Raw genomic sequence first — 109,216 nt, forward strand, 5'->3', positions numbered from 1 at the left:
CCCCCCCCCGCCCGCCCCCGCCCCCCCCCCCCCCCCCCGCCCCCCCCCCCCCCGCGGCCCGCGGGGGGCCCCCCCGGCCCCCCCCCCCCCCCCCCGCCGCGGGGGGGCGGGCCCCCCCCCCAGGACCGGTCCGCAAGCGGCGGATGGCGATGCCGGCGACAGCCAGCTCGTGGGCGGCCCGCGATGCCGGCGGCAGCGGCGAGGGATCGAAGCCGTCCAGCCTGCGCTCGGCTTCGTCTAGATGACCAATCAGCAGCAGGCGCCGAACTTCGAGGTTGCGCGCATGCGCGGCGTTGACGCGGTCGCCATGCTTTTCAAGCGTCGCCCGCGCGGTGTCGAGTGCCTTGGCCGGCCAGGCGAGGTCGCGCGAGACGAGCGCGATCTCGGCCTCGGCGACGATACACCTCGCGCGGGCCACGGCCTCCCTCGGGCTGAATGCGTGCGCCGCCCTCTTGAGAAGAACCTTCGCCCTATTCAGGTCGCCAAGCTGCGCCATCGCGATACCGCGCAACGCAAGGGCCGGCGCATCGTCGCGCAGCGCAACCCGTTTCAAGGCGCCGAGCGGATCGCCCGCCGCGAGCGCATGCGCCGCGGCCGTGATCAGCGAGTCCATCGGAATCCCGTCACACTTGTCACTCCCATGGCTTCGACATCCGGCGCTAAGTCCATCTCACCAACCAGTCGTATCGAGAATGGCGACTGTAGCCAACCTGAGTTGCGGCGCACCTGAGTTGCGGCGCGATTATGCACTGAGCTCGAACACAACGATAAGCACTAGGAGAGACGCAATGAAGATCGAAGGCACAACTATCCTGGTGACTGGAGCCAATCGGGGCATCGGTCGGGCACTGGTCGAGGAAGCCCTGAGCAGAGGCGTAAAGCGCGTCTATGCCGCAACCCGCCAAGCCATGGCTCACCCCGACCGGCGTGTAACGTCCCTGACCATGGATGTAACGAACGCCGCGCAGATCCGGGAGGCCGTCGAGAAAATCGATGCTCTCGATATCCTCATCAACAACGCCGGCGTATCGCCCTTCGACGACCTCAGCGACCGTCGCGTGCTCGAACAACAGCTCGCCGTAAACCTCTTCGGCGCGTATGACGTGACCCAGGCTCTGCTGCCGTTGCTGGCCCGGTCGCGGGGAGCCATCGTCAACATTCTGTCGCTGGCCTCGATTGCCGCCGTGCCGTTCAGTCCGGCTTACTCGATCTCGAAGGCGGCCTCGTTCTCACTGTCACAGTCGTTGCGCACCCTCTTGGCCGGACGGGGTGTCAGCGTCCACAGGGTCCTTCCCGGCCCCGTGGACACGGACATGACACGGGGCCTGGACATCCCGAAGGCCTCTCCGGAGTCTGTTGCGCGAGCGATCCTGGACGGCGTGGAGAACGGCGAGGAGGAAATCTTCCCCGATCCCATGTCGGAATCCGTGGCGGAGGGTTGGCGCAGCAGTGCGGTCAAGGCGCTTGAACGCCAGTTTGCAGCCTATGCGGAAGCAAGCCCGTCAAGTGAAGCAAGCCCGTCAAGCAGTGGGCACGAAAGAAGCAGCGAAACGATTACCCGCGAGGCCCATCCTTGCTGCTCGGCCTGAAATTGCGGACGCTTGTGCAGGGGGCGGCGGCATCGCCGCTCTGGGCGGAAGCGAATCCCCACAAGCGAAACGGAGCATCATTTTCGCTTGTCGAAATGCGCTTCAGCTTCTTGTCGCCTGATACGCCTCTGATATCGCCGCCGGGCGAAAAAGACGATCAAGTCTGCCAGCCAACCTGGAGCATTGAGATGGAGCAAGGCATCACGCGCGCTATCAATTTGCCGACCATTCATCGCTACATTGGAAAAATCCGAGGGTTCCGTTTGTCGAGCTTCGACCCATTGACGAATACTCGCCCCGTCCGGCAGTTTCGCCGCAAAAGCCAGTTCACGTCTCATGCAAACCCACTCCACCCGGTGGCGCAATTCCTCCTCATAGCCAATGCCTCGCTGATGGAGACGCGCATGCGTCGCCTCATGCACTATCGCGCTGGCGATCTGGTCGGTCAGCGTGTGCTCGCCTAGAACAAATCGCCGATCAAGCTCGCAAGTCGAAGTCGATTTCACAAATTGCGCAGCGGCACCTGGATTGATTGTGATCCAGATCCGTTTGAGATCGCGGACCAGACGGCTGTATCGAACAGGGTCAAATTCTTGAATCAATCGCAGCGCGGCGGCAACCTTATCTGCATCTTTCCCACCGCTCTCGCCATTATAGAAAACTGGCAACCCATCGATCGTTCTCTTGTCGATCGACTTTATAGCCAACCAGCTGAAAACACGGATCACTATCTCTGAACCACGCCGCTTTTCAGTCTTCTCCGGATGGGGCAAGACTTTCCTCAGTTGCGGTCGTCGGGGAAACTTGGAATAGGCATGAACTCGACGCCGTCGTCGGCGAGGCTCTTGGCCTCGCCCAGCGTCGCCTCGCCATAGATGCCGCGCGGATCGCTTTCGCCGAAATGGATCTTGCGCGCTTCCTCGGCGAATTTGTCGCCGACATAGTCGGCATTCTCGCGCACCTTGTCGGCCATGGCCTTGAGCTGCGCCAGCGCCTGCTTCTGCGCCTCGCCCATGGCCAGCGCGATGCTTTCGCGCTTGCGCCCGGTGGAGACGGCAGGCGCCATCAGCGCCTTGTCGACCCTGTGCGAGCCGCAGGTCGGGCAGTCGACGAAGCCGCGCTTCTTCTGGGTGTCGAAATCGTCGTTGCTGCGGAACCAGGCTTCGAATTCGTGCTCGTGTTCGCAGATCAGGGAAAAGCGGATCAAGAGGCGGCACCCCTGAGACGCGGCGCCTGCGCCAAACCGGCGTTTACGGCAAAATCGCGTGCGTTTTTGAGATTCGGTATCTTTTTGCGCGCAGCGACTGACTGCGCCGGGTCGATCTCGGCGACGATCACCGCCGGCTCGTCATGCGCCGCCTCGGCGATGACGCGGCCCCAGGGATCGACGATCAGCGAATGGCCATAGGTTTCGCGGCCGTCCTCGTGCACGCCGCCTTGCGCGGCGGCAACGACATAGGCGCCGTTCTCGATGGCACGCGCCCTGAGCAGCACGTGCCAATGCGCTTCGCCGGTCTGGCGGGTGAAGGCGGCGGGCACCGAAAGGAGATCGGCGCCGGCCAGCGCCTCGGCGCGGAACAGCTGCGGGAAGCGCAGATCGTAGCAGACGGCAAAGCCCAGCTTCGCGCCATCGATTTCGGTGACGACAGCCTCCGTGCCCGGCTCATAAGCGGCGGATTCGCGCCAGCTCTCGCCATTGTCGAGATCGACGTCGAACATGTGGATCTTGTCGTAGGTGGCAATCGTGGCACCGTCCGGCCCGAACAGAAGGGCGCGGTTGGCAAGCTTGCCGTCGGCGCGCAGAATGGCGGTCGAGCCGATATGCAGGAAGATGCCGAGTTCCTTGGCCAGCCGCCGCGACGTCGAGACGACGATGTCCTTGTCTTCGGAGGTGAAGGAAGCGGCCCGCGCCTGGCTGTCGCGGATCAGCGCGCCGGTCATTTCCGGCGTCTGGATATAGGTCGCGCCAAGACCTGCCGCCTCGCGCACCAGCCGTTCCAGATCGACCGCATTGCGCTCCGGGCTGGTTCCCGAACGCATCTGGATCGCCGCCGCCTTGAAACCACCCATCGTCATGTCCTTATCTGGCCGAGCCGTTGGCGAGCAATTTGTCCAGCCGTCCTTCCGCCTCCAATTCGTGGAGATCGTCGGAGCCGCCGACATGCGTGTCGCCGATGAATATCTGCGGAAAGGTGGAACGGCCGTGGGCCCGGGAAATCATTTCCCGGCGCAGTTCCGGCGAGAAGGAGGCGTCGTGCTCGGTATAGGCGACACCCTTCCTGTCGAGCAGCCGCTTGGCCGCGGTGCAATAGCCGCACATCATCCGCGTGTAGATCGTCACATCGACCATCGGTCAGCAACCCTGCCTCGTTCCGCTGTCATCTAGGCTATATAGGCGCCGATTCGTCGGCCCGAAAGTCCCCCGGCAGCACGCGCGCGAAGGTCAGTACGTCGATTGCGCCGGCACCGCCCTTCTTTAACGCCCTGGCGACCGCACGGACCGTGGCGCCGGTGGTGTAGACATCGTCGATCAACAGCACCCGGCGGCCGGCGATTTCGATCTCCGCTTCATCAGGCACTGTGAATGCGGCGCGCACATTTTCCTCGCGTTCCCGCCGCTCCAGCCCGACCTGCTGGCGCGTGAGTTTGACGCGCTTGATGGCTGATGGCGCGAAGGGCCGATCGCCGAGCTGCGCCACCGCCCGCGCCAGTTCCGCCGACTGGTTGAACTGCCGCCTGAAGAAGCGCCGCCAGTGCAGCGGCACCGGCACGACCACGTCGGCCTCGGCGATGAGCTCGGCACCGGCGCGAAGCATCCAGCGCGCCATCCACGGCGCCAGATCGGTGCGGTCCTGATATTTCAGCCCTTGCACCATCTGGCGGGCAACGCCGGAATAGGCAACCGCCGCCCGCGCGCGCTCGAATGGCGGCGGGTCGGCTATCGCCTCCGCCGACAGGAACCCCTCACCCATATTGTGGGTGAACGGCGTGCCCATCACCGGGCACCATGGCCGTTCCAGCAGCCTGAGTTTCGGCCAGCAGGCGCCGCACAACACGCCGGGTTGCGAGACATGGCGGCGGCAGCCGGCGCAGACCGGCGGGAACAACAGGCGCGCCGGCCAGCCCAATGCCTTGCGGGCAATGCTCTTGATCGCAATACGCTTGATCTCTGGCATGGGATCGGCCACGTGGTTGGTCCTCCGCATCACTATATCAGAGAGCGAAGCACAAGGACCTGCCCATTGCAGCCCGTAATCGACACCTCGCTCTGGCTGGCGCGCAAGCACCGGGCACTGGCCCGCCCTATCGCCGGGGCGGATTTCCTCATGCGGCGGGCGGCCGAGGATCTTGCCGACCGGCTCGGCGCCGTCGAACGCAAGTTCGGCAAGGCGACCTCATTGTTTTGCCAGACGCCGGCAGCAGCAGAGGTGCTCGCAGAAAGCGGCAAGGTAGCGGAAAACGTGCGCGTCGAGGCCGACGCCGCTTTCCTCGACGGCCGGCCAGGAGTGGTGGCGCCGTTGGAAACCGTGCCGTTCGAGCCGGAAAGCCTCGATCTCGCTGTCTCGCTGCTGTCGCTGCAGGCCATGAACGACATTCCCGGCATGCTGGTGCAGATCCGCCGGGCGCTGAAACCGGACGGGCTTTTCCTCGGCGCCTTCGCCGGCATAGGCACGCTCTCCGAACTGCGCGAAAGCCTGCTTGCCGCCGAGACCGAGCTCTACGGCGGTGCCAGCCCGCGTGTGATCCCGTTCACCGATGTCCGCGACGCCGGCGCGCTGCTGCAGCGCGCCGGCCTGGCGCTGCCGGTTGCCGACGTCGAGACGATTACGGTGCGCTACGATTCCCTCTTTGGCCTTGTCGCCGACCTGCGCGCAATGGGCGAGACCAGCGCGCTTGTCGACCGCAGCAGACGGCCGGGCACCCGAGCGCTGTTCGCGCGCGCCGCCGAAATCTATGCAGAGCGGTTTTCGGATGCCGATGGCCGCGTCAGGGCGAGCTTCTCGGTGGTCTGGATGTCAGGCTGGGCGCCCGATGCCTCTCAGCAAAAACCGCTGAAGCCGGGCTCCGCAAAAATATCGCTGAAGACGATCCTGGAAAACCCCGGCGGCCCCTGAGCGTATCCCTGCGCAAAAAGCTAAGCGTAGCCCTGCGCAACAGCCGAGCGAATCACTGCGCAAATGCGTTGGCAAGCCTGCTGCTGTTGTCGCTGAACAGCCACTCGATCGCACCGGCAGCCTGGCCGATGCCTGTGACAATGGCAAGCGACAGCACGGCCACGATCAAACCATATTCGATAGCCGTCGCACCCCTCTCGTCTTCTAAAAATCGTTGCAGCAAGATTTTCATGGGCGCCCATCCCTCTTGCCGGAACCTAGCGCCGACCCGTTAAGAAAGGTTAACGTGACAGGCTTAACGCGCGGTGAAACAGCTGCATTCCAATGCATGTCGCGCAAAAGTGTGCAGCGGTTTTGCGATAACGACATGCATCGAAACATAAGCGCGTCGCACGAGGCCGGTCGAACGCGACGCGCTTCAGATATCTGTTGAGGACGTCAGCAGTCACCGCTGCTTCTGCCATCGGCCCGAATGACGCAAACCGAACTGGGCAGCGGCTGCAGCACGCTCTTGCGCAGCGTATAGCTGTCGCGCTGGCCGATCGAGCCGGTGCTCATTGTATCAAGCCCATCGCGGGCAAACTGCGATCGGGTCCGGCTGTCGAGGTAGGGTGTCGCGATCAAGGCCAGAGCCACCGCGGCCGAGCCGAACAAAAGGGCGATGCGCAATATTCCCATGCCAGCATTGGCGGCGCCAGGAAGGCGATCGGGCCAAGGCAAGTCCCAGTCCTTGTCGAAGCTCATGCAAATCGCTCCCCAGCGGTGGAATCGGCGTAACCGCTTTGCGTCAATTTTTCACGGCCAGATAAATCTTTCATTAACGCTGCTGATATCGCTTCGCGGAGCTGCCCGGTTTACGGGAGATCGGCCGTTACAGCAGATCGATGAGGAACTGGATCAGCGGGGCATCGGCCGGCGGCATTGGAAAATCGCGCATCTGGCGCGGCCGCACCCATTTCAGCACCTGCCGTTCCTTCGGCTGGGCAATGCCGCGGAAGCGACGGCAGACGAACAGCGGCATCAGCAGGTGAAAATCATCGTAGGAATGGCTGGCAAAGGTGAGTGGTGCCAGGCAAGGGATATCGGTCTCGATGCCGATCTCCTCATACAGTTCGCGGATCAGGCATTGTTCCGGCGTTTCGCCGGGCTCGACCTTGCCGCCCGGAAACTCCCATAGGCCGGCGAGTTGCTTGCCTTCGGGCCGCTGCGCCAAAAGCACGCGCCCGTCGGCATCGACTAGCGCGCAGGCCGCAACCAGGAGCAGGCGCTTGCCGACCGTGTCTGAGCCGCTCATGCGCCTTGTGGCCGGCGATAGTGATAGCGATAGACTTCGTCGAATCCGAGCAAACGGTAAAGCGCCAGCGCCGGCGCGTTGTCCGCCTCGACTTGCAGCCAGGCTTCCCGCGCCCCGCGCAGTCGCGCCCATTTCAGCGCCGATCGGATGAGGTGGCGGCCATGGCCCTGGTTGCGCACCGATCTGTCGGTGGCGATCTCGAACAGCCCGGCAAGGTCGCCGTCATGCACGCAGATCAACGTTGCCAGCGGCTCGCTGCCGTTCTCCAGCGCAAACAGCCCGGCCTCCGGCTGGATGGCGCCAATGATCTCCGACAGGCCGGGCCGTAGCGACACGTCCGAACCGCTCACCTTGAGCGCTGCGCCGATGAAACGGCTGATGTCCTTCAACGGAATCTGGTCCATGGCGTCGTCGAGCATGGCGTCCGCCAGCGGCAGCCGCATGACCAGCGACTCCGCGAATGTGCTCCAGCCCTCGCCGTCGAGGTACTTTGAGAGATCCGGCCCAGACAGCGGCGAGACGCGAAAGGTCAGCGGCCTGCCATAGGCGTCGAAGCGACGGCTGGCGCGGCCGATGCGCTCGGCAATGTGCTGGATGTCGCCCGGATCGAGCGGATTGACCGAATTCAGCCGCTTGGCCGGATGGCCGGCCGTCAGCCGCACGACCCAGGTGCCGTCATAATGGACGGCGGCCGCCGGCCAGGCGCGAAAGCCAGCCGCCTCGTAGCGGCGCACGATCGCCAACACGCTTGCCGGATGTCTGGAAGCCAATGTCATCAGCTCCGATAATCGCCATTGATGGCGACATATTCCTTGGTGAGATCGCAGGTCCACACCGTCGCCTTGCCGCGGCCGATGCCGATATCGGCGCGGATGCGGATCTCGTCGCGCTTCATATACGCCGAAGTCGCCGCTTCGGAATAGGCGGCGTCGCGCTCGCCCTGATATGCCAGGCGGTTGTCGCCGAACCAGATCGACAGAAGGTCGCGGTCGGCCGGTTCGCCGGCCTTGCCGACGGCCATGACGACACGGCCCCAATTGGCGTCCTCGCCGGCGACTGCCGTCTTGACCAGCGGCGAATTGGCGATCGACAGCGCGATGCGCTTGGCCGAGCGGGCCGATTTGGCCCCGGTGACGGTGACCTCGACCTGCTTGCGGGCGCCCTCGCCGTCGCGCACCACCTGTAGCGCCAGCGACTTCAACACCTTGCCGAGGGCACGGCGGAACGCGCCGAGGCGCGCATCCTTGGGGTCGGAAATCGCCGGCGCGCCACGCCTGGCGGCAGCAGCTGTGGCGAACATCAGCAGCGTGTCGCTGGTCGAGGTGTCGCTGTCGACGGTGACCGCGTTGAAGGTCTTGGCCGTGCCGCGCGACAAGAGATCCTGCAGCGCCGGTGCTGCGATCGGCGCATCGGTGGCGATGAAGGAAAGCATCGTCGCCATGTCGGGCGCGATCATCCCCGCGCCCTTGGCGATGCCGTTGATGGTGACGTCGGCATTGCCGAGCTTGACCGTCGCGGTCGCCAGTTTGGGATAGGTGTCGGTGGTCATGATTGCCTTGGCGGCTTCGGTCCATAATTCCGGCTTGCCGTCCTTGATCAGCCCGGCCAGCAGGTGGCTGAACTTACCAGTATCGAGCGGTTCACCGATGACGCCGGTCGAGGCCAGGAACACCTCGCCTGGCGTGCAGCCGGCCGCCTTCGCCGCCGCCTCGCCCGTGAGTGCGGTCGAAGCGCGGCCCTTCTGGCCGGTAAAGGCATTGGCATTGCCGGAATTGACGACCAGAACGCGCGCCTTGCCCGCCGTGAGGTTTTGCCGGCAGAAGTCGACCGGCGCCGAGGGGCATTTCGACCTGGTGAACACCCCGGCGACGGTGGTGCCGGCGTCGAACACCATGGCCAGCAGATCGGTACGGTTCTTGTATTTTATGCCGGCCTCGGCGGTGGCGATGCGCACGCCCTCGATGGTCGGCATCTTGGCATATTTCTTCGGCGCGAGCGGCGAAACCTGTGCGGACATGGAAGACCCCGGGCGGGAAAATCGCGAAAGGAACGCCGGTTTGCCCGATAGCGCGCGTCGGCGCAAGCCGTTTTCACAGCCGTTACGGGTGCCGGACGCCTGACACTGCCTCATGCCGCAAGCAGGGCTGTTGCAAATTTGTTGGCATCGCTGCGGCCGATAGCGCTATGATCCTGCCCCATGGGCAGGCTTGTGGTCTTGGCACTGGCGTTTCTGGGCTTTCTGCTGCTGCGCGCGGATGCGCAGACGGCGCGGCGCGTGGCGCTTGTGGTCGGCAACGGCAGCTACGCCAAAGCCGGCACGCTGGCCAATCCCGTCAACGATGCGCTCGACATTGCCGACAAGCTGCGCGCCATCGGTTTCGAAGTGATCGAAGGCAACGATCTCGGCAAGCGCGAGCTCGAACGCAAGATCGGCGAATTCTCCGATGCGCTGCAGGGCGCCGGTGCCGGGCTGTTCTACTATGCCGGCCACGGCCTGCAGGTCGACGGGCGCAACTTCATCGTGCCGGTCGACGCCAGGCTGGACATGCCGGTCAAGCTCCAGCTCGAGGCCGTGCCGATCGACGAGGTCCTCGACATCATGGAGCAGCAGACCAAGGTCAGCCTGGTCTTCCTCGATGCCTGCCGCAACAACCCGTTTGCGCGAAGTCTCAGCCGCAGCGCCACGACGCGCTCGGCGACGGCTCTCGCCGGCCTCGCCCAGTTCCAGTCGACACGCGGTTCATTCATTGCCTTCTCGACGGCGCCCGGCGCTGTGGCAATGGACGGGACGGGGCGCAACTCGCCCTTTGCGGCGGCACTTTTGCGGCATATGGCGGAGCCCGGACAGAGCATCAACGACATGATGATCGCGGTGCGCCGCGATGTCGTTTCCGCAACGCGCGAGGCGCAGCGTCCCTGGGAGCAGGGATCGCTGCTCGAGCGTTTCGAATTTGTGCCGGGCGGAGACAGTGCCCAGCAACCGAAACCGGCCGTCACCCCGGCGCCCGCGTCTGAGGTCGTAGCGCTCGAACGCTCCGTCGGCGACAAGGGCGCCATCGAGCAGTTTCTGCGCCACGACTATCTGGCGCCTGATGCCAAGGCGATGCGCGAGACCGTCAAGCGGCTTTACGGTGCGTCGGCCACCATCTACGGCACGCGCTACGACAGCGAGGCCATCGTCAAGGTCAAGACTGACTGGTTCGCGCAATGGGCGTCGTGGTCGTTCGGTCTTGAGCCCGGCAGCCTTGAGGTGACGCCGCACGGCAAGGACCGCGCCGATGCGGTTTTCGCCATGACCTACGATTATGTGCCGAAGGACCACTCGGCGCAGCGGCTGACCGGCAAGGCACGGGTCATGCTGGAACTCGTGCTGGCCGACGGCGAGTGGCGCGTTGCGTCGGAAACGTCGCAGGCGCTGGAATGAACATCACCGGACCGCTGGGTTAATGAACCCGCGAAACGCCGGCTGCACGCCCGGAATCAGTCCCCAGATCATGATCGAGACCATCAGCGGCGCGATGACCAGTGTACGCTGCCAGATTTGCCACTCCTTGGTCAGCGGAAAAACCATGTACAAAATGGCAGTGATCAGCGGGTAGACGCCGAGCAGCACCAGCAGGGCGAAGCGCAAGCGCGAAAAACGCGTGGCGACAGTCGAGGTCATTGCTGTTCTCCTTATCGTTACGGAACGTTCCGTTACATATGAAACGGATCGTTTCGTTTCGTCAAGGGGCTGTGTATGATGGCTGCTGAGATCGTCGGCAAGGAAGACGAGATGGGCGAAACCACCGATCCCGGGCGCAAATCAGCCGGCGCACGGCGCAGCCCCGAAAGCGCCGATGCCATTCTCGATGCCGCCGAAGCGGTACTGGTCGAAGCCGGCTATTCCGGCTTCTCCATCGAGGCGGTGGCGCGGCGGGCGCGCGCCGGAAAACCGACGATCTATCGCTGGTGGCCAAGCAAGGCCGCTCTGCTGCTCGACGTCTACCAGCGGCAAAAGCGTGTCGACAATCCCGACACCGGGAACCTTGAGCAGGACCTCGTCGGCTTCCTGAAGAGCTTGTTTGCGCACTGGCGCGACACATCGTCGGGCAGCGTGTTCAGATCGCTGATTGCCGAGGCGCAGTCGGACGAAAAAGCGGCCGCCGCCCTTGCCGAATACGCGAGAGGCCGTCGTGTCCACACCGGCCAGATGGTCGAACGCGCCAAGGCAAGGGGAGAGGTGGCAGCCGATGTCGATGCCACTGTCGTCGCCGACCTGATCGCCTCGTACGCCTGGACGCATCTTCTGACGAACCGCCTCGACGAGGACGAAGCGACGCTGCACAGGGCGGTCGGCTATGTCTTGAAAGGCATCGTCGCTGGCGATGCCGGCGATGCCACGGCGGTCCGGCGGCGGCGTCGACGCATCATCGTTCGCCCTACCAAATAGAAGCGACAGGGCGGCAGCGCGCCCTGTCGTAGCTCAATCTGGCCTATTTCGCGCTTTCCAGTGCGTCGACCGTCTTCTTCAGGTTGGCATCGGGGATGTCGACCTTGGCGTTGGCGCGCAGCGACTTGACCAGCGCGAAATACTTGTCGCGGATGACCGCCTGGCGGGCCTGGTCCTTGACCTCGTCGAAGGCCGGCGGCTGCTTGGTGCGCTTGTCCTCGACCTTGATGACGTGCCAGCCGAACTGCGACTGTACCGGCTGCTCGGTGTATTTGCCGACCGCCAGCGCAAACGCCGCCTTGTCGAATTCCGGCACCATCTGGCCAGGCCCGAACCAGCCGAGATCGCCGCCGCTGGTCTTGCCGCTCGGATCGCTGGTGTGCTCGTTGGCAAGCTTCTGGAAATCGGCACCGCCGTCGAGCTGCTTGATGATGGCGTCCGCCTCTTCCTTCGTCTTCACGAGGATGTGACGGGCGTGCACCTCGTTGGTGGGCGGCGTGTTGGCGATTTCCTGGTCGTAGCGGGCGCGGACCTCGGCATCGGTAACTTTGTTGACGACGCCCTTCTCGACCATTTCGCCATGCAGCGCGCGCTGCTGCAGGAATGCCATGCGGCGCTGGAAGTCGGGATCCTTGTCGAGGCCGGTGGTCACCGCCTGGGCCGCCATCACGCGGATTTCGATCGCCGCCGACAGCGCCGCGGCGCGGCGCTGCTCGGGCGGAAGCTGCGCGAACTGCTGCGACAGCTCGCCCTCGGCAAGCCCAAGGTCTGCCTCGGTCAGCGTCTGGCCGTTGATGGTGGCGACCACGGCGTTCGGATCGACCGGCTTGGCCGCCGGGGCGGGTGCCGCCGGCTGGGCAGGGGCGGCTTCCTGCGCCATCAACGGCGACAGCGAGAGGGCCGACAGCCCGAATGCCAGACCAAGGCTGGCGAGCGACGCGCGGCGGAACAATACAGACATTACGATTATCTCCAAAGCGGGGTAGCTAGAGCGGAATGGCTTCCAGACCAGCAGGATTGTGGCGGAATTTGGCGCGGTCGACAGGGCGAGCGCGGCGTTGACATCGAATGAGCCCCCTCTTATCTGTCCAACGACTTTGCGTCCAGAACCGTTTCCGGGCGCTTTTTGCGTTTGTCCGCGTTCACGCGGATTTGATGGGGGCCGGCCGGCGCCCGTCGCAATGACTTGGAATGCTATCGAAAGGGCCATTGGATGGTCAGTCTCGGCGGTCTCGCCCGTAAGGTTTTCGGCTCCTCCAACGATCGTCGGGTCAAATCGACCCGGCCGCGCGTCGAGGCGATCAATGCCATGGAAAACGAGATGCGGGCGCTTTCCGACGCCGAGCTTCAGGCCCGCACCGACAAATTCCGCCAGGACATCGCCAACGGCGCCAGCCTCGACGACCTTCTGGTGCCGGCCTTCGCTACCGTGCGCGAGGCCGCCCGCCGCGTGCTCGGCATGCGGCCGTTCGACGTGCAGCTGATCGGCGGCATGGTGCTGCACAATGGCGGCATCGCCGAGATGCGCACCGGCGAAGGCAAGACGCTGGTGGCGACGCTGCCGGTCTACCTTAACGCGCTCGCCGGCAATGGCGTCCATGTCGTCACCGTCAACGATTACCTGGCCACGCGCGACTCCGAATGGATGGGCCGCGTCTACAAATTCCTCGGCCTCAAGGTCGGCGTCATCGTCCACGGCCTGTCCGACGAGGAGCGCCGCGTCGCCTACGCCGCCGACGTCACCTACGCCACAAACAACGAGCTCGGCTTCGACTATCTGCGCGACAACATGAAATACGAGCGCGCCCAGATGGTGCAGCGCGGTCACAGCTACGCCATCGTCGACGAAGTCGATTCCATCCTGGTCGACGAAGCCCGCACGCCGCTGATCATTTCCGGTCCGCTCGAGGACCGTTCGGAAATGTACAACACCATCGACACCTTCATCATCCAGCTGCAGCCGCAGGACTACGAGATCGACGAGAAGCAGAAGACCTCGATCTTCACCGAAGAAGGCACCGAGAAGCTGGAGAACATGCTGCGCGATGCCGGCCTGCTCAAGGGCGAGTCGCTCTACGACGTCGAGAATGTCGCCATCGTCCATCACGTCAACAACGCGCTGAAGGCGCACCGGCTGTTCCAGAGGGACAAGGACTATATTGTCCGCAACGGCGAGATCGTCATCATCGACGAGTTCACCGGCCGCATGATGCCCGGCCGCCGCTATTCGGAAGGCCTGCACCAGGCGCTCGAGGCCAAGGAGCATGTGGCGATCCAGCCGGAGAACCAGACGCTCGCCTCGGTCACCTTTCAGAACTATTTCCGCCTCTACAAGAAGCTGGCCGGCATGACCGGCACGGCGCTGACCGAGGCCGAGGAATTCGCCAACATCTACAATCTCGACGTCACCGAGATCCCGACCAACCTGCCGGTCATCCGCATTGACGAGGACGACGAGGTCTACCGGACGGTAGAGGAGAAATACAAGGCGATCGTCAAGGAGATCAAGGAAGCCCGCGCCAAGGGCCAGCCGACGCTGGTCGGCACGACTTCCATCGAGAAGTCGGAGCAACTGGCTGAACGCCTGCGCAAGGAAGGTTTCAAGGATTTCGAGGTGCTGAACGCCCGCCACCACGAGCGCGAGGCGGCGATCGTCGCCCAGGCGGGCAAACCGGGCGCCATCACCATCGCCACCAACATGGCCGGCCGCGGCACCGACATCCAGCTCGGCGGCAATGCCGACATGCGCATTGCCGAGGAGCTTGGCGACATGCCGGCCGGCCCCGAGCGCGAGGCCAGGGAAAAGGACATCCGCGACGACATCGCCCGGCTGAAGGAAAAGGCACTCGCCGCCGGCGGTCTTTATGTGCTCGCCACCGAACGCCATGAATCGCGCCGCATCGACAACCAGTTGCGCGGCCGCTCGGGCCGCCAAGGCGATCCCGGCCGCTCGAAATTCTTCCTGTCGCTGCAGGACGACCTGATGCGCATCTTCGGCTCCGAGCGCATGGACGGCATGCTGCAGAAACTCGGCCTCAAGGAAGACGAGGCAATCATCCATCCGTGGATCAACAAGGCGCTGGAAAAGGCGCAGAAGAAGGTCGAGGCGCGCAACTTCGACATCCGCAAGAACCTGTTGAAATATGACGACGTTTCGAACGACCAGCGCAAGGTGGTGTTCGAGCAGCGCATCGAGCTGATGGACGGCGAAGGCTTGTCCGAGACCATCACCGAGATGCGCGAAGGCGTCATCGAGGAGATCGTCGCCAAGAACATTCCCGAAAACGCCTATGCCGAGCAGTGGAACGTCGCCGGGCTCAAGGCCGAGATCGCCGAATTCCTCAATCTCGATCTGCCGGTCGAGGACTGGGTCAAAGAAGAAGGCATTGCCGAGGACGACATCCGCGAGCGCGTCAGCCAGGCTGCCGAAGCCGCCGCCAAGGAGCGCGCCGAGCGCTTCGGCCCCGACGTGATGACCTATGTCGAGCGCTCCGTGGTGCTGCAGACGCTCGACCATCTGTGGCGCGAGCACATCGTCAATCTCGACCATCTGCGCTCGGTCGTCGGCTTCCGCGGCTATGCCCAGCGCGATCCGCTGCAGGAGTACAAGGGCGAGGCGTTCGAGCTGTTCCAGGCGATGCTGGGCAATCTGCGCCAGGCCGTCACCGCGCAATTGATGCGCGTCGAGCTGGTCCGCCAGGCGGCGGACGCGCCGCCGCCCGAGGCCCCTGACATGTTCGGCAGCCATATCGACGGCAGCACCGGCGAAGACGATTTCGACGGCGGCGAGACGGCCGTGCTGGTCCGCCAGGAAAGCAACGCCATCGTCGCCCCCGAAGACCGCGACCCGAAGAACCCGGCAACCTGGGGCAAGGTCGGCCGCAACGAGGCCTGCCCGTGCGGGTCGGGCAAGAAGTACAAGCACTGTCATGGGGCGTTTGCGTAAGGCTGCGCTTTCCTTCTCCCCGTGATGGGGAGAAGGTGCCCTAAGGCGGGGCGGCACGGACGTCTGCGACTAGCCAATCTCCCCACCTGAGGGGGAGATGGCCGGCAGGCCAGAGGGGGGCGGTGTCCCGCCGACACCAAAATACGCATTTCGAATTTTCTGTATCTCGACCGGCGGTGGTGTTTGAGTTTGAAATCTAATAGCCGGGTGACGCACGCGCTGATGTCCGCGCTTCATGAAGATCGGAACCTGCTAAAGTGGGTAAAGACACTACTTTGATTCAATAACCCCGTTCGAGGTCGATCTTGTTGGACAGAGGCTCTCCTCTGGCGACTTGACCGCAGAGATCGGCGGCCTGGTCGATTCCAGAATCCACCCAGAAGCTCGCGACATGAGGTGTGACGGTCACCTTGGGATGAGTCCACAACGGCGATGAAGCCTCCAGCGGTTCACGCTCAAACACGTCAAGACAAGCACCAGAAAGCTGACCTTCGTCGAGAGCGCGGATCAGGTCGGCTTCGTTGACATGCGCGCCCCTGCCGACATTCACAAGGTAGGCACCTCGCTTCATTTTTCCAAAGGCACTCAAGTTCAGTATCCCACGAGTCTCACCAGTCAGGGGAAGTGAACAGATAACGTAGTCCCGACTTGTGAGTGCGCCCTCAAGCTGGGCACGGCCAAAGTAACTGTGTATGCCAGGAAGCGTCTTTTGATGACGAGACCAGACTGCTGTGTCGTAGCCAAAGTCCGCAAACAGCTTTGCGGCCCAGCCACCGATCCGGCCCGCACCAAGCACAACTATTCTTGTCTCGGAGATCTTCCGCGGCGCGATCGGATTCCACAACTTGCGGGCTTGTAGACTCATGTAATCCGCAACATGCCGTTGCTGGCAGAGAACGCGAAGGACGATGTACTGCACCACTTCCGAAGCCTGCTCACGCGTTGCGAGCCTGATGAGCGGAACACTCTTGGGAAAGCTCTGAAGATCAATACCCTCGACACCGGCTCCCAAATAGACGACGGCGCTTAGCCCCGTCATGGCATTAAAAAAGCCAGGACTGGCGCCCTTGTCGATCAGCACAATGTCTATGTCACTTTTGTTCCCGGCGTCTGGCCAAAGCCTGAACTCCAGCTGCGGCACACGGGTTTTCAGCTCAGCAGCCCACACTTGTGCATCAATGTAGTCAGGATACTCATTGACCATCAGAACGGTAATGGGCTCGCCTAACACTTCGCCCCTCCCAGATTCAGGTAATCAGGCATCCACCGGATTACCGTTCTGTTGAGACTGAGGTTTGCGCAAACTGGCACCAGTTGCAAGATCAGACCCCGGCAAAAATGGCGTTGGTGATCCGCCAAAGCCGTGATGTCTGCCCGCTGCCGGCCGAGGATGTCGATTTCGCTTTCTTCAAGGCATAGTTCTCCCCTTGTTTTGCTGAAACGCATGACAACCGGGCCGGTCACGCCGGTGATGGATGGGGCGATGGCCGGAGTTCCGCGATCAGCCGCAGGATGTCGGTGAAGAGTTGCCTCGGGATAGCGACCTCCGCATCTGGAAGGCGACATAACGCCCATGGCTGATAACCTCGGCAACGATCTTGATGAGCTTCTTTGTGAGCTGGTAAGTGGTGCCAGAACATCCTTCCTGGCCTTTAGGTCCGGTTGGCATTCTTAGTTCTCCGCATGGCTAAAGACGACAGCGCCGTTGTCCTTACGAACTTCAACGGACACGATTCCATCGTCACCCTTTCGGGTTTGGAACATGGAGGTTGCATGATCTTTCGCGGTCTTCTCGTCGTCGAAGATCACCTTGTCGACGATGCCCTGCCTTCCATACCAAATGACAGTGTAGACCATTGTTGCTGCCATGCGTTCCGCTAAGCATATAGGCGTTTTCGCATATGGGGCAAACGAGATAGGCGTTTCCGCGTATTTCAAACTGAGACACTAAAGAGCAGGGTGAAGGGTTGCGCGAATGATGAATATGAAGCAGCGCGCCGCCCCTCATCCGCCTGCCGGCACCTTCTCCCCGTGAACGGGGCGAAGGAACACCCACCCAACCGTTTCTTAATGTGTTTTCGCTACACGCATAGCCAGAAAAGAAGCGGAAAACGGAGTGTGATCGGGGTGCGCTTTTCCGCGGCGACGACAGCCGGGCGGTTCCTGCCGCAGCGCTTTGCGCTGCGCATAAGGCCGCTGCTTGGCCTGATCGATGCCGTGCTGTTCAGCGCCGGCGAGCGCGGCGAAGCCGGCCGCATGTCGCTGATCGCCTTTTCGGTCCGCATCGTCAGCGCCGTCATCGCCTTCGTCAGCCAGGTCTTGATGGCGCGCTGGATGGGCTCGTTCGAATACGGCATTTTCGTCCTCGTCTGGGTAACGATGGTCATCGTCGGCAACCTCGCCTGCCTTGGCTTCCACACCTCGGTCATCCGCTTCATTCCCGAATATCGCGAGCGCGGCATGCTGGCCGAATTGCGCGGCATCGTGCAGGCCAGCCGGCTGTTCGTGCTGGTTGCCTCGACGGTGATCGCCGGTCTCGGCGCGCTCGGCGTCTGGCTGCTGTCGTCCTATATCGAAAACTATTACGTCATGCCGTTCATCCTCGGCATCATCTGCCTGCCGATGATCGCCATGTCCGACCTTCTGCAAGGGCTGGCGCGGGCCAATTCCTGGGCGCTGTTTGCGCTGTCGCCGACATTTCTGGTGCGGCCGCTGCTGATTCTGGCGTTCATGGCGCTGATGCTGCTGGCGGGCTACGCGCCCGATGCCAAAACGGCGATCTTTGCCGCAATCGCCGCCACCTACGCCACCACGCTCGGCCAGCTCATCGGCGTCACCTCGCGGATGGACAGACGGATCCCGGCCGGGCCGATGAAGCTGCATTTCGGCCAATGGTTCATCGTCTCGCTGCCGATCTTCCTGGTCGAGAGCTTCTTCTTCCTGCTCACCAATGCCGACGTGCTGATGGTCGGCGCCTATCTCGAACCCAACGACGTCGCCGTCTATTTCGCCACCGTCAAGACGCTGGCGCTGGTGCATTTCGTCTATTTCGCTGTCAAGGCCGGCGTTGCCCAGCGCTATGCGCAGTTCACCCATGGCGAGCCGCACAAGCTCGCCGCCTTCGCCCGCGAAACCGTGTCGTGGACGTTCTGGCCGTCGCTGGCGATGGCGCTGCTGGTGCTGGCCCTGGGCGAGCCGATGCTGACCTTGTTCGGCCCGGAATTTGCCGCCGGCTATCCGCTGCTGTTCCTTTTGGTGTTCGGCGTCGTCGCCCGGGCCGCCGTCGGCCCTTGCGAAAGCCTGCTCACCATGAGCGGCAACCAGAACATCTGCGCCGCCGTCTACGCCATGACGCTGGCCTTCAACATCGCGCTCAGCGTCGTGCTGATCCCGCTCTTCGGTCTGTGGGGCGCAGCGATGGCCACCGTCTTCGCCATGATCTTCGAGGCCGGCGCGCTGTCCTTCACGGTCTGGCGCAAGCTCGGCATCGCCATGGTCATTTTCGTGCCCGCCAAAGGAGCCGCCTGATGGCTGCCGTCCCCTTGCTCGAGGAAACCAGCGGCGGCCCGGCCGGCGCCATGGTGTCCGGCCTTGCCGGGCTTGCGCGCGAAGCCGATCCCGCCCATGTCGAGATCCTCGCCAACAACCGGCCCGAGCGCAAGCTTGCCATCTATCCGGCCTCCGCCGGCTTCGACCTGGTCGAGGAGCTCGACTATCTCTGCACCCGCACGATCGAGCCGAACGTCTTCTTCAATCCGCGCTTCCTGGCTCCGGCCATGCCGAGGCTCGAGGACCGCGAGGTGCGGCTGGCGGTCATCCGCGACGGCGACCAGTATCGCAACCGGCTGCGCCTGCTGGTGCCGTTCTCGGTCGAGCGGCCGATGGTGCCGCTCGGGATTCCCGTCATGCGCACCTGGTCGAGCCCGTTCGGCCCGATCGGCACGCCGCTGGTCGATCGCGACGATCCGATCGGCGTCATCGAGGATTTCTTCTCGATGCTGTCCAGGCCGCATCTCAAGCTGCCGAAGGTCTTCGTGCTGCCCGACATAAGGCTGGATGGTCCGGTGGCGAGCCTGCTCGCCAGCGTCGCCGAGACGCGCGGCCTGACGCTGGTCACCACCGGCAAGGCCGACCGCCCGGTGCTCGAAAGCGAGCTCGACGGCGAGGCGTATCTGAAGGCTTCGCTGCGCGCCCACCATTATCGCGAGTTTCGCCGCCTGAAGCGCCGCCTCGCCGACCTCGGCCGGCTGGAGCATGTCGTGGCGCGCGGGCCCGACGAGATCCGCCACGCCATCGAAAATTTCCTGACATTGGAGGCCGCCGGCTGGAAAGGCCGCGAGCGCACCGCCATGGCCATCGACCGCTACCGCGCCGCCTTCGCCCGCGAGGCGGTGCACCGGCTGGCCGAGCAGGATCTTTGCCGCATCCATTCGCTGACGCTCGACGGCCGCACCATCGCCTGCCTGGTCGTCTTCGTCGAGGCCGGCGTCGCCTATACCTGGAAGACCGCCTATGACGAGACGCTCGCCGCCTATTCGCCGGGCACGCTGCTGATGATCGAGGTGACCAGGCAGCATCTCGACGACCCCAACATCATGATGACCGATTCCTGCGCGGTGCCCGACCACCCCGTGATGAGCCGGCTGTGGAGCGAACGCAAGCCGATGGGCACGCTGGTGATCGGGCTGACGCCGGACGCCGACCGCCCCGCCCGCCAGGCGGCCTCGCAGCTTCACCTCTACCGCGAGACCCGCAACATGGCGCGCCTGCTGCGCAACCGGATGAGAAGCCTGCTGCGGCGACGGTAGCGCATCGGGTCCAAAGGGGGACCCGGCCCAGCCGACCGTCTCCGCACCATCGACCTGCTCCGGCCTAGGTCGTCAGGGTTAATTCTCCCGATCAGCGGAAAGGATTAGCATCGACGCAGTCCCAACAGGGATGAGGCGATCAATTACGGCCGCGCGTCCAGCATCACTGCCGCCTCGGTCCTGCACGGCCAGAAGAAAAATCTGGGAGGAATGCATGACGAAAACAACTCACCTCAGGCGTCTCGGTATCCTCACATTGGCAGGTCTCGTCGGCGCGTGTCTGAACGCCGCCGCTCCTCGGGCCGCCGAACCCGACAAGGCCGAGATCGATGCCCTGCGTAAATCGCTGTCCAGGTATGAAGACTACAAGGTTGCCATTCGCGAGCTTTATCTGTCGACGGTTGGATGCGTCTTCTACAGCGGCGAAAAGGTAGAGGGAGCGATGGACTACCCGAAGGGCGCGATGGGCATCCATTTCGTCAACGTCACGACTGTCGGCCCGACCGCGGATCCGACGCGCCCCAATGTGCTGATCTATGAGCCGGTCGGCGGCGAATTGCGCCTGGTCGGTGTGGAATGGCTCGTGCCCTTGACGCCGGACACCAAGGAGCCGCCGAAGCTCTTCGGCCAGACATTCATGGGGCCTATGGAGGGGCATTATCCGCTCATCCCGAAGGAGTTCCACCACTACGACCTTCACGCCTGGCTGTTCAAGGAGAACCCGCTCGGAATGTTCAGCCCGACGAACCCGGACGTGAAATGCGACAATTATGCGTTTCCGATGCCGGAGCAGCCGACCAAGATGGTGCCGGGGCCGATGTGATAGCGGCTCGGGCTGCGATCCGCAGCTTGCCAGGAAGGGCTGCCGGATCTCAGACGTTATCCCAGAGGACGCTCCTGGGATAACGCCCAAGTAACCTCTCGAGGTTTCCCGGAAGAAAATGGTGCCCTCAGCCCGGATCGAACCGGCGACGCATCGGCAGCCTAGGGCAATTTCGCCATAGCGCATTCGCTGCGGGGCCGTTGGGCTCGCAGCGCGGTCGCCTATGACTTGGCGGGCATGGCTTGGACGAAAGCCGCCATCTGGCGTTCGAGCGCCTTGAACGCGCTGCCGCGCCAACTCTCGGCCATTGATGCCGATTTTGGATCGGGGAAAATTTCCTCCTCCCCTCGCGCCATGCCGTCCAGGATACCTTTCGCGACGCTCTCCGCGGAGCTCTTCGGTATGTCGGCGTCTCTGCTCATGTCGGTGTCTATGGGACCAGACAGGACCGCATGAACGCTCACGCCACGAGCGCCGGCGAGAGCACGTAGCGATTGCGTCATGGAGAACGCGGCGGCCTTCGACAGCGAGTAGGACGGAATAATCGGGAAGGGAACGAGGGCCGCTTCCGACAGGATGTTGACCACGGCGCCGCGCGAACGCGTGAGCAGCGGCAGCATGCGTGGGTTACGCCGTGCACGCCGAGCAGGTTGACGGCGAGGTGTCGCTCGAGCGCAGCACGATCGCCGAGGTCGTCGTAGAGCCCGATGCCAGCATTGTTGATGAGGATATCGAGGGACCCGATCCGCTCGACAGCCGCCCCAATCTGCGCCGTATCGGTCACGTCCAGGATCAGCGGCGTGATACGCTGATCCGCGTGGGCGAGCGGTTTGCGCGCGCCAGCATAGACGCGCTTGGCACCCCGCCTCAATATTTCCTCGACCAGCGCCTTGCCGAGGCCGCGGTTGGCCCCGGTTACCAGAACGGCCTTGTCTGTGACTTCCATCGATTTTGGCACGGCGATCTCTCCTCCTACTTGCATGAATGCAAGCCATTCGTTCTTGCATCATGCAAGTAGGTTATAGGTTTCTGTTCCATGCTTGGATGCCGTCCCCCTTTGCGTTGCTCCAGGGCAGCCGGCACCGGCACCGTCGCCGGGCGAACCCTTGCAATCAGGACCCGACTTCCAATGTCGTGTAGGAGATCGGCGATGGGCGCTCCAGGAAGGCGCCGGTTATGGCCGAGACGAAATTCTTCGCGTCCGCCGAGCGTAGAAAAGCGTCGCGCTCCTGCTTCGATATCCAGCGCTCGACGCAGATCGTAACATGGGGCTCCGCCTCCGAGCGAAAGACGCTGTAGTCGATGCATCCGCTTTGCCTGCGGGCCGCCCCTGCTACGTCCCGCAGGGCATTCCGCACCTTGCTCTCGATGCCGGGCTTCGCCGCTGCCGTCGTCATGACGATCATCTCGGCGCCATCGCTCGCTGTCTTGCGCTCGAGGCCGATGTTCTCGTTTTGCGGCACGACCGTTGGATTGGCGTTCTCTTCGCCCTTGTTGGGCTGCCCCTTGCCCGTCGAAATCAGGTCGCGAAGACTCGCGACATAGAAGCGCCAGGAGTCATGGCAGACGTCGTAGCATTCTTCACTCGGCTTCAGCCCGACATGGGTGAAGCGCAGCTCGGTACCCTTGTCGGTCGGCGCGATCTCGAAGACCACGTCCGTGCCGGTCCACTCGGTCGCATCCTTGACGAAGTTGAAGTAGTTCTGGACGACGTGCCAGACGACCTTCTTGCCGGGCACAAGCTCCGTAACCTTGAAGGTGCCGCGGTGGATATCCTTGAAGTGATAGTAGAATATCGCACCGAGCTTGTTGGTATCGCCGTCGATGTCTTCGGACCACCAGGCGCGCGGATTGACAACCGCCGCAAAAACCTCTTCCGGGCTTTGCTCAACGACAAATGACGTCGTGTAATCTTCATCCTTTTTCATGACATATCTCCTGTCTGGATCCGACGGTTGATGGGCACCCAAGTCTCGGGCGATGAAGTGAGCGACGCTCTCTCGAGCTCCATCGCTTGCATCATGCAAGCACAATGCATACTTGCATGATGCAAGTCAACAGGGTATGTTCACGCCATGCTTGGTCGTCTTTATGAAAAACAGAACTGCTCGGCCTCACGCGCCCTGGAGCTGGTCGGCGAGCGCTGGAGCCTGTTGATCCTGCGCGACGCGATGTTCGGCGGCTACACGCGCTTTTCGCAATTCCAGAAGAGCCTGGGGATTGCCACCAACATCCTGGCCAAGCGCCTCGAGGATTTCGTCGAGGCCGGCCTGATGGACCGTCGTCCGGGTGCCGCCGGCGAGCAGGCCGAATACGTCCTGACCCGAAAGGGGCTGGAATTCAAAACGGTCATCATCGCGCTGACCGAGTGGGGCGACAAATGGGTGCGGCCCGGACCCATCTTCTACTGCGACCAATCCGACGGCAGGCCCGTCGAGGTGCAATTGCGCCGCGCCGACAATGGCAAGCGGGCCGATTTCGCCGACGTCGTGGCGGCCCTCCGCTAGGCACGGCGGCGGGTCCGGCCCGCAGCACGATCCAAGACGAAGCTGTTTCGAATTGTGCCATAAATGTTACCGCATAGCTCACCTCTCCAGGTTGCATCTGTGGCTCGGGTCTGGTGGATAGTCCGCGGGAGGAAACATGTCCGTCGGACAGCGATCGACTTTGCGGCAGCGTCTTTTTGCGTTTCTCGTCGCCGGCCTTGGTGGCCTCGCGGCGGCCGCCGCGTCATTCGCAATGACGGTGTATGAAGCATCCAACTCGCGGCCAACTCCAACGGTCGCAGCCGGCGAGCCCATCGACACCGGGCGCTGGGTTATTACGTTTCGCGGTGCCCGAACCGGCTCGGTTCCGCCGACGGGAACCGAGCCGTCCCAGCCGAAGACCTTTTTGATGGTCGAATTCGACCTCGACAACCGCTCGGCGGCGACCAGCAACGCCTTCGCGTCCATGTTTGACATCGACCCGCCGATCACGGACGTGCAGGCGCCGGCCTTCTATCTTGCACGCGACAAATGGATCGCAAGCGGCGTCCATCCCGGCATACCGGAACACATGATCGCCGCCTGGGAGTGGCCGAAGGCGCAGCCGCTGCCGCAGGATCTGCGTCTCGTGGTGGGCAGCCAGATCTACAAGCGGCGTGACAATCTCTACGGCGGCTCGGGCTGGTTCGATCGCGATCCGGTCGCGATCGTGGCATTGCCGGTAAAGACCGAAATGGTCGTCGGGCCGGGGCAATGAGAACAGGTCTCAAGGAAACCGGCGCAATCATCTTCGCGGCGGCGATCCTCTACGCAATGCAGCGGACTACCCCGCTCTACAGCAACATCACCTCGCCCGTCTCGATTGCTGGCGAGCAGGGTAAGCGCACCGACGCACGCGCCTTCGCGCTGGCCGTCGGCGACGTGCATCTCGCGCGTACCGTAAGGATCGAGCGCTTTGGCCAGACCCGGACCTACACCACTTCCGGGGTCTGGGTCCTGGTCGAGGCCGCCGCCGAAGCAAAACGCGAGAGCCTGACCCTGACCTCCGCCGAATGGCTCGGCCCGAGCGGGTTGCGCTATTCTCTCAGCCAGCGCATTTCCACCATGCCGGCAATGCTGCCGGCAGAGCGGCTGGAGCCGGGACTGCCAAAGCCCGTGCTCATGGCTTTCGAAGTCCCGGAAAACGAACTTGCGGGCGGAACCGTGCTGGTCGCGCCATCGGCATTCACACCGCTGGGTGAAGAGGTCCGGGTGGCAATCACCGAACTTGCGGTGGGCGACATCCCTGGCGCCGTGACGATCCGCCGGAGCGATGGCCCGATGCCTTGGACGCTGGAGACCGAGTGATGGCGGAGGCCATTTCCCGTGCCGAGAGACGCCGCTACTGGCTGAGCCTTGCTGGGCTGGGCTTCGCTCTGCCGGTTGCAGTGCTGGTGCATTCCTGGGAAAGCCTGGAGGCATGGCGATCCGGTAGCGACCGCGACCCGATCGCGGTCGACAGGGGTGAGTCGCAGCGCTACGCCGGGGCCGAATGGCGGCTGACAACGCTGTCGCGCCTGCCCGGCGGCTCGGCAGATGAAGCCGTCGTGCTGGCCGAATTCGAGGCGAGGATCGAGGATCCTGGTCTCCTTGCAGAAAGCCCCTGCGCCGTTGTGCTCACAGACGCCGAAGGCCGCCGCTGGCTGCCTGCCTTCCTGACCCGGCCCGTCGTGCGCAAGATGCAGCCCGAGGCAGCCGACAAGCCCCGCTGCGGCGGGCTGGCCTTCCAGGGCGCCGGCACGCACGGCACGGCGCGCATGGCCGAGACTTTCGTCATTCCGGCGACGGCAAGCGGCCTTGCGCTGTCGGTCACGCTGGCGAACGCCAGGCCGCGCCATCTGCTCTTCAGGTAGCGACCCTCAGCGGCTGCCGTTGCGCCGCCACCGCAAATTCAAGCACCGCCGCCAGCAGCGCGATCCTCAAGGCGTCGAGCACTATGCCGCCGTCAAGATCGCTCGGACTGCCGATGAACACGCTGGCGAAGCTGAAGACGACCTGCCATGTATCGAGGTCTGGCGCGCCGAGCGTCCGCGTCGCGCCAAACCACAGCCAGGCGCAAAGCCAGCCGATCAGCCGGTAGGCGACGACGAAGGTGAGCAGCGTCGCGAGTCCTGCGCCGAGCGTGAGCTTGAGACAGGCCCAAATCGGCGCATAGCGCGAGCGGTAGCCGCCGAGGAAATGCGTGATGAAGTCGCTCAACCATTTGCGCCAGGTGGACCCGCGCGACGGCGGCGGCGCGGCCGCTGCCGAAGCGGCCGTCAGCTCGTAGCCGTTGATGATCGCCGCCATGACCAGCCAGACCATTGGCAGAAGCGCATAGAAGAACAGGCTTTGCGCCTGTTCCAGGATGCCGGGCTGCCTGAACTCGACCGGCGTGAAGCCTTCGGCAGCGTGAGCGGCGATCGACAGGACAAGCGATCCTGCGCCCATGCTGAGTTCGCTGCGCAACGCACTAGCCCCGATCCAGGTGATGAACTCGTCCTTCCAGATATCGAGCGCATAGAGCCCGATAAAAATCCAGCTTGCATCCGCCGCCACGACGAGCAGCCGCCAGTAAGGCCTGCGCGCGCCTTTGTTCATGCGCTTCGCGAACCAGCGGACCAACCAGCAGCCGACAATCGACGCAATGAGGCCGCTGGAGCGCAGCAGGCCGAATATGTCGGCGCTTTCTCCCAGCGGAATGCGTTCGAGCGCCAGCCGCGAATATTCTCGCACACTGTCGCCGAGGAATCCCCATGCGGCGTAATAGGCGAAGAAGGGCAAGATGGCGGCCGCGGTCACCGCCAGCAAGTGGTCGGCGGGCTGGGACGTTTTCTCCTGTTTCGCACCGCTTGCCGACATTTGGCGAAGCGAGGCGAGTGCCGGCAGTCCCGGACGCAGGGCGACGAACATCGCCACGATGACCAGAAGCTTCGTCAGCACCACCAGCGAAAGCACAACCATCCCGCCGAGGGGATTGACGAGGCCCACCGTGACTGCCGCGTTGAGCAGGAGGTCGCGCGCTACATAGCCGATGGCGCCGAGAAGCAGCAGTTGCGGCCAGAAGCGGGCAATAAGACCCACGGTAAGGGAAAGAGGCCTGACAATATCGTCGGTCGTTGTCATGCCATGTGCATAGCCGAGCAAGACCGGCGCCTCAATCCACGGAATGTCCGGTTCGGCTATACCAGCTGACCGCGGAGTTGGCGGCGCATCCCTCGTGATGGCGGGGACCGCAGCACGCCCGATTGCGGTGGTGAGGAACGCCCAATTGCGCTTGGGTCTAGTCCGCGCACCGTTCAGCGGAAGCTTGGGCAGCTTGCGGCAACAGGCAAGACGCAACCATTCGATGCCGTCGAGGGCGTCGTGGACGATCCCACCGACGCCCTTGGGTTTAATAAGAAGTGGCGTGGGAATTTAAGAAATGGTGCCCCTAGCCGGGATCGAACCAGCACTCCTTGCGGAACTCGATTTTGAGTCGAGCGCGTCTACCAATTCCGCCATAGGGGCTCAGGCCGGGCGGCCTGGATGGGCGCGGACTATACGGTTGGAGGCCTGTTCGTCAACTGGCCAATTCCCGAGACCCTATCTAGCCCAAGCCCAGGCTTTCGATTTCGTCGATCGGAGGCTTCGGTCCATAGTGGGCATCTCAGCCCGTTTGAACCCTTCTACCTCAACAGCGGCCACAGAATGCCGATGAATGTTGACACCCCATCCATGAGCCAATGCGCCGTCGCCAGCGGCAGGATGCGGCGCACGCGCAGGTACACGAGGGTGATGAATGTCGAATGGGCGATAGGCGCCAAGAGCCGGTAGAGCATGAAGTGTGGGTCGAACGTCAGCGGCATCACGGCGTGCTGAAACGACCAGGAAAACGCTACGACGGCAACGGCAAATCCCGTGCTTCCCGACAAGACTTGGAAACGCGGCAGAAGATAGCCGTTATAGGTGGTCTGCTCCGTAATGCCCCAGACCAACGGAAAGATCAGCACCCCGTAAAGCGCAGGCAAGAGCGGCAAAGGTCCGTATATTTGCAGTGCATCAGGGTTGCCGTAGACCAACAGGCTGCTGGCGATGATCCCACCGTAGATGAAAACGAGGCTCGGGAGGATGAGCGCGACGCCCAACAACAGATCGCGCCCCAAGCGTTTGCGATCGAAGCTGATAAAATCGAGCAGCGTGATGCCCTCGCGCCCGTGCAAGCCACCACAGGAGACCAAGGCAGCCCGCGTCGATCAAACTGCCGTATGCCGGCAGCCAAGCCCCTGCGTCGCGCCAGGGCGTTGCCGAACCGTGCGCTGCATAAATGGCCGCAACCAGGCCCTGCGCGGCAACAGCGAACGCCGAGCGCGCGAACAACATCAAGGCGGGGCCGGACCATGTCAGCACGCCGGCAGATCGCCGCTCGAGAATGGCAGCACGGGAGTTCGGGACTGTGGCTTCGCTCATGATCGGCTTCCGAACGCTACGGTGGAAACGAGTTCAGCCAATTCCGGTTTCTGGAGTGAAAGCAGAATGTGTCGAGCCGGCCATGAGCAAAACATCATCACCGAGGGCGGCTCACATCTCCTCGATGGCGTCGGCAATGTAGCCGCCGGTCTGACGCTTCCACAGTCGGGCATAGAGCCCGTCGCGTTCCAACAGCGCCGATGGTTTTTCCCTCCTCGACGATGCGGCCTTTGTCGAGGACGACGATCCGGTCCATCCTGGCAATGGTCGACAGGCGATGGGCGATGGCGATCACGGTCTTGCCCTCCATCAGAACCGCGAGCTTGGACTGGACCGCCGCCTCGGCTTCGCTGTCCAGTGCGGACGTCGCCTCATCGAGAACCAGGATTGGCGCATCCTTGAGCAACACCCGGGCGATCGCGACGCGTTGGCGCTGGCCGCCGGAAAGCTTCACGCCGCGATCGCCGACGAAAGCGTCGTAGCCGGTGCGGCCTTCAGCATCTCTGAGATCGGCGATGAAGCCGTCGGCCTCGGCCAGCATCGCGGCGTGCTCCAACGCCTCCGGCGGGGCATCGGGCCGGCCGTAGCGGATGTTGTCGCCGACGGAGCGATGCAGCAGCGAGACGTCCTGGGTGACGACGCCGATGCTCTCCCGAAGGCTGGCCTGGGTCACGCTGCGGAGATCCTGTCCATCGATCAGGATCGCGCCGCCCTTCAGCTCGAAGAACCTTAGGAGCAGGCTGACAAGGGTCGACTTGCCGGCCCCGGAGAGGCCGACGAGCCCGACCTTCTCGCCTGCGCGCACGGCGAGCGACAGGTCTTCGATCACCCTTTGGCCCTCGCGGTATTCGAACTGGATGTTCTTGAACTCGACTTCGCCGGCCGTGACGTCGAGCGGGTTGGCGTTCGGCGCGTCTTTTGTAGTCGGCGGCGTCGTCACGACCGGCATTGCGTCGCGGATGGTGCCCACCGCCTGGAAAATCTGCTGGCCCATCTGCAGGAAGGCACGGGAGTTGGCATTGAGCCGCTGAACGATGGCGATCGATGCGGCGAACTGGCCAATCGTGACAAAGCCGGCGACAAATCCCCAGAGCCCTATGGCAACGTTGGTGAGAAAGAGCGCAACATTGAGCAGGACGACGCCCACGTCGGTCGTCAGATAGATGCGCCTTTCGCGCTGCTGGGTCTCGATGGCGTTTTCCATGACGGTGCGCATTGCGCCCGCCTCGCTGTCTTCCGCCGCAAACAGCTTGACCATCTGGATGTTGCTGTAGAGGTCGGTCATGGCGCCGACAACAAGGCTGCGCCCCCGCGTCGAGCGGCGCGAGCGTTCGGAATATTGGGGCACCGCCACCACCGCAATGGCGATGTTGGCGGCGATCCAGACGAACACCGGAAGCGCCAGCGGCCAGGATACCGCGCCAAGCAGAACGAGCGAACCGACGAGCTGCACCAGAAATAGCGGTATTCTGTAAAAGGCCACGACGATCTGCTGCTGCACCGCGGATGCGACTTGCGAAATGCGCGACGCAACCTGACCTGCGAAGAGATCGTGGAAGAAGGCAAGGTCCTGGCGTTCCACCGCCTTGTGGCCCTGCCATTGCATCGCCGCCGGCATGCATACGGCCACGGTCTGCGAGTTCAGCGCATTGCCCAGGAAGATGAGCAACGGCAGCACGGGGAAAACCAGCACGCCGAGCACGACCAGCGTCGGCCAGTCCTCGTGCAGGAAAACCGCCGCGCCCTTCGCGCTCACCCCGTCGACGACGAACGAGGCCCCCCAGATCGTCGCAAGGTTGATCCCCTCGATCGCCATCATCAAGACGGTAATGGCCGCAAGAGTGCCGCGGAACATCCTCGCGAAATGCAGGAGCAGCGCAAACGGCCCGCTCGCTGGCAGCGGCCCGGGTGGAATATCCAGCGGACGGATGAGCGTCTCAAAGGGGCGGTAAATGAAATCGGAGAACGTCATGGCGGCGCAAAGGGCGGATGGAAAGACAGGATGTGACAAAAATCGCCGTATTTAAACACGGATCGTGTTCGACGGGAAAACCCACGATTTATTAGATATTGCCTTGACGCACTTCAGGCGGGCAGGTGCTCGATGCCATGGCCTGGTCGTCAACTGGCCAAATCCCGACATCTGGGCTCGCTCAAGCCTCAGCCTTTCGATTTCGTGAAGCAGCTGCCATTGTGCAGCGCGGAAAATCTTTCTAGACAGGCGGCGCATGTCATTGAAGCGCACCTTGTCCGACGAGATTGATACGGCGCGCTTCCAAGTCTTGTTTGTACATGTCGTGACCCAAGACCACTACCGGTTTGGGCGTGCATTAGGAGTGCCGATGCTTCGCGGACTTTACGACTGGACCTTGTCGCTGGCGGCCAGCAAATCGGCCGAATGGTGGCTGGCCTTCATCGCCTTCGTCGAGAGCTCGGTGTTCCTGGTGCCGGCCGACGTGCTCTATCTGCCGATGGCGCTTTCGCGGCCGGATCGCGCCTATCGTTACGCGCTGGTCGCCACCGTCGCCTCGGTGCTGGGCGGCATCGCCGGCTGGTTCATCGGGCACTACGCCTATGACGCGGTGGCGCGGCCGATCCTCGAATTTTACGGCAAATATGACGAGTTCGAGGCGATGCGCGTCTCGTCGGGTGTTGGCTTCATCATCCTGATGCTGGTCACCTCCGGCCTCGCCCATCTGCCGCCGATCAAGGTGGTGACAATCCTGTCCGGCGTCATCGGCGTTCCTTTGCTGCTGTTCATCGTGCTGGCAATCGTTGCGCGCGGAGCTCGCTTCCTGTTTCTCGCCTGGCTCTTGCGCCGCTATGGCGAGCCGATCCGCCGCTTCATCGAAAAGCGCCTTGGCCACATTGCGGGCGCCGGCGCCGCTGCCCTGATTTTGCTCTATATCGTCGTCAAATACGCCGTCTGAACGGCATCGAACCGAATGGACTGAGTCCGATGACAGCGACCGTGAATGCCGATACCGGACGCCAGCGGCTGCGCACCGCCCTGTTCCTCGCCGTCGCCATGGCCGCCACAGTCGGCTCGGCGCTGGCCTTCCAGTATGTTGGCGGCTACATCCCTTGCAAGCTCTGCCTCGAGCAGCGCACCCCTTACTATGCCGGCGTGCCCTTGATGCTGCTGGCGGTGCTTGCGTCGGCCCTTAAGGCGCCCGCCTGGATAAGCCGTGGCCTGCTGGCCATTGGCGGCCTGCTGATGCTCTACGGCCTCTATCTCAGCGTTTATCACTCCGGCGTCGAATGGGCGTGGTGGCCGGGCCCGACCGATTGCACCGCAGCCGCCGGACCGGTGGACACCGGCGGCAAGGGCGTGCTCGACGCGCTCGACAAATTCGTCCCGCCCTCCTGCGACAAGGCGGCGCTCCGCATCCTCGGCCTGTCCTTGGCCGGCTGGAACGCCATCGCCAGCTTTGTCCTGGCAGTCGTAGCCTTCCGCAGCGCCTTTGCCCGCGATTGAGCGGTTCACCCTTGCGCCGACGCGAGATTATTCAAGAATTCGGCAGGCTGAGTCGTATCAAGTGATTATCGAGAACCGGAGCGGAGCGTACTAAAGTACGTGAGCACCGGCCTACGCCAGCCGTAGCCTTAACCACGACCGCTCATAAATGCTTCGGCCGGCGAAGGCCGGAAGCGCAGAAAATCGCTTCAGACGGCCAGCCTCCCGAATTATCGGATGATCTCAAGGCTCCAGTTCGACATCCCAGTACAGATAATCCATCCAGCTTTCGTGCAGATGGTTGGGCGGGAACAGCCGGCCGTTATTATGCAAATCATGCACCGTCGGCTGGTAGGGCTTCTGCAGCGGCCACATCTTGGCGTGGGCCGGCATCATGCCGCCCTTCCTCAGATTGCAGGGCGAGCAGGCAGCGACGACATTCTCCCAGGTCGTGGCGCCGCCGCGATGGCGCGGAATGACATGGTCGAACGTCAGATCGTCCGGCGTGCCGCAATATTGGCACTGGAAACGGTCGCGCAGGAAGACGTTGAACCGGGTAAACGCCGGATGCCTCGACGGCTTCACGTAGGCCTTCAGGCTGACGACACTCGGCAGCTTCATCGAAAAGGTCGGCGAAGAGACGGCGTGTTCGTATTCGGCGACGATGTTCACCCTCTCGAGGAACACCGCCTTGATGGCATCCTGCCAGGACCAGAGCGACAGGGGGTAATAGCTGAGCGGACGGTAATCCGCATTCAGCACCAGCGCTGGAAGCCCATCCGGAGATACGGCAACCGTCACGTCGTTGACCTCCTTCACCCTAGAACCGGTCGACGCGGATACTGTAAGCCCGACATGACAGGGATGTGAAGCGGATTGTCGATCATGCCGGGTCTCAAAAACGCATGATTTCAATGCTTTTTTGCGGATTCAGGCCGGAGGCGCGGCATCCCTGCCCTTCAATTCGCGATAATAAGCCCAGAAAAGCCGCGATGCGACACCGCGCCACGGGCGCCATGATTCGGCAAGCTGGATCAGCATTTTCTCCGGCGGACGCGGGTCGATGCCGAGCGCATGGCCGACCGCGCTCTGCAAAGCAACGTCGCGCGCCGGAAAGATATCTGGGTGTCCGGCGGCAAACAAAAGGTAGACTTCAGCCGTCCACGGGCCGATGCCTGGCACCTTGGTCATGGCTGCGATCGCCTCCGTCGCATCGAGCTGGCAGAGGTGATCGAGGTCGAGCCCGTCGGCCACCGCCTGGGCGACGGCAATCAGGCCGCGCTGCTTGGGCCGCGACAGCCCGACCTCGCGGAAGACCGCCTCATCGGCGGCTAGTATCGCCTGTGGCGTCAGCGGATCGAGCAGTTTCGTCAGCCGGCCGAAGATCGCATCGGCGCTCGCGCGGGACACTTGTTGCGAAACGACGATCGAGGCAAGGCTTCTGAAGCCCGGCTCCGACAGCCTGAGCGGCACCTCGCCGGCCATGCCGCGCACCTTGTCCAGGCGCGGATCGAGCAGGCACAGCGCGTCCAGCCCTTGCGCAATGTCGTCGAGACTGGCGATGCGTTGCATGTCTGCTTGTTCCAAAATCAAAAGTGCCGCACGCTCCGTTGCGCGCCCCTCTGGACGCGCGACGCTGCCGGCGCAAAGTAGCAATTGGCGAAACTGCCGCACAACCCGATTGCCGCCGGACAATGACACTGCTGACATTCCGCTTCGCGCCGAGCCCGAATGGCGAATTGCATCTCGGCCACGCCTATTCGGCGCTGCTCAACCAGAAAATGGCCAAGGCGGCGGGCGGACGCCTGCTGCTGCGCATCGAGGACATCGACACGACACGCTGCACGCCGGAATTCGAGGCGGGCATTTTTCGCGACCTGAAATGGCTGGGGCTTGGCTGGGAGGAACCGGTGCGCCGCCAGTCCGAGCACTTTGCCGAATATCGGGCTATGCTCGAGCGGCTGATCGAGGAAGAGCTTGTCTATCCAGCCTTCATGAGCAGAAGTGAGATCCGCGCCTTCATCACCGACAGCGAAAAGCGCGGCCGCGACTGGCCTCGCGACCCGGACGGCGTGCCGCTCTATCCCGCCGCCGACAAGGCGCTGCCGGCGAGCGAGCGTAAGCGGCGCATCGTCGAAGGTGCACCATTTGCCTGGCGGCTAGACGTCGATGCGGCAATGGCGCGGGTCGGCAGGGACCTGACATGGGCCGAATACACGGACGAGACGCTCTCCGAGGCGCGTCGTGTCGAAGCCCATCCGCAGGATTGGGGCGACGTGGTCGTGGCGCGCCGCGAAATCCCGACCAGCTATCACCTCGCGGTCACCATGGACGACGCGCTGCAGGGCGTCAGCCATGTCGTGCGCGGCCAGGACCTTTATTCCGCGACCAGCGTGCAGCGGCTGCTTCAGCAACTGCTTGGCCTGCCGCAGCCGGCCTATTTTCACCATCGCCTGATCCTCGGCCCGGATGGACGAAAACTGTCGAAGAGTCTTGGCGATACCGGCCTTGCCGCCCAGCGTAAGGCGGGCGCCTCGCCCGACGATGTCAGGCGGCTGGTCGGTCTTTAGACCGGTGAGCCGACGGCCATCAACGGCGCTCCTTCAATTCAAATGACTCTATGGATCAACCGTTTGGTTTTGCTTGCCGGCCCGAACGGCATTAAGCAATCGCCGCAGTCGATCCCTCACCCGAATTCACCGCGGCCTCCAGAAAATGCACAGCCTCAAGCGGTTCATCCCCGCCTCTTTCGTCGTCCTGTGGGCGACCGGCTTCATCGGCGCGCGCTATGCCATGCCGTGGGCGGAGCCTTTTACTTTCCTGGCTGCGCGCTTTGTCCTGGCCGCAATCTTGCTTGTCGCGTTGATGGCCGCGCTTGGTTCGAGCCGCGCCACCCGCGACGAGGCGCTGCACGCGGCCGGCGCCGGCATCCTGATGCATGGGGTCTATCTCGGCGGCGTGTTCTGGGCCATCCACCGGGGCATGCCCGCAGGGCTTTCAGCCCTGATCGTCGGCCTGCAGCCGCTGATCACGGCAGTGCTCGCCGGCCGGCTTCTGGGCGAGGCCATCCTGCCGCGTCACTGGGCCGGTCTCGGCCTCGGGTTGATCGGCGTGGTAATCGTGCTCTGGCCGAAGCTCGGCGCGCTCGGCGGCGGCGTGACCGCCGAAACATTGGGCGCCTCGCTGGTCTCCGTACTCGGCATGAGCGCCGGCACGATCTGGCAGAAGCGTTTCGCCTCCGGCGGCGATCTGGTGGCTGCCACGTTCTGGCAATATGTCGGCGGCGCATCGGTGATGGCTCTGGCCTCGCTCGCCTTCGAGACCCGAACGGTGATCGTCAACGGCGAACTGATCTTCGCCACGGCCTGGCTCGTGCTGGTGCTGTCGATCGGTGCCATCTTCCTGTTGATGGTAATGATCCGCGACGGCGAGATGTCGAAGGTCGCCTCGCTGTTTTACCTCGTGCCGGCCGTCACCGCGGTCATCGCCTGGACATTGTTCGGCGAGCAGCTGAGCCCACTCCAGATCGCCGGCATGGCCATCGCGACGCTCGGCGTCGGGCTGGCGACGGCTCAGCCACCGACGCGGGCGCGCGCCTCCAAATAGCGGCTGATCGCGGCGTTGAGCTCGCCGCCGAGGATGAAGATCGCCGAGACGATGTAGAGGAAGACAACGGCGATCATGATCGAGGCGAGGCCGGCATAGGTCGTCACATAGGACGAGAAATGGTCGAGATAGGCGGCGAAGATGGTCGACCCGATGAGCCAGCCGACCAGCGTGAAGATAATGCCAGGCACGATCGAAACGAACCGGCGCTTGCCGGCCGGCAACCAGAAATGCACGGCGAACAGGCCGCCGATGATGACGACCGAGGCGATGACGTAACGCCAGAGGGTGATCGTGCCCATATAGGGTTTTATCCATTCAAGATGAGATTCGGCCAGCCGCGCCAGCAATGGCGCAAAGACCAGCAGCACGCTGATCGCCAAAAACCCGGCCGTCGCGATCAGCACGAAGATGATGCTCTGCACCCGCCGGTAGATGATGCCGCGCGTTTCTGAGACACGATAGGCGCGGTTGAGCGAGGTGCGCAGCGCCTCGATGCCGTTCGAGGCGAAGTATCCGGCAAGCACGATACCGTAGGTCAACAGGTCGCTGCGCCTGACGGTAAGCACGTTGAGCACTTCGCGCGCGATCGGTTTGGCGATCTGCTCGGGCCATGTGTCGAACACAAGGTGCACGGCGGTGTCGGCGAAAGCCTGCGCGCCGAAAAAACTCGCCAGCGTCGTGGCGAAGATCAGGAAAGGAAAAAGCGCCATCAGCGCGGTGATCGCCAGATGGCTGGCCATTGCCCAGCCGTCGTCGGTGTTGAAATGGCCGAGCGCGTCGTAGAGCACGCGTTTGAGGGCTACGATCTTCCGCAACAAGAACCGCGTTCCCTTCGATTGTCCCGACGCCGCGAATATGGGAAGGGTTTGCGGCAAATGACAACCCTCGGTCAAACCACCATTCCTCCCGAAGAAGAGTTGCGCACCATCATTGTCACCGGTGCCTCTTCCGGAATAGGCGCCTATTGCGCCCATGCTCTTAAGAAGGAAGGCTGGCGGGTGTTCGCAACGGCCCGAAAGCCGGAAGATATCGCTACGCTCGAGGCCGACGGCATCGAGGCCTTTTATCTGGACTACACCGAGCCCGGATCGATCGAGGCGCTGGTGGCGTCGGTGCTGGAGCGGACCGGCGGCCGGCTCGATGCCCTTTTCAACAACGGCGCCTACGGGCAGCCCGGTGCCGTCGAGGACCTGGCGGTCGAAGCTTTGCGGCAGCAGTTCGAGGCCAATGTCTTTGGCTGGCACGATCTCACTCGCCGTGTCGTACCGGTGATGCGCCGCCAGGGCCATGGTCGTCTCGTTCATTGCTCATCGATCCTCGGCCTCGCGCCGCTGCCTTTCCGTGGCGCTTACTCGGCATCGAAGCACGCCGTCGAGGGGCTGATGCTGTCCCTTTATCAAGAACTCCTCGGCAGCGGCATCCATGTTTCGCTGATCGAGCCGGGGGCGGTGAAATCGAAGATCGCCAGCAACAGCCTCCCCTGGTTCCTTGCGAACATCGATCACGAGAACTCAGTCCATCGCCTCGCCTATGCTGTGCAACTCAAACGGCTGCGGGCCGGCGGCAGCACATCGCGGCTGAAGCCCGGGCCAGAGGTGGTTTATGCCGCCTTGCGCCATGCGCTTCTGTCGCGGCGCCCGCGCCCGCATTATGTGGTAACTGTGCCGGCCAGGATCGGCGCGATCCTTAAACGCATCCTGCCGTCTTCGGTACTCTATCGTCTGCTCGCCAAACGCGCCTGAACGCAATCCAACTGGAACACACCATGGCAACTGTCTTCAACATCCTCGCTGTTCTCGTCATGGTCGCCGTGGTGATCGTGCTGATCCGCGGCCTCATCAACATGATGCGCGGCGGCTCCAGCATGACCTCCAACAAGCTGATGCAGACGCGCGTGCTGTTGCAGTTCGTGGCCTTGGTGCTGATAATGCTGGCGGTGTATTTCACCCGTAAGTGACGCACCGGCCGGCAGCCGGGAGGTAACCCGTGGTCAAGCTCAACAAGATCTACACCCGCACCGGCGACGATGGCACCACCGGCCTCGGTTCTGGTGAGCGGCGGCTGAAATCCGACCTTCGCATCGACGCCTACGGCACGGTCGACGAGGCAAATGCCTGCATCGGCATGGCTCGCATCCATACAGCGGCGGTAAATCCGGCGATCGATGCGATGCTCGGCCGCATCCAGAACGATCTTTTCGATCTCGGCGCCGATCTGGCAGTCCCCGATAATGGCAAGCCGCTCGACTACGAGCCGCTGCGCATCATCGCCTCGCAGACCGAGCGCATCGAACAGGACATCGACCTCCTCAACAAGGACCTTGAGCCGCTCAAATCCTTCGTGCTCAACGGCGGTACGCCGGCAGCGGCTGCCCTTCACCTCGCCCGCACGGTGGCCCGCCGCGCCGAGCGCATCATGGTGGCGCTGTCACAAGATCCAGACGAGCACGTCAACCGCGAGGCGATAAGATACATCAACCGTGTCTCGGACTTTCTGTTCGTCGCCGCACGCGCGGTCAATGACAATGGAAATGCCGACGTGCTATGGGTTCCCGGCAAGAACCGCTGAATCCGCCGGAAGCGGGAGAGGCCCGATGTTCATCCCGCTTTACGACACCAACCGGCTGCGGCACATCAAGCTGCAATATGTGACGATCAGCCTGATCGCGCTCAATGTGTTGATCTATTTTGTAACAACACTTGGCGGCGAGGACTTCGCCAACGCCGCGGTATTGGGCCTCGGCTTCATCCCGTCGGTTGTGCATGACAGCGTCGAGCTCGCTCCGCAATTTGTCGTCATTCCGGAGAGCCTGAGCTATCTGACCTATTCCTTCCTGCACGCGGATATCTTCCACCTCGGCGGCAACATGCTGTTCCTGTGGGTGTTCGGCGACAATGTCGAGGATGCGCTCGGCCATGTCCGCTATCTCGTCTTCTACCTGCTTTGCGCCATTGCCGGCGCTTTCTTCCAGGGCTTGGTGGCCTGGGATTCGCAAGTGCCGCTGATCGGCGCGTCGGGCGCCATCGCCGGTGTCGTCGCCGCCTATCTGATCCTTTATCCGCGGGTGAAGGTATGGGTGCTGGTCTTCGCCCGCATCCCGTTGCGCATCCCGGCCTTCATCCCGCTCATCCTGTGGATTCTGTTCCAGATCTTCATGTTTGCCCAGGGTGGCGAGGACCAGGTCTCCTGGGCCTGCCACATCGGCGGCATCATCGCCGGAGCCGTGCTGGTGCTTGTCTTGCGCAGCCGCGGCGTGCCGCTACTCGCCGGCGCCGACGAGGAGCCAGCCGTAGTCGCCGGGCCGGCGCCCATTGCCGTGGAGCCGCCGGCAAGCGATCTGCCGCCCGCCCAGCCGGCGCCGCGCTGGGGCCGGGGAAGCGTTTCCGGGCCGGACTGAACCGATTTGAATGCTTTGCCGAGGATCCGAGTGCGCCCGGGATATTGACGGGCGGGGTCGCCGCAACTACGGAAGCGCCACCCTACTGGCGTGGCGAGACCAGAATTCCGTCCGGAATGTCGGCTTTCGACAACTCTGAAGAGGTGCACGCTGCTATAGCGCGCCCGACGAGCGTGAAGAGACTATCGTGAAAGAGGTGACAGGCAAATGAAGATCCTTGTGCCCGTGAAGCGGGTTGTGGATGCAAACGTCAAGGTCCGGGTGAAGGCGGACGGTTCGGCGGTGGAACTCGCCAACGTCAAGATGGCGATGAACCCGTTCGACGAGATCGCGGTGGAAGAGGCGATCCGGCTGAAGGAAGCGGGCAAGGCCGAAGAGATCATCGTCGTGTCGATCGGGCCGCAACAGGCACAGGAGACCTTGCGCACGGCGCTCGCCATGGGCGCCGACCGCGCCATCCTGGTCAAGACCGACGAGCAGACTGAGCCGCTGGGCGTCGCCAAGGTGCTGAAGGGGGTCGTAGAGGCAGAACAGCCCGGCCTGGTCATTCTCGGCAAGCAGGCGATCGACGATGATTCCAACCAGACCGGCCAGATGCTGGCTGCACTTCTCGGGTGGGCGCAGGGCACCTTCGCCTCCAAGATCGTGCTCGACGGTGACAAGGCCACGGTGACGCGCGAGGTCGATGGCGGCCTGCAGACGCTGGAACTGAAGATGCCGGCAATCGTCACGGCCGATTTGCGGCTGAACCAGCCACGCTACGCGTCGCTGCCCAACATCATGAAGGCCAAGAAGAAGCCGCTCGACGAGAAGAGCCCTGCCGACTACGGCGCCGACGTCAAGCCGCGGCTGAAAGTGATCAAGACCGAGGAGCCGGGCGGCCGCAAGGCGGGCGTTAAGGTCAAGAGCGTCGCCGAACTGGTAGACAAGCTGAAAAACGAAGCCGGCGTGCTGTAAGGCCAGGAAGGGACAACAAAAATGACAATTCTTCTGATTGCCGAACACGACAACGCGACGCTTTCCGACCAGACCGCGAAGGCGCTTTCCGCGGCGCTGCAGATCGGTTCGGACGTGCATGTGCTGGTTGCCGGCAAGGGCGCCAAGCCGGCAGCGGACGCCGCCGCCAAGCTCAAGGGCGTCACCAAGGTGCTGCTCGCCGACGCCGACGAACTGACCGAGCGTCTCGCCGAACCGCTGGCGGCGCTCGTCATTTCGCTTGCTGAGCCATACGACACGATCATTGCGCCGGCGACCTCGTCGGGCAAGAACGTCTCGCCGCGCGTCGCGGCCCTGCTCGATGTCGCCCAGATATCGGAAATCATCGAAGTCGTGTCGCCCGACATCTTCAAGCGGCCGATCTATGCCGGCAACGCCATCCAGACCGTGCAGTCGAGCGACGCCAAGAAGGTCATCACCGTGCGCACTGCTTCCTTTCAGGCAGCACCCGAGGGCGGTTCCGCGCCGGTCGAGACGGTTCAGGCGGCAGCCAATCCCGGCCTGTCGAGCTTTGTCGAGAACAAGCTGTCCGAGACCGACCGCCCGGAGCTGACCTCGGCCAGGATCATCATTTCGGGCGGCCGTGCGCTGGGCTCCTCCGAGAAGTTCCAGGAGGTCATCCTGCCGGTCGCAGACAAGCTCGGTGCGGCTGTCGGCGCATCTCGCGCCGCGGTCGATGCCGGCTATGCGCCGAACGACTGGCAGGTCGGCCAGACCGGCAAGGTGGTGGCGCCCGATCTTTATATTGCCGTCGGCATCTCCGGCGCCATCCAGCACCTTGCCGGCATGAAGGATTCAAAGGTCATCGTCGCCATCAACAAGGACGAGGAAGCGCCGATCTTCCAGGTCGCCGACTACGGCCTCGTCGGCGACCTCTTCGTCATTCTGCCGGAACTGCAAAAGGCGCTTTGACGCCCTCTGCCAAAGCGTATTAAATTCTGCGGGGTGGGGTAGACGAAGTCGCCCCGCCCTTTTAGTTTGCACTGCACAAAAAGCAGGCCGCAAAGGCCTTGACGGGATCGGGTAATGAGCAAGATCGAGACGATCGGCATCATCGGCGCGGGCCAGATGGGTGGCGGCATCGCCCATGTATCGGCGCTGGCGGGCTACAAGGTGCTGGTTTACGACATTTCGCCCGACCGCATCGAAAAGGGCATTGCTACGGTCAGCGGCAACATGGCCCGTCAGGTCGGCTCCGGCAAACTTGAGGAAAAGCTGCGCAACGAGGCGATGGCGCGCATTTCCGCGGCGCCGGCCATGGCCGACCTTGCGGGCGCCGATCTGGTGATCGAAGCGGCGACCGAAGACGAGACCGTCAAACGCAAGATCTATGCTCAGCTCTGCCCGCAGCTCAACCCCGAGGCCATCCTGGCGACGAACACCTCGTCGATCTCGATCACCCGGCTGGCTTCGCAGACCGACCGCCCGGAACGCTTCATCGGCATACATTTCATGAACCCGGTTCCGGTGATGAAGCTGGTCGAGCTGGTGCGCGGCATCGCCACCGAGGACCAGACCTTCGAGGCAGCAAAAACCTATGTGAAGCAGCTCGACAAGACGATCACCGTCTCGGAGGATTTCCCGGCCTTCATCGTCAACCGCATCCTGCTGCCGATGATCAACGAGGCGATCTACACGCTCTATGAAGGTGTCGGCTCGGTCGACGCCATCGATACCGCCATGAAGCTCGGCGCCAACCATCCGATGGGGCCGCTGCAGCTTGCCGACTTCATCGGGCTGGATACCTGCTTGTCGATCATGCAGGTGCTGCATGACGGCCTGTCGGATTCGAAATACCGCCCCTGCCCGCTGCTGGTCAAATATGTCGAGGCCGGTTGGCTCGGCCGCAAGACCGCGCGCGGCTTCTACGACTATCGCGGCGAGCATCCCGTTCCGACGCGCTGATCGCCACCGCTACCGCTGATCGCCACCGCTACCAGCGCACGAAAAGCCGTCCGCCGACCGCCCCGAGCGCGGCAAGGCCGGCGATCGCGATCGTATACCAGGTGCCGACGAAAAGCGGCGAATCGTCGAAGCAATGCGCTGCATAGAAGGTCGCCGCCAGCCCGCCGGCAAGCAGGCCCGCGGTCGCACCGGCAAGCACCGGCCTTGTTGGCGCGCCGTGGCGCAGCACCGCGAGAAAGACGGCAAGCGGGCCGATGCCGATCAACGGAATGAAGGTCAGGCAGATGACCATGTTCGTGCCGACCAGGCGCGTGCCCCAGTCGGACGCAGGCACGACGAGGAGTTCGAGAATCACGGCCATAATCACCAGCAGCGGCGCGGCGATCATCCAGCTCGCCGCCCGCCCTGTCGATGCACCGGGCGTCGACAGCGCGCGGACGAGGGCAAAGGCGCTGACGGCTAGAGCAATCGTGAAGACGAATTTGGACAGGAACCGCATCGTGTGCATGGCAAATGCGATGTCGGGACGTGGGCCGATCGTCAGCCAGAAAACCGCGGCCGCGATCACGATGGCCGTGCCGGTTGCAAGCAACCAGGCGGCGCCCAGCGGCAGCGCCTTGCTGCGGACATCGGCATCGAGCGCCTTGATAAGATCTTCGGTCCTCATGCTATTCCCGCCCCGCCCCGAACCGTTTGGCAATGGCGGCAAGCCCGCGGTGTAGTGACACCCGCACAGCCGTCTCGCTGATGCCGAATTTCGCCGCCGTCTCGCCGATCGAACGGCCTTCGACCGACACGGCCGAGACGACCGAACGCTGCGCCGGCGGCAGGCAGTCGAGTGCCCGGTTGACGTCGCGCTCGCTGACCGGCTCCGATTCTGGCTCGGCAAAGGTCTCGGCGATTTCGTCGATCTCGATCTCGATCCGCCGGCCGCGCCGCCGGAACGCATCGATCAGCTTGAAGCGGGCTATTGCATAAACCCAAGGCAGCACCGGCGCATCATGGCGCCAGGTATGTCGTTTCACATGAATGGCCAGCAAGGTTTCCTGCACGACATCCTCGGGATCGACCCCGCCTTGCACGATCTTGCGCCGGGCAAAGCCACGAACGAGGGCGGCGATCCGGTGCAGAAAGTCGGCATAGGCCCTTTCGTCTCCGGCGATTGCGGCCCGCAGCAGCCGGGAAAGCTCGGCTTCGTCCTTGCCGCTCACAAGAGTTCACTCCCCGATATTCGCGTCTCGCGCTGGTTTGTTACGTGGCCGGCGAAATAATGTCCAAGGCAAATTAGCTGGGCATCACGAAAGTTTGCTCCTTTTGAGCGATTGAGCGGGCCAGCAATGTTGACTGCGCTAGTCATGTATTGATAGGTGCAGCATACCAAGCCAAAGACCATCGAAATCGAGGACGATGCCATGAAATATGCTCTTTCCGCCCTTGCCGGTGCGACAGCACTTGCAATCAGCCTGATCGCCGGCCCGGCGTTAGCCGAGGACGAGGGCATCGTCGTCTACAACGCCCAGCACGAAAACCTGACCAAGGCCTGGGCGGAAGGATTCACCAAGGAAACCGGCATCAAGGTCACCGTCCGGAACGGCGGCGACAGCGATTTCTCCAATCAGATCGTTGCTGAGGGGTCCTCTTCGCCAGCTGATGTGTTCCTGACGGAAAACTCACCGGCCATGGTGCTGGTCGAGACAGCCGGCCTGTTCGCGCCGGTCAACGCCGAGACGCTGGCCCAGGTTCCGCAGGAGTACCAGCCGGCGAGCGGCAAATGGGTCGGCGTTGCCGCGCGCAGCACCGTCTTTGCCTACAACAAGACCAAGCTGACCGCCGACCAGCTGCCCAAATCGCTGCTCGATCTCGCCGATCCGAGCTGGAAGGGCCGTTGGGCCGCTTCGCCCTCCGGCGCCGATTTCCAGGCGATCGTCAGCGCCTTGCTGCAACTCAAGGGTGAGACTGCCACGGCCGACTGGCTGAAGGCGATGAAAGAGAATTTTACCGCCTACAAGGGCAACAGCACGGTGATGAAGGCGGTCAATGCCGGCGAGGTCGAAGGCGGCGTGATCTATCACTACTACTACTACGGCGATCAGGCCAAGACCGGCGAGAACAGCAAGAATGTCGAGTTGCACTATTTCAAGCACGAGGACCCCGGCGCTTTCGTCTCGGTTTCCGGCGGCGGTGTGCTGGCCTCGAGCAAGCACCCGAAGGAAGCCCAGGCTTTCCTGAAATGGGTCACCGGCAAGGGCGGCCAGGACGTGCTGAAAACCGGCGATTCGTTCGAATACGCAGTCGGCAAGGGCGCCGAGTCCAATCCGAAGCTGGTGCCGCTGGCCGATCTGCAGGCGCCGAAAGTCGACCCGACGGCGCTGAACTCGAAAAAGGTGACCGACCTGATGACGGCGGCCGGCTTGCTTTAGCCGGCGTTCGTCCTAAAAGGGCAACCGACTGCGCTCCTGTGGGAATTCGCTTTCCGCGGGAGCGCTCTGTTTTCAAAATGGCATTTGCCCATGACCACAAGCTGCTCGCCACATTGTCGGCCGCCGATCGTTTCCGCCTCCGGGCGGACCCGGCGCAACGTCTGATCTGATGCAGTCTGCGATCGATCTCGCACCTTCAGGCTTGCCGGCCGACACCACGGCCGTGCGGGCACGTCGTTGGTCGGTCTCATGGATTGCGTTGGCTGCCGTCTTTGTCTCGCTTTTCGCGCTGCTGCCGCTTGCCTTCATCGTCTGGGTGGCGGTGCAGACCGGCTGGGAAACGGTGGCGGCGCTGGTGTTCAGGCCGCGCGTCGGCGAGCTTCTGGTCAACACCAGCCTGCTGGTGGTGCTGGCGGTGCCGATCTCGATCGTGCTGTCGGTGGCGCTGGCTTGGCTGACGGAGCGCAGCGATCTGCCGGGTGCCCGCTTATGGGCCTGGCTGTCGGTGGCGCCGCTCGCCATTCCCGCCTTCGTCCACAGTTACGCCTGGATCACCATGGTGCCCAGACTGCACGGCCTGTGGGCCGGCGTGCTTGTGTCCGTCATCGCCTATTTCCCCTTCCTTTATCTGCCGGTGGCGGCGGCATTGCGCCGGCTCGATCCCGCTCTCGAAGATGCAGCGGCAGCCCTTGGTCTCGGCCCGTGGCGCGTGTTCAGGCGTGTCGTGCTGCCGCAGCTCCGGCTCGCCATTTGCGGTGGCTCCCTGCTGGTCGGCCTGCATCTCCTGGCCGAATACGGGCTCTACGTGTTCATCCGCTTCGATACATTCACCACCGCGATCGTCGACCAGTTTCAGTCGACCTTCAACGGTCCCGCCGCCAACATGCTGGCCGGCGTGCTGGTGACCTGCTGCTTCGTGCTGCTCGGGCTGGAGGTGCTGGTGCGCGGCGAGGAGCGCTATGCCCGCGTCGGCTCGGGTGCTGCGCGCCACCAGCAGCGCACGAGCCTTGGGCGCGCCACCATTCCTTGCCTGCTGCTGCCCGCTGTTACCACGCTGCTGGCGCTCGGGGTGCCGTTCGTCACCATCGGTCGCTGGCTCATGGCCGGCGGCGCCGATATCTGGCGGCTCGACGAGATCGGCCTGGCGCTTGGTCAGACACTGTTCCTGGCGATTGCAGGCGCGCTGCTCGCCACCGTCGCGGCAATGCCGATGGCGTGGATTTCGATCCGCGCGCCGGGAAGGCTGCAACGCGTCCTGGAGGGCTGCAACTATATCGTCGGCGCGTTGCCCGGGGTTGTCATCGCCCTGGCGCTGGTCACCATCGCCGTGCGTATCGCCATGCCGCTCTACCAGACCCTGTTCACCATCCTGGTCGCCTATGCGCTGATGTTCCTGCCGCGCGCTCTGATTAGCCTCAGGGCGTCGATCGCACAGGCGCCGGTCGAGCTCGAACGCGCCGCCTCCAGCCTCGGCCGGTCGCCGCTCAAGGCGCTGTGGTCGACGACCATCCGCCTGTCGGCGCCGGGTGCCGCGGCCGGCATGGCATTGGTCGCGCTCGGCATCATGAACGAGTTGACCGCAACCCAGATGCTGGCGCCCAACGGCACCCGCACGCTGGCCATGGCGTTCTGGTCCTATAGCGGCGAGATCGACTATGCGTCGGCGGCGCCTTATGCCTTGATCATGGTGGCGATGTCGCTGCCTTTGACCTGGCTGCTCTACGTCCAGTCGAAGCGGATGGCCGGGCGATGAGCTTTCTCGAGCTGAGCGGCATCCACAAGCACTACGGCCCCGTGGCAGCACTTGCCGGCGTCGACCTCAGCGTGGCCAGCGGCAGCCGTACGGCGATCGTCGGGCCATCCGGTTGTGGCAAGACCACCTTGCTGCGGCTGATCGCCGGCTTCGAGGCGCCCGACCAGGGCCGCATCGTGCTCGATGGCGAGGTGCTGGCCGATGGCGACACGGCCGTGCCGGCGCATCGCCGCGGCATCGGGCTGGTGGCGCAGGACGGCGCTCTGTTCCCGCATCTGAGCATCGCCGCCAATATCGGGTTCGGCATGGGCCGTCACGAGGAAAAGCGGAGCGAGCGCATCGCCGAGCTCGCCTATGTCGTCGGGCTGGACAAAGGGATCCTGAAGCGCCGCCCGCACGAACTCTCCGGCGGCCAGCAGCAGCGCGTCGCGCTCGCCCGCGCCATGGCCATGAAGCCGCGGCTGATGCTGCTCGACGAGCCGTTCTCGGCGCTCGACACCGGCTTGCGCGCCTCAATGCGCAAGGCCGTGGCCGAGCTCCTCGAAACGGCCGGCATCACCACCATCCTGGTCACCCATGATCAGGCCGAGGCGCTGTCATTCGCCAGCCAGGTCGCGGTGATGCGCGACGGCAAATTCTCGCAGGTCGGCACGCCGCGCGAGCTCTATTTCAAGCCGAAGGACCGGATGATCGCCGAGTTCCTCGGTGACGCCATCGTCCTGCCGGCCAGGATCGCCGATGGCGTTGCCACCTCGCCGCTCGGCCGCATTGCCGTCGACAGCACGGAGCGGCGCGACGTCGCGCGCATCATGCTACGGCCGGAGCAGGTGCTGCTGAAACGGACATCGCGTGAAGGCATGTCCGGCACGCCGGACATGCTGTTCGGCGAGGTGACGGAATCCGAATTCGCCGGCTCGATGTGCACGATCGCGGTGCGTCTCTTGAACAGCCCCGATCCGCCCGATGCCGCCGCCATCGGCAACACGCCGTTGATCCTGCGCAAGCCGGGAATGGACGCGCCGGCGATCGGCGAGATCGTCCGGCTGACCGTGTCGGGCAAGGCGCATGTGTTTGCCTGAACGGTTTTGCGCAAGGCCGACCTCAATCGACCCGTTTACCGGCATGATCGAACCAGTGCAGCTTTTCAGACCCGGCCACGACGCGCAATTGGTCGCCTGGCTTGGCGCTGGCGCGGCCTGAGACGCGCACGACGATACGGCTGCCGGCTGCCGCGCAGTGGAGAAAGCTTTCGGCACCGACCGGCTCGACTGCTTCCACTGTCGCCGGCAACGCGAGCGCGCCGGCCGGCGCCTCTGCCGTGAAGGTGATATCGGCATCCTCCGGACGAAAGCCGAGTGTCACCGCCTTGCTTTGTCCAGGCGCCGAGCCAATCACCGTCCCGTCCGTCAGTACCGAGCCTGGAGAGGCCCCCGTGAGGGCCAGCAGATTCATCGGCGGCGCGCCGATGAAGGAAGCAACGAAGATCGAGGCCGGCTTCTCGTACACGTCGAGCGGCGCGCCGATCTGCTCGACCAGGCCGGCGTTCATGACGACAAGGATGTCGGCCAGCGTCATCGCCTCAAGTTGGTCGTGGGTGACATAAACCGAGGTGACGCCAAGCGAGCGCTGCAAATTCTTGATCTCGACGCGCATCTGCCCGCGCAATTTCGCATCGAGGTTGGACAGCGGTTCGTCGAACAGGAAGACTTTCGGGTTGCGCACGATGGCGCGGCCCATGGCGACACGCTGGCGCTGACCGCCGGAAAGCTCGCGCGGGCGCCGGTCGAGCAGCCCCGAAAGCCCCAGCACCTTGGCAGTCGAGCGCACCCTGCTGTCTATCTCGTCCTTCGGCGTGCCGCGGTTGCGCAGACCATAGGCCATGTTGTCGTAGACCTTCATATGCGGATAGAGCGCGTAGTTCTGGAACACCATGGCGATGTCGCGCTCGGTCGGGCCAATGGCGTTGACCACCTTGCCGTCGATGGCGACTGTACCGACCGAAATCGTCTCGAGCCCGGCGATCATCCTCAGCAGCGTGGACTTGCCGCAGCCGGACGGGCCGACCAGCACGCAAAGCTCCTTGTCGGGAATGGCGATGGAAACGCCCTTCACGGCCTCGACGCCGCCGGGATAGATCTTCTTGACATCCTTCAGATCGACGGTCGCCATCGGCTTCTCACTTTTCGGATTCGACCAGGCCGCGCACGAACCAGCGTTGCATCAGCACCACGACCAGGATCGGCGGCACGATGGCCAGCATCGCGGTGACCATGACCAGGTGCCATTGGGTGTCGGCATCGGCGAAGGAAACCATTTTTCGCAGCGCGATGACGATGGTGTTCATGTCGTTGCTGTTGGTGACGAGCAGCGGCCAAAGATACTGCGTCCAGCCGTAGATGAAGAGGATCACGAACAGCGCGGCGATGTTTGTCCGCGACAGCGGTACCAGAATATCGAAAAAGAAGCGCCATGGACCGGCACCGTCGACACGCGCCGCCTCGACCAGTTCGCCCGGGATGGTCATGAAGAACTGGCGAAACAGCAGCGTTGCGGTGGCCGAGGCGATCAGCGGGATGATCAGGCCGGCATAGGTGTCGATCATGCCGAGATCGACCATCACCTTGTAGGTCGGCAGAATGCGCACCTCGACCGGAAGCATCAAGGTGATGAAGATCAGCCAGAAGAAGGTCATGCGCAGCGGAAAGCGGAAGAACACGATCGCGTAGGCCGACAGGATCGAGATGAAGATCTTTCCCACCGCGACGCCGAGCGCCATGATCGTGGTGTTGAGGAGCAGTCTGCCCACGCTGACACCGCCGATACGACCGATGCCGCCGAACAGCGCCTCGCTGTAATTGTTCCATAGCTGGTCGCCGGGCAACAGCGGCAGCGGCGGCCTGAGGATCGTTTGCAGCGTGTGCGTCGAGGCAACGAAGGTGTAGTAGATCGGAAAAGCCACGATCAATATGCCAAGGATAAGCACGGCATGGGCGATGACGGTGCGGAGCGGAGATTGGCCGATCATCGCTGCCCTCAGCCGTAATGGACTTTGCGTTCCACATAGCGGAACTGGATGGCTGTGAGCGCGATGACGATGGCCATCAGGATGACCGACTGCGCCGCCGAGTCACCCAGGATCAGATTGACGAAGCCGTCATTGTAGACCTTGTAGACCAGCGTCTCGGTCGTCTTGCCCGGGCCGCCGCCGGTGACGGCATGAACGATGCCGAACGTGTCGAACAGGGCATAGACGGTGTTGACGACCAGCAGGAAAAAGGTTGTCGGCGCAAGCAGCGGGAAGACGATGGTCCAGAAGCGCTTGGTCTCGCCGGCGCCATCCATGGCCGCCGCCTCGATCAGCGTTTTCGGCACCGCCTGCAGGCCGGCGACGAAGAACAGGAAATTGTAACTGATCTGCTTCCAGGCAGCCGCCGACACCAGCAGGATCATGGCGTGGGTGCCGTTGAGCAGCGGGTCCCATGCGATGCCGAGGCTTCTCAGCAAATAGGCCAACGAGCCGATCGAAGGATTGAACAAGAAAAGCCACAGCATGCCGGCAATCGCCGGCGCGACGGCATAAGGCCATATCAACAGTGTGCGGTAGAGGCCTTTGCCGCGCACGGCCTTCTCGGCCATGACCGCGAGCAGCAGGGCCACAACCATGGCAACGATCGCGGTCGCAAGCGAGAACACCACGGTGACCTTGATCGAGTTGAGGTAGGCCGGATCGGCCAGCACCTTCCGGAAATTGGCAAACCAGACAAACCTGCTCTTCAGCCCGAACGGGTCTTGCCTGAGCATCGACTGGTAAAGCGCCTGACCGGCCGGCCAGTAGAAGAAAACCAGGGTGATGGCGAGTTGTGGCGCCACCAGCAGGTACGGCAGGATCTTGTTGGGAAATACGACGCGTGGAGACAGGCTGATTTCCCTCGCTATCCAGGTATCGCCCACGCGAGCTCGCGTGGGCGATATTCCAACCGACTAATGCATGTCGCCCAAAAGTGCGCAGCGGTTTTGAGATAACGACATGCATAAGAACAAGAGCTTAAAGCGCGTCGCATGTGGCCATTCAAACGCGACGCGCTTTAACCGAGATAATCTCGTCAGTTCTCCAGCGCTTCCTTGATCGCGGCGTTGCCGCGTGTGACCGCATTGTCGAGCGCCTGCTGGGCGGTTTGCTGGCCGGCCAGCAGCTTCTCCAACTCCTCATTCTGAATATCACGCACCTGCGGCAGATTCGGCAGGCGCACGCCCTTCGAGTTGTCGGTCGGCGCCTTGCCCGTCATCTGCAGGATGGGTGTCTCGCGGCCGGGGTTTTTGTCATAGAAGCCTGATTTCTTGGTCGCCTCATACGCGGCGAGCGTCACAGGCAGGTATCCCGACTTCTGGTGCAGATATTCCTGCACATCGGTCTTGGACAGATAGGCAAAGAAGGCGGCAACACCCTTATATTCCTCGTCCGACTTGTTGCCGAACACCCACAGGCTGGCACCGCCCGGCGTGGTGTTCTGTGGTGCGCCCTTGGCGTCGCTATCGTAGGGAAGCTGGCCGATGCCATAGTTCATGCCGGACTTGACGATATCGCCGAGGCCGCCCGACGATTCGGTGAAGATGCCGCATTCGCCGGCGAGGAATATCTGCTTGGCTTCGGAGGTGCGCCCGCCATACTTGAACGTGCCGTCCTTGGCTAGGTCCGCGAGTGCCTGGAAGTGGTTGACGAAAATCGGCGCATTGATCTTGAGTTCGACATCGCCGCCGGCCAGGCCGTTCTGCTGAGTGGCCCAAGGCACGTCATTCCACGCCGCGAAATTCTCCAGATGGATCCAGGTCAGCCAGGTCGAGGTATAGCCGCAAGGGGCGGCGCCGCTCGTCTTGATCTTCCTGGCAGCTTCCCACACCTCGTTCCAGGTCTGGGGCGGGCTGTTCACGTCGAGGCCCGCCTTCTGGAAAATGTCCTTGTTGTAGTAGAGGATCGGCGACGAGGAGTTGTAAGGGAACGACAGCATGGTGCCGTCCGGCTTCGAATAATAGCCGACGATGCCGGGCAGATACTGGCTCTTGTCAAAGGTCATCCCGGCACTGGTCAGCACATCGGCCGCCGGCTTGATCGCACCCTCGGCCGCCATCATCACGCCGGTGCCGACGTCGAACACCTGGAGGATATCGGGCGCCTGGCCGGCGCGGAAAGCGGCGATGCCGGCATTCAGCGTCTCCGGATAGGTGCCCTTGAACACCGGAACGAGCTCATAGTCGCTCTGGCTGGCGTTGAAATCCTTGGAGATCTTGGCGACGACCTCGGCGTTGGCGCCGGTCATGGCGTGCCACCAGCTGATCTGCGTGACGGCGAAGGCGGAGGTGGTGGAAAGCAGGGTCAAGGTGGCGGCAACACCGGCCGCGAAGCCGAAGAACTTCATGTTTCATCTCCCGTTTGTCATTGGCGAAAGGGGCACTCTCGCAAAGCCAATATGTGGCGCTGATGACAATCGGACAACGGTTTTGTTGCGGGTCAATGAACATCGCTTCCGGCTAAAGTGCGCTCGCTACCGAAAGCGTCGCCAGGAACTACATCACCGCCTTCTCGGCGGAGCGCATCGGTTTTCCCCCGAAAAGGCCCGCCTCATGGCCCGCGGGTTAACCATTCGTTAAAATCTCCAAGAGCTAATCAGTCACACCTCCCCTGTTATTTGGCAGACCGAGTGAACCCAGGATGCTGACGGTCTATAATTGTATTGTAAGTCAGCACGACCTGAGACTGGTCGCACTTGCCGCCCTCGTCTGCGGCATTTCTTGCTTCTCTGCAGTAAATCTCCTTAAGCACGTCGGCCGATCGACCAACCGAAACCGGCTTGTCTGGCTAATGATCGCCGCAACTTCGACCGGGTTCGGCATATGGGCGACGCATTTCATCGCCATGACTGCGTTTACGCCGGGAATACCAAACGCATACAATCCGGGATTATCCGCCTTTTCGCTTGCCGCCGCCGTCATCCTGACCGCGCTTGGGATGTGGGTTGCCACCTTGCGCCGCGGCATCGACCATTTCCTCGTCGGCGGTGCCATTCTCGGTGGTGCCATCGCGACGATGCACTACATCGGCATGGCGGCGTTCGAGGTCGAGGGCCGGATCGTATGGAACCTGCTCCTTGTCGCGATATCGCTTCTGGCCGGCGGGACGCTCGCGGCAATGGCGCTCCTTGTCGTCTTGCGCCGCCCGTCCGCGCTCGCAACACTTGGTGGCGCCGCGCTTTTGACGCTGGCGATTTGCAGCTTGCATTTCATCGCGATGGGCGCGGTGTCGATCATTCCGGATTCCTCGATTGAAATATCCGAACATTCCATCGAGCCCATTTCCCAGGCCTTTGCCGCAGCGGTCGCCAGCCTGGTAATCCTTGTGCTGTCAGGCGCCGCGCTGTGGATCGACCTGCGCTTTCGCCGGCAGAGGCTCGAGGCCGATCGCATGCACGATCTCGCCAATGCCGCGGTCGAAGGGCTGATCGTTTGCGATGGCACACGCATAGTCAGCGCCAATGACAGCATGGCGAAACTGACGGGCACGGCGACAGCCACCCTGAACACGATGCAACTCGGCGAGCTGTTCGATGGACAGAGCGCAGCCGATGTATCCGGCTTCGGCGAACAGGCACAAGAAACGAAATTGAGGGGCAGCGACGGCACGAGAATTCCTGTCGAGCTGATCGCCAGGAAGATCGCCTACTGCGGCAGGCCTCATACGGTGCTTGCCGTTCGCGACATCCGTGAGCGCAAGAAGGCGGAAGAAGAGATCCTCCGTCTCGCGCATTTCGATCCACTTACCGGGCTTGCCAATCGGCGGAGCTTTTCTTCCCGGCTCGAAGCAGAAATCGCTTCGATGGAGCGTGGCAGCAAGGATGGATATCTGGCGCTCCTGCTGCTTGACCTCGACCGATTCAAGCAAGTCAACGACCTCTACGGCCACAGCGCCGGTGACGCCATGCTGCAGAAGCTGGCGCACTGCATTTCCGGCATTCCGCGCCACGGACAGATGCTCGCGCGTCTCGGCGGCGACGAGTTTGCCGTCTTAGCTCCGAACCTCCCCGACCCCCTGGCCGCAGGCCGCATAGCCGAGGACTTGCTGGCGGCGATCCGGGAGGAAAACAGGGTTTCAGTCGGCTCCGGCCTTGTTTCGGCCAGCATCGGCATCGCCTTCTTTCCGCTGGATGCCGAAGATCAGGCCGGCCTGATCGGCCATGCCGACACGGCACTCCATCGCGCCAAGACCGAGGGCAGGGACACGTATCGTTTTTTCGAGATAGCCATGGGCACCGCGGCCCGCGACAAGCGCGTGATGGAGCATGAACTGCGCCAGGCGATCGCCCGCAAGGAGTTCCACCTCGTCTACCAGCCGCAGAAGGAAATCCGCAGCGGCAAGATGATCGGCTTCGAAGCCCTGGTCCGTTGGCAGCATCCGGAGCGGGGCGACATTTCCCCGGCCGTTTTCATCCCCGTGGCCGAGGACAGCGGCGCCATCGCGCAGATCGGCGACTGGGTGCTGACGACGGCTTGTAACGATGCAGTTCGCTGGACAAATCCGCTGATGGTCGCCGTCAACGTCTCCGCCGTGCAGCTTCACAATCCGAACTTCAGCCGCAAGGTGCACGACGCACTGGCGAGATCCGGCCTCGCACCCGGCAGGCTCGAACTAGAGATCACCGAAACGGCCCTGGTGAAGGACATGCCCCGCGCATTGGCAACCTTGAGGCAGGTCAAGGCGCTTGGCGTGCATGTGGCGATGGACGATTTTGGCACCGGCTATTCTTCGCTGTCCAACCTTAGCGCCTTTCCCTTCGACAAGATCAAGATCGACGGGTCGTTCATCAAATCGGTCGACAAGAACGGCCAGTTCGCGGCCATCGTCCGCGCCGTGCTGGGGCTTGGACGCGGTCTCGGCCTGCCGGTCCTGGCGGAGGGCATCGAGACGCCGGGCGAATTGCAGTTCCTTGACGCCGAGGCTTGCGAGATCGGGCAAGGCTATTACCTCGGCAAACCGGCTCCGATCGAGACATTCGGCGAGTTGACGGGCGTCACAGCTCCGGCAGTCCGCACCGCCAGCCGGCGCGGCGCAAGCATCGCCGTGCTCAAGCCGCGCCTGCGCACGGTCTGAGCCTATCCAGAAGCGCCGCCTCGATTTGGCGCTTAGCGCGTGCATTTGCGTAGCTTCGTATGCTAACGGCGTACTATCCGCGCGTGAGATGAGCATTGGACCAAGGCTCGGCGCCGAAGCGCCGCCGTGGAGCGGAGGTCAAAGTTCCTGCTGAAAACAGGCTGTCGCTGCCACAACCGGTGGCTGACATCCCGGTAGTCGATAGCCTACCAGGGGACTCTGAGTATTTCATTCGCTGTCGATCGTTGCCTGACCAGCACCTCAGTGAAGACCGAGCAAAACCAGGGGCGAGGCGCTACTCCCAAGAGCCACGAACCCCTATGAATGCCGAGTTCGACATCGCCACGCTTGGCCCGTTTGATCGGCCGACTGGCCACTGTCGGTGCTTGTCCGTATTAAAATCATGAAGCTACAAATCGGAGCGGGCGCCATGCCACTTAACAACATCAACGTCCACAACAGCGATGGTCCAACATTAAGCGGAAGAATTTCTGCCAGCAGGTGCAGTTGTTCTGTACGGTGGGTCGAAATGCATATTGCATAGAGCATACCTCGGTAAGCTGCTCAGAGTTGTCGGCTTGTGCCGTAAAAGGGGCGATATGGAAGTTCAGACCGTTACGGTCGCCGTACTTGGCGGAGGGATGACCGGCGTTGTCCTCGCTGCAACACTCGCCCGCGACGCGCGTTTCCGTGTTTCGCTGTTCGAGCGCGGAAGCTGTCTCGGCGGCCTTCATAAAAGCCCTGTGATTAATGACTATGCGTACGATATCGGCGCCTTCTTCTTTGAGCCGGACCATCCGGTATTCGCTACATTTCCCGGTCTAATCGAACAATTTGTGCCGTTTGACGTGAAGGTCTGCTCCATCTTCGAGGGTGGATTTCAAGATTTGTATCCGTTGACAGTCAAAGGATACGTGCGCAGCCGCGGGTTAGGCGGACTTGCGCGGGCGGTCGCTAGCTTGACACTAAGCAAACTGCGTTACCGGCGCCGTGACACGGTGGCGGCATTTTGTCGTTACTATATTGGAGGCGAGCTCTACGAAACCAGTGGCTTACGCCGCTATATCGAACGCTTGTACGGGCTTCGTGACACGGAGATCGACCTCATGTTCGCCCAGCAGCGGATGGCGACACTGGCGAATTGGGCGAGCCTCCGAACTATTGCACGTCATGCCAGCACCTACCCCGCGCGACTCTGGAGGAGTGGCTACGCCAAGCCGCGCGCGCTGGCTCGGCCTAGGGAGGGGTTCCAAGCTGTATACTCGCATATCGAACAATCGTTGAGCAATGCTGGCGTATCGGTTCACAAATCGGCGCACATCTCGAAGATAGACCGCACAAGTCAAGGATTTTCGGTCACCGGCGATGGCGTGCAAACTCAGTTCGACCGCGTCGTGTCTACGGCGCCTGTCCCCGTAACCGGCCGGCTAATAGGTGTTGAGATGCTTCATCGTTTCGAAACAATGGATCTGCTCACACTGTTCTACCAATTTGAGGGCGATCCGGGTTTTAACGCGGTGACGCTCAGCAATTTCTCGCAGGGCGGTCGATGGAAACGCATCATTGATTTTGCAGGTTTCTATGGGACGAAAAACGGCCGGCACTATCTATCGGTTGAAATTACGGTCGCTGCCGGGGCATTGCTCGACGTCAAGGACGAGGTCCGCCAGTTCGAGGAACATGCCAGATCACTGGGGCTCTTCCACGTGGGCAGGCTCATCTTGGAAGGGCACCATGTCACTGCGAACGCCTATCCGGTCTTCCGTCGTGATAGCGTTGACCTGATCGAACGGGACAAGCAACTTGTCTCGGATTGGGGAGTGGTCCTGGCCGGTCGGCAAGGAGAGTTCGAGTATATTTCGTCGGAACAGGCAGCCATGAGCGCCATCGCGCTCGCCCACAGAATGACGGCTGAGCTAGGATTGCCAGACAATGCGATGACACCCGGCTGAACTGCCGCTCGCTGCCGGTGGCGCCACCCGGACCGGGAGTGATATCTTCGCGGACATCTCAGGCGCTCGGCGTGCATGTGGCGATCGATGATTTTGGTGCCGGCTACTCTCCGTTCGCACCGTGCTGGGGCTTGGACGCAGTGTCGGCCTGCCGGGTCCTGGCGGAGGGCATCGAGCCTTGCCTGATCTCGCTTTCCTCGACTCCAGGAGTTGCAACTTGCCCGGCGCAAGCATCGCCATGCTCAAGCCGCGCCTGCGCACGGTCTGAGCCTATCCCGGCTGAAGCGCTGCCTCGACCAGACGCTTGGCATCCGGCCCCGACCATTCGGCCGGGCCGTTCATATGGGCGATCAGGCAGCCTTGCCCATCGATCAGCATGGTGACCGGCAGACCGAGCGCCAGGCCGCGCGTCTTGACGTCGTTGAACAGTGCCATGGTGGCATCGCGATAATAGCCGAGCGCCTTGACGCCGGTGTCCTCGAGGAACTTCTTCGGCTTGGTATCGTCGCCGGCATCGACGTTGACTGCAACAACCTGAAAAGCGTCGCTGCCCATCTCCTTCTGCAGTGCATCGAGCGCCGGCATTTCGGCGCGGCAAGGTGCGCACCATGTTGCCCACAGATTGAGCAGCACCGTCTTGCCGGCATGATCGGCGATCGTCGTCGGCTTGCCGTCGGGGCCGTTGAAGGCGAGGCTTTTCAGCGATTGCGGCGGATCCGCCGGCAAAAGCGCGGCGACTTGACCGGTAGCGGCCGCGGCGATCTTCTTGGCATGGTCGGTCCTGGCGGCGCAGGCGACGTCGTCCTTGCCGCCGCCGGCGGCCACTTGCGCGGGCGCGTTGTTGCCAGAACCGCTTTCCCTGACATATACCGCGACCGCGCCGGCCAGCACGCCCGCAACCAAAGCGGCGAGGATGAGACGCAAAGCCGGGAAAAATCTATTGCCGTCTGCCATTTTTCAAAAACTGCTCCGGAGCACGGGTTATAGCGATGAGCGACAAGAAGGCCAGCAACCAGATGTGGGGCGGACGTTTTGCCTCGGGTCCGGCCGCAATCATGGAAGCGATCAACGCGTCGATCTCGTTCGACCGCAAACTCTATGCCCAGGACATTCGCGGCTCGATCGCCCATAGCGAGATGCTGGCGCAAACGGGCATTATTTCGGCGGCCGATCAAGAAAAAATCAGTCACGGGCTGAACACGATCCTGGCAGAGATCGGGGCCGGCACATTCGAGTTCTCGACCAGGCTGGAAGACATCCACATGAATGTCGAGGCCCGCCTCGCCGATTTGATCGGCCCTGCCGCCGGCCGCCTGCACACTGCCCGCTCGCGCAACGACCAGGTGGCGGTCGACCTCAGGCTCTGGGTCAAAGACGAGTGCTTTCGTGTCGCCGAGGCGCTGAAAGGCCTGATCACAGCGTTCCTCGCCCGGGCCGAGGAGCATGCGGCAACGGTGATGCCGGGCTTCACCCACATGCAAGCGGCGCAGCCGGTGACCTTCGGCCACCACTGCATGGCCTATGTCGAGATGTTTGCGCGCGACCTGTCGCGCGTCCGCGACGCGATCGAGCGGATGGACGAAAGCCCGCTCGGTGCGGCCGCCCTCGCCGGCACCAGCTTTCCGATCGACCGGCACCAGACGGCAACGGCGCTTGGTTTTCGCGAACCGATGCGCAATTCGCTCGACAGCGTTTCGGACCGCGATTTCGCGCTGGAATTCTTGGGGCTGGCGGCGATCTGTGCGACACATCTGTCGCGGCTGGCCGAAGAGATCATCATCTGGTCGACGCCGCAATTCGGTTTCGTCAGGCTGTCGGATAGCTTCTCGACGGGTTCGTCGATCATGCCGCAGAAGAAGAACCCCGACGCCGCCGAACTGGTGCGCGGCAAGACAGGCCGTGTCACCGGCCATCTGGTCGGCCTGCTGACGGTAATGAAGGGCATGCCGCTGACCTATGGCAAGGACATGCAGGAAGACAAGGAATCCGTCTTCGACGCGGCAGAGACGCTCGACCTGATGCTGGCGGCGATGACCGGCATGATGCGCGACATGACGGTGAACACTGCCGCGATGAAAAAGGCGGCGGGCGCCGGCTATTCGACTGCGACCGACCTCGCCGACTGGCTGGTACGCACGCTCGGCCTGCCGTTCCGCGAGGCGCACCATATCACTGGCCGGGCGGTGGCGCTGGCCGAGGACAAGAAGGTCGGGCTCGACAGGCTTTCGCTGCAGGATTTGCAGTCCATTCACCCCGGTATCAGCGCCGACGTGTTTTCGGTTCTGGCCGTGCAGAATTCTGTAAGGAGCCGCACAAGCTTCGGCGGCACCGCGCCGTCCGAGGTGCGCAAGCAGATCCGCTACTGGAAAAAGCGGCTCGCCAAGGCGTAAGACGCGGGGTGCAATGGCCGCAAAACTCGGATAGAAGCGCTGCGGGCAACAGTTTCGGACGGATGACGCGATGACCGGAAGCAGGATTTTGGTGACGCTGACGCTGCTAGCGGCGATGGCGACCGTTGCGGCCTGCGGCAGGAAGGCTGCGCTCGATACGCCCTACGCGGCAGCCGTGCAGGCGCGCAAGGACGCCGAGAAGGCCAAGCAACCTTTGCCGCCGGAGCCGGAAAAACCTGTCGAGGACAAGAAATTCATCCTCGACCCGCTGCTCTGATTTTCGGACCGATCTCGTGAACCATTTCGACTACCGCGACGGCGTACTGCATGCCGAGGACGTGGCGATATCAGATATCGCCGCCAGTGTCGGCACGCCGTTTTATTGCTATTCGACGGCGACGCTGACCAGGCATTTTCGCGTCTTTGCCGAAGCTTTTGCCGGGCTCGACGCGCTCGTCTGCTATGCCATGAAGGCGAATTCCAACCAGGCTGTGCTGAAGGTGCTGGCAAGGCTTGGCGCCGGCGCCGACGTGGTCTCGGAAGGCGAACTGCGCCGCGCTTTGGCTGCCGGCATTCCGGCAAGCAAGATCCTGTTTTCAGGCGTCGGCAAGACCGCGCGCGAAATGGATTTTGCGCTCTCGGCCGGCATTCTCTGTTTCAACGTCGAATCCGAACCGGAGCTGGAGCTGCTGTCGGCCCGCGCCACCGCGCTGGGCAAGATCGCGCCGATCTCGCTGCGCATCAACCCGGATGTCGACGCCAGGACGCACAAGAAGATTTCGACTGGGAAGGCCGAGAACAAGTTCGGCATTCCCTGGCAGCAGGCGCGGAAGGTTTATGCCCGCGCGGCTGAGTTGCCGGGCATCAGGATCACCGGCATAGATACCCATATCGGCAGCCAGATCACCGAATTGCAGCCCTTCGACGACGCCTTCGCGCTGCTGGTGGAACTGGTCGGCGCGTTGCGTGCCGACGGGCATGCCATTGAGCATATCGATGTCGGTGGTGGCCTCGGCATTCCCTACCGCGTCGACAACAACCCGCCGCCTTTGCCCGAAGCCTATGCCCAGATCGTCAGTAAGCATGTCGCCAAGCTCGGGCTGAAAGTGATGTTCGAGCCGGGCCGGCTGATCGTCGGCAATGCCGGCATCCTGGTCTCGGAGGTCATCTTCGTGAAAGAGGGCGACGCCAAGAACTTCCTCGTCGTCGACGCCGCGATGAACGATCTGATCCGGCCGACCCTTTACGACGCCTTCCACGACATCAGGCCGGTGGTGCAGCAGCCGGTCGCGGCACCGCGCATGAAGGTCGACGTCGTCGGCCCGGTCTGCGAGACCGGCGACTATCTCGGGCTCGACCGTGACCTGCCCAGGCTGAAAGCCGGCGACCTGATCGCTGTCGCCACCGCCGGCGCCTATGGCGCCGTCCAGGCCGGCACCTACAACACCAGGCCGCTGGTGCCGGAAGTGCTGGTCGACGGCGACCGCTTCCACATCGTGCGCCCGCGCCAGACCTATGACGAATTGATCGGGCTGGATTCGGTGCCTGATTGGTTGACCTGAGAGATACCTTGCAGCGCTACAGCCGGTGCTGGATGAGCGCCCTGGCCTCGGCGATCCTGTCCTCGTTCCGGCGATAGAATATCCACTGCTTGATACGCTTGCTGCGCAAAAGCCTTGCCTGGGTGAGCACGCGCATATGCTCGCTGAGCGTCGCCTGCGTGATCCCCAGCTTTTCCGCGATCAGCAGCGCGCAGACCCCGTCCTCGACCAGATCACCGTCCGCCTGCGGCGGAAAATGCGCGCGCGGGTCCTTGAGCCAATCGAGGATCTGCAGTCTGCGCTCGCTGGCAATCGCTTTGAAGACGTCGACCTCTTGCATTTAGGCAGTTTGCCAAGTTACTAAATAATGTCAACTCTGAATGGCAACTCTGGGAGTGAAGCATGCTGCATGGCCACACGATCACCCGCGAGCGCATTGCGGCGATGGAACCCCGCATCCGGCCCTTCGTGCGCCACACGCCGGTGCTGCGCGTCGACATGGCCGATTTCGACCGCCCGCCTCTGCCTGTCGACCTGAAGCTCGAATGCCTGCAGCATTCCGGCTCGTTCAAGGCGCGTGGCGCGTTCACCAATCTCCTCGAACGGCCGGTTCCCGCAGTTGGCGTCGTCGCCGCATCGGGCGGCAACCACGGCGCCGCGGTCGCCTATGCCGCCATGCGGCTCGGCCATAAGGCGACCATCTTTGTTCCCGAAGTGAGCCCGCCGGCCAAGCTGGACCGCATCCGCGGCTATGGCGCCGAGCTGATCGTCGGCGGCGCCCGTTATGCCGAGGCGCTGGCCGCCAGCGAGAGCTTCGCCGAAAAATCCGGCGCGCTGCAGATCCACGCCTTCAACCAGGAGGAGACGCTGGTCGGGCAAGGCACGCTGGGCCTCGAGATCGAGGCCGACCTGCCGAAGCTCGACACGCTGCTGGTCGCTGTCGGCGGCGGCGGCTTGATCGGCGGCATCGCCGCTTGGTTTTCCGGCCGCATCAGGATCATTGCCGTCGAGCCGGAGGGTGCGCCGACGCTACACCGCGCTTTCGAGGCGGGCCGGCCTGTCGATGCTCCGACCGAGGGCATCGCCGCCGATTCGCTCGCGCCGAAGCGCGTCGGCGAAATGATGTTTCCTATCGCTGAGGCGTTCGTCGAGCGCTCGATCCTGGTCGGCGACGGCGACATTATCGCCGCCCAGGCGGCGCTGTGGGATCATGTGCGAATCATCTCCGAGCCGGGCGGTGCGGCCGCCTTCGCGGCGCTCCTGTCCGGCCGCTACAGGCCGGCTGTGGGCGAGCGCGTTGCCGTTCTGGTCTGCGGCGCAAACGCCAATCCAGCGAAATTTTGACAATATCCGGGGCATTATTGTTCACGTTTTGGGGAACCGCCTCGCCTTCGCCGTGTTTGTTGGTATCCTTAGGGCGACGTGCAGCCGCCTGAATGCACGAAGTATGCGCTAAGATTTTGGGTCTTCGCATCGTGCTTCCCGAAAAATCGACTTTTCGGGTCCATGCGATAGACTCGTGAGGTCCGGGCTATCCCGCCCGGCCAGGAAGGGCCGATGACGCAACGACCCATCTTCACCAGCGATCGCAGCCTGGCCGGGCGCCTTGCCTTGAGCCGGCTGGCGACGCAGGTCTCGATAATCGTCGAGCGCGGCTGGCCGTTGCTGCTGCCGCTGATCATCGTCGCCAGCCTGTTTCTCAGTATCTCGTGGCTCGGTCTGTTCCCGCTTTTGCCCGATTTGGCGCGAATCGGTCTCATCACGGCATTCGGCGTCGCAGCGCTTGCCGCACTCTATCCATTGCGTTTCTTCCGCACGCCATCCAGTGTCGAGGTCGACCGCCGCATCGAGGCGGCCAACCGGTTGCTGCACAGCCCGGTGCAGGTCCAGACCGATCGCCCGAGCGGCAAGGAAAGCATTTTTTCGCGAGCCCTGTGGCGCGAGCATCAGCGGCGCATGGCCGACCGGCTGGGCGAGCTTGGCGGCGACGTGCCGCGCACGCGCGTCCCCGAGCATGACCCGTGGGCGTTGCGCGCCGTTGCGGCGCTTTTGTTGGTCACCGCCTTTGCCTTCTCCTTCGGGCCGTCGGGCGGCAAGCTGACTGACGGGTTTGTTGCCCGTGCCGCGCGCGACGTCGTGCCGCCGCGCATTGATGCCTGGGTGACGCCACCGGCCTATACCGGCAGGCCACCAGTATTCCTCAACGCCCCTGTCCTTGCCAACAATGCCAATCAAGCGGCGCCGACCTTCACCGTTCCGGAAGGCAGCGACGTGTCGCTGCGCGTCACGGGCGGTTCGGGCGAGGAAACGCTGAACTACGCCGACGCCGGCGGCAACACCCGCGCCATCGATCCGACCGGGCCGCAAGCCAAGCCAGAGGCAAATACTGCAACGCCTTCCACCGTGCGCCAGTTCAGCGGCAAGTTGACGGCCGACGGCATGCTGACGCTGCAATCCGGCGACGGCGAGCTCGGCCGCTGGGCCTTCGCCATAATCCCCGACAAGCCGCCGCAGATCCGCTTTGTCGGTGAGCCGAAACGCGCCGTCAACGGCGCCTTCGAGCTCAACTACCAGATCGACGACGACTATGGCGCGGCCTCCGCCAAGGCGGTTTTCGCATTGGCCGATCCGCAGGTGCCCAACGCGCATCCGCTCTATGGCCCGCCGGATATGCCGCTGACGTTGCCGCGCCGCGGCGGCAAGGCCAATGCCGCCAAAACGACGAAGGATCTGACCGACCATGTCTGGGCCGGTGGCAACGTCAAGCTGTCGCTTGTCGCCACCGACGGCGCCGGACACACGGCGACCAGCGAAACCAAGACGCTGGTGATGCCGGAGCGGCCATTCTCCAACCCCTTGGCGCGGGCCGTGGTCGAGCAGCGCCGCATGCTGGCGCTCGACGCCTATGCCAAGGACCGCGTCCTCGACCTGATGGATGCGATCACGCTCAGGCCCGAAGACACGTTCGACAATATGGCGCACTACCTCGCCATCATGAGCGCCCGCACCCGGCTGAAGATGGCCGACAGCGACGACCAGTTGCGCGACGAGGTCGCTTACCTTTGGGAGATCGCGCTCGGCATCGAGGAAGGCAATCTGTCGGCGGCCGAGAAGCGGCTGCGCCAGGCGCAGCAGGCGCTGCAGGATGCGATCAAGAACGGCGCCAGCGACCAAGAGATAGAGAAGGCGATGAAGGAACTGCGCGAGGCGATGAACCAGTTCCTGCAGGAATTCGCGGCGCGGGCGCAGCAGAATCCGAATGCGCCACAGATGCAGCAAAACGGCCAGGAACTGCGCCAGAGCGACATCGACCGAATGATGGACCAAATCGAGAACCTGGCGAAATCCGGCAATCGCGACCAGGCGCAGCAATTGCTGTCGGAGCTGCAGGACATGATGAACAATCTGCAGGCAGGCCGCCAGCAGCAAGGCGGCCAGCAGGACAGCGAGATGCGCCAGCAGATGGACAAGCTGGGCGAGATCATGCGGCGCCAGCAGGAGATGATGAACGACACCTTCCGTATGGACCAGATGCAGCGCGGCCAGCAACAGCGCGGGCAGAACCGCGACGAGCAACTCGGCGAGAACGGTGAGCAAGGCCCGATGGGCGAAGAGGGCAAGCCCAGCCCGGGCGACGACCGCGATCCGCTCGGCCGGCCGAAGCCGATGACGCCGCAGGAATTTGCCGATGCGCTGAAGCAATTGCAGGAAGGCCAGGGCAAGCTGCAGAGCGAGCTCGATCAATTGAGGAAGGGCCTCGAAGGCATGGGCCTCGACCCCAATGAGGGGTTTGGCGAAGCCGGCAAATCCATGGGCAATGCCGAACAGGCGCTCGGCGAGGGCGAGGGCGACCAAGCCGTCGGCCACCAGGGCCGCGCATTGGAAGCCTTGCGCAGGGGCGCCAAGGATATGATGAAGCAATTGCAAGCGATGCAAGGCGACCAGGGCGGCAACGGGCAGGGCGGACGCCAGCAGAATGCCGACCGTGACCCGCTCGGGCGGCCCCGCACCAGCGAGGGTCCCGATGACGGAAGTTCGGTGAGAGTGCCTGACGAGATCGACGTGCAGCGCGCCCGCCAGATCCTCGAGGCAATCCGCAAGCGGCTCGGCAACGCGCTCAGCCCCGATATCGAGCGCAGCTATCTGGAGCGGTTGCTGGAGCTGAAGTAAGGCTGCACTCTACATTTTTGGAAGATCGCCGTGCGCGGTCCTCCGTGGTGGCAGCTATCGCCGGACCGAGCGACGTGTTTAACGGTTGGTGAACGCCTCGCGGATCGCCTCTTCCATGCCGTCGATCGCCTCGCCGGAAGCGTTCGGATTGCGCCGCAGCACTACGTTCGAGGAATCGATGTCGCCGAAGCCGTCGGCGGCCGTAAGTTCGCGGCAGCCGGCCGGAATGTTGCTGCGCGAGATCGGCGCAATCGCCAGCCCGGAGGTGACGGCGAGCCGCAGGCCGCCATTGGTATCGCTGGTGTAGGCGACACGATAGGCGAGACCGCGCTGTTCCAGCGACTTTATCGCGAAATCCTTGCACCAGCCGGCGCGGTTGTAGAGCGCGATCGGCACCGGCCGGTCCTCATGCATGTGATGCAGCTCCGACGTCACCCATACGGTCGGATCATGCATCAGCACCTCACCGCCCGAGAGATCCTGCCATTCGAACACCACCGCCAGATCGAGCTCGCCGGCGGCGAGCGCCGCGATCTGCGCACCGGAATGCGCGTAGCGGACGGTGATGTCGACCTGAGGATGGCGCTTGGCAAAGGCACCGAGCGCGCGCGACAGGATCGCGTGGCCATATTCCTCCGGGATACCGATGCGCACCGGCCCGCCAAGCGGCGCCGCGACCATCGATGCCGCCGTCTCGTCGAGCAGCGAAACGATGCGCCTGGCGTTGGCGATGAGCTCGCCGCCGCGCCGCGTCAGCGCCACACCACGCGAGCCGCGCTCGAACAGGCTGTCGCCGACCATGCTTTCGAGCTTCTTCATCTGCATCGAGACCGCCGACTGGGTGCGGCCGGCCCGCTCCGCCGCCTTGGTGAAATTGCCGGTGTCGGCGACCGCGACGAAGGTGCGCAAGAGGTCGCTGTCGAGATTGGGTCGCATGTGCCCGCCATAAGAAAATCTGATTGCTGGCATCATTCCAATTCGTTTGCAACATGTCAAACGGCGGACGATAGTCGCCTCACCCATTGGATATGCGGCCGCGAAATCGGCCGCGGACCAATCAAAAGTCCTCACTCGTACCCGCTGCCCGAAACGGTGGCGGGTTCTTTTTACCCGGATGCAGGCCTGCTTCCGGCCGGCGCGCAGGAGACCGGAGCGCCCATGCAGAATCGGCTTGTGCTCGGCATCCTCAGCCTCTGTCTCGGCGTGTTGGTCTTTTCACTGCAGGACCCGCTGGTCAAGGCGGTGTCGAGCCGCTATCCCGTCACCGAGGTGATGGCGATCCGCTCGATCGTCGCCCTGCCGATCCTGGTTTTCCTCGTCCACGCCGACGTCGGATTGCAGGCGATCCAGTCGAAGCGGTTCGGCATGTTGACGATGCGCGCCTTCATCCAGTTCACCTCCTACACGGCCTACTATCTGGCAATCGCCGCCCTGCCGCTGGCCGACGCGGTGGCGCTCTATTTCATGGCGCCACTGTTCATCATGGCGCTGGCCGGCCCGTATCTCGGCGAACGCGTGTCCTGGCAGGCGCTCGCCACCGTCCTGGTCGGCATGCTCGGCGTGCTGGTGATGGCGCGCCCGGGTGCCGGCGTGTTCGACTGGGCGGCGCTGCTGTCGCTAGGCTCGGCTCTGCTCTACGGTTTTTCGCAACTGATGGCACGCAAGATCGGCGACACCGAATCCTCGACCGTTATGGCGTTTTACCAGAACGGCGCCTATCTGGCCGGTGCTGCCCTGGTGGCGGGGCTGTTTTGGCTGGCAGACATCGACCATGCCGTGCATCCGAGCCTCGAATTCCTAGTCCGGCCATGGGTCTGGCCGACGACGTCGGATCTGCTGAAGATGGGGGCATGCGGCTTCGTTGCCTCGGCCGGCATGATCCTGTTGTCGCAGGCCTACCGGTTGGCGCCCGCCAACAGCGTCGCCACCTTCGAATACACCGGTATCATCTGGTCGCCGCTATGGGGTTTTCTGTTCTTTGCCGAAGTGCCGCGACCGGCGACGGCGGCCGGCGCAGCCCTCATCATCGGCGCCGGCCTGTTTGCGCTCAATGCCAGCCGGCGCCGGAGCGGCGCGCCAGCCATCGCTGCGACCTGCGACCCTGCGTGAAGGGGTCGGCCTTGGGCTTTAGGCGAAACAGGCGAGCGCCTGTTCGACGCGGGCGCGAATTTCAGCCAGCGTGAACGGCTTTTGCACGACATCGAGAATAACGCCGTCCAATTCCTCGGCGCGCTCGCGCTGATCGGCAAAGCCGGTCATCAGCATGATCTTCATCGCCGGGAACAGCGCCGCTGCCGCCTTGGCCATCTCGATGCCGTCCATCTCCGGCATGCGGATGTCGGACAGCACAAGGTCGTAGCCCCCTTGCGCCGCCCGGATCAGAGAAAGACCGTGCGCGCCGTCGGCGGCAATAGTGACATTATGCCCGGCGCGTTCGAGCGCACGGGCGGCGAGGGTGCGGACGGATTCATCGTCCTCAACGATCAAGAGCTTTGCCATGGGCAGGATATTTGGCGAGGAAAAGTTGATGTTTCCTGAAGGCGCTGAGTGTCGATGAGGCCTTTTCAGAATTCGCTCCGGCGAGTCAGATGGCGTGGTTTTCGAGAACCGGAGGGGAGCGGACGTTCGAGTCCGGGAGCTTCGCGCTTGATCCCGAACTCGGTTTCGATTTCGGAAAGCATCATGCGCAAAATCAAAAGTGCTACAGCGTCCTTTGCGCGTCCAAAGGACGCGCTGCGCTGCAGGAAGCGCAGAACACTGCGTCAGGTGTCCGCCGGAGTAGAATTATCAAAAAGGCCTCAAGCGTCGCCCTTGACCATGCCGACGAACGGCAATTCGCGAAACGCGTGGGCGACGTCCATGCCATAACCGACGACGAAATAATCGGGGCAGTCGAAGCCGACATAGTCGGCGTTGAGCGTGGTCTGGCGGCGCATGCGCTTGTCGAGCAGCACGGCGATGGCACAGCTCCTCGCGCCGCGCGACAGCATGAGGTCGCGGGTGAAGCTCAGCGTCTTGCCGGATTCGAGAATGTCGTCGATGAGAAGCACATCGCGGCCGGCGACCTCGTTGTCGATGTCGCGCAGCACCCTCACCTCACCGCTGGTTGTCCCGGCGCCATAGCTCGAGATGAAGATGAACTCGACCTCCGGCGACAGGCCGACATCGTGCATGGCACGGATAAGATCGGCGGCGAAGATGAATGATCCCTTCAGCACCGAGATTACCAGAAGGTCGTGGTAGTCGTGCCCGGCGATCTCCTTGGCAAGTTCCAGATTCCGCCGCGCGATGGCGGACGCCGAAAACAGGACTTCGATGTCCTTGCCGCGCACAACTGGCATTGGCCGCCTTTCCAGAAATGATCGCCTTGTAGGCGAAGCTGACCGAAAACGGTCTTCAACCCGTTTCTAGGCATGTCGAGCCGTCTGGCAAGGCCAAATCTTTGGCAGGGCGCCCGCGAACCGTCCCCTGCGCGTCGCAAATCGTTTATCTGGTGACCTGTTGATTTTCTGGCGCCGTTCTAACGAACCAGCGCATGGCCGCCCGAAATCCAGAAGGCGGCCAAGGCGGCACCGACGCCGGCAATCCAGAAGATCGGCCCACCGTGCACCCATAACGGCCGTTCGACGGCGGTTTCCGGCTTGCGCAACATGTCCATGCCTTCGATCGAAGGGGCGGAAATCGTGCGCGCAGGCGGCGGCGCAAAGTCTGGACGCGTAAAATGGCGGGGCAGCACCTCATAATCGGCATCGATGACGTCGGCGGTCACGTCGCGCATGATGCGTTCCGGCTCGGCGGCCGCATCGGTCATGATTTCGCCGGAAACCGGGCGCGCGGTTCGATCCTCAGCCATCGTGGCCCAACACTACGGCACCTGTTCGCTGTTCGTTTCTTTGGGTAAACGGAAATGGTTAACGCTTCCCCACCGGAACCCCTGTGACTCGTTTGAAAAGCCCCCAAATTAACCGTCGGTTAACCATGCCGGCCGATGGTCTTTCCACAGAAAGGGCTGGCATCTTGCCGCCGAGAATTTCAGGTCGTCGAAAGTGATCCGCTTCGAAAATGTCGGCCTCCGCTATGGCATGGGTCCGGAGATCCTCCGCGACATCTCCTTGCACATTCCGGAGCGCTCCTTTCAGTTCCTGAGCGGACCTTCAGGCGCCGGCAAGACGACGTTGCTGCGGCTTTTGTTCATGTCGCTGAAGCCGACGCGCGGCCTGATCACCATCTTCGGCAAGGACCGCTCGCGCATCTCGCGCACCGAATTGCCGCATCTGAGGCGCCGCATCGGGGTGGTGTTCCAGGATTTTCGCCTGCTCGACCATATGACCACCTACGAGAACGTGGCCTTGCCGCTGCGCGTGCGCGGCCGCGAGGAGGCGACCTACCGCACCGACGTCACCGAGCTGCTGAAATGGGTCGGCCTCGGCGAACGCATGCATGTGCTGCCGCCGGTGCTGTCTGGCGGCGAGAAGCAGCGCGCCGCGATCGCCCGTGCGTTGATCGAGCAGCCCGAGATCCTGCTCGCCGATGAGCCGACCGGCAATGTCGATCCACCGCTGGCACGACGCTTGCTGCGGCTGTTCATCGAGCTCAACCGGCTGGGCACTGCCGTGGTGATCGCCACGCACGACCTCGGCCTGATGGAACAGGTCGACGCACGGCGCATGATCCTGGCCGGCGGAAGGCTGGACATCTATGACTGAGCTCTCCGTCGAACACTTCGAGGGTCACGACGCCGCGGCGGCCAAGCCCCGCGTCCAGCGCAAGATGGCGCCGATCGTGCCGGCGCAGAACATCGCCGGCCGGGCGCTGGTGCTGGTCATCGCCATCATGACCTTTCTGTCCTGCCTGACGTTTGGCGCAGTCACGCTGGTGCGTGACACCGCCTCGGTCTGGGAGAACCAGATCTCGCGCGAGGCGACCATCCAGATCAAGCCGGTCGACGGCCTCGACATGGAGGCCGCACTTGCGCTGGCCTCGCAGATCGCCGGCGAATTCCCCGGCGTGAAAAGCGCCAGGATCGTCGACCGCGAAGCGACGGCCCGGCTGCTCGAGCCTTGGTTGGGCTCGGGCCTGAACATCGATGAGCTGCCGGTGCCGCGTCTGATCATCATCACCATCGACGAGAACAGTCCGCCCGATTTCGCCGCACTGCGCGCGGCGATCACGCCGAAGCTGCCGAGCGCCTCGCTCGACGATCATCGCACCTGGGTCGACCGGCTGGTTGCCATGGCCCGCACCACGGTAACGATCGGTATCGCAGTGCTGGCGCTGATGCTGTCGGCGACGGTGCTGACCGTGGTGTTCGCGACACGCGGCGCCATGGCCGGCAACGGCCACATCATCGAGGTGCTGCATTTCGTCGGCGCCGAGGCGCGCTTCATCGCGCGCGAATTCCGCCGGCATTTTCTGGTCACCGGCATGAAGGGCGCCGCGGCAGGCGGCGCCGCGGCAATACTCGTCTTCATCGTCTTCTCCTGGTGGTCGTCACGCAATATGGCGACGCCGCAGGCCGACCAGGCGACCGCCCTGTTCGGCAATTTCGCCATCGGCTCCGCAGGCTATCTCGGGGTCGCTGTCATGGTGCTGGTGATCGGCGCGCTGACCGCGGCAACCTCCCATTTCACCGTGGTTACCTATCTCAGCGACATCGACATTCGCCAGCCGGACGCCGGCTAAAGGAAAGATCGATCACGGATGAAAACGCATCGTCACGAAAATTGCATTTTTTTCCTACCAAAGGCCGTATTTCGGGATTAACCATTTCATGATGGACGTTCGGGACTCGACCGATACCGCTGGGTGCATGCCAGTGCTGGTTGCGCGTCCGCATGAATTCGCCGGGCCTGATGAATTTGCCAAGCCGGATCAATTCGCCACACACGGGCGGCTGCTGGCAGCCCGCTCCTTGCGACTTTCGGCCCTCGTTCTGCTCGCCCTTGTGGCGCTGTTTGTCGCCGGCTTCGGCTGGTTCGCCAACACCGTCAGCCGTCTGACGACGCCCGCCAATCCGGCAAGGGCCGACGCTATCATCGTGCTGACCGGCGGTCAGTCGCGCCTCGACGCCGCAATGGGGCTGCTTGCGTCAGGCAAGGGCGAGCGGCTGCTGATCAGCGGCGTCCATCCCTCCGCCAGCCGCCGCCAGCTTCAGGCCGCGACCGGCGGCGACAAGAGGCTGTTTTCCTGCTGCGTCGACATCGACCGCGCCGCGCTCGACACGATCGGCAATGCCGAGGAAAGCGCCAAATGGGTCGAGGACCACGCCTACGGCACCGTCATCCTCGTCACCAACAATTATCACATGCCGCGCAGCCTGCTGGAAATGGGACGGCTGCTGCACGGCGCCAGGCTTGAACCCTATCCGGTGGTCAACACCAACCTTGGGAATGGCGGCTGGCTGACCAAGCCGGAAGCGCTGCGCGTGCTGTTCACCGAATACAGCAAATACCTGCTGGCGCTGGCGCGTGGCATCATGCCGGTGAAGCAACCGCCCAACAGCGTCACGCTGGCCGACGCCGCGGGCGGAAACTGAACGGCACCGGCAGTTTTTATTCCCTGGCTGTTGCACCCGAGCGCAAGCGCGCGATCTCCTGCTCGAGCCGTTCTATACGCCTGTCGCGTTCGGCCAGAGCCGCCGCCACATCGGCCGCTTCGAAACGCTGCGGGATGTGCTGTGAGCAATTGGAATCCCAGGCAGAAACGGTAAACAGGATGACCTGTTCGGGTCGCGCTTTGTAGTCTTGCGGCACCAGCTTTGCCATCAGTTCGGCATCGCCCTCGACGACCTGCGCTGTGCCCCAGATCTTGATGCGCTGCCGGTGGGCATAATCGATGAGGAACAGGAAAGCCTGTGGGTTGTCGCTGAGATTGCCTTGGGTGATGAACTGCCTGTTGCCGGAAAAATCGGCAAAGCCGATCGTCCGTTCGTCGAGCACCTTGAGGAAACCGGCAGGCCCGCCGCGATGCTGGATGTAAGGCTGCCCGTCAGCATTGGCGGTCGACAGGAAGACGCTGGTCTGCGCCTCGATGAAGGCGGCGAGATCGGGCGTGATTGCCGCCTGCCAGCCACCACGCTCCTCAACACGGGCATAGGCCTGGCGCGAGCCCTTGCGGGCTTGGATCGCCTTCACCGTCGGTGTGAAGGCAACATCGCTGGTGTGAGCGTTCATGAAGACCCTCCTCAACTGCCGAGCTACGCTGCATTACTCACCGAAAAGTAGATACTTCCATCTTCGAGAAGCAGATGCCATATCTGCGATGCGTCCTTCCATTCTTCGGAAGGGCCAATTTTTTCGGGAAAGTTATGGATCGCCTCCACTCCATGTCGCTTTTCGTTGCCGCGGCGGAGACAGGCAGCCTTTCGGCTGCCGGGCGTCGCTTCGGCATTCCGCTGACGACGGTCAGCCGCAAGGTTTCGGACCTGGAAAGGCACCTGAAGACACGGCTGTTGAACCGCTCGGCGCGGCAGCTGTCGCTGACCGATGCCGGCCACGCCTATCTCGCCGCCTGTCGTCGCATTCTCGACGAGGTCGGCGAGGCCGAGCGAATAGCCGCCGGCGAGTACAGCGCCCCGACCGGCGAACTGATCGTCACCGCGCCGATCGTCTTCGGCCGCCTGCATGTGCTGCCGGTCGTCACCGCCTTTCTCGCCGCCTACCCCGACGTAAGTGTGCGGCTGACACTCGCCGACCGGATAACCCAGTTGGTCGAAGAGCACATCGATCTCGCCATCCGCATCGGCGCCCTTGCCGATTCGAGCCTGGTCGCCATCCGCCTCGGTTCGATCCGCCGCGTCGTTTGCGCGAGCCCGGCCTATCTCGCCGAGCACGGCACGCCGAAAAAGCCGCAGGAGCTTGCGGCACACAGTGCGATCACCTTCGAAGGGCTCAACGCCTCCGCCTGGAGTTTCGCCACCGGCAAGGCCGAATTCACCGTACCGGTCCGCTCCAGGTTACGGGTCAACACCGCTGAGGCGGCAATCGATGCGGCGATTGCTGGCGTCGGCGTGACGAGGCTGCTTTCCTACCAGATCGCCGCCGCGGTTCGGTCGGGTACGCTGCGCCCCGTGCTGCAGGAGTTCGAGCCCGAACCATGGCCGGTGAGCCTCGTCCATGCCGGCCAGGGCCTGCTGCCGGTGAAGCTGCGCGCGTTCCTCGACTTCGCCGCCCCACGCCTGAAGCAGCGCCTGCTGCAGGCGGCGTGGCAGGCGTGACGAAAGACGGCCTACCGCAAAACCGGGCCGATCGCCGGCCTCGCACCGTTTCCTTTTTGCCGGCGCTTGGTGTAACCAACGCACACCTCCTCACCGGGCACTTGCTGTATGCTCTATTTCCGCTCGCTGGCGTTCAATCTCGCCTTTTACCTCAATCTGATCGTCCAGATGATCCTCTGGACCCCGTATTATTTCCTGTCGCCGCGCCACCGCGCCTGGTTCGTGCCGAAATTCTGGTCGCGCACCAGCATGTGGCTCTACGACAAGATCGCCGGCACCAGAAGCGAGATCACCGGCCAGGAGAACCTGCCTGAAGGCTCCTTCATCCTGGCGCCGAAGCACCAGTCCTTCTGGGACACGATCGCTTTCCTGCCGTTCCTCGACGATCCCGTTTACATATTGAAGCGGGAGCTGACCTGGATCCCGTTCTTCGGCTGGTACATCTTGAAGATGCGGATGATTCCGGTCGACCGCGGCAGCCGCTCGAAGGCATTGAAGATGGTGATCGCCGCGACCAAACAGGAATTGGCGCGCAATCCCCGCCAGCTCATCATCTATCCCGAGGGCACGCGCCGGGCGCCGGGCGACGAGCCGGTCTACAAATACGGCATCGTCGAACTCTATGCGCAACTTGGCATTCCGGTGGTGCCGGTCGCTCACGTCGCCGGCCTCTATTGGCCGCGCCGCAAATTCCTGCGCTATCCCGGCACGATCAAGGCGCGCTTCCTGTCGCCGATCCCGCCCGGCCTCGGCAAGGACGAATTCATGCAACGGCTGATCGGCGAGACGGAGGCCGCCTGCGACCAGCTCCTCGTCGAGGCGTCGCAAACGCCGAACCCGCCGCCGATGCCGCCGACTGCGGTGAAAAGGCTTGGTGAGCTGGACGCGAAACCTGAATTGAAAGGCTGAGGCAACGGCCTCAGATGCCACAAGGGCTCACGGCAGGGCAGCCAGGGCGGCTGTTGCAACCAGCGTCACGGCAAACACCAGATTGATGATCCGCGACGCCAGCGGTTTGCGCAGCAAACGTGCAAAGGCTGCGCCGGCGAGAAGCCACAAGAGATGAATGGCAACGATCATCAAGGTGAGAACCCCCAGCTTGGCTGAAATACCGAGACCGCCGGCGCCGGAAGACGCGCCGGCGAACACGGCGGCAATCGCCACATAGGCTTTCGGGTTGGCAACAGCCAGAAGAAACCCGCCAAGGAAAGTGGGAAGCGCCGCTCCACGGACGCGTGCCGTCAGTGGCGGCGCCGTCGCTATCTTGAACGCCAGGTAAAGGATGTAGGCTGCCGAGGCGACCGCCAGCAGCGCCGCGAGCTTCGGCAACGCGGCGAGAACGGCCATGATGCCCGTCGCCACCACCACGAGCACGAGGATCGTGCCAACAACGATCCCCGAGGCATAGCGGAGCGAATCCCGCAGGCCGAACGCGGCGCCGATCGCGGTGACGCTTATCGTCGCCGGCCCCGGGCTGCCCATGACGATGGCCGATGCCAGCACAAGCGCCAGCAATTGCTGCCATAGCTGCTGATCGAGAAGAACCTGTCCGGCCATGCGGCGTCCCTGCATTCCTGTGACGATGTAGGACGGTAGGCAAGGCAGCGGTGCGGGTCTTGAACGATCGTGCGCGGCTATGCGCTGGCCTTGTCGAGCTCGGCGATATCGTCCGGACTGAGCTGCAACGACGCCGCACGCACCAGGCTGTCGAGCTGGCCGAGCGTCGTCGCGCTGGCGATCGGAGCGGTGACGCCGGCGCGCGCCATGATCCAGGCCAGCGCCGCTTCCGCCGGCTTGGCCGAATGTCTGGCCGACACGGCGTCGAGCGCTGAGAGAATGCGCATGCCACGCGCGTTGAGATACCCTTTCACACCGCCGCCGCGCGGGCTTTTGCCGAGATCGGCTTCGCTGCGGTACTTGCCGCTCAAAAACCCTTTGGCGAGGCTGAAATAGGTGATGACGCCGATGTCCTCGGCCACGCACAGATCACGCAGCGGACCATCGAAGAACGAGCGGTCGTAGAGGTTGTATTCCGGCTGCAGCACCTCGTAGCGCGGCAGGCCGCGCAGGCTTGCTACGTCGAGTGCGGCGCGCAATTGGGCGGCGTCGAGGTTGGAAGCGCCGGCATAGCGGATTTTGCCCTTGTCGAGCAGTTTCTGGTAAGCACCGAGCGTTTCCTCATACGGGGTCGCAGGGTCGGGCCAGTGCGACAGACAGAGATCGACGGTATCGACCTGCAGCCGCTTCAGCGAGGCATCAATGGCCTTTTCGATATAGGCGGCGGACAGATCCCTTTTGCCCTGCCCCATGTCCGAACCGACCTTGGTGATGACGACAACCCTGTCGCGGTTGCCGCGGCTCTTCATCCATTTGCCGATGATGGTTTCGGATTCGCCGCCCTGGTGGCCGGCAATCCAGCGCGAATAGGAATCGGCCGTGTCGATGGCGTTGAGACCGGCGTCGACAAAGCGGTCGAGCAAGTCGAACGAGGTTTTCTCATCGGCGGTCCAGCCGAACACATTGCCGCCCAGAACCAATGGCGCGATGGATAGGTCGGTGCGACCGAGACGACGTTTCTGCAAGGCTGATCTCCATGGTGATTCATGCTGAGGCGGGTGGGAGCCGCCGACCGGGCTAACCTATGTCGCGCCATGGCAACGTCAAACGCATAGCCTCTTTTCCAACCCGCTGGCGCTTCACAAAACCGCGACCCGCCGCGCCGTGTCCGGCTTCCAAACCAGCCCCTCTGAGGAAATTGGCAAGTTTAGCACATAGATTGTCAAATCTGCCAATTCTGGCCTTTGCCGGCTGGCCATAAGTTCCGCGGCGCCGACGCAAATTTCGGCACGGTCTGGCCAAGCCCAGACTGTTTGCCCCGGATCGTTTGTTATGGAGACCGGCATGAAAGCAATTGTATTTGACGCCATCGGCTCGCCGCGCGACGTGCTCTACGTTGACGACCTGCCGATGCCGCGGATCGGCGATGGCGAGGTGCTGGTCAGGATGGTCTCGGCCTCGATCAATCCGGGCGACTTCCTGTTTGTCCAGAACCTCTATCCCGAACCGAAGAAGCCGCATTTTCCCCAGCAGATCGCGGGAAACCATGGCGCCGGCATCGTCGAAGCCGTTGGCGCGAACGTTTTGCTGGAACCGGGCACGCTCGTCGCGTTCAGCTATTATGGCAGTTGGGCCGAGTACGCGGCCATTCCCGCCGAATGGCTGATCCCGTTGCCTGCCGGCTATCCGGTCGAACGCGCCGGGCAGATGGTGAACCCCATTACCGCGTGGGATCTGATGGTGGATTCCCGTGTGCGGCCTGGCCAGTGGCTGGCTGTCACGGCCGGCTATTCGTCGATTTCGACAATGGTGATGCAGTTCGCCCAACGACGCGGCATCAACGTCATCGCGCTGGTGCGGCGCTCGCACCAAAGCTTCGATCTGAAGACGCTTGGCGTCGCCGCCATTCTTGACCTTTCGGACTTGAAGGCAAGTATCCGGGAAGCCGTGATGGATATCACCGGTGGCGCCGGATTGAACGGGATTATCGACAATGTCGGCGGACCTGTCAGCGGCGAATTGATCCGCACCCTGGCGCTCGGCGGGCAGATGGTGATCAATGGCGGCATGAGTGCCGAGCGCTTCGAACTTCACAATTTCGATGTGTTGCTGAGCGGCGTGGAGATCAGGGCGAATATTTATCGCTACTTCTTTTCGCCGCCGGTCGAAGCCGACCGACCTGTGCTACGCGAGATCATCGACATCTTCGGCCAGCCCGGCTTCCACGTTCCTGTCGGCGGTCTCCGCCCGTTGACCGAGTTCAAGCTCGCCGTGGCAAACAGCCTGGATCGCGCCGATCTTGGCAAACAGATTTTCAGGATGTAGCCCGGACCACGACGCCGAAAGCATCATGGTCAACGACCAAAGAAGCTACGTCGCGACCCGTCTTGTCACCTCTTCCAGCCAGCGATCGCTTATACCCAGTGCTTCGAGGTGCTCCAGCGTGCTGAGCACGTAATCCTCATTCCTCCCCGACTGGCCGACGGCGCCGCGAACGACGGCTGCTGCCTCGGCGGCGTCGAGCGCACCGGCGTATTGCTCATGGCTGCGGTCCACGACATAGGCGATGGCTTCGACCGTCTCGCCCCCATCCGTTTCACGCTTGTCGAGGCGGACGCTGAGCACACGCTCGAGATAGACGTTGGTGACCAGCTCGCGTTCGCGCAGATAGGTGACGACCTCGTTGCGCAGCTCGCCTGGAACCCGGAACGCCAGCCCGACGCAGGAGCCGCCGCGGTCGAGGCCGAGCACCAGGCCCGGCCGTTCGCGCGAGCCGCGATGCACGAAAGAATAGACGCAGAGCGAACGGCGATAGCCATGCAGGCGGGCACGCCGCGTCTCGACATGCGCGAATCCCGGCCGCCAGATCAGTGAGCCGTAGCCAAAAACCCAAAAATCGCCCATATCGCCAAGCCTGATTGTGACGAACCACCTCACCGGTGGTGTTTCAGTCCGTCTACCTGTTGTTGCCGAAAGCGACAGCCCGCCCGTGCCACCCGCGTTAACGAAAGCCGCAGCATGACGTCAAGTGACGAGCGCCCGCCGCCCAGCCAACGTCGCCGCCTGTTGTGGCTTGCCGCTTTCATCCTCGTGCTGTTCGGCATCTACAGCGCCGGCTGGTTCTACCTGGCGGACCTGGTCGAGAGTGCAACCGACAAGGCGGTCGCCGATCTCGACGACAAAGGCATCAAGGCCGACTGCGCCAATCTCGCGGTCAGCGGCTATCCCTTCACCTTCACGCTTTCTTGCGAAAGTCTGGCTTACGAGGACGACAGCCGCAACGTCGCTGCATCGACAGGCAAAATCAACGCCGCCACGCAGATCACGCGGCTTCTGTCGCCTGCCGCCGAGTTCAGGGGGCCGCTCAGGACCTCTGTTCCCGGCATGACGCCGCTGTGGATCGACTGGGATGATCTGCGGGCCGACATGAAGCTGTCCTGGCCGCTGCCGGGGCGCCTCTCGCTGCAGGCAGAAGGGCTGTCCGGCCAGACCGATCCGGCGGACGACACCGATCCCGTCTCGCTGTTCAGCGCCGGAACCGCCACCGGGCAATTGCGCCCAAACGGCCAGGACATCGACTATGCCGGCAATTTCACCGATCTCGAAATCGACGCGGAGGCCATCGGCGGGCGCGTCTTGCCGCCACTCGACGGCAGCGGCGACGTGACGCTTAAGAACGGCGTGACGCTGATCAAGGAAAATCCGAAGAGCCTGCGCGGCCAGGCGGCCGAAATCCACGAGCTCGATCTGTCTTCAGGAACCGCGCGCATCACCGTTTCCGGACCGCTGTCGGTCGATGACGACGGTCTCATAAATGCCGACCTGATGATCAAGGTCACTGACCCGAAGGCCGTGGCGGCAATCCTCGCCACCGCCATCCCCGAGCAGAAGAAAGAAATCCAGACCGGCTTCGCCGGACTGGCGCTGCTCGGCAACGCACCGTCGATGCCGCTGAAGATCGTCAAGGGCAAGGCCTCGCTCGGCTTCATCCCGCTCGGCAAGATCAAGCCGCTCGACTAGAGCAATTCCAGGAAAATTGTGAACGGTTTTCCGTCCGGATTGCGTCAAACAAAAAGATAGACCGGTTCGGCGTTTCCGTGAAACGATGAACCGTTCTGGGGCGGTACGGCCTGCGATCGGCTTGCCGCGGCTTATCCCTTCGGCGGGTGTTCGACTGCCTGGCGGCCGAAATCCGGTACGTCGATGTCCTGGCCGGCCTCGATAATCGAGCGGCGGACAGCGCGGGTGCGGGTGAACAGGTCGAACAGCTTTTCGCCGTCGCCCCAGCGGATCGCCCGCTGCAGCGAGGACAGATCTTCCGAGAACCGCGCCAGCATTTCGAGGATGGCGTCCTTGTTGTGCAGGCAGACGTCGCGCCACATGGTCGGGTCGGACGCCGCGAGACGGGTGAAGTCGCGAAAGCCGGAAGCCGAGTATTTGATGACCTCGGACTTGGTCACCGACTCCAGATCGTCGGCGGTACCGACGATGTTATAGGCGATGATGTGCGGCAGGTGCGAAACGATGGCCAGCGTCATGTCGTGATGCTGGGGGTCCATCGTGTCGATGTTGGAGCCGCAGCGGCGCCAGAATTCCGAGAGCTTTTCCAGCGCCACGGGATCGGTGCCGGCCAGCGGCGTGAAAATGCACCAGCGGTTCTCGAACAGTTCGGCAAAACCGGCATCCGGTCCCGATTTTTCGGTGCCGGCCAAAGGATGGCCGGGGATGAAGTGCACGCCATCAGGCACATGCGGCTGCATCTGCGCGATCACCGATGCCTTGGTCGAGCCGACATCGGTGAGGATGGCGCCCTTCTTCAGCGCCGGTGCGATCTCCTGGGCGACCGTGCCTGAAGAGCCGACCGGCACCGAAACGATGACCAGATCGGCATCGCGAACCGCTTCTTTCGCATCTGTCGTGTAGGTGTCGCCAAGGCCGAGTTGGCTCGCCCGCTCCAGCGTCGCTTCGCTGCGCGTCGAAATGGCGACTTGGCCGGCAAGTCCCTCGCGGCGGATGACGCGGGCCAGCGACGAACCGATCAGGCCGATGCCGACCAGCGCGATCTTTTCGAACATCGGTGAGGTCATGGTGCCCTAGCTTTTCAGGAATGTCGCGAGTGCTGCGACAACGCCGCGATTAGCCTCTTCGGTGCCGATGCTCATGCGCAGCGCGTTGGGAAAACCGTAGCCGGAAACGCGCCGCAATATGTAGCCGCGCGCACTGAGGTAGTCGTCGGCGGCCGCCGCCGAATGCTTTTTGTCCTCGGGAAAGTGGATCAGGATGAAATTGCCGACGCTCGGGGTCACCCGCAGCCCGAGCCCGGTCAATTGCTCGCTCAGCCAGGCCAGCCAGGTCTCGTTATGCGCGACGCTGCGCTCGATATGAGCCCGGTCGCGGATCGCCGCGATGCCTGCCTCGATCGCCGTCGCATTGACGTTGAAGGGCCCGCGCACGCGGTTGATCGCGTCGATGACGTGCATTGGCGCATAGATCCAGCCGATCCGCGCGCCACCGAGGCCCAATTTCGAGAAAGTGCGGGTCATGACCACGTTTTCCGCGCTGCCCACCAACTCGACGCCAGCTTCATAGTCGTTGCGCCGGACATATTCGGCGTAGGCGGCATCCAGCACCAGAAGCACGTTTCGCGGCAGGCCCGCATGCAGGCGGCGCACCTCCTGGAACGGCACGTAAGTGCCGGTCGGGTTGTTCGGATTGGCAAGGAAGATGATCCTGGTACGCGGCGTCACCGCGGCGAGGATCGCATCGATGTCGGCGCGTTCATCAGTCTCCTTGACCGTTACCGGGACGGCACCGGCCGACTGGATGTAGATCTTGTAGACCATGAAGCCGTGTTCGGTGATGATGGCTTCATCGCCGGCCGCGAGGTAGGTCTGCGCAAGCAGGCCCAGGATCTCGTCGGAACCGTTGGAGCAGACGATGTTCGCCGGATTGAGCCCGTGCACGTCGGCGATCGCCTCCCGCAGGCGCCTGGCGCTGCCGTCGGGATAGACCGCGAGCTTGTCGGCGACCGCGCGCGCGGCCTCTATCGCCTTTGGCGAAGGACCGAGCGGGTTCTCGTTCGCCGACAGTTTGTGGACTTTGACGACACCTTCAGGCGCCGCGCTCTTGCCGGGCACATAGGCTTCGATGTCCATGATGCCGGCGCGGGGCGTTGGACGTGTCTGATCCGGTGTCTGGCTCATTCCATGAAATCCGTCGAGGAAGCCTCCATCCGGAAGCCGCAGCGGAAATACAAGCCGTGGCCCGGAATGTCGAGGGGCGGCAATTCGGGATCAATAACTTGCCGTTGACGAAGCCATGCGTCAGTCCTAGAAGAGCAGCGACAGTTCCGTGGTGATTTGGCCGGTCGGCTTGCAGCCACGTTAAACAACTTGCTAAAGGGCCGTTTGCATCTTGTAACCGGCTTTGCGAAGGCATGGCCGGTTTTTTGTTGCCCTGACTGGTTGTTGCCCGGACCGGCGGACAACTGAAGGCCGGGCAAGGAGATGTGATGGTCGCTTTGCGCGCGCGAAAAACCAACAACGAGGCCGACCAGCCGTCGAGCCCGGTGTTGCGTTTCGGCGCCGACAAGCCGCTCAAGCTCGACGCCGGCACGCTGCTGTCGCCGTTCCAGATCGCCTACCAGACCTATGGCACGCTCAACGACGCGCGCTCCAACGCCATTCTCGTCTGCCATGCGCTGACCGGTGACCAGCATGTCGCCAACACCAATCCGGTGACCGGCAAGCCGGGCTGGTGGGAAGTGCTGATCGGCCCCGGCAAGATCATCGATACCGACCGTTTCTTCGTCATCTCGTCCAACGTCATCGGCGGCTGCCTCGGTTCCACCGGCCCCGCCTCGACAAATCCCGCAACCGCCAAGCCTTACGGGCTCGACCTGCCGATCATCACCATCCGCGACATGGTGCGGGCGCAGCTGATGCTGGTCGAGCATTTCGGCATCGAACAGCTGTTCAGCGTGCTGGGCGGCTCGATGGGCGGCATGCAGGTGCTGCAATGGGCCTCCAGCTATCCCGAGCGCGTCTTCTCGGCCCTGCCGATCGCCACCGGCGCCCGCCATTCCTCGCAGAACATCGCTTTCCACGAGGTCGGCAGGCAAGCGGTGATGGCCGACCCCGACTGGCATGGCGGCAAATATTTCGAGCACGGCAAGCGACCGGAAAAGGGGCTGGCGGTGGCGCGCATGGCCGCCCACATCACCTATCTGTCGGAAGCAGCGCTGCACCGCAAGTTCGGCCGCAACCTGCAGGACCGCGAAGCGCTGACCTTCGGTTTCGATGCCGACTTCCAGATCGAGAGCTATCTGCGCCATCAGGGCATGACCTTCGTCGATCGCTTCGATGCCAACTCCTATCTCTACATGACCCGGGCGATGGACTATTTCGATCTCGCCGCCGACCATGGCGGCCGGCTGGCCGATGCCTTCGCCGGCACCAAGACCCGTTTTTGCCTGGTCTCCTTCACCAGCGACTGGCTGTTCCCGACCGAGGAGAGCCGCTCGGTCGTTCACGCGCTGAACGCGGCCGGCGCCTCGGTATCGTTCGTCGAAATCGAGACCGACCGCGGCCACGACGCCTTCCTGCTCGACGAGCCGGAACTGTTCGCCGCCATCAAAGGCTTCATCGCCTCGGCGGCCCGGGCTAGAGGGCTCGGCGCATGACCTCGAAAAGTTGCACGCTTTTCGGATCAGGACGATGTGCCAGGCATCAGCGCATGACCCTGAAAAGTTGCAGACTTTTCGGATCAGGATCATGCGCCAGGCATCAGCGCATGGCCCCGAAAAGTTGCAGACTTTTCGGATCAGGACCATGCGCCAGGCAGGAGGCGAGCCCATGAGCGTCAACCGCGCCCAGCGCGTCGACCTCGAAGTCGTCGCCGATCTCATCCCGCCGCAGTCGCGGGTGCTGGACGTCGGTTCCGGCGACGGCCTGCTGCTCGAATTGCTGCAGGCGACCAAGAAGGTCGACGGCCGCGGGCTGGAACTGTCGCAGCGCGGCGTCAACGAATGCGTGGCGCGCGGCCTGTCGGTCATTCAAGGCGATGCCGACAAGGACCTCCAATTCTATCCCGACAAGGGCTTCGACTTTGTCGTCTTGTCGCAGACCTTGCAGGCGACCCGCAATCCGAAGCTGGTGCTCGACGAACTGCTCCGGATCGGCAACCGCGCCATCGTCTCATTTCCCAATTTCGGCCACTGGCGGGTGCGCTTTTCGCTGCTCTTCAACGGCCGAATGCCGGTGACCAAGGACCTGCCCTATTACTGGTACGACACCCCCAACATCCATTTCTGCACCATTCGCGATTTCGTCAATCTATGCGACGAGCTGGGCGCGACGGTGGAAAAGGCAACCGCGCTCGACGCCAACGGCCAGCGGATCGGCTTCTCGATGCCGTGGTGGTTCTGGAACTTTTTCGGCCAGCAGGCGGTATTTCTGCTGAAACGGTAGCAGGCCGCCCGCGAGCCGATCATTCCCCTTATTCAAGCACGTCGGTGGCCTTGTGCGGGTGCTCGACGCCGTCGACGAAGACCACGTCGGACTGAGAATTCGCGGTGCGCAGCGGCAAGATCTCCTGATAGGCGGGCGAGCGGTACCATCCGCGCGCCTGCTGCATGTCTGGAAACTCGATCATGACGAGGTGCCCCGGCCAATTGTTTTCAACCACGTCCACCTCGCTGCCATGCACAATGAAGCGCCCGCCGAACGGCTCAAGCGTGGCATCGATCTTCTGCAGGTACTCGACGATCGGCGGCCCCGGCGTGACCTGGCGCATATGGGCGACGGCGTAGGCGGTCATGGTGTAACTCCTTGTGGTCGAAAGCCGGACAACCGGCTTGATGGGAGCAGTTTGCCGGGACGTTGCGCGCTGGTCGATTACCCCCGAGGTAATGACACCGAATACAAAACTGGCGCGCCGCTGCCGTCACCTGAAAGATATTTCTGCCTGGCACCGATGATTTCCGCCCACCTGCGCTGTCCTTATCGATGGGCGCGCCTGGATGGTCCGGCGGCCGGGAACAGAGAGGTGATCCATGGGATCGTTGCAAAATCAGAATGTCGTCGTCGTCGGAGGCAGCCGGGGTGTCGGCCGCTCCATTGCGGAGGTCGCCCTCAAGGAGAAAGCGACGGTGCTGGCGGTCGCCCGCGGAAAACAGGCCCTGGCGCAATTTGCCTGGGAGGTCTCCGGCGTGAAGACGCTCGCGATCGATGCGACGGTGGACTCCGCCCCCGATAAGGTCTTCGCCGCGCTTGAGCCGGACGTGCTGGTGATCTGCGCAGGTGCGCTGGCCCCTTCCGCGCCGGTGCATGAACAGAACTGGAAGGCCTTCTCGGCAAATTGGGACACCGACGTCAAGGCGTCGTTCCTGTTTTGCCGGGCCGCTCTGCGCCGTCCGCTCAAGCCGGGAACCCGGATCGTTCTGATCTCCAGCGGCGCGGCCTTGACCGGCGGACCACCCAATGCCGGCGGCTATGCCGGCGCAAAACGCATGCAGATGTTCCTGGCCGGTCATAGCCAGAAGGAGTCGGACCGGCTTGGCCTCGGCCTGCGCTTCATGGCGCTCGCGCCGATGCGGATCATGCCGGAGACCGGCGTGGGCAAGGCCGGCGTCGACAGCATCGCGGCCTATATGGGCATCCAGCCGGCGGACTTCATCGCCGCCATGACCGACATGCAGACGCCGGCCGATGTCGGACGGGCGGTGGTCGCACTCGCCACCGGCCAGCCGCAAGGCAGTTCCTTCATGGTGAGCGGGAGCGGGCTTGCCCCGGCCGCCTGAGGCGCGCGTAATGCAAACCTGACCCGGAACCCGAAAGTAGCATGACAGACGCTCAACCACCTCTGGAACCGGCACGCCAGCCGATCCTCGATCGGCTGGCCTTCGAGAAGGTCACGGCCGCGCATCGCCGCGAGCTCAAGCTGCATTGCTATCGCATGATGGGTTCGCTGCACGAGGCCGACGACCTCGTCCAGGACACGTTGCTTCGCGCCTGGCGCGCAAGGTCGGAGTTCGACGGGCGGGGTTCGGTTCGCGGTTGGCTCTATATGATCGCGACCAATGCTTGCCTTAACGCCATCAAGGCGAGGTCGAGGGCGCGTCGCATTCTCCGGGAACCCGGACGGCCGCCGTCGCACGGGGCGGCCATAGGCGGGCCCGTAGCTGACGTCGCGTGGCTGGAGCCCTACCCCGACGCCGAGCTTCCAGACATTGCCGGCAGCGAGCCAGGTCCGGAAGCCCGTTACGAGAGCCGCGAGGCCGTCCAGCTCGCCTTCGTCGCCGCTATCCAGGATCTGCCGCCCAGGCAGCGCGCCGCGCTGCTGCTTGCCGACGTCCTGGGATGGTCGGCCGTCGAGACGGCGCGTTTGCTGGGCGGATCGACGGCTTCGATCAACAGCGCGTTGCAGCGCGCCCGCGCAACGCTGACGGCGCGCTATCCTGGCGGACGGCCGGCCAGCCGATCACGGCCCAACCCCGAAGAAGGCCTGCTGCTCGAACGTTACATGCAGGCCTGGCAGGCCGCCAATCTCGAAGGTTTGATCGAGCTCCTGCGTGAGGACGCCATCTATACCATGCCGCCTTGGCGCGAATGGTATCAAGGCCGCGAAGCGATCCGCGGTTTCTTCGAGACCGTCTGGCCGAGGTTCGGCGGCTTCCGCACGCTGGCCACCGCGGCCAATGGCCAGCCGGCGGTCGGGGTCTATTCCCGCAGCCACGATGACCCGGCGTGGCGGGCCCATTCCCTGCATGTGTTCGAGCCAGCCGAGGGCGGGATCGCTTCCTTGACGATCTTCATAGGGCCGCTCGGGCCATCTCTGTTCCCGGCCTTCGGCCTGCCACCGGCCTAGCTTACCCGTGGGCAAGCCTTACCGGTCGAGTTCCGGGAAATACGGGTCGGAGAAAAACCGCCGGTCGCGCTCGCCTTGCAGGCAGTCGATCGGTGCGTCGATGCGGATCGTCCTCGGATCCTCCTTGGGATACTCGACGCCGCTGACCTCGAGGATCAGTTTGCGGCGAGTGGCGGTGGCGAATTCGGAAACCGCATAGATTGGCAGGACGAACGAGCCCGGTCCGCCGGTGACGCATTCGGCATAATACCGGTCGAGATGGCTGAAGGTCGGTGACGGGCTGATCAGGATCGGCAACCCGTTGATGACGATGCCCTTCGCCAGCGCCGCATCGCGTGCCGTTGTGACCGGCAAGCCGGTGTTGTTTGGGCCATCGCCAGAGACGTCGATGACGCGGCGTTTGGCCACGAAGGCCGTGCCATCGAAAAGCTCGGCGCCGAAGGCCACGGCACCGGAAATCGAGGTGCCGCGGAAGCTCCTGAACGGGCGGGCCGCGATCTTGTCGGCGAAAGCGTTGGCGCTCTCCTTGCTGTCGATGACGTGCCAGGCAATGACCGCATCGTCCCGGATGGTGCCGGCCCATTCGAAATAGGCGATGGCGATGCGGCCGGAAGGGCCGGCACGCACGGCATTGATGAAGTCGGGATGGCGCAGCGCCGCGACATAGCCGGCGCGCTGCAGGGCAAACTCCCTTTCATCCATCGACTGCGAGATGTCGACGGCCAGCACCAGCTCGACGTCGACGGCAATGGCATTGGCGGGCGCGGCCACAGGTGCTGCCGGGGCGCAGGCAAGGCAGGCGAGCAGGGCGAGAGCGTCAAGCATGGCCGATCGGAACGTTCCCATCTGAAACGATCGCGATAGTTTTTCGCCGCGATCGCGGCGAAATAAAGCTTGGCTTCTATTTCTTTCGGCGGGCCGAGGCGATAATCGGGGGCGGTTCGATGGCGCCTGCCCTGACACGGGCCGGCTTGAGGGGCGGTTGGCCGGCATCCTTGACGATGGTCAACGCTCGCGGGAAGAAGCGGGTATTGTGCTGGCCGCGGCCGATATTGAGGATCGCGGCGTCGGGAAGGCGCTTGTCCAGCATCGACAGCACTTGCCTCAGCGTCGCGCCGTCGAACGCGTCCAGCGCCTCGTCGATGATCACCCATTTCGGCCGTCGCAAGGCGAGCCTGGCAAAGGCCAGCAGACGCTGCTCGTCGTCGCTGAGCTCACGCTCCCAGCGCGCCGAGTGATCGAGCGAGGACGACAGGCGTTGCAGCCCGACATCGGCCAGCACCTCCGAAATCTCGGCATCGCTCGCCTCCGCCGCGCCGTCTGAATGGTTGAGCACCTCGCGCAGCCTGCCGAGCGGGAAATAGGGAGTACGCGGAACGAAGATCGGCGCTTCTCCGGCCGGCATGCCGATCCGGCCGCTGCCCCATGGCCACAGACCGGCAATGGCGCGGAAGAAAAGCGTCTTGCCGGCGCCCGGATCTCCGGTGATCATGACGCGGTCGCCGGCTCGGATTTCGACATGCGGCTCGGCAAGCTTGGTGCATCCGTCCGGCGAGGCAATCTCGAGCTTCTCGAAGGTCAGGCTGCCGTCGGGATTTTCGCCGAACGAAATGCGCCTTTCCGTATCGTGCAGCGCGTCGGTGTCGCCAAGCGCGATGCGGAAGTCGGCGACCCGCATCAGCGTGGCGCGCCAATCGGCGATGCCGCCGATATTGTTGATGAACCAGCGCAGCGAGGAATGGACCTGATTGAAGGCGCCGACCGCCATCATCAAGCCGCCAAAGCTGATATCGCCGGCAAAATAGACCGGGGAAGCGACGAGGATCGGCGCGACGACAGTGATCCAGCCATAGGTGTCGGTTACCCAGGAAAGATTGATCTGGGCGCTGTAGATGCGCCGCATGGCGCCCAGCACCATGCCAAGGTCGAATTCGAGCCGGCGCCTGGCATCGGCCTCGCCATGCGCAAGCGCGATGGCATCGACATTCTCGTTGACGCGAACCACCGAGGAGCGCAGTTCCGCCTCACGCGTATAGCGATCGTTGTTGAAGCGGATCAGCGGCCGCCCGACCAGCCAGCTCAACCACGAAGCTGTGCCCGCATAGAGGATCGCCGCCCAGACCATGTAACCGGGTATGGCCAGCGAATGGCCGCCTATGTGGAAGACGAAGCCGGAAGACAGCGACCACAAGACGCCAACGAACGAGGCAAGCAGGATGCAGGACTGCAGCAGGCCGATGCCGAGACCGGTCGAAAGGTCGGAGAGATGCCCGGCATCCTGCTGCAGGCGCTGGTCGGGATTGACGCCGATGGCGCCGGCATGGGTCAGCCGGAAGGCACGCGCCGGCCGCATCCATTCGCCGATCAGGTCGAGCGTCAGCGCCTCGCGCAGCTTCAGGCGAAGCATCTGGTCGAGCCAGGTCTGGCTGACATTGAGCACCACAAGCCCGCCGGCGATGCCGGCGAAGACCAGAAGCTGATGCAGGAAAGCCGGCATGTCGCGCCGCGCCAGCGCGTCGTAGAAAGGCTGGTTCCAGCGATTGAGCAGAACCTGCCCGATCGAGCTCGCCACGATGACGGCGACGATGCCGATCGCTGCCCAAAGCAATTGTTTTCGCACTGGCGAGGTGGTCAGCGCCAATTTGATTGTTGCCAGCTGCTCACGCAGGCTGCTGGCTTCGATCGACGTGGCAAGCTTCTGGGCGCTGGGCTCGACATCCGGATGATCAGCCATGAGTGGATCCTTGCATTCGGAAGCGGTGCTAAACCCCGGTCATAGGATCGACCGCGTATGCCTTCAATCGGGCAGCGAACCCGTCCGCGACAGATAGGTGAGAAAAAGCCTGCGTCGGATCACGAACGCGTCATCCTGGCGACGCCGGACGTTCGGCCGGCGACAGCCGGCCAAGCGTCGGCGCACCATGCGGCGAGAGAACCGGCACGAAGACGCGGCGGGAGGCGCGCTGCGCCACCGGGACGCCCTGATAGAGCCGCTTCTGCGCCTCGACAACGATGACGCCCGAAAAGATCGGCCAGAAGCGCCGGCCGGCACGTTCCAGCACATTGTGGAACTGCATCATGAAACGTCGCGGCGACGGCGGAAAGAATAGCGCATCGGACCATGCCGCCGGCGTGAAATTCGCTTCGCGCAGCAATTCGGTCAACTGGCCGCGCGAGAACGGCCGGCCATTGCCGAAAGGCGTATGCTCGAAGCGCGCCCAGACGCCGCGCCGGTTGGGCACGACGATGACGACACGGCCGGCCGGCGACAGCACCCGCCAGATCTCGTTCAGCGTCTCGCGCGGGTTCTCGACATGTTCGAGCGAATGGACGAGCAGCATGCGGTCGATACAGGAATCGACCAGCGGCAGCTCCTCGTCGAAGACCAGCGCGGTCGCCGTCGGCCCCGTCGCCGGCCAGACCACCGCGCCCTGCGTCGCCGGCATGAAGGCAAAGACACGCTCGGCATCGCTGCCGAAGCGCTCCAGCCACGGCAAGGTGTAGCCGAGGCCGACCAGCCGCTCGTTGGGCACGACAGCCCATATCGAGGACAGGGCCATGGTGATCGAGCGTTCGGCCAGGCGCCCGAGCGTGGTCGAATAGAAGGAACGGAGGTCGACAATATCTGAATGCATGGGCGGAACGGTAGCTTCGAAGCAGTCCAAGTTCAACAAAGGCAGATGACATCGGCTGGCAGGCGCCCTATGTCTGCGCCTGTAAACGGAGAGATATGATGCCGGTCGAGATCGAACAATTCATGTGCCGCAGCGACAATTTCGGCGTGCTGGTGCATGACCCCAAAAGCGGCCAGACGGCGCTCATCGACGCACCAGAAGAGGCGCCGATCCTGGCCGCCATCAAGCGCACCGGCTGGGCGCCGACGATGATCCTGACCACCCACCACCATCTCGACCACGTCGAGGCCAATCTGGCGCTGAAGGAGCGTTTCAAGCTGCGCATCGTCGGGCCGGAAGCCGAAAAGGCAAAGATTCCCGGCATCGACGAAACCGTCGAGCAAGGCTCGGTCGTCCACCTCGGCGATGAGCGGATCGAGGTCATCGCCACACCCGGCCACACCGCAGGCCATGTCACCTATCACCTGCCGGCGTCAAAAGTGGCATTCGCCGCCGATACGCTGTTTGCGCTCGGCTGTGGGCGGCTGCTCGAATGCAAGCCGCCGGTGATGTACGAATCCCTGAAAAAGCTCGCAGCGCTGCCGGCCGAGACGGTCGTCTATTGCGGACATGAGTATACGCTGGCCAACGCCCGTTTCGCGCTGACCGTCGACCCGACCAATTCGGCGCTGAAAGAGCGTGCCGCCAAGATCGAGGCGCTGCGCGCCGACGGCAAGCCGACGCTGCCGACGACGATCGGCGAGGAACTGTCGACCAATCCGTTCCTGCGCTGGCACGATCCGGCGATCCGCAGGCATCTCGGCCTGGAAAAGGCCTCCGACGCCGAAGTGTTCGCCGAGATCCGCAAGCGCAAGGACAATTTCTGAGCGGCACCAGGAGCTAGGGCATGACCAGTTCCGCCGAAATCATCGCCCTGCTCGGCCTGAAGCCGCATCCGGAAGGCGGCTGGTATGCCGAAACCTTTCGCGACGGCGCGGCAGGCACGCGCGGCCATTCGACGGCGATCTATTTCCTTCTGGAGAAGGACCAATTGTCGGCCTGGCACCGGGTCAAGGACGCGGCCGAGGTTTGGCACTTCTATGACGGTGCGCCGCTGGCGCTGTCGATACATCGAGAAGGCGGTCCCGTCATCGAGGAGATCCTTGGCACGGCGCTTGCCGCAGGCGAGCGGCCGCAGATCGTCGTGCCGGCAGGCTGGTGGCAGTCAGCACGCAGCCTCGGCGAATGGACCCTGGTCGGCTGCACCGTGGCGCCGGGTTTCGATTTCTCCGCCTTCGAACTGGCCGAACCAGGCTGGCTGCCGGGCACGCCGTAGTGGTGAAGACCTGACGCTTGGTACCCAACGACAACAGCCGCTCAGGATGGAAAGCCGTCGTTCAGGTTGTCGCAAGAGTCACTCTCGAACCTCCGAAATTTTGCAACGGAAACTACCCTTGATATTCAGGGGGCGACCAATATGTCCCAACACTTAGGATTTCTGCGAAACTACCCGACGATGATCACTTGGCCGGTGATGGCCCCTTCCACGCTCTTCGCATAGGCGAGCCCACCCGTTTCGACGAAACGGGCTCGTGACCGGGGAACCACTCGCCATATCTCGGCACGACACGTCCAGAAGTCCGGGACTCACAACATTGATGCGAAGACCGCGCGGCATCTCGATCGCCGCACCAAGGACAAAACCGCCGAGCGCGCCGTTCGCTGTTGCCGCCCCTGTTCCCATCCGAATGGGATCGCGGTCGAGCACTCCGCTAGTCAGTGTGAACGAGCCGCCATCGCTGACAGTGGCCAACCCTGCCAACACCAGATTGACCTGGCCCATGACCTTATGGCGCAGGCCAAGCATGAACGTCTCTTCGGTGTACTTGCCAAGCGACCCGAAATGGACATTGCCTGCGGTAGAGATGACGGCATCCACCTTGCCACATTTGGCGTACATGGCATCGAGCGATACGCGGTCAGCCATATCAACCTGAAAGTCGCCACTAGAGCGGCTGGCCTTGATGATCGCGTGGCGGGAACCCAACTCGTCGCAAACCGCTTTGCCGATGTCACCTTCCGCGCCGACGACAATAATTCTCATGATATTTCTTCTGCCATCTCGTCATATCGTTTGAGCTTGTAGGCAAGGAGTTCGGCGCAGCCATCCAACGCAGCTCGCCGCTTGTCCAGATGCGCTGCGTGATCAAGAAGAACCGCTTTCCGTTCGGGCAGAGTCTCGCTGCCCCGCTGATAAAGCCGCGCAAAGTATCGCATCTGCTCCATGGGCATACCTGTCTCGCGCAGCGAGGACAGGAGTATTAGCCATTCGACGTTCTCTGCCGAGAAGTCCCGCCTCCCGTCACGTCCTCGCCTGACCTTCGGAAGCAAACCCAATTTTTCATAATAGCGGATAGTGTCGATACCCAGTCCGCTTGTAGCTGCCGCCTCCGAAATGCGCATGTGTCGCCTACCCTGCCGATTGTGCGCTAGGCTACCAAGCTGGAGCAGCAAGCGAGAATTTTTACCCTCTGATCTGACGACCTCGAGGATTGCGTCACAAAGGCTTGCCCATGGGCACCAGGCGTCGGATCTTTCGCCGTTTGCAGGCCGGCATCATCTGAATATCGACATGCCTAGCCTAAAACGAAACCCAGGGTGATCGCCAGCTGGCCGGCGTAATACAGCGCCCAGACCGCATGGCGCATCCAGGCACGGTGCGGCGAGATGGCGGGCAGCAGGAACTTTTCCGCGGCAAGCAGCCCGTCGGACAATATGAGCAGGGCGACGCCACCGATGACCCAGGCACTACTCAGGGTAAGCGCGCCAATGCCCATGGCGAGAATTGCCGCCACACGAAGGCCTATCGGCAGGCGCAGTGCCGGGCCGACGCGGCGCCGGAGCGCGAAAACCATCGCCAGCGCCAACACGACCATCGCCAGCACGATCGCTGCCCGCCACGGCTCGGCCAAAAGCAGCCCGAGGCCGCCGCCGGCACGCAGGAACAGCACGACGTAAAGCACATGCGCGGCAAGAAAACTGGCCGCGCCGCCAAGAAATGCCTTCTCGCCGTCGCGCGACAGGAAGGCGTCGCCGACGGCGCTGACGCCCAGTGCGGCGACGAGCAGCCATGGGCCGCTCTGCTGCACGACCAGCACCGCCAGCATCGCCACCGCCAATGTCCTTGCCGCCGACCGCGAAAGACGCGGCGGCATGCCGAGGCTGAACGCATAGATCACCGCCGCCGCCAATGAAAACAGCAGCGTCGCATTGGCATTGGCATCGATGCCGCCGGGAAACGGCATCAAGCGTTTGCCTCGCTCGTGGCCCTCTTGCGCAGCAACAGCGATTTCGCCGCCAGTGCCGCGCCGCCGGTGATCAGCACGCAGGCGGCGAGGATGCGCCATGACGGCTCGGCGAAGCCGGCGGCGATCAGCACCAGTGTCGACAGCAGCGGCGCGGCGTAGCTTGCCGCCCCCAGCACCTGGATGTTGCCGCGCTTGACACCGATGTCCCAGGCATAGAACGCCGCCCCTACCGGCATCAGACCGAGGCCGAGCACGGCCAGCCACTGGCCGGCGCCGTTGGGCAGCACCGTTTCTTCCAGCAACAGATGGCAGACGAGCGAAAGTGCCGCCGTGGCGGCGCAGAACCAGGTGACGATGCTGGTCGGCACCGACGGGAAGCGCCGCGATAACAGCGAATAGGACGACCACAACACGGCACAGACGGCGGCCATCGCATAGCCGAAGGCATAACGTGCATCGAAGGCAAGTCCGCCGCCCTTGGTGACGATCAGGACCGTGCCGGCAAGGCCGAGCAGCGCGCCGACGATATGGTTCCAGGCCAGCCGCTCGCCAGGCATCAGCGCCGATCCCAGCACGATCAGCAGCGGCCACAGATAGGCGATAAGGCTGGCCTCGACGGCCGGCGCATTGCGCAGCGCGGTGAAGTAGAAGAAGTGGTAGCCGAACAGGCCGGCAATGCCGATCACCCAGACTTTGCGTGGTATTTTGACTTGGCGCGGTATCTTCGCGGCGCCATCGGCTGCCGGCATGAACAGCCGGGCAACCAGGCCGACGCAGGTGCCGATCGTAAAGGTGATTGCCGAAAGCAGGAACGGCGGCACCGAACCCGAAGCATCCGTAAACAGCGCCAGCAGCGCCCACATGGCGACCGCGGAGAAGCCGATCAGTGTTGCGCGCGCCATACCCGTCGCCCCGTGGCCCATTGGCGGCGCACCATCACGCCTATTCGTCTGCTTCGAACCGCTCCGCGCTGACCGTCAACGGGCCGATTTGCGTGCTGACCGTGGCGCGGATCGGCGCATATACGCCGCTTTGGCCGACCGGTGCAAACGTCACCATGATGCGGCTGCGTTTCTTCAGGTAGTTCAGCGCCTTGCGGTTCTTGCGGTAGCCGGCCACCGGCTCGAAACCCAGCCTGCAGGTGACCGTATCGCCCTCGTAGCCGGCCACCGAGATCGACCCTTTCGACTCGTAGGTCAGTTTCAGATCGGCACGCATTTCGCCGTCATAGAGCTTCACCGTGCGCCCGCAGACCTGGTCGAGGCTGTCGGCATGGATGACGGTCGCGGCCATCGGATCGAGGACGGATACGAGATCGCTGCCGACCAGCGGTATCCAATTCTCGGGATTGCGCTTCTTTGGCTCAGGCACGACCTTGGTCGAGGTGACCACGCCGTTGGCAAACTGGATGTCGATCATCGACGCCTTCTTGCCGGACGTGTAGTCGGCGCGAAACGCCTGCGGCTGCAACTGCTTGCCCGAAATCTTGCCCTTCGATGAGATCGTGCCTCGCGTATCGTCGAACAATGTGGCGAGCCCGGCGCTGGAGACGCTGCCCTCGATCGAATAGGTGTCGCCCTCGTAATGGCTGGAGAATTTCGCCTTGGCCACGGAAAGGCCGAGGAACGACACCGAATACTCGCCCGTGAAGGATTGCGGCTCGGCGGCCGAAACCGTCGTCGACAGCGCGACGGCGAACAGCACGACCAGGGCATGGAGGAAAGAACGAGGCATGGCGGGTCCTTGATTGTCGACCGGAGACGGGCGATCTGGCATGTCCCTGTGTGACCGCTTATAGGCTGAATTCCGGCCTTAATGTGAAGGCGGCGTCGGCAGGGAACGCTGGGGCTGGTCGGTGGGAGGTGACGGAAGCCAGAAATGAAAAACCCGCCTCGGCGGGCGGGTCGTCGGCGCGAATCAGCACCATACCCAAATTAGTAGCATAGCTGCCGGCACAAAGCAAGAACAAAATGTGGCGCTCGATGAATTTGTCGATCTCCCCCTTGCGGAGGAGATGCCCGGCAGGGCAGAGGGGGTGGGAAGGATCGCCAAGATCCAGCTTATCCTCCCAGTGCCGAGAGTTTTGGCTGCAACGGAGCTAAGTCGGAGGGACAGCACCCCCTCTGGCCTGCCGGCCATCTCCCCCGCAAGCGGGGAGATCGGCAGCTTCGCCACTGGTGCTCATCTCTTGAAGGTGCAATTCCCTCTCCCGAACCAACCCCAAGCTTGACGCATCGGCGAAATGCAACTATGGAACGCCAACTTTTTCCATAAGGCCGCCTGACCGAAACCGCGCGCCACCCGGCGCGGGTCGAATGTTTGGCCAGGACCGAGAACCGAAGGTTAGTATCATGTCCCGCACCTGCGAACTCACTGCCAAGGCAGTCATGTCCGGCAACAATGTGAGCCACGCCAACAACAAGACCAAGCGTCGCTTCCTGCCCAATCTCGTCAATGTGACGCTGATCTCTGAAGCGCTGAACCAGAATGTGCGCCTGCGCATTTCGGCCAACGCGCTGCGTTCGGTCGAGCATCGCGGCGGCCTCGATGCCTTCCTGGCCAAGGCCGATGCCAAGCAATTGTCGCAGCGCGCCCGCCTGTTGAAGAAGCAGATCGCCAAGAAGCTCGCCGAACAGCCGGCCGCCTGAATTTTTCGGCGGCAGCCGCCTTCCAGGGCGTGATCCGAACTCCGGATCGCGTTCCGCTGGTTCCATTACCCAGGATAAAAAAATGATTTTCCTCTCGCGATACCTGCCCTTCGTGGCCGCCATGGCGCTCGTCGTCGTGGCCTCGAACATCCTCGTGCAGTTTCCGATGCAGGGCGCAATCGGCGGGTTGTCGCTGGCCGACATCCTGACCTGGGGCGCCTTCACCTATCCGTTCTCCTTCCTGGTCACCGATCTCGCCAATCGCCGCTACGGCCCGGCGGTGGCGCGCAGGATCGTCTTTGTCGGGTTCATGACAGCGGTGGTCTGCTCGATCGTCATCCCGCCCTTGCTGTTTCGCCACGGCCTGATCGAATTCGAGACCGCCGCCGACCGGCTGGTGCGTATTGCCGCGGCGTCGGGTGCGGCCTTCCTCACCGCGCAATTGCTCGACGTCACCGTGTTCAACCGACTGCGCCGGCAGAGCTGGTGGCGCGCGCCGATCGTCGGCACGCTGGTCGGCTCCGTTTTCGATACGGTGGTGTTTTTCACCGTCGCCTTCGCGGCGGCTTTCGCCTTCGCCGGGCCGAACGATGGCTTTGCGCTGGAGACCGCACCGCTCATGGGCATGCTGCCAGTCGAGACGATGCGCTGGATATCCTGGGCGCTCGGCGATCTCAGCGTCAAGCTGATCATAGCGGTGGTAGCGCTGATCCCTTACCGGCTGCTTGCCGCCCGCTGGAGCCAGCCGGCACTGGCGGCATAGAGCATGATCCCGAACCGAAGGTCCGCGTTAGCGAAAAGTGGGAACCGGTTTTCGGACAAGATCATGCTCAAAGACTATCGAGCATGATCCCCTGGCTTCAGCTGGACTCGGCAAAAACGCCTGACGGCGGACAGGAGCTTCGCCTGAAACGGCGCGGCGGCGAATTCTCGATCATGCTTGGCGCCAACGAGCTGATGAACAGTCGGCTCAGCGGTTCCGAAGAGGCGCTGGCCAAACTGTCCCGTCAAAGGATTGCCGGCCGCCGGAACCCAAGCATCCTGATCGGCGGCCTGGGCATGGGCTTTACCTTGCGCGCGGCGCTGGCCGAGCTCGGCGACGATGCGCAGGTCACTGTTGCCGAACTGGTGCCGGCAGTCGTGACGTGGGCGCGCGGCCCGATGGCCGAGGTTTTCGACGGTTGCCTTGACGACCGGCGCGTCAGTGTTCACGAGACCGATGTCGGTCAGCTCATCCGTTCGAAAGCATCGGCCTGGGACGCGATCCTGCTCGACGTCGACAACGGTCCCGAGGGCATCGTCTACAAGGCCAACGATGCGCTCTACAGCGGCACCGGCCTCAACGCCGCACGCGCCGCGCTCAAGCCCGGCGGTGTGCTGGCGGTCTGGTCGCAGGGCCCTGACGCAGGTTTCACCCGAAGGCTCAAGCAGGCGGGCTTCACGGTCGACGAGGTTAAGGTGCGGGCTCACGGCAAGCGCGGCGCTCGTCACATCGTCTGGCTCGCGAGTAAAGCATAGCGGAAGCAATTCGGGCGGATTGCTGTTTGGGCTCCGCCCGGCATGCCGACACCTACTACTTCGCTTTCTGAAGCTCGGCCGCGAGCGCCTGCAGCAGCCCGCGCGTGCCCTCTTCGCGTCCTTGCGCTGAATCAATGCCATCGAAAAACGCACCCTGTTCGGTATAGGTCAGGCGAGTGCCGTCGCCGGAGGGTGCGAGCTCGACGGTGGTGAGCGACGCCGACAGCGGCTGCGGCCCGACCGCCATCCGGTAGGAAAATACGATGCGTCGGTCAGGGACGATGTCCTGGAACTGCGCATCGAGCCTGATTTCCGGGCCGCCCTGATAGCTGAACCGCGAAACCTCGCCGCCGCCGACATGGAAATCGAAGGTGAACTCAGCGATGGTGAAGCCGTCACCTTCGACGCGCCAGCGCCGCACTGTCGCCTTGTCGGAAAAGGCGAAGAAGACGCGCTCGGGCGATTGCGGATAGGTCCGCTCGATCGTGAAGGTCGAATGGATGACGGAGTGGTCGTTCACGGGCGCAATCTGGTTCATTTCTCTTCGTCCTTTTCCTGGTCGTGGAGTGTTGCGTTCGGTTGGTCAGTCTCCGCCAGAATCTGGCCGAGACGGTCGAGGTGGCGTTCGGCCGGCGTGCGGCGCGCGGCGATCCAGTCGGCGAGCGGGGCGAGCCCGCCGGGCTCGATCCGGCAGGTGCGCACGCGTCCGATTTTTTCGCTGCGGATCAGCCCGCACGCTTCCAGCGCCTGGAGATGCTGGAGCACCGCGGCGAAGGTCATGCCGAACGGCTCCGCCAGCTGGCTGACGGTGGCCGGCCCGCGGCCCAGCCTTTCCAGGATTGCCCGCCGCGTCGGCTCGGCAAGAGCCCGCAGGATGCTGTCGATCTCGGAATAGTTAAGCATGGACTTGAGTATTTCGCCGATGACACAAATTGTCAAGCCACAACTAAAGTATTTTTGCAGATGGTGAGAGCCGGTTGGAAAGCGCGACGCGGGTCATTGCGAGGGGAAATCGCCATGGGAAATTGCATGCGCTGCGAAACGGCGCGGAAATGCCAGCATCGCCAACAGCCGATCAATGGCCGATCGCGCGTCAATCCTCGTGCAGGATGAATTCCAGATAGAGGTTGCGCTGCAGGATCGAGTGGTTGTCGTCGGACATCAGCGACACGATCAGCGCGCCGTCGTCGCGGGTCCAGACGTCGAGCGCTTCCATGTTGTCGATCTGGTAATCCATGTCGGCTTCAAGCAGCACCGGCCCGTCGGCGACGGCGCCCTTCTCGACGCTTTCGCCATAGATGCGCCGCAGCCGCATCTTGACGCCGCCGGCCATCGAAAAACTGCGCTCCAGAAGCAACAGGTCGCCATCCGGCAGGAAGGCGCCGTCGGTGATGTCGAAGTCGCCATTGCGCTTGACGGTGAAGACGCCCTTATGCGGCCCTTCGATGATCGCCGCGAAGATGTTACCGGCCTTGTCGAGGCTCTTTTCCGACACCACGACCAGCCCGCCCGCGTGCTGTCCGTAAGGATGGGCGCGGGCGACGGTCTCAAAGCCGCGATTGCGGCGAAGTTCCCAGGCCGGGATCAGGAAGTCCAATTGCTTGAACGGCGCCTTCATGTCGTCCGGATCGATCTTGACCTCTGCGATACGGTGATCGCGCTCGAAGCCGACCGTGGCGATGCCGTCCTGGACCGCGAGGCCTTCGGCATCGACCGCCCATTTCAGGTCGATGGCCTGGCCGGCCGCATCGACCATCTGCTGCATGCGAAAATTCTGAATGCCGGAAGGCCGCTTGTCGGCATCGTGGACAAGGGTGCCGAAGAACCAGAAGCCGGTATCGGCGACGCCGATGAAATCGCTGCCCGGCTTGAGGAACCGAAGCGCCGACAGCGCGCCGAAATCGCGCGTCGGCGAGGTCATTTCGAGCCCGCCGACGAATTCGAGCGGCCCGAACTGTTTGTCCGGCCGGCCGATATGGAATTCGCTGATCGGCCGTGCCGAGATTTCGGCCGGCTCGACCGGGGCCGGCCCGGCAGCGACAGCCGGCGCCAAACTGATGCCTGACAACGCAATGGCGGCCAAAAGCGTCTGCCAAAGGCCGCCGCGGGAAAAAATCATCCGGCGCGCCGCATGCCGCCGCGCCGCGTGTCGCGCACGGTTTCCTCGGCGAACAGCGAGGCCAGTTGCTCGGTCATGGCGCCGGCCAGTTCTTCGGCATCGACGATGGTGACGGCGCGGCGATAGTAGCGGGTGACGTCGTGGCCGATGCCGATGGCCAAAAGCTCGACCGGCGAGCGCGTCTCGATGAGCTCGATGATGGCGCGCAGATGCCGCTCGAGATAATTGCCCGGATTGACCGACAGCGTTGAATCGTCGACCGGCGCGCCGTCCGAGATCATCATCAGGATCTTGCGCTGCTCCGGCCGCGCGATCAGCCGGTTGTGCGCCCAAAGCAGCGCCTCGCCGTCGATGTTTTCCTTGAGCAGGCCCTCGCGCATCATCAGGCCGAGATTGCGGCGCGCCCGCCGCCACGGATGGTCGGCGGATTTATAGATGATGTGGCGCAGATCGTTGAGCCGGCCGGGGTTCGGCGGCTTGCCTTCCTTCAGCCATTTCTCGCGCGCCTGCCCGCCCTTCCAGGCGCGGGTGGTGAAGCCGAGGATTTCGACTGAGACGCCGCAGCGTTCCAGCGTGCGCGCCAGGATGTCGGCGCAGGTCGCCGCGACCGTGATCGGCCGGCCGCGCATCGAACCCGAATTGTCGAGCACCAGCGACACCACCGTGTCGCGGAATTTGGTATCACGCTCCTGCTTGAAGGACAGCGGCTGCATCGGGTCGATGACGACGCGCACCAGCCGTGCCGGATCGAGATAACCTTCTTCGAGGTCGAAATCCCAGGAGCGGTTCTGCTGCGCCATCAGGCGGCGCTGCAACCGGTTGGCCAGCCGCCCGACGACGCCGGACAGGTTGGCGAGCTGCTTGTCGAGGAAGGCGCGCAGCCGGTCGAGCTCCTCCTCCTCGCACAGTTCCTCCGCGCCTACGGTCTCGTCGAAGGCCGTGGTGAAGACCTTGTAGTCGATCTCTTTCGGCAGATTGGTGAAGGGATTGTCGTTGCGGCGCGCCTCGCCGGGCGTCTCCGCGTCGGCGTCGTCATCGTCGGAAAGGTCGTCGGCAGTGGCGTCGGAGGCCTCGGTCTCGGCCGATTGCTCGTCGTCGGACGATGCCTCGGTATCTTCGGACTGCGACTGCTCGGAGCCGGAATCGTCTTCGCCGCCCTCCTCGCTCTGCTCCTCGCCTTGCGGCTGGTTTTCGTCGTTGTCCTCCGAGTCTTCCGTCTCCTGGTCGTCGCCGAGTTCCTCGGCCATTTCCATGGAGGCGAGCATTTCGCGCACGACGCGGGCAAAGGCCTGCTGGTCGTCGAGCTTTGCCGACAGCCCGTCGAGGTCGGCGCTGGCCTTTTCCTCGACCCAGGGGCGCCAGAGATCGACCAGCCGTTCGCCGCTCTTCGGCACAGTGCGGCCGGTCAGCTTTTCGCGCACCATCAGCGCCAGCGCTTCCTCGATCGGCGCGTCGGCCTTGTCCTTGACGTCGACGAGGTTGGCCCTGGCGTATTTGTCCTCGAGCATCGAGCCTATATTGTCAGCGACGCCCTGCATGGCGCGAGAACCGATCGCCTCCACCCGGGCCTGCTCGACCGCGTCATAGATGGCGCGGGCCTGCTTGCCTTCCGGCGCCAGCCTGGTGTGGATGCGCGCATCATGGCAGGCGCGCTTCAGCGCCATGGAATCGCCGAGCCCCCGGGTGATGGCGATATCGGCTTTCGATGCCTTCTTCGGCAGTTCGGGCAGCCGGGCGCGGCTGCCGGCCAGCGCCGGCCGGTCCTTGGCGAAGCCGACTTCGAGGTCCTTGTCGCCGGCGATGGCGCGCATGCAGACGGTAACCGCGCGCTTGAAGCTGTCGTTCTCAGCGCCGGTCTTGGATTTGTTTCGCGTGTTGTCGCCCGGACCCGCCATCGAGACTCTGCTTAGCCCAGCACCACATTGGCAGCCGATTCCGGCAGATCTTCGCCGAAGGCGCGCTGGTAGAACTCGGCGACCAGCGAGCGTTCCAGCTCGTCGCATTTGTTGAGGAAGGTCAGCCGGAACGCCATGCCGATATTGCCGAAGATCTCGGCATTCTCGGCCCAGGTGATGACCGTGCGCGGGCTCATCACCGTCGACAAATCGCCGTTGATGAAGGCCGAGCGCGTCATGTCGGCGACGCGCACCATCTTGTTGACGATCTCCTTGCCCTTGCCGTCGCGATAGTGCTTGGCCTTGGCCAGCACGATGTTCACCTCATTGTCGTGCGGCAAATAGTTCAGCGTGGTGACGATCGACCAGCGGTCCATCTGCGCCTGGTTGATCTGCTGGGTGCCGTGATAGAGTCCGGTGGTGTCGCCCAGCCCAACCGTGTTGGCGGTCGAAAACAGCCGGAAGGCCGGATGCGGGCGGATGACCCGGCTCTGGTCGAGCAGCGTCAGCCGGCCCGACGATTCCAGCACGCGCTGGATGACGAACATCACGTCCGGACGCCCGGCATCGTATTCGTCGAAGCACAGCGCAACGTTGTGCTGATAGGCCCAGGGCAGGATGCCGTCGCGGAATTCGGTGATCTGCAGCCCGTCCTTGACGACGATGGCGTCCTTGCCGACGAGGTCGATACGGCTGACATGGCTGTCGAGATTAACGCGCACGCAGGGCCAGTTGAGGCGGGCGGCGACCTGCTCGATATGCGTCGATTTGCCGGTGCCGTGATAGCCCGACACCATGACCCGGCGGTTGTAGGCAAAGCCGGCGAGGATCGCCATGGTCGTGTTCTTGTCGAACAGATAGTCCGGGTCGATGTCGGGCACATGCTCGCTCGTCACCGAATAGGCCGGCACCACCATCTTGGAGTCGAAGCCGAATGTCTCCTTCACCGACACCGTGGTGTCGGGCAGGTTGGCGATATCGCGATCGACCTTGTTCATCTCTATCAACGTCTCCACAAGCGAAACGCCGCGTTTCGCTGGCAATCGATTTTGTTCGGGGGCGGTCTTAGAGCCTTTTCCAACCTTATGAAAGTTGGAAAGCGACACGAACCGTAAGGTCGCTCAGCACAAACCTGCCTGCTTGAGCACGCGATAGGCCTGGAGCACATCGCGGAACCGGTCTTCCGAACCTCTGTCGCCGCCATTCGCATCCGGATGGTGGCGTTTCACAAGTTCCTTATAGCGCGCCTTGATATCCTTGCCAGTCGCCTTTGTATCAAGGCCAAGCGTTTCCAGTGCCTTGGCCTCAAGCGGCTTGGCCTTGCGCTCGCGTGCTTCGCGCGGGTCCTTCGGGCCTTTGAACAGATCGAACGGATCGCGCATGCGGTTGTAGTAGCCGGCGCGACCGGAGCGCGCCTGGGCGAAGTCGGGCGAGGAGCGTGTCGAAGCACCGTTGACGCCCATTTTCCAGGTCGGCCGGTGGCCGGTCATGGCCTCCTTCTGGAAGCGGGCAATCTCGGTGTCGGGAACGCCCGAGAAATAATTGAAGCCCTTATTGTACTCGCGCACATGATCGAAGCAGAACTGGAAGTACTCGCCTTCCTTCATGCGTCCGACCGGGGCGCGGTGGGTGCCGGCCTCCTTGCAGCCATCCCACTGGCAGATCGGTGAGCGCGACTTCAGCTCCGCGTCCTTCTCCGGGCGGATGCGAATCTTTTCGAAATATTTTGGGTACGGCTTCATCTCACCCATTTATGGGCTGTTCGCTGATGCGAAACAAGAATTGACATTTTCGCGATGATCGCCCTAACCGCTGAATCGCGGCATAAAACCGGCGAACGGCGAATTTTGTGCGATGACATAGATGTGGTGAAGGGAAGCGGCGATGTCCATACAGGCAACGATGGAAGACAAGCTGAAAAAGGCGTTTTCGCCGGAACGGCTGGCCGTCATCAACGAAAGCCATCTCCATGCCGGCCATCATCATCTGGATTCCGGCCATCACGCCACCTTCGACGGCACCGGCGAGACGCATTTCCGCGTCCGCATCGTCGCGCCCGCCTTTGCCGGCATGAGCCGCGTCGAACGCCACCGCGCCGTCAACGCATTGCTGGCCGAGGAATTGAAATCCGGCGTCCATGCCCTGGCGATCGAGCCGGCGGCGCCCGGCGAAAAGACCCGCTGGTAACTCCGCCGAGGCTCGCCCTCAGGAAAGCCATCACCGCGGCGGTCAACGCATCGCCTTCGGTGCCGAAGTCGCGATTGATCGACATGTGCGAATAGGCGCTGCCATCGAACAGCGTGACCCTGGTTCCGGTGGCGCCCAGACGCCCGGCAAAGGCCTGCGCGTCCGCCGCGCGGGTTTTCGCCCGCGAATAGGCGATGAACGTCGGCGGATGCTTGCGGCCGTCGACATAGGTGACCGGCGACAGCGCCCGCCACTGCGCCGGATCGGGAAAGGCGCGGGCATAGACCCCTGCCATGCCGCCGCTCCTGGCCAACGCCTCCAGATCGTAGGCCCTGGTATCGTCGAGGACCAGCGCCGCGACGCCGGGCAGGCCGCCGCGCAGGCCGGTCAGCGCGACGAGATGGCAGCCGGCCGAATGGCCCATCGCGACGATCCGGTCCGGATCGCCGCCATGGCTGGCGATGTTGGCGCGGACGTAGCGATACGCCAGTTCGACATCGGCGGCCTGGGTGGCGACGTCGGCTTCAGGCAGCATCCGGTAGTCGATCGAGACGAAGCAGAAGCCATTGTCGAGCAGGAATTGCGGCTTGGAGTTGACGTTGTTGCGGTTGCCGACCTGCCAGGCGCCGCCATGGACGAAAAAGACGACCGGCAGGCCGCTTGCGCCATCGCGGGAATAAATGTCGAGCTTGGCCGGCCCATAGTCGAAGGTTTCGGGTGATGGCGGACGCAGCTGCAATGCCGCTGCAGCCTGACCCGGCAGCAGCGCCGCCATCGACACCAGAAGCAGGGTTCGCCGATCGATTGTCATAGACTCCTGACTGCCCACGGCTGCCATAAGGCGTGCACTGTCATTCGCCAAGCATCGCCGGCTTGATCCTCAGCCGCGCGATCCGATTCTTGTCGCGTTTCATGACGACGAAGCGCTTGCCGTGAAACGTAAAGGCCTGCTTTTCGTCCGGAATCGACTGCGCCTCGTGGATGACAAGGCCGGCAATGGTGGTGGCTTCCTCGTCCGGCAGGTTCCAGTCGAGCGCCCGGTTGAGGTCGCGGATCGACACCGTGCCGTCGACGACGACGGAGCCGTCGGCTTCCTGCTTGACGCCCTGGATGTCGATGTCGTGCTCGTCGGCGATCTCGCCGACGATCTCCTCGATGATGTCCTCCAGCGTCACCAGTCCCTCGACCTCGCCATATTCGTCGACGACGATGGCGAAATGCGCCTTGCGGCGCAGGAAGGCGTTGAGCTGCTCCTGCAGCGTCGTGGTGTCGGGCACGAACCACGGCCGCGACGCGATCTTCATCACGTCGATCCTGGAGAAATCATTGCCGACCTCGTTCAGCGCGCGCAGCAGGTCCTTCGCGTGCAGCACGCCGACGATGTTGTCGAGCGAGCCCTTCCACAGCGGCATGCGGGTATGCGGGCTCTGCAGGATCTCGCGCACCACCGCTTCCGGCGGGTCGTCGGCGTTGACCGAGCGCATATTGGTGCGGTGGACCATCACGTCCGACACTTCGAGCTCCTCAAGGTCGAACAGGCCGCCAATGCGGGCACGATCCTCGCGCACCACCTGGCCGTCGCGGCGGAAATCGTCGACGGCGCCACGCAATTCCTCATGCGTCGAGCGCTGCGGCTCGATACGCTGCAACTCGTAGCCGAAGGCGGCGAACAGGTGCCGACGCAAGACGAAGCCCAGCAGGCCGAGGCCGGCAAGCGCAGCAGCCGCGATCCAGCCGGCCTGGCTCATCCCGGATGGTTCTCCCCGAGGAACGCCAGCACTTCCGAGGCCGGCACATCCCTGGCGATGAAGGCCTGACCGATGCCGCGCGTCAGGATGAAGGTCAGCGCGCCGCGCGACACCTTTTTGTCCTGGGTGATGAAGGAGAACAGCTTTTCGGCGTCAGGCAATTCGCCTGGAATGTCGGCCATGCACCACGGCAGGCCGACGACGCGAAGGTGCGCCTCGACGCGCGCCGCATCGTCGGGGCTCGCCAAATTGAGCCTTGAAGAAAAACGGTGCGCCAGCGCCATGCCGATGGCAACGCCCTCGCCATGCACCAGCCGCGTGCCGTCATAGCCGGTCGCCGCCTCGAGCGCGTGACCGAAGGTGTGGCCGAGATTGAGCAGCGCACGGTCGCCGGTCTCGAATTCGTCGCGTGCAACGACGTCGGCCTTGGCGCGACAGGCCTCGGCAATCGCTTTTGCCCGCTCCGGCCCGCCGGCAAACACGCGAGACCAGTTTTCCTCCAGCCAGGCGAAGAACTCCGGCCGGTCGATCAGCCCGTATTTGGCCAGTTCGGCATAGCCGGCGCGAAACTCGCGGATCGGCAGCGTGTCGAGCACTTCGGTGTCGGCCAGTACCAGCCTCGGCTGGTGAAACACCCCGACCAGGTTCTTGCCGCGCTTGCTGTTGATGCCGGTCTTGCCGCCGACGGAGGAATCGACCTGCGCCAGCAGCGAGGTCGGGATTTGCACGAAGTTCATGCCGCGCCGCGCGATGCCGGCGGCAAAGCCGGCGAGGTCGCCGATGACGCCGCCGCCGAGCGCGACGACGACATCGCCACGCTCCAGCTTGGCGGCCAGCACGCCGTCGACCACCTCTTCCAGGTGCGCAAAGCTCTTGGTCTTTTCGCCGGGCGGCAGCGTGATGACTGCATGTTGGATGCCACCGCTTGCCAGGCCGGCCGCAAGCGTTGCGAGATGCGCGCTAGCGACGTTTTCGTCGGTGACGACCGCCGCCCTTGTGCCCGGCAGACGGCGCGCAATTTCGGCGCCGGCGCGTGACAGCAGGCCGGGGCCGATCAAAATGTCGTAGGTACGCTCGCCAAGCCCGACTTCGACAGAGACCGTTGCATCAGCGCTCACGACCGCACCTCGTCGATGTCGGCAACGCCGAGATGGCCGCGCAGCGCGTCCACCACTTCGGCGGCAATGATCTCCTTGCGGTCGTCGCGGGTCGGCACGATGACATCGGCCGCGGCGTAAACCGGGTAGCGTTCCGCCATCAGCCGCTCCAGCACCCCCCGGGGATCGGCGCTTTTCAGCAGCGGCCGGTTCTGCTTCTTGGAAACGCGCTCCATCAACAGGTCGATCTCGGCCTTCAGCCAGACCGAAACGCCATGGCTGGCGATCGCCTCGCGCGTCTGCGCATTCATGAAGGCGCCGCCGCCGGTCGACAGCACCTGGGGCCCGTGCTCCAGCACGCGCAGGATGACGCGCTGCTCCAGTGCCCGGAACTCCGCCTCGCCATAGCGCTCGAACAGGTCCGGGACGCTCATGCGCGAAACACTTTCGATCTCCTGGTCGCTGTCGATAAAGGGTAGCGCCAGCATCGCCGCCACCTTGCGGCCGATCGCCGTCTTGCCGGCGCCCATCAGCCCGACAAAGACGATGGAACGGTCGCCCAGCCGGCCGAGCAGCGCGGCATGGCTCTCGCCCGGAGGGTTTGCTGGTAACGCGTTCATGTTTCTAGGGCCTCTTTGCCGGCGTATCGACATCAAAAGCCTGTTTGCGTCAAGCGCGGCGCGCCCGGGACCTGTTATCGGCTTCACCCTTGAATTGGTGGGATTGGCGTCTCATAAGGGCACAGGGTTGGAAATGCAGAACAAGACGACGGGCGAAAATTAATGCCGACACTGTTTCGCTTTGTCGTGACGCTCGTGATTCTGGCCGGCATTGTCTACGGCGCGATGTTCGCCCTGGTCATGTTCGTCGAGCCGAGAAAGGCGGAAATGAGCGTGCGTATCCCTCCGGAAAAGCTCAATCCCAAAAAATGAACAGCGCCGCCCGCATCGAAGCCTTTCTCGAGATGATGAGCGCCGAGCGCGGCGCTGCCGAAAACACGCTTTCCTCCTATCGCCGCGACCTCGAGGACGCTTCCGCCGGGATCGGCGGCGGGCTCGCCGCTGCCACCAGCACCGACATCCGTGCCTATCTCGACGACATCGCCGCGCGCGGCTTTGCCGCCACCTCGCAGGCGCGCAAATTGTCGGCAATCCGTCAGTTCTTCAAGTTCCTCTACGCCGAAGGCCTGCGCGGCGACGATCCGACCGGCACGCTGGACAGCCCGAAGAAAGGCCGGCCGCTGCCGAAGACGATGAGCGAGGCCGATACCGGCCGGCTGCTCGACCGCGCCACGCAGGAGGCGATCGACCCCTCGCTCAACGACGACGACAGCCTGGCGGCGCTGCGCCTGCACGCACTGGTCGAGGTCCTCTACGCCACCGGCCTGCGGGTTTCGGAGTTGGTCAGCCTGCCGGTGACGGTGGCGCAGCGCGACGACCGCTTCTTCATGGTGCGCGGCAAGGGCAACAAGGAACGCATGGTGCCGCTGTCGGCCAAGGCGCGCACGGCGATGCGGACCTGGCTTGCCGCACGGGCGGCGGTGCCGGCTCTTGCCGACAGCCCGTTCCTGTTTCCGGCCGCCTCCGAAAACGGCTATCTCTCGAGACAGGTCTTTGCCCGCGAGCTGAAAGGGCTTGCCGCGCGAGCCGGCATTGCCGCGGCGAAGATATCGCCGCATGTGCTGCGCCATGCTTTCGCCAGCCATCTGCTGCAGAACGGCGCCGATCTCAGGGCCGTGCAGCAGCTGCTCGGCCATGCCGATATTTCAACGACGCAGATCTACACCCATGTACTGGAGGAGCGGCTGGTGCGTCTGGTCAACGATCATCATCCGCTTGCCGACTAGGCGTCATGTCGCTATGTGAGAACGACGTTCCACCGCGCCCAGCCTGCATTTTCGGGCTTGCGTCAGTCATTGCCTTCCGACCTGCCGGTTCGCCCAAGAATGTACAATTACCTCGATTTCGAAAAGCCTGTGCAGGATCTCGAAGGCAAGATCCTCGAGCTGAAGAAGCTTGCCGAGAACGGTGAGGCGGTCGACGTCGGCGATGAGATCGCCCGTCTCGAGAAGCGCTCACGCGATGCGCTGCGCGACGCCTATAAGGCGCTAACGCCATGGCAGAAGGTGCAGGTGGCGCGCCATCCGGACAGGCCGCATTGCATCGACTACATCAAGGGCCTGCTTACCGATTTCACGCCGCTCGCCGGCGACCGCAATTTCGGCGAGGACCAGGCGATCGTCGGCGGCTTCGCCCGCTTCCGTGGCGAGCCGGTGGCGATCATCGGCCAGGAAAAAGGTTCCGACACGGCAAGCCGGCTGAAGCATAATTTCGGCTCGGTGCGGCCGGAGGGCTACCGCAAGGCGGTACGGCTGATGGAACTCGCCGACCGCTTCCAAATCCCGCTGCTGACGCTGGTCGACACTGCCGGCGCCTATCCCGGCGTCAACGCCGAAGAGCGCGGCCAGGCGGAAGCCATCGCCCGCTCGACCTCAGCCTGCCTTGGCCTGAAGGTGCCGTCGATCTCGGTGGTGATCGGCGAAGGCGGCTCCGGCGGCGCCATAGCGATCGCCACCGCCAACCGCGTCTACATGCTCGAACACGCCATCTATTCGGTGATCTCGCCGGAGGGCGCCGCCTCGATCCTGTGGCGCGACACCACCCGGTCCAGGGATGCTGCGACCAACATGAAGATCACGGCGCAGGATCTGCTGGAGCTGAAGATCATCGACGCCATCGTCGCCGAACCGCTCGGCGGTGCCCATCGCGCCCCCGAAACGGTGATTGCCGCCACCGGCGACCTCATCGCCAGGACGATGAAGGAATTTTCCGGCGCCAACACCGACTTCCGCGAGCATCGCCGCGAGAAATACCTGGCGATGGGCCGCAATCTGTAGCCAACGCAGGTGCGCGGCCTGAAATGTGACGGCGTGGAGCAATTTCGCCACAAAAATGCCGCTGCGTTCGTCACAGTGAGCTTGCCGTAGGGGACGCGCCAATTTCGTTTGGGGCAAGAGGGCTGCTTGGCGCAAGGTCGCTTGCGGTAAGGAATTTTCAAGGTTAACGGGCTTAAGGTCCGTCAGTGGTCAGTTTAGCAGCCGCGGCATCCGCGGCGCAGAGATGAAGACGATAGCCATATCCATGTTTGCCAAGCTTGCCCGCACCGGAGTTCTGATCGCTGCGATCGGCGTCGCCGGCTGCAATGATGCTTCGATGAAGGATTTTGCACCGCAGGCCAACAAGCCGCTGCCGGACAAGATCCTGGCCGAGATGAGGGCCAAGGGCATGGTCCGCACCTCTTCGGTGATGGCCCGCATCTTCAAGGAAGAAGGCAAGCTCGAAATCTGGAAGGCCAAGACCAACGGCCGCTACGACCTGGTCGCCAGCTACGACATCTGCAAATGGTCGGGCAAGCTCGGGCCGAAGTTCACCGAAGGCGACCGCCAAGCGCCGGAAGGCTTTTACACGGTCCGCCCGGCGCAGATGAACCCGCGGTCGAATTATCACCTGTCCTTCAACATCGGCTACCCGAACGCCTATGACCGCGCCAATGGCCGCACTGGTTCCAACCTGATGGTCCATGGCGCCTGCTCGTCGTCGGGCTGCTATTCGATGACCGACGCGCAGATCGAGCAGATCTACGCTTTCGGTCGTGACGCCTTCCAGGGCGGCCAGACCGAGTTCCAGATCCAGGCTTTTCCGTTCCGCATGACTGCAGCCAACATGGCGCGCTACCGCAACGACCCGAACTACGAATTCTGGAAGATGCTGAAGGTCGGCTACGACAATTTCGAAGTCACCAAGGTGCCGCCGAAAGTCGACGTCTGCGAGAAGCGCTACGTCTTCAACCAGGTTGCGGCCGACGGCTCGACCTTTAATCCGACCGGCGCTTGCCCTGCGACCACCCAGCCCGATTCACTGAAGAGCGCCATCAACGCCTATCAAAGCACCTATGAGGCGGCCTTCAACGGCGCCGTCAAGGCCAGCGTGCCGGCACCCAAGCCGACCATCGCCGGGATCAAGGAAGCCAGCATCGTTTCCGACTGGTCGAAACGGCGTGCCCGCGGCGAACGCGTGCCGATCGAGCCGCCGTCGCTCAACCCAGACGGCACGGTGACCGAGACGGCGCGCATGGGCCGCGTCGATTCGCCGGCCGGCCGCAAGATGGCGGCACTCGACGCCGAAAAGGCCGCCAAGCAGAAGGCCGAGGAACAAAGGCTAGCCGCCATTGAAGCGGCCAAGGCCGCCAAAGAGGCAGCCAAGGCGCAGGCGCTGGCCGAGAAGGAAGCGGCCAAGGCGCAGGCACTGGCTGAAAAGGAAGCTGCCAAGACCGCCGCCGAGATGCCTGTCGCCACCGCCACTGTAGCGCCATCGGAGGCCGCCCCGGCAGTCGAAACGCAGGCTGCGGACGCCGAAAGCACGGCGACAAGGTTGAAGAAAAAGCTGCTCGGCATGTTTGGCGGCTGAGCTTCATGCTTGAACAAGAAGATGGGGGCCAAGGAGACAGGCCCTCAACCAGCCCCGCCGCCGTCTACGACCTCAAAGGTCTGAACTGCCCGTTGCCCGCGCTCAAGGCCAAAAAGCGCTTGGCCGCAATGCCGCCGGGTAGCCGCCTCTGGCTCGAAACCACCGACCCCCTCGCCGTCATCGACATCCCCGCCTTCTGCGCCGAGAGCGGCCATCGGCTGATCGAAACGGCGGCAATATCGGGCGGCCACCGCTTCCTGGTCGAGCGCGGCGGCGGCCGAGCCTGGA

Annotated in this window: 113 protein-coding genes, 1 tRNA gene, 3 pseudogenes and 1 riboswitch (1 of these 118 cut by a window edge); of the genes and pseudogenes, 56 read left to right on the forward strand and 61 right to left on the reverse strand. The window is 63.4% G+C overall.

All coding sequences use genetic code 11. The features are described from left to right. Positions 1–109: 109 nt before the first annotated feature. Positions 110–613, reverse strand: a pseudogene (locus NKJ93_RS21890) (helix-turn-helix domain-containing protein); the annotation flags it as partial. A 175-nt stretch (positions 614–788) separates the two neighbouring features. On the opposite strand from NKJ93_RS21890, the gene NKJ93_RS21895 reads away from it, so the two are divergent. Beyond that, positions 789–1,589 (forward strand): SDR family NAD(P)-dependent oxidoreductase, encoded by an 801-nt coding sequence (locus NKJ93_RS21895; RefSeq protein ID WP_352591071.1) that lies wholly within the window; start codon positions 789–791, stop codon positions 1,587–1,589. 77 nt (positions 1,590–1,666) lie between these two features. Here NKJ93_RS21895 and NKJ93_RS21900 read toward each other — a convergent pair whose 3' ends face one another. From NKJ93_RS21900 to NKJ93_RS21920, 5 genes are read right to left on the reverse strand one after another with little or no spacing between them, the layout of a single operon-like run. Further along, positions 1,667–2,362 (reverse strand): hypothetical protein, encoded by a 696-nt coding sequence (locus NKJ93_RS21900; RefSeq protein WP_352591074.1) that lies wholly within the window; start codon positions 2,360–2,362, stop codon positions 1,667–1,669. An 8-nt stretch (positions 2,363–2,370) separates the two neighbouring features. After that, entirely contained in the window at positions 2,371–2,796 is a 426-nt protein-coding gene (locus tag NKJ93_RS21905) for a DUF1178 family protein (protein WP_352591077.1), read from the reverse strand. Then, a complete protein-coding gene (locus tag NKJ93_RS21910; RefSeq protein ID WP_352591080.1) occupies positions 2,793–3,659 on the reverse strand; it encodes a carbon-nitrogen hydrolase family protein in 867 nt (288 codons plus the stop codon). Before NKJ93_RS21910 ends, NKJ93_RS21905 begins: the two co-directional genes overlap by 4 nt. Positions 3,660–3,669: 10 nt before the next feature. Then, on the reverse strand, positions 3,670–3,939 hold the full coding sequence (grxC, locus tag NKJ93_RS21915; protein ID WP_352591083.1) for a glutaredoxin 3: 270 nt from the start codon (positions 3,937–3,939) through the stop codon (positions 3,670–3,672). A gap of 37 nt (positions 3,940–3,976) precedes the next feature. After that, positions 3,977–4,777 carry a ComF family protein gene (locus NKJ93_RS21920; RefSeq protein ID WP_352591086.1) on the reverse strand — a complete coding sequence of 267 codons (801 nt, stop codon included), beginning with the start codon at positions 4,775–4,777 and terminating at the stop codon, positions 3,977–3,979. Positions 4,778–4,831: 54 nt separating this feature from the next. Between NKJ93_RS21920 and NKJ93_RS21925 the strand changes: the two genes are divergently transcribed. Continuing rightward, complete coding sequence (locus NKJ93_RS21925) at positions 4,832–5,704, forward strand: methyltransferase domain-containing protein (protein ID WP_352591089.1); 873 nt, start codon at positions 4,832–4,834, stop codon at positions 5,702–5,704. A gap of 52 nt (positions 5,705–5,756) precedes the next feature. Here NKJ93_RS21925 and NKJ93_RS21930 read toward each other — a convergent pair whose 3' ends face one another. The 5 genes from NKJ93_RS21930 to argJ form a co-directional block, all read right to left on the reverse strand. Beyond that, complete coding sequence (locus NKJ93_RS21930) at positions 5,757–5,936, reverse strand: Flp family type IVb pilin (RefSeq protein WP_023721039.1); 180 nt, start codon at positions 5,934–5,936, stop codon at positions 5,757–5,759. A gap of 206 nt (positions 5,937–6,142) precedes the next feature. Beyond that, positions 6,143–6,448: a hypothetical protein gene (locus NKJ93_RS21935; protein ID WP_023721040.1), complete on the reverse strand. Its 306-nt coding sequence runs from the start codon at positions 6,446–6,448 to the stop codon at positions 6,143–6,145. Between the two features lie 127 nt (positions 6,449–6,575). Then, positions 6,576–6,998, reverse strand: coding sequence for a (deoxy)nucleoside triphosphate pyrophosphohydrolase (locus tag NKJ93_RS21940; protein WP_352483541.1), 423 nt, complete (start codon positions 6,996–6,998; stop codon positions 6,576–6,578). Continuing rightward, the gene (locus tag NKJ93_RS21945; RefSeq protein ID WP_352483540.1) at positions 6,995–7,774 is read right to left on the reverse strand and encodes a GNAT family N-acetyltransferase; all 780 of its coding nucleotides are present in this window, start codon (positions 7,772–7,774) and stop codon (positions 6,995–6,997) included. Before NKJ93_RS21945 ends, NKJ93_RS21940 begins: the two co-directional genes overlap by 4 nt. Then, entirely contained in the window at positions 7,774–9,015 is a 1,242-nt protein-coding gene (gene argJ, locus NKJ93_RS21950) for a bifunctional glutamate N-acetyltransferase/amino-acid acetyltransferase ArgJ (RefSeq protein WP_352483539.1), read from the reverse strand. The genes NKJ93_RS21945 and argJ overlap by 1 nt, the downstream gene beginning before the upstream one ends. Positions 9,016–9,195: 180 nt before the next feature. Here argJ and NKJ93_RS21955 point away from each other — a divergent pair, with 180 nt between their 5' ends. Beyond that, positions 9,196–10,422 carry a caspase family protein gene (locus tag NKJ93_RS21955; protein WP_352591092.1) on the forward strand — a complete coding sequence of 409 codons (1,227 nt, stop codon included), beginning with the start codon at positions 9,196–9,198 and terminating at the stop codon, positions 10,420–10,422. A gap of 3 nt (positions 10,423–10,425) precedes the next feature. Here NKJ93_RS21955 and NKJ93_RS21960 read toward each other — a convergent pair whose 3' ends face one another. Beyond that, on the reverse strand, positions 10,426–10,662 hold the full coding sequence (locus NKJ93_RS21960) for a putative antibiotic biosynthesis monooxygenase (protein ID WP_352591095.1): 237 nt from the start codon (positions 10,660–10,662) through the stop codon (positions 10,426–10,428). A gap of 111 nt (positions 10,663–10,773) precedes the next feature. On the opposite strand from NKJ93_RS21960, the gene NKJ93_RS21965 reads away from it, so the two are divergent. Continuing rightward, positions 10,774–11,430: a TetR/AcrR family transcriptional regulator gene (locus NKJ93_RS21965; RefSeq protein WP_352483567.1), complete on the forward strand. Its 657-nt coding sequence runs from the start codon at positions 10,774–10,776 to the stop codon at positions 11,428–11,430. Between the two features lie 43 nt (positions 11,431–11,473). Here the strand turns inward: NKJ93_RS21965 and NKJ93_RS21970 are convergent, their stop codons facing one another. Continuing rightward, complete coding sequence (locus NKJ93_RS21970) at positions 11,474–12,391, reverse strand: peptidylprolyl isomerase (protein ID WP_023721047.1); 918 nt, start codon at positions 12,389–12,391, stop codon at positions 11,474–11,476. A 252-nt stretch (positions 12,392–12,643) separates the two neighbouring features. On the opposite strand from NKJ93_RS21970, the gene secA reads away from it, so the two are divergent. Then, on the forward strand, positions 12,644–15,376 hold the full coding sequence (gene secA / locus NKJ93_RS21975; RefSeq protein WP_023721048.1) for a preprotein translocase subunit SecA: 2,733 nt from the start codon (positions 12,644–12,646) through the stop codon (positions 15,374–15,376). 280 nt (positions 15,377–15,656) lie between these two features. Here the strand turns inward: secA and NKJ93_RS21980 are convergent, their stop codons facing one another. After that, positions 15,657–16,607: a 2-hydroxyacid dehydrogenase gene (locus NKJ93_RS21980; RefSeq protein WP_352591098.1), complete on the reverse strand. Its 951-nt coding sequence runs from the start codon at positions 16,605–16,607 to the stop codon at positions 15,657–15,659. Positions 16,608–17,047: 440 nt separating this feature from the next. Then, positions 17,048–17,233, reverse strand: a complete 186-nt coding sequence (locus NKJ93_RS21985) for a hypothetical protein (RefSeq protein WP_031194557.1) — start codon at positions 17,231–17,233, stop codon at positions 17,048–17,050. Between the two features lie 270 nt (positions 17,234–17,503). Here NKJ93_RS21985 and NKJ93_RS21990 point away from each other — a divergent pair, with 270 nt between their 5' ends. The 3 genes from NKJ93_RS21990 to NKJ93_RS22000 all read left to right on the forward strand — a co-directional run bounded on the left by NKJ93_RS21990 (position 17,504) and on the right by NKJ93_RS22000 (position 21,007). Beyond that, positions 17,504–18,904 (forward strand): lipopolysaccharide biosynthesis protein, encoded by a 1,401-nt coding sequence (locus tag NKJ93_RS21990; protein WP_352483566.1) that lies wholly within the window; start codon positions 17,504–17,506, stop codon positions 18,902–18,904. After that, positions 18,904–20,184, forward strand: coding sequence for a GNAT family N-acetyltransferase (locus NKJ93_RS21995; protein ID WP_023721052.1), 1,281 nt, complete (start codon positions 18,904–18,906; stop codon positions 20,182–20,184). Before NKJ93_RS21990 ends, NKJ93_RS21995 begins: the two co-directional genes overlap by 1 nt. Positions 20,185–20,398: 214 nt before the next feature. Further along, positions 20,399–21,007 carry a hypothetical protein gene (locus NKJ93_RS22000; RefSeq protein ID WP_023721053.1) on the forward strand — a complete coding sequence of 203 codons (609 nt, stop codon included), beginning with the start codon at positions 20,399–20,401 and terminating at the stop codon, positions 21,005–21,007. 221 nt (positions 21,008–21,228) lie between these two features. On the opposite strand, the pseudogene NKJ93_RS22005 reads toward NKJ93_RS22000, so the two are convergent. Further along, positions 21,229–21,989 (reverse strand): annotated as a pseudogene (locus tag NKJ93_RS22005) (SDR family NAD(P)-dependent oxidoreductase). Between the two features lie 130 nt (positions 21,990–22,119). After that, positions 22,120–22,935 carry an antibiotic biosynthesis monooxygenase gene (locus NKJ93_RS22010; RefSeq protein WP_352495604.1) on the reverse strand — a complete coding sequence of 272 codons (816 nt, stop codon included), beginning with the start codon at positions 22,933–22,935 and terminating at the stop codon, positions 22,120–22,122. Between the two features lie 147 nt (positions 22,936–23,082). On the opposite strand from NKJ93_RS22010, the gene NKJ93_RS22015 reads away from it, so the two are divergent. The 4 genes from NKJ93_RS22015 (at position 23,083) to NKJ93_RS22030 (ending at position 25,385) form a co-directional block, all read left to right on the forward strand. After that, a complete protein-coding gene (locus tag NKJ93_RS22015; protein ID WP_023721056.1) occupies positions 23,083–23,514 on the forward strand; it encodes a winged helix-turn-helix transcriptional regulator in 432 nt (143 codons plus the stop codon). Between the two features lie 136 nt (positions 23,515–23,650). Further along, on the forward strand, positions 23,651–24,250 hold the full coding sequence (locus NKJ93_RS22020; protein ID WP_031194561.1) for a hypothetical protein: 600 nt from the start codon (positions 23,651–23,653) through the stop codon (positions 24,248–24,250). Continuing rightward, entirely contained in the window at positions 24,247–24,840 is a 594-nt protein-coding gene (locus tag NKJ93_RS22025) for a hypothetical protein (protein WP_023721058.1), read from the forward strand. Before NKJ93_RS22020 ends, NKJ93_RS22025 begins: the two co-directional genes overlap by 4 nt. Next, the gene (locus tag NKJ93_RS22030) at positions 24,840–25,385 is read left to right on the forward strand and encodes a hypothetical protein (RefSeq protein WP_023721059.1); all 546 of its coding nucleotides are present in this window, start codon (positions 24,840–24,842) and stop codon (positions 25,383–25,385) included. Before NKJ93_RS22025 ends, NKJ93_RS22030 begins: the two co-directional genes overlap by 1 nt. On the opposite strand, the gene NKJ93_RS22035 is transcribed toward NKJ93_RS22030, so the two are convergent. The 4 genes and pseudogenes from NKJ93_RS22035 to NKJ93_RS22050 form a co-directional block, all read right to left on the reverse strand. Further along, positions 25,378–26,637, reverse strand: coding sequence for a hypothetical protein (locus NKJ93_RS22035; RefSeq protein WP_352483533.1), 1,260 nt, complete (start codon positions 26,635–26,637; stop codon positions 25,378–25,380). The two genes, NKJ93_RS22030 and NKJ93_RS22035, sit on opposite strands and share 8 nt — an antisense overlap. A 299-nt stretch (positions 26,638–26,936) precedes the next feature. Then, positions 26,937–27,021, reverse strand: a tRNA-Leu gene (locus NKJ93_RS22040). 158 nt (positions 27,022–27,179) lie between these two features. Further along, the gene (locus NKJ93_RS22045; RefSeq protein WP_352495605.1) at positions 27,180–27,713 is read right to left on the reverse strand and encodes a CPBP family glutamic-type intramembrane protease; all 534 of its coding nucleotides are present in this window, start codon (positions 27,711–27,713) and stop codon (positions 27,180–27,182) included. Positions 27,714–28,071: 358 nt separating this feature from the next. Then, positions 28,072–29,932 (reverse strand): annotated as a pseudogene (locus NKJ93_RS22050) (ABC transporter ATP-binding protein). A gap of 370 nt (positions 29,933–30,302) precedes the next feature. On the opposite strand from NKJ93_RS22050, the gene NKJ93_RS22055 reads away from it, so the two are divergent. Beyond that, positions 30,303–30,890, forward strand: coding sequence for a YqaA family protein (locus tag NKJ93_RS22055; protein ID WP_352591101.1), 588 nt, complete (start codon positions 30,303–30,305; stop codon positions 30,888–30,890). Between the two features lie 29 nt (positions 30,891–30,919). After that, a complete protein-coding gene (locus NKJ93_RS22060; RefSeq protein WP_352495606.1) occupies positions 30,920–31,438 on the forward strand; it encodes a disulfide bond formation protein B in 519 nt (172 codons plus the stop codon). 222 nt (positions 31,439–31,660) lie between these two features. Here the strand turns inward: NKJ93_RS22060 and NKJ93_RS22065 are convergent, their stop codons facing one another. Together NKJ93_RS22065 and NKJ93_RS22070 are read right to left on the reverse strand one after the other, a co-directional pair. Then, a complete protein-coding gene (locus tag NKJ93_RS22065; RefSeq protein WP_023677956.1) occupies positions 31,661–32,218 on the reverse strand; it encodes an HNH endonuclease in 558 nt (185 codons plus the stop codon). A gap of 129 nt (positions 32,219–32,347) precedes the next feature. After that, positions 32,348–32,989 carry a DNA-3-methyladenine glycosylase family protein gene (locus NKJ93_RS22070; protein WP_352495607.1) on the reverse strand — a complete coding sequence of 214 codons (642 nt, stop codon included), beginning with the start codon at positions 32,987–32,989 and terminating at the stop codon, positions 32,348–32,350. Positions 32,990–33,111: 122 nt separating this feature from the next. Between NKJ93_RS22070 and gluQRS the strand changes: the two genes are divergently transcribed. Next, positions 33,112–33,987 (forward strand): tRNA glutamyl-Q(34) synthetase GluQRS, encoded by an 876-nt coding sequence (gene gluQRS / locus NKJ93_RS22075; protein ID WP_352495608.1) that lies wholly within the window; start codon positions 33,112–33,114, stop codon positions 33,985–33,987. Between the two features lie 145 nt (positions 33,988–34,132). Beyond that, positions 34,133–35,023: a DMT family transporter gene (locus NKJ93_RS22080; RefSeq protein WP_023721067.1), complete on the forward strand. Its 891-nt coding sequence runs from the start codon at positions 34,133–34,135 to the stop codon at positions 35,021–35,023. On the opposite strand, the gene NKJ93_RS22085 is transcribed toward NKJ93_RS22080, so the two are convergent. Continuing rightward, the gene (locus tag NKJ93_RS22085; protein WP_031194564.1) at positions 34,990–35,844 is read right to left on the reverse strand and encodes a YihY/virulence factor BrkB family protein; all 855 of its coding nucleotides are present in this window, start codon (positions 35,842–35,844) and stop codon (positions 34,990–34,992) included. The two genes, NKJ93_RS22080 and NKJ93_RS22085, sit on opposite strands and share 34 nt — an antisense overlap. 57 nt (positions 35,845–35,901) lie before the next feature. Here NKJ93_RS22085 and NKJ93_RS22090 point away from each other — a divergent pair, with 57 nt between their 5' ends. The 7 genes from NKJ93_RS22090 (at position 35,902) to NKJ93_RS22120 (ending at position 41,324) form a co-directional block, all read left to right on the forward strand. Next, complete coding sequence (locus NKJ93_RS22090; protein WP_352483565.1) at positions 35,902–36,768, forward strand: SDR family oxidoreductase; 867 nt, start codon at positions 35,902–35,904, stop codon at positions 36,766–36,768. A gap of 23 nt (positions 36,769–36,791) precedes the next feature. Further along, positions 36,792–36,983, forward strand: coding sequence for a twin transmembrane helix small protein (locus tag NKJ93_RS22095; protein WP_023677950.1), 192 nt, complete (start codon positions 36,792–36,794; stop codon positions 36,981–36,983). Positions 36,984–37,012: 29 nt separating this feature from the next. Continuing rightward, the gene (locus NKJ93_RS22100; protein WP_023721070.1) at positions 37,013–37,594 is read left to right on the forward strand and encodes a cob(I)yrinic acid a,c-diamide adenosyltransferase; all 582 of its coding nucleotides are present in this window, start codon (positions 37,013–37,015) and stop codon (positions 37,592–37,594) included. 25 nt (positions 37,595–37,619) lie between these two features. Further along, the gene (locus NKJ93_RS22105) at positions 37,620–38,423 is read left to right on the forward strand and encodes a rhomboid family intramembrane serine protease (protein WP_023721071.1); all 804 of its coding nucleotides are present in this window, start codon (positions 37,620–37,622) and stop codon (positions 38,421–38,423) included. A 207-nt stretch (positions 38,424–38,630) separates the two neighbouring features. Continuing rightward, a complete protein-coding gene (locus tag NKJ93_RS22110; protein WP_023677947.1) occupies positions 38,631–39,380 on the forward strand; it encodes an electron transfer flavoprotein subunit beta/FixA family protein in 750 nt (249 codons plus the stop codon). A 21-nt stretch (positions 39,381–39,401) separates the two neighbouring features. Further along, positions 39,402–40,331, forward strand: coding sequence for an electron transfer flavoprotein subunit alpha/FixB family protein (locus tag NKJ93_RS22115; protein WP_023721072.1), 930 nt, complete (start codon positions 39,402–39,404; stop codon positions 40,329–40,331). Between the two features lie 114 nt (positions 40,332–40,445). After that, complete coding sequence (locus NKJ93_RS22120) at positions 40,446–41,324, forward strand: 3-hydroxybutyryl-CoA dehydrogenase (RefSeq protein ID WP_352591103.1); 879 nt, start codon at positions 40,446–40,448, stop codon at positions 41,322–41,324. Positions 41,325–41,352: 28 nt separating this feature from the next. Here the strand turns inward: NKJ93_RS22120 and NKJ93_RS22125 are convergent, their stop codons facing one another. Beyond that, positions 41,353–41,991, reverse strand: a complete 639-nt coding sequence (locus tag NKJ93_RS22125; RefSeq protein ID WP_352591106.1) for an NrsF family protein — start codon at positions 41,989–41,991, stop codon at positions 41,353–41,355. 1 nt (position 41,992) lies between these two features. After that, complete coding sequence (locus NKJ93_RS22130) at positions 41,993–42,535, reverse strand: sigma-70 family RNA polymerase sigma factor (protein WP_352591109.1); 543 nt, start codon at positions 42,533–42,535, stop codon at positions 41,993–41,995. Positions 42,536–42,736: 201 nt separating this feature from the next. Between NKJ93_RS22130 and NKJ93_RS22135 the strand changes: the two genes are divergently transcribed. The 3 genes from NKJ93_RS22135 to NKJ93_RS22145 all read left to right on the forward strand — a co-directional run bounded on the left by NKJ93_RS22135 (position 42,737) and on the right by NKJ93_RS22145 (position 46,576). Further along, the gene (locus tag NKJ93_RS22135; protein WP_352483525.1) at positions 42,737–43,744 is read left to right on the forward strand and encodes an iron ABC transporter substrate-binding protein; all 1,008 of its coding nucleotides are present in this window, start codon (positions 42,737–42,739) and stop codon (positions 43,742–43,744) included. A gap of 169 nt (positions 43,745–43,913) precedes the next feature. Next, positions 43,914–45,497: an ABC transporter permease gene (locus tag NKJ93_RS22140; RefSeq protein ID WP_352483524.1), complete on the forward strand. Its 1,584-nt coding sequence runs from the start codon at positions 43,914–43,916 to the stop codon at positions 45,495–45,497. Next, positions 45,494–46,576, forward strand: coding sequence for an ABC transporter ATP-binding protein (locus NKJ93_RS22145; RefSeq protein WP_023721080.1), 1,083 nt, complete (start codon positions 45,494–45,496; stop codon positions 46,574–46,576). Before NKJ93_RS22140 ends, NKJ93_RS22145 begins: the two co-directional genes overlap by 4 nt. A gap of 22 nt (positions 46,577–46,598) precedes the next feature. Here the strand turns inward: NKJ93_RS22145 and ugpC are convergent, their stop codons facing one another. The 4 genes from ugpC to ugpB all read right to left on the reverse strand — a co-directional run bounded on the left by ugpC (position 46,599) and on the right by ugpB (position 50,911). Next, complete coding sequence (ugpC, locus tag NKJ93_RS22150) at positions 46,599–47,666, reverse strand: sn-glycerol-3-phosphate ABC transporter ATP-binding protein UgpC (RefSeq protein WP_352591112.1); 1,068 nt, start codon at positions 47,664–47,666, stop codon at positions 46,599–46,601. Between the two features lie 7 nt (positions 47,667–47,673). Next, positions 47,674–48,522, reverse strand: coding sequence for a sn-glycerol-3-phosphate ABC transporter permease UgpE (ugpE, locus tag NKJ93_RS22155; protein WP_352483522.1), 849 nt, complete (start codon positions 48,520–48,522; stop codon positions 47,674–47,676). 8 nt (positions 48,523–48,530) lie between these two features. Next, on the reverse strand, positions 48,531–49,415 hold the full coding sequence (gene ugpA / locus NKJ93_RS22160; protein ID WP_352483564.1) for a sn-glycerol-3-phosphate ABC transporter permease UgpA: 885 nt from the start codon (positions 49,413–49,415) through the stop codon (positions 48,531–48,533). Between the two features lie 185 nt (positions 49,416–49,600). Then, complete coding sequence (gene ugpB, locus NKJ93_RS22165) at positions 49,601–50,911, reverse strand: sn-glycerol-3-phosphate ABC transporter substrate-binding protein UgpB (RefSeq protein WP_352591114.1); 1,311 nt, start codon at positions 50,909–50,911, stop codon at positions 49,601–49,603. Positions 50,912–51,204: 293 nt separating this feature from the next. On the opposite strand from ugpB, the gene NKJ93_RS22170 reads away from it, so the two are divergent. Then, positions 51,205–53,637 carry a bifunctional diguanylate cyclase/phosphodiesterase gene (locus NKJ93_RS22170; RefSeq protein ID WP_352591117.1) on the forward strand — a complete coding sequence of 811 codons (2,433 nt, stop codon included), beginning with the start codon at positions 51,205–51,207 and terminating at the stop codon, positions 53,635–53,637. 599 nt (positions 53,638–54,236) lie between these two features. After that, on the forward strand, positions 54,237–55,589 hold the full coding sequence (locus NKJ93_RS22175) for an FAD-dependent oxidoreductase (RefSeq protein ID WP_352591119.1): 1,353 nt from the start codon (positions 54,237–54,239) through the stop codon (positions 55,587–55,589). A 270-nt stretch (positions 55,590–55,859) separates the two neighbouring features. Here the strand turns inward: NKJ93_RS22175 and tlpA are convergent, their stop codons facing one another. Further along, complete coding sequence (gene tlpA, locus NKJ93_RS22180; RefSeq protein ID WP_352483519.1) at positions 55,860–56,543, reverse strand: thiol:disulfide interchange protein TlpA; 684 nt, start codon at positions 56,541–56,543, stop codon at positions 55,860–55,862. 35 nt (positions 56,544–56,578) lie between these two features. Here tlpA and argH point away from each other — a divergent pair, with 35 nt between their 5' ends. The 3 genes from argH (at position 56,579) to lysA (ending at position 59,541) form a co-directional block, all read left to right on the forward strand. Further along, positions 56,579–57,979: an argininosuccinate lyase gene (gene argH, locus NKJ93_RS22185; protein ID WP_352483518.1), complete on the forward strand. Its 1,401-nt coding sequence runs from the start codon at positions 56,579–56,581 to the stop codon at positions 57,977–57,979. Between the two features lie 70 nt (positions 57,980–58,049). Then, positions 58,050–58,256 carry a hypothetical protein gene (locus NKJ93_RS22190; RefSeq protein WP_023677931.1) on the forward strand — a complete coding sequence of 69 codons (207 nt, stop codon included), beginning with the start codon at positions 58,050–58,052 and terminating at the stop codon, positions 58,254–58,256. A gap of 16 nt (positions 58,257–58,272) precedes the next feature. After that, on the forward strand, positions 58,273–59,541 hold the full coding sequence (lysA, locus tag NKJ93_RS22195) for a diaminopimelate decarboxylase (protein WP_352591122.1): 1,269 nt from the start codon (positions 58,273–58,275) through the stop codon (positions 59,539–59,541). 16 nt (positions 59,542–59,557) lie between these two features. Here lysA and NKJ93_RS22200 read toward each other — a convergent pair whose 3' ends face one another. Next, positions 59,558–59,860, reverse strand: coding sequence for an ArsR/SmtB family transcription factor (locus tag NKJ93_RS22200; protein ID WP_352591125.1), 303 nt, complete (start codon positions 59,858–59,860; stop codon positions 59,558–59,560). 62 nt (positions 59,861–59,922) lie between these two features. Here NKJ93_RS22200 and NKJ93_RS22205 point away from each other — a divergent pair, with 62 nt between their 5' ends. Next, positions 59,923–60,864: a threonine/serine dehydratase gene (locus NKJ93_RS22205; RefSeq protein WP_352483515.1), complete on the forward strand. Its 942-nt coding sequence runs from the start codon at positions 59,923–59,925 to the stop codon at positions 60,862–60,864. A 213-nt stretch (positions 60,865–61,077) separates the two neighbouring features. Beyond that, positions 61,078–63,690: a TIGR02302 family protein gene (locus tag NKJ93_RS22210; RefSeq protein ID WP_352591128.1), complete on the forward strand. Its 2,613-nt coding sequence runs from the start codon at positions 61,078–61,080 to the stop codon at positions 63,688–63,690. A 78-nt stretch (positions 63,691–63,768) separates the two neighbouring features. Here NKJ93_RS22210 and NKJ93_RS22215 read toward each other — a convergent pair whose 3' ends face one another. Further along, positions 63,769–64,626 carry a LysR substrate-binding domain-containing protein gene (locus NKJ93_RS22215; protein ID WP_023721091.1) on the reverse strand — a complete coding sequence of 286 codons (858 nt, stop codon included), beginning with the start codon at positions 64,624–64,626 and terminating at the stop codon, positions 63,769–63,771. Positions 64,627–64,848: 222 nt separating this feature from the next. Here NKJ93_RS22215 and NKJ93_RS22220 point away from each other — a divergent pair, with 222 nt between their 5' ends. After that, positions 64,849–65,799: a DMT family transporter gene (locus NKJ93_RS22220; RefSeq protein WP_352483513.1), complete on the forward strand. Its 951-nt coding sequence runs from the start codon at positions 64,849–64,851 to the stop codon at positions 65,797–65,799. Positions 65,800–65,817: 18 nt separating this feature from the next. Here NKJ93_RS22220 and NKJ93_RS22225 read toward each other — a convergent pair whose 3' ends face one another. The 3 genes from NKJ93_RS22225 to NKJ93_RS22235 all read right to left on the reverse strand — a co-directional run bounded on the left by NKJ93_RS22225 (position 65,818) and on the right by NKJ93_RS22235 (position 67,501). Then, positions 65,818–66,189, reverse strand: a complete 372-nt coding sequence (locus NKJ93_RS22225) for a response regulator (RefSeq protein ID WP_023721093.1) — start codon at positions 66,187–66,189, stop codon at positions 65,818–65,820. A gap of 299 nt (positions 66,190–66,488) precedes the next feature. Then, the gene (gene hpt, locus NKJ93_RS22230) at positions 66,489–67,031 is read right to left on the reverse strand and encodes a hypoxanthine phosphoribosyltransferase (RefSeq protein ID WP_023721145.1); all 543 of its coding nucleotides are present in this window, start codon (positions 67,029–67,031) and stop codon (positions 66,489–66,491) included. A 179-nt stretch (positions 67,032–67,210) separates the two neighbouring features. Continuing rightward, entirely contained in the window at positions 67,211–67,501 is a 291-nt protein-coding gene (locus NKJ93_RS22235; RefSeq protein ID WP_352591131.1) for a hypothetical protein, read from the reverse strand. Positions 67,502–67,736: 235 nt separating this feature from the next. On the opposite strand from NKJ93_RS22235, the gene ftsE reads away from it, so the two are divergent. The 3 genes from ftsE to NKJ93_RS22250 all read left to right on the forward strand — a co-directional run bounded on the left by ftsE (position 67,737) and on the right by NKJ93_RS22250 (position 70,225). Further along, a complete protein-coding gene (gene ftsE / locus NKJ93_RS22240; protein WP_023677923.1) occupies positions 67,737–68,396 on the forward strand; it encodes a cell division ATP-binding protein FtsE in 660 nt (219 codons plus the stop codon). Next, on the forward strand, positions 68,389–69,372 hold the full coding sequence (locus NKJ93_RS22245) for a cell division protein FtsX (RefSeq protein WP_352495619.1): 984 nt from the start codon (positions 68,389–68,391) through the stop codon (positions 69,370–69,372). Before ftsE ends, NKJ93_RS22245 begins: the two co-directional genes overlap by 8 nt. 88 nt (positions 69,373–69,460) lie before the next feature. Next, positions 69,461–70,225 carry a YdcF family protein gene (locus NKJ93_RS22250; RefSeq protein WP_352591134.1) on the forward strand — a complete coding sequence of 255 codons (765 nt, stop codon included), beginning with the start codon at positions 69,461–69,463 and terminating at the stop codon, positions 70,223–70,225. Positions 70,226–70,241: 16 nt separating this feature from the next. On the opposite strand, the gene NKJ93_RS22255 is transcribed toward NKJ93_RS22250, so the two are convergent. Then, entirely contained in the window at positions 70,242–70,862 is a 621-nt protein-coding gene (locus NKJ93_RS22255) for a pyridoxamine 5'-phosphate oxidase family protein (RefSeq protein ID WP_352483511.1), read from the reverse strand. Positions 70,863–70,996: 134 nt separating this feature from the next. On the opposite strand from NKJ93_RS22255, the gene NKJ93_RS22260 reads away from it, so the two are divergent. Continuing rightward, entirely contained in the window at positions 70,997–71,905 is a 909-nt protein-coding gene (locus NKJ93_RS22260) for a LysR family transcriptional regulator (protein ID WP_352483510.1), read from the forward strand. A 108-nt stretch (positions 71,906–72,013) separates the two neighbouring features. Continuing rightward, on the forward strand, positions 72,014–72,814 hold the full coding sequence (locus tag NKJ93_RS22265) for a lysophospholipid acyltransferase family protein (RefSeq protein ID WP_023721099.1): 801 nt from the start codon (positions 72,014–72,016) through the stop codon (positions 72,812–72,814). A gap of 27 nt (positions 72,815–72,841) precedes the next feature. Here NKJ93_RS22265 and NKJ93_RS22270 read toward each other — a convergent pair whose 3' ends face one another. Then, on the reverse strand, positions 72,842–73,462 hold the full coding sequence (locus NKJ93_RS22270; protein WP_352483509.1) for a LysE family translocator: 621 nt from the start codon (positions 73,460–73,462) through the stop codon (positions 72,842–72,844). A gap of 77 nt (positions 73,463–73,539) precedes the next feature. Then, positions 73,540–74,487 (reverse strand): aldo/keto reductase, encoded by a 948-nt coding sequence (locus tag NKJ93_RS22275; protein WP_352591137.1) that lies wholly within the window; start codon positions 74,485–74,487, stop codon positions 73,540–73,542. 319 nt (positions 74,488–74,806) lie between these two features. Here NKJ93_RS22275 and NKJ93_RS22280 point away from each other — a divergent pair, with 319 nt between their 5' ends. Continuing rightward, positions 74,807–75,787 (forward strand): quinone oxidoreductase family protein, encoded by a 981-nt coding sequence (locus NKJ93_RS22280; RefSeq protein WP_352591140.1) that lies wholly within the window; start codon positions 74,807–74,809, stop codon positions 75,785–75,787. 45 nt (positions 75,788–75,832) lie between these two features. On the opposite strand, the gene NKJ93_RS22285 is transcribed toward NKJ93_RS22280, so the two are convergent. Further along, complete coding sequence (locus NKJ93_RS22285) at positions 75,833–76,366, reverse strand: gamma-glutamylcyclotransferase (protein WP_352591143.1); 534 nt, start codon at positions 76,364–76,366, stop codon at positions 75,833–75,835. A 114-nt stretch (positions 76,367–76,480) separates the two neighbouring features. Here NKJ93_RS22285 and NKJ93_RS22290 point away from each other — a divergent pair, with 114 nt between their 5' ends. Continuing rightward, positions 76,481–77,482, forward strand: coding sequence for a DUF2125 domain-containing protein (locus NKJ93_RS22290; RefSeq protein ID WP_352591145.1), 1,002 nt, complete (start codon positions 76,481–76,483; stop codon positions 77,480–77,482). Between the two features lie 131 nt (positions 77,483–77,613). Here the strand turns inward: NKJ93_RS22290 and NKJ93_RS22295 are convergent, their stop codons facing one another. After that, positions 77,614–78,549 carry a prephenate/arogenate dehydrogenase family protein gene (locus tag NKJ93_RS22295; RefSeq protein ID WP_352483504.1) on the reverse strand — a complete coding sequence of 312 codons (936 nt, stop codon included), beginning with the start codon at positions 78,547–78,549 and terminating at the stop codon, positions 77,614–77,616. Between the two features lie 6 nt (positions 78,550–78,555). Next, a complete protein-coding gene (gene hisC / locus NKJ93_RS22300; RefSeq protein ID WP_352591148.1) occupies positions 78,556–79,665 on the reverse strand; it encodes a histidinol-phosphate transaminase in 1,110 nt (369 codons plus the stop codon). 138 nt (positions 79,666–79,803) lie between these two features. Further along, positions 79,804–79,881, forward strand: a riboswitch (SAM riboswitch). Positions 79,882–79,973: 92 nt separating this feature from the next. On the opposite strand from hisC, the gene metX reads away from it, so the two are divergent. Next, positions 79,974–81,143 carry a homoserine O-acetyltransferase MetX gene (gene metX, locus NKJ93_RS22305; RefSeq protein WP_292661143.1) on the forward strand — a complete coding sequence of 390 codons (1,170 nt, stop codon included), beginning with the start codon at positions 79,974–79,976 and terminating at the stop codon, positions 81,141–81,143. A 172-nt stretch (positions 81,144–81,315) separates the two neighbouring features. Further along, positions 81,316–81,930, forward strand: coding sequence for a methionine biosynthesis protein MetW (gene metW, locus NKJ93_RS22310; protein ID WP_023721109.1), 615 nt, complete (start codon positions 81,316–81,318; stop codon positions 81,928–81,930). Between the two features lie 28 nt (positions 81,931–81,958). On the opposite strand, the gene NKJ93_RS22315 is transcribed toward metW, so the two are convergent. Next, positions 81,959–82,279 (reverse strand): DUF1330 domain-containing protein, encoded by a 321-nt coding sequence (locus NKJ93_RS22315; protein WP_352591151.1) that lies wholly within the window; start codon positions 82,277–82,279, stop codon positions 81,959–81,961. A 235-nt stretch (positions 82,280–82,514) separates the two neighbouring features. Between NKJ93_RS22315 and NKJ93_RS22320 the strand changes: the two genes are divergently transcribed. Both NKJ93_RS22320 and NKJ93_RS22325 read left to right on the forward strand, forming a co-directional pair. Further along, on the forward strand, positions 82,515–83,261 hold the full coding sequence (locus tag NKJ93_RS22320; protein ID WP_352591154.1) for an SDR family NAD(P)-dependent oxidoreductase: 747 nt from the start codon (positions 82,515–82,517) through the stop codon (positions 83,259–83,261). 41 nt (positions 83,262–83,302) lie between these two features. Further along, positions 83,303–84,328 carry an RNA polymerase subunit sigma-70 gene (locus tag NKJ93_RS22325; RefSeq protein WP_023721113.1) on the forward strand — a complete coding sequence of 342 codons (1,026 nt, stop codon included), beginning with the start codon at positions 83,303–83,305 and terminating at the stop codon, positions 84,326–84,328. A gap of 18 nt (positions 84,329–84,346) precedes the next feature. Here the strand turns inward: NKJ93_RS22325 and NKJ93_RS22330 are convergent, their stop codons facing one another. The 3 genes from NKJ93_RS22330 to NKJ93_RS22340 form a co-directional block, all read right to left on the reverse strand. Next, positions 84,347–85,153 (reverse strand): DUF1194 domain-containing protein, encoded by an 807-nt coding sequence (locus tag NKJ93_RS22330; protein ID WP_352591157.1) that lies wholly within the window; start codon positions 85,151–85,153, stop codon positions 84,347–84,349. Positions 85,154–85,229: 76 nt separating this feature from the next. After that, the gene (locus NKJ93_RS22335) at positions 85,230–87,062 is read right to left on the reverse strand and encodes an ABC transporter ATP-binding protein/permease (RefSeq protein WP_023721115.1); all 1,833 of its coding nucleotides are present in this window, start codon (positions 87,060–87,062) and stop codon (positions 85,230–85,232) included. 130 nt (positions 87,063–87,192) lie between these two features. Then, entirely contained in the window at positions 87,193–87,963 is a 771-nt protein-coding gene (locus NKJ93_RS22340; protein ID WP_352591160.1) for a class I SAM-dependent methyltransferase, read from the reverse strand. 98 nt (positions 87,964–88,061) lie between these two features. Here NKJ93_RS22340 and gloB point away from each other — a divergent pair, with 98 nt between their 5' ends. Both gloB and NKJ93_RS22350 read left to right on the forward strand, forming a co-directional pair. Next, positions 88,062–88,829 carry a hydroxyacylglutathione hydrolase gene (gene gloB / locus NKJ93_RS22345; RefSeq protein WP_352591163.1) on the forward strand — a complete coding sequence of 256 codons (768 nt, stop codon included), beginning with the start codon at positions 88,062–88,064 and terminating at the stop codon, positions 88,827–88,829. Positions 88,830–88,849: 20 nt separating this feature from the next. After that, positions 88,850–89,278, forward strand: coding sequence for a cupin domain-containing protein (locus NKJ93_RS22350; RefSeq protein ID WP_352591166.1), 429 nt, complete (start codon positions 88,850–88,852; stop codon positions 89,276–89,278). Between the two features lie 153 nt (positions 89,279–89,431). On the opposite strand, the gene NKJ93_RS22355 is transcribed toward NKJ93_RS22350, so the two are convergent. The 5 genes from NKJ93_RS22355 to NKJ93_RS22375 all read right to left on the reverse strand — a co-directional run bounded on the left by NKJ93_RS22355 (position 89,432) and on the right by NKJ93_RS22375 (position 92,984). Continuing rightward, positions 89,432–90,046 (reverse strand): short chain dehydrogenase, encoded by a 615-nt coding sequence (locus tag NKJ93_RS22355; RefSeq protein WP_352591169.1) that lies wholly within the window; start codon positions 90,044–90,046, stop codon positions 89,432–89,434. Continuing rightward, a complete protein-coding gene (locus tag NKJ93_RS22360; protein WP_352495627.1) occupies positions 90,043–90,405 on the reverse strand; it encodes a MerR family transcriptional regulator in 363 nt (120 codons plus the stop codon). Before NKJ93_RS22360 ends, NKJ93_RS22355 begins: the two co-directional genes overlap by 4 nt. A gap of 173 nt (positions 90,406–90,578) precedes the next feature. Further along, entirely contained in the window at positions 90,579–91,247 is a 669-nt protein-coding gene (locus NKJ93_RS22365; protein WP_352495628.1) for a lysoplasmalogenase family protein, read from the reverse strand. Next, positions 91,247–92,152, reverse strand: a complete 906-nt coding sequence (yddG, locus tag NKJ93_RS22370) for an aromatic amino acid exporter YddG (protein WP_352495629.1) — start codon at positions 92,150–92,152, stop codon at positions 91,247–91,249. Before yddG ends, NKJ93_RS22365 begins: the two co-directional genes overlap by 1 nt. Positions 92,153–92,192: 40 nt before the next feature. After that, positions 92,193–92,984, reverse strand: coding sequence for a DUF3108 domain-containing protein (locus NKJ93_RS22375; RefSeq protein ID WP_352495630.1), 792 nt, complete (start codon positions 92,982–92,984; stop codon positions 92,193–92,195). Positions 92,985–93,601: 617 nt separating this feature from the next. Here NKJ93_RS22375 and rpmB point away from each other — a divergent pair. The 3 genes from rpmB to NKJ93_RS22390 all read left to right on the forward strand — a co-directional run bounded on the left by rpmB (position 93,602) and on the right by NKJ93_RS22390 (position 95,416). Next, a complete protein-coding gene (gene rpmB, locus NKJ93_RS22380; protein ID WP_023721124.1) occupies positions 93,602–93,898 on the forward strand; it encodes a 50S ribosomal protein L28 in 297 nt (98 codons plus the stop codon). Positions 93,899–93,980: 82 nt separating this feature from the next. Further along, complete coding sequence (locus NKJ93_RS22385; protein WP_023721125.1) at positions 93,981–94,661, forward strand: queuosine precursor transporter; 681 nt, start codon at positions 93,981–93,983, stop codon at positions 94,659–94,661. Between the two features lie 83 nt (positions 94,662–94,744). Beyond that, positions 94,745–95,416, forward strand: a complete 672-nt coding sequence (locus NKJ93_RS22390) for a spermidine synthase (protein ID WP_352591172.1) — start codon at positions 94,745–94,747, stop codon at positions 95,414–95,416. Between the two features lie 55 nt (positions 95,417–95,471). Here the strand turns inward: NKJ93_RS22390 and NKJ93_RS22395 are convergent, their stop codons facing one another. The 6 genes from NKJ93_RS22395 to NKJ93_RS22420 all read right to left on the reverse strand — a co-directional run bounded on the left by NKJ93_RS22395 (position 95,472) and on the right by NKJ93_RS22420 (position 101,181). Beyond that, a complete protein-coding gene (locus NKJ93_RS22395) occupies positions 95,472–95,954 on the reverse strand; it encodes an SRPBCC family protein (RefSeq protein WP_352483490.1) in 483 nt (160 codons plus the stop codon). Further along, positions 95,951–96,319 carry an ArsR/SmtB family transcription factor gene (locus tag NKJ93_RS22400; RefSeq protein ID WP_352483563.1) on the reverse strand — a complete coding sequence of 123 codons (369 nt, stop codon included), beginning with the start codon at positions 96,317–96,319 and terminating at the stop codon, positions 95,951–95,953. The genes NKJ93_RS22395 and NKJ93_RS22400 overlap by 4 nt, the downstream gene beginning before the upstream one ends. Before the next feature lie 190 nt (positions 96,320–96,509). Further along, the gene (locus NKJ93_RS22405) at positions 96,510–97,535 is read right to left on the reverse strand and encodes an esterase-like activity of phytase family protein (RefSeq protein ID WP_352591175.1); all 1,026 of its coding nucleotides are present in this window, start codon (positions 97,533–97,535) and stop codon (positions 96,510–96,512) included. Beyond that, the gene (gene cobT, locus NKJ93_RS22410; protein ID WP_023721130.1) at positions 97,532–99,430 is read right to left on the reverse strand and encodes a cobaltochelatase subunit CobT; all 1,899 of its coding nucleotides are present in this window, start codon (positions 99,428–99,430) and stop codon (positions 97,532–97,534) included. The genes NKJ93_RS22405 and cobT overlap by 4 nt, the downstream gene beginning before the upstream one ends. Positions 99,431–99,441: 11 nt before the next feature. Beyond that, positions 99,442–100,428: a cobaltochelatase subunit CobS gene (gene cobS / locus NKJ93_RS22415; protein WP_023721131.1), complete on the reverse strand. Its 987-nt coding sequence runs from the start codon at positions 100,426–100,428 to the stop codon at positions 99,442–99,444. Between the two features lie 123 nt (positions 100,429–100,551). After that, positions 100,552–101,181, reverse strand: coding sequence for a J domain-containing protein (locus NKJ93_RS22420; RefSeq protein WP_036238769.1), 630 nt, complete (start codon positions 101,179–101,181; stop codon positions 100,552–100,554). A gap of 133 nt (positions 101,182–101,314) precedes the next feature. On the opposite strand from NKJ93_RS22420, the gene NKJ93_RS22425 reads away from it, so the two are divergent. Continuing rightward, positions 101,315–101,617 (forward strand): BolA family protein, encoded by a 303-nt coding sequence (locus tag NKJ93_RS22425; protein WP_023721132.1) that lies wholly within the window; start codon positions 101,315–101,317, stop codon positions 101,615–101,617. Here the strand turns inward: NKJ93_RS22425 and NKJ93_RS22430 are convergent. Genes NKJ93_RS22430 through NKJ93_RS22445 form a run of 4 tightly spaced genes read right to left on the reverse strand, consistent with a single transcriptional unit; the run spans position 101,529 to position 105,082 of the window. After that, positions 101,529–102,428 (reverse strand): alpha/beta hydrolase, encoded by a 900-nt coding sequence (locus tag NKJ93_RS22430; RefSeq protein WP_352591177.1) that lies wholly within the window; start codon positions 102,426–102,428, stop codon positions 101,529–101,531. The genes NKJ93_RS22425 and NKJ93_RS22430 overlap by 89 nt on opposite strands. A 40-nt stretch (positions 102,429–102,468) precedes the next feature. Continuing rightward, on the reverse strand, positions 102,469–103,365 hold the full coding sequence (locus NKJ93_RS22435) for an HlyC/CorC family transporter (RefSeq protein WP_023721135.1): 897 nt from the start codon (positions 103,363–103,365) through the stop codon (positions 102,469–102,471). After that, positions 103,362–104,483, reverse strand: a complete 1,122-nt coding sequence (gene aroB, locus NKJ93_RS22440) for a 3-dehydroquinate synthase (protein WP_352483487.1) — start codon at positions 104,481–104,483, stop codon at positions 103,362–103,364. Before aroB ends, NKJ93_RS22435 begins: the two co-directional genes overlap by 4 nt. Continuing rightward, complete coding sequence (locus NKJ93_RS22445; protein ID WP_352483486.1) at positions 104,480–105,082, reverse strand: shikimate kinase; 603 nt, start codon at positions 105,080–105,082, stop codon at positions 104,480–104,482. The genes aroB and NKJ93_RS22445 overlap by 4 nt, the downstream gene beginning before the upstream one ends. Before the next feature lie 162 nt (positions 105,083–105,244). Here NKJ93_RS22445 and NKJ93_RS22450 point away from each other — a divergent pair, with 162 nt between their 5' ends. From NKJ93_RS22450 to NKJ93_RS22470, 5 genes are all read left to right on the forward strand, one after another. After that, positions 105,245–105,394, forward strand: coding sequence for a hypothetical protein (locus NKJ93_RS22450; RefSeq protein WP_023721139.1), 150 nt, complete (start codon positions 105,245–105,247; stop codon positions 105,392–105,394). Beyond that, positions 105,391–106,308 (forward strand): site-specific tyrosine recombinase XerD, encoded by a 918-nt coding sequence (locus tag NKJ93_RS22455; RefSeq protein WP_352495633.1) that lies wholly within the window; start codon positions 105,391–105,393, stop codon positions 106,306–106,308. The genes NKJ93_RS22450 and NKJ93_RS22455 overlap by 4 nt, the downstream gene beginning before the upstream one ends. Before the next feature lie 99 nt (positions 106,309–106,407). Then, positions 106,408–107,358, forward strand: a complete 951-nt coding sequence (locus NKJ93_RS22460; RefSeq protein ID WP_023721141.1) for an acetyl-CoA carboxylase carboxyltransferase subunit alpha — start codon at positions 106,408–106,410, stop codon at positions 107,356–107,358. 244 nt (positions 107,359–107,602) lie between these two features. Further along, positions 107,603–108,928, forward strand: a complete 1,326-nt coding sequence (locus NKJ93_RS22465; RefSeq protein ID WP_352483562.1) for a L,D-transpeptidase family protein — start codon at positions 107,603–107,605, stop codon at positions 108,926–108,928. Between the two features lie 5 nt (positions 108,929–108,933). Beyond that, positions 108,934–109,216, forward strand: partial view of a sulfurtransferase TusA family protein gene (locus NKJ93_RS22470; RefSeq protein ID WP_352483484.1) — the 5' portion only. 5 nt of this gene lie beyond the right edge of the window; only the first 283 of its 288 coding nucleotides appear in the window; it begins with the start codon at positions 108,934–108,936; its stop codon lies off the right edge, out of view.

Origin of the sequence: Mesorhizobium sp. M0028, from assembly GCF_040323855.1 — a bacterium.
Taxonomy (GTDB): domain Bacteria; phylum Pseudomonadota; class Alphaproteobacteria; order Rhizobiales; family Rhizobiaceae; genus Mesorhizobium.

Bases quoted from the DNA above. Each gene is read 5' to 3' on its own strand.
- ugpE (WP_352483522.1), bottom strand. From the start codon at position 48,522: ATGATCGGCCAATCTCCGCTCCGCACCGTCATCGCCCATGCCGTGCTT.
- NKJ93_RS22285 (WP_352591143.1), bottom strand. From the start codon at position 76,366: ATGGGCGATTTTTGGGTTTTTGGCTACGGCTCACTGATCTGGCGGCCG.
- NKJ93_RS22095 (WP_023677950.1), top strand. From the start codon at position 36,792: ATGGCAACTGTCTTCAACATCCTCGCTGTTCTCGTCATGGTCGCCGTG.
- NKJ93_RS22210 (WP_352591128.1), top strand. From the start codon at position 61,078: ATGACGCAACGACCCATCTTCACCAGCGATCGCAGCCTGGCCGGGCGC.
- NKJ93_RS22365 (WP_352495628.1), bottom strand. From the start codon at position 91,247: ATGCCGTTTCCCGGCGGCATCGATGCCAATGCCAATGCGACGCTGCTG.
- NKJ93_RS22020 (WP_031194561.1), top strand. From the start codon at position 23,651: ATGTCCGTCGGACAGCGATCGACTTTGCGGCAGCGTCTTTTTGCGTTT.
- NKJ93_RS22375 (WP_352495630.1), bottom strand. From the start codon at position 92,984: ATGCCTCGTTCTTTCCTCCATGCCCTGGTCGTGCTGTTCGCCGTCGCG.
- NKJ93_RS21960 (WP_352591095.1), bottom strand. From the start codon at position 10,662: ATGACCTCGACTGTCGCCACGCGTTTTTCGCGCTTGCGCTTCGCCCTG.
- NKJ93_RS22260 (WP_352483510.1), top strand. From the start codon at position 70,997: ATGGATCGCCTCCACTCCATGTCGCTTTTCGTTGCCGCGGCGGAGACA.
- cobS (WP_023721131.1), bottom strand. From the start codon at position 100,428: ATGAACAAGGTCGATCGCGATATCGCCAACCTGCCCGACACCACGGTG.
- NKJ93_RS22280 (WP_352591140.1), top strand. From the start codon at position 74,807: ATGAAAGCAATTGTATTTGACGCCATCGGCTCGCCGCGCGACGTGCTC.
- metX (WP_292661143.1), top strand. From the start codon at position 79,974: ATGGTCGCTTTGCGCGCGCGAAAAACCAACAACGAGGCCGACCAGCCG.
- NKJ93_RS21895 (WP_352591071.1), top strand. From the start codon at position 789: ATGAAGATCGAAGGCACAACTATCCTGGTGACTGGAGCCAATCGGGGC.
- NKJ93_RS22255 (WP_352483511.1), bottom strand. From the start codon at position 70,862: ATGAACGCTCACACCAGCGATGTTGCCTTCACACCGACGGTGAAGGCG.
- NKJ93_RS22460 (WP_023721141.1), top strand. From the start codon at position 106,408: ATGTACAATTACCTCGATTTCGAAAAGCCTGTGCAGGATCTCGAAGGC.
- NKJ93_RS22060 (WP_352495606.1), top strand. From the start codon at position 30,920: ATGACAGCGACCGTGAATGCCGATACCGGACGCCAGCGGCTGCGCACC.
- NKJ93_RS22250 (WP_352591134.1), top strand. From the start codon at position 69,461: ATGATGGACGTTCGGGACTCGACCGATACCGCTGGGTGCATGCCAGTG.
- NKJ93_RS21995 (WP_023721052.1), top strand. From the start codon at position 18,904: ATGGCTGCCGTCCCCTTGCTCGAGGAAACCAGCGGCGGCCCGGCCGGC.
- tlpA (WP_352483519.1), bottom strand. From the start codon at position 56,543: ATGGCAGACGGCAATAGATTTTTCCCGGCTTTGCGTCTCATCCTCGCC.
- NKJ93_RS22400 (WP_352483563.1), bottom strand. From the start codon at position 96,319: ATGCTTAACTATTCCGAGATCGACAGCATCCTGCGGGCTCTTGCCGAG.
- secA (WP_023721048.1), top strand. From the start codon at position 12,644: ATGGTCAGTCTCGGCGGTCTCGCCCGTAAGGTTTTCGGCTCCTCCAAC.
- NKJ93_RS22140 (WP_352483524.1), top strand. From the start codon at position 43,914: ATGCAGTCTGCGATCGATCTCGCACCTTCAGGCTTGCCGGCCGACACC.
- NKJ93_RS22360 (WP_352495627.1), bottom strand. From the start codon at position 90,405: ATGCGCATTTCGGAGGCGGCAGCTACAAGCGGACTGGGTATCGACACT.
- hisC (WP_352591148.1), bottom strand. From the start codon at position 79,665: ATGAGCCAGACACCGGATCAGACACGTCCAACGCCCCGCGCCGGCATC.
- NKJ93_RS22425 (WP_023721132.1), top strand. From the start codon at position 101,315: ATGTCCATACAGGCAACGATGGAAGACAAGCTGAAAAAGGCGTTTTCG.
- NKJ93_RS21930 (WP_023721039.1), bottom strand. From the start codon at position 5,936: ATGAAAATCTTGCTGCAACGATTTTTAGAAGACGAGAGGGGTGCGACG.
- ugpC (WP_352591112.1), bottom strand. From the start codon at position 47,666: ATGGCGACCGTCGATCTGAAGGATGTCAAGAAGATCTATCCCGGCGGC.
- NKJ93_RS22090 (WP_352483565.1), top strand. From the start codon at position 35,902: ATGACAACCCTCGGTCAAACCACCATTCCTCCCGAAGAAGAGTTGCGC.
- NKJ93_RS22245 (WP_352495619.1), top strand. From the start codon at position 68,389: ATGACTGAGCTCTCCGTCGAACACTTCGAGGGTCACGACGCCGCGGCG.
- NKJ93_RS22445 (WP_352483486.1), bottom strand. From the start codon at position 105,082: ATGAACGCGTTACCAGCAAACCCTCCGGGCGAGAGCCATGCCGCGCTG.
- NKJ93_RS22385 (WP_023721125.1), top strand. From the start codon at position 93,981: ATGATTTTCCTCTCGCGATACCTGCCCTTCGTGGCCGCCATGGCGCTC.
- NKJ93_RS22455 (WP_352495633.1), top strand. From the start codon at position 105,391: ATGAACAGCGCCGCCCGCATCGAAGCCTTTCTCGAGATGATGAGCGCC.
- NKJ93_RS22010 (WP_352495604.1), bottom strand. From the start codon at position 22,935: ATGAAAAAGGATGAAGATTACACGACGTCATTTGTCGTTGAGCAAAGC.
- rpmB (WP_023721124.1), top strand. From the start codon at position 93,602: ATGTCCCGCACCTGCGAACTCACTGCCAAGGCAGTCATGTCCGGCAAC.
- NKJ93_RS22105 (WP_023721071.1), top strand. From the start codon at position 37,620: ATGTTCATCCCGCTTTACGACACCAACCGGCTGCGGCACATCAAGCTG.
- NKJ93_RS22295 (WP_352483504.1), bottom strand. From the start codon at position 78,549: ATGACCTCACCGATGTTCGAAAAGATCGCGCTGGTCGGCATCGGCCTG.
- NKJ93_RS22125 (WP_352591106.1), bottom strand. From the start codon at position 41,991: ATGAGGACCGAAGATCTTATCAAGGCGCTCGATGCCGATGTCCGCAGC.
- NKJ93_RS22215 (WP_023721091.1), bottom strand. From the start codon at position 64,626: ATGCGACCCAATCTCGACAGCGACCTCTTGCGCACCTTCGTCGCGGTC.
- NKJ93_RS22270 (WP_352483509.1), bottom strand. From the start codon at position 73,462: ATGGCCGGACAGGTTCTTCTCGATCAGCAGCTATGGCAGCAATTGCTG.
- NKJ93_RS22465 (WP_352483562.1), top strand. From the start codon at position 107,603: ATGTTTGCCAAGCTTGCCCGCACCGGAGTTCTGATCGCTGCGATCGGC.
- NKJ93_RS22070 (WP_352495607.1), bottom strand. From the start codon at position 32,989: ATGCAACGCATCGCCAGTCTCGACGACATTGCGCAAGGGCTGGACGCG.
- NKJ93_RS22115 (WP_023721072.1), top strand. From the start codon at position 39,402: ATGACAATTCTTCTGATTGCCGAACACGACAACGCGACGCTTTCCGAC.
- yddG (WP_352495629.1), bottom strand. From the start codon at position 92,152: ATGGCGCGCGCAACACTGATCGGCTTCTCCGCGGTCGCCATGTGGGCG.
- NKJ93_RS22235 (WP_352591131.1), bottom strand. From the start codon at position 67,501: ATGACCGATGCGGCCGCCGAGCCGGAACGCATCATGCGCGACGTGACC.
- NKJ93_RS22200 (WP_352591125.1), bottom strand. From the start codon at position 59,860: ATGCAAGAGGTCGACGTCTTCAAAGCGATTGCCAGCGAGCGCAGACTG.
- NKJ93_RS22110 (WP_023677947.1), top strand. From the start codon at position 38,631: ATGAAGATCCTTGTGCCCGTGAAGCGGGTTGTGGATGCAAACGTCAAG.
- NKJ93_RS22000 (WP_023721053.1), top strand. From the start codon at position 20,399: ATGACGAAAACAACTCACCTCAGGCGTCTCGGTATCCTCACATTGGCA.
- NKJ93_RS22430 (WP_352591177.1), bottom strand. From the start codon at position 102,428: ATGACAATCGATCGGCGAACCCTGCTTCTGGTGTCGATGGCGGCGCTG.
- NKJ93_RS22350 (WP_352591166.1), top strand. From the start codon at position 88,850: ATGACCAGTTCCGCCGAAATCATCGCCCTGCTCGGCCTGAAGCCGCAT.
- NKJ93_RS22290 (WP_352591145.1), top strand. From the start codon at position 76,481: ATGACGTCAAGTGACGAGCGCCCGCCGCCCAGCCAACGTCGCCGCCTG.
- NKJ93_RS22135 (WP_352483525.1), top strand. From the start codon at position 42,737: ATGAAATATGCTCTTTCCGCCCTTGCCGGTGCGACAGCACTTGCAATC.
- NKJ93_RS22080 (WP_023721067.1), top strand. From the start codon at position 34,133: ATGCACAGCCTCAAGCGGTTCATCCCCGCCTCTTTCGTCGTCCTGTGG.
- NKJ93_RS22055 (WP_352591101.1), top strand. From the start codon at position 30,303: ATGCTTCGCGGACTTTACGACTGGACCTTGTCGCTGGCGGCCAGCAAA.
- NKJ93_RS22405 (WP_352591175.1), bottom strand. From the start codon at position 97,535: ATGATTTTTTCCCGCGGCGGCCTTTGGCAGACGCTTTTGGCCGCCATT.
- NKJ93_RS21955 (WP_352591092.1), top strand. From the start codon at position 9,196: ATGGGCAGGCTTGTGGTCTTGGCACTGGCGTTTCTGGGCTTTCTGCTG.
- NKJ93_RS22145 (WP_023721080.1), top strand. From the start codon at position 45,494: ATGAGCTTTCTCGAGCTGAGCGGCATCCACAAGCACTACGGCCCCGTG.
- NKJ93_RS22335 (WP_023721115.1), bottom strand. From the start codon at position 87,062: ATGGCTGATCATCCGGATGTCGAGCCCAGCGCCCAGAAGCTTGCCACG.
- NKJ93_RS22175 (WP_352591119.1), top strand. From the start codon at position 54,237: ATGGAAGTTCAGACCGTTACGGTCGCCGTACTTGGCGGAGGGATGACC.
- NKJ93_RS22225 (WP_023721093.1), bottom strand. From the start codon at position 66,189: ATGGCAAAGCTCTTGATCGTTGAGGACGATGAATCCGTCCGCACCCTC.
- NKJ93_RS21970 (WP_023721047.1), bottom strand. From the start codon at position 12,391: ATGTCTGTATTGTTCCGCCGCGCGTCGCTCGCCAGCCTTGGTCTGGCA.
- NKJ93_RS22220 (WP_352483513.1), top strand. From the start codon at position 64,849: ATGCAGAATCGGCTTGTGCTCGGCATCCTCAGCCTCTGTCTCGGCGTG.
- NKJ93_RS22025 (WP_023721058.1), top strand. From the start codon at position 24,247: ATGAGAACAGGTCTCAAGGAAACCGGCGCAATCATCTTCGCGGCGGCG.
- NKJ93_RS22390 (WP_352591172.1), top strand. From the start codon at position 94,745: ATGATCCCCTGGCTTCAGCTGGACTCGGCAAAAACGCCTGACGGCGGA.
- metW (WP_023721109.1), top strand. From the start codon at position 81,316: ATGAGCGTCAACCGCGCCCAGCGCGTCGACCTCGAAGTCGTCGCCGAT.
- NKJ93_RS22190 (WP_023677931.1), top strand. From the start codon at position 58,050: ATGACCGGAAGCAGGATTTTGGTGACGCTGACGCTGCTAGCGGCGATG.
- NKJ93_RS22035 (WP_352483533.1), bottom strand. From the start codon at position 26,637: ATGACAACGACCGACGATATTGTCAGGCCTCTTTCCCTTACCGTGGGT.
- gluQRS (WP_352495608.1), top strand. From the start codon at position 33,112: ATGACACTGCTGACATTCCGCTTCGCGCCGAGCCCGAATGGCGAATTG.
- NKJ93_RS21945 (WP_352483540.1), bottom strand. From the start codon at position 7,774: ATGACATTGGCTTCCAGACATCCGGCAAGCGTGTTGGCGATCGTGCGC.
- NKJ93_RS22395 (WP_352483490.1), bottom strand. From the start codon at position 95,954: ATGAACCAGATTGCGCCCGTGAACGACCACTCCGTCATCCATTCGACC.
- gloB (WP_352591163.1), top strand. From the start codon at position 88,062: ATGCCGGTCGAGATCGAACAATTCATGTGCCGCAGCGACAATTTCGGC.
- NKJ93_RS22340 (WP_352591160.1), bottom strand. From the start codon at position 87,963: ATGCATTCAGATATTGTCGACCTCCGTTCCTTCTATTCGACCACGCTC.
- grxC (WP_352591083.1), bottom strand. From the start codon at position 3,939: ATGGTCGATGTGACGATCTACACGCGGATGATGTGCGGCTATTGCACC.
- argJ (WP_352483539.1), bottom strand. From the start codon at position 9,015: ATGTCCGCACAGGTTTCGCCGCTCGCGCCGAAGAAATATGCCAAGATG.
- NKJ93_RS22265 (WP_023721099.1), top strand. From the start codon at position 72,014: ATGCTCTATTTCCGCTCGCTGGCGTTCAATCTCGCCTTTTACCTCAAT.
- NKJ93_RS22325 (WP_023721113.1), top strand. From the start codon at position 83,303: ATGACAGACGCTCAACCACCTCTGGAACCGGCACGCCAGCCGATCCTC.
- NKJ93_RS22320 (WP_352591154.1), top strand. From the start codon at position 82,515: ATGGGATCGTTGCAAAATCAGAATGTCGTCGTCGTCGGAGGCAGCCGG.
- NKJ93_RS22170 (WP_352591117.1), top strand. From the start codon at position 51,205: ATGCTGACGGTCTATAATTGTATTGTAAGTCAGCACGACCTGAGACTG.
- NKJ93_RS21935 (WP_023721040.1), bottom strand. From the start codon at position 6,448: ATGAGCTTCGACAAGGACTGGGACTTGCCTTGGCCCGATCGCCTTCCT.
- NKJ93_RS22205 (WP_352483515.1), top strand. From the start codon at position 59,923: ATGCTGCATGGCCACACGATCACCCGCGAGCGCATTGCGGCGATGGAA.
- NKJ93_RS22015 (WP_023721056.1), top strand. From the start codon at position 23,083: ATGCTTGGTCGTCTTTATGAAAAACAGAACTGCTCGGCCTCACGCGCC.
- NKJ93_RS22420 (WP_036238769.1), bottom strand. From the start codon at position 101,181: ATGGGTGAGATGAAGCCGTACCCAAAATATTTCGAAAAGATTCGCATC.
- NKJ93_RS21965 (WP_352483567.1), top strand. From the start codon at position 10,774: ATGGGCGAAACCACCGATCCCGGGCGCAAATCAGCCGGCGCACGGCGC.
- NKJ93_RS22355 (WP_352591169.1), bottom strand. From the start codon at position 90,046: ATGAGAATTATTGTCGTCGGCGCGGAAGGTGACATCGGCAAAGCGGTT.
- NKJ93_RS22330 (WP_352591157.1), bottom strand. From the start codon at position 85,153: ATGCTTGACGCTCTCGCCCTGCTCGCCTGCCTTGCCTGCGCCCCGGCA.
- NKJ93_RS21910 (WP_352591080.1), bottom strand. From the start codon at position 3,659: ATGGGTGGTTTCAAGGCGGCGGCGATCCAGATGCGTTCGGGAACCAGC.
- NKJ93_RS21985 (WP_031194557.1), bottom strand. From the start codon at position 17,233: ATGGTCTACACTGTCATTTGGTATGGAAGGCAGGGCATCGTCGACAAG.
- NKJ93_RS22120 (WP_352591103.1), top strand. From the start codon at position 40,446: ATGAGCAAGATCGAGACGATCGGCATCATCGGCGCGGGCCAGATGGGT.
- hpt (WP_023721145.1), bottom strand. From the start codon at position 67,031: ATGCCAGTTGTGCGCGGCAAGGACATCGAAGTCCTGTTTTCGGCGTCC.
- NKJ93_RS22030 (WP_023721059.1), top strand. From the start codon at position 24,840: ATGGCGGAGGCCATTTCCCGTGCCGAGAGACGCCGCTACTGGCTGAGC.
- argH (WP_352483518.1), top strand. From the start codon at position 56,579: ATGAGCGACAAGAAGGCCAGCAACCAGATGTGGGGCGGACGTTTTGCC.
- cobT (WP_023721130.1), bottom strand. From the start codon at position 99,430: ATGGCGGGTCCGGGCGACAACACGCGAAACAAATCCAAGACCGGCGCT.
- NKJ93_RS22435 (WP_023721135.1), bottom strand. From the start codon at position 103,365: ATGAGCCAGGCCGGCTGGATCGCGGCTGCTGCGCTTGCCGGCCTCGGC.
- NKJ93_RS21940 (WP_352483541.1), bottom strand. From the start codon at position 6,998: ATGAGCGGCTCAGACACGGTCGGCAAGCGCCTGCTCCTGGTTGCGGCC.
- ugpB (WP_352591114.1), bottom strand. From the start codon at position 50,911: ATGAAGTTCTTCGGCTTCGCGGCCGGTGTTGCCGCCACCTTGACCCTG.
- NKJ93_RS22315 (WP_352591151.1), bottom strand. From the start codon at position 82,279: ATGACCGCCTACGCCGTCGCCCATATGCGCCAGGTCACGCCGGGGCCG.
- NKJ93_RS22450 (WP_023721139.1), top strand. From the start codon at position 105,245: ATGCCGACACTGTTTCGCTTTGTCGTGACGCTCGTGATTCTGGCCGGC.